Raw genomic sequence first — 106,120 nt, forward strand, 5'->3', positions numbered from 1 at the left:
GGGGTTCGTGAGGTTAGACGCGAAGTTTGTGAGGTGCCATGGCAAATTCGTGAGCTTCCGCGGGAATTTGTGAGTTTAGTGTAATTTGACCTATGCAGAAGAGGCGTTTTTACGAGCCAGTATGTTCAGTCAGGAAGCGTGTGTGTGGAACCGGTTCGTCAGTTTGTTGGGGGAATTCGTGAGTTCCGGCCAAGGGTTCGTGAGGTTAGACGCGAAGTTTGTGAGGTTACAAGTCAAATTCGTGAGCTTCCGCGGGAATTTGTGAGTTTAGTGTAATTTGACCTATGCAGAAGAGGCGTTTTTACGAGCCAGTATGTTCAGTCAGGAAGCGTATTTGTGTGGAACCGGTTCGTCAGTTTGTTGGGGGAATTCGTGAGTTCCGGCCGAGGGTTCGTGAGGTTAGACGCGAAGTTTGTGAGGTGCCATGGCAAATTCGTGAGCTTCCGCGAGAATTTGTGAGTTTAGTGACATTTGTCCTGCACTTTGCCACACATCCTGAACGAACTCTTAACTCGACACACATATTAGATATAAAAAACCGGAACCCATCAGAGTCCCGGCTTATCTTTAAATCTTAACATCCACTTCCACACCGAAATGATCCGACACAACAGGGTAATGATCCCCGTTAAAAATCACACGTGAGGAGCGAACTTTAATCGTTTCCGAAGCAAAAATATAATCAATCCGCAGGGGCTGGTCATTGCCTTCCCAGCCGGCAATCGTACCAAATACGGTGATACCGCTGTCTTTTTCTTCAGCAAGCACATACGTATCAACTAGTCCGTTTTCATGAAGTAAATCATAACCTTCGCCTGACAAGCCGGCGTGATTATTAAAATCCCCCATAAAAAACGATAAACGGTCAGGATGTTTATGAGCCATCAGCTCACGAACCTGGTGATCATAGGGCTCTTCTTCATCGCCCCACCAGCCAAGGTGACAGGAAAAGACATCAATCAATTTCTCTCCGTATTGCACGGTCACCTTCGGAACGGCGCGTGTTTTCCAGTGATCCGGATCCTGTGACTGGGAAATGAAAAAGCTGTCTGTTTCCACAATCGGAAGGCGGGTCAGAATGGCCACACCTTCCTCGTAAATATCATAGCCGTAATGGCAAAATGCCCAGTGCATCTGATCATCATGTCTGCCGGCAGCCTTCAATCTTTTCAGCAGCTCCAGCCCGAAATGACCTTTTTTAAAGGGGCCTTCCGGCTCTGCGTCCGTCAGCTGGCTGACCTCCTGCAGGGCGATGATATCGTAATCTCGCGCTGCAATCTTTTGAGCCAGTATATCAAGCTTTTCAAGCTGTTGATCTTCCTGCCAGGAGTGACAGTTGAGCGTGAGTAACTTCATGTGATCAGGCTCCCAGTTGATCCTGAATATCGGATTTTAACACGTCGGCTTTTGGTCCGTAGATCGCCTGAACTCCGCGGTCGCGGACAACAAGGCCCAGTGCCCCGTTTTGCTTCCATGTCTTTTCATCAGCTACAAGATCAATTTGCTTAACGGTTACACGAAGTCTTGTCATACATGCATCAACATCTTCAATATTTTCTTCTCCGCCAAGCAGTCCGATAATCGCAACGGCCTGTGAATCTTCGTCCTTTTTAGCGCCTGATTTAGCTGTCGCTTTTTCTTCAGTTCCCTCTTCAATATAATTTCCTGCACGTCCTGGAGTAGGGAAGTTGAAGCGCTTAATCAGGAAGTAAGCGGCACCGAAGTTCACACCGAACATCACTACACCTACGATAACAAGGTTAATCAGGTCCCCAACAAGTCCTGCATTAATAATCAGTGGTGTTCTTGTTAGAAATTCGATGAAACCAAATGCGTGAATACGAAGATCCAGCACGTCAGCAAGGGCGAATGAAACCCCTGTTAAAATTGCATACACAACATATAGCAGTGGTGCAGCAAACATAAACATAAATTCAATTGGCTCGGTCACTCCTGTAAGGAATACAGCAAGACCGGCTGATAAGAACATAGACTTGTATTTTTTACGTTTATCTTTATCAACATTCAGATACATCGCAAGCGCCATCCCGATCAGAGCAGCAGATGAAGCGATGAATTGACCTACTTTAAAGCGGGCAGGGACAACTTCTTCTGTCAGCTGGTTATAGCCTGCAGTATTCCCCTGCTGTAGCATGTTATAAAGGTCCGTTACCCATGCAAGCCATAATGGATCTTGTCCGGAAACCATGCTTCCTGCACTTGCACCGGTCTGGATTACATACGTGCCACCAAGCTCTGTATAGTTAATCGGCACAGTCAGCATATGGTGAAGACCAAACGGTAAAAGCAGACGCTCCAGTGTACCGAAAATAAAAGGTGCAATAATCGGAGCGGAGTTACGTGAGTTCGCAATCCACTGTCCGAAGTCATTTAACAGTCCCTGAATAAATGGCCATACAAGAGACATGACAATTGCTACGATGACAGATCCGCCAATCACCACAAACGGAACAAATCGTTTTCCATTAAAGAAAGACAGTGCCTGTGGCAGCTTACTGTAGTTATAATACTTGTTATATAAAGCAGCTCCAAGGAAACCGGAGATGATCCCGACGAAGACACCCATATTAAGAGCAGGTGCTCCAAGAACAGAAATAAAGTAATCTGCAACGACTAATTCAGCACCTAAAAGGGAAGTAACTGTTGCTTCAGGATCAGCCAGCATATCAGCGTTAACGCCGAAGATGGCGCCGGTAATTCTGTTAATCAATAGAAAAGCGATCAATGCAGCAAACGCACCGCCAGCGCGGTCCTTTGCCCACGAACCACCAATTGCAACGGCGAACAGAATATGTAAATTCGTAATAATCGCCCAACCGATGTCTTCCATGACACGCGCAACCGTTTGCATGAACATGATGTCGCCAGTCAGCATCGCCAATAATTTACCTAATGAGATCATAATTCCGGCAGCCGGCATAACTGCAACAACAACAAGCAGTGCTTTACCGAACTTCTGCCAGAAATCAAATGAACCAAAGATCTTCTTCATGATGTTCCTCCTATGTGTAACGTCTATAAGCAAGTGCAAGCGTTTGCACTAATCTTTACTTTTCATATTGTATATACAAGGTAACAATCTTGCAAGCGTTTTATTAGAAATTAGATCAAATATCTTATAATTTCTGACATCAAAATCAAAGGAACGGGGAAAAGATGAAGGGGGGAAGCTGGTTTAACGTCAGGAGATTGACATGATTATAAGAATTCATTTAAAAAGGAAGATGCGTAATGGAAAAATGGTATGTGGAATTGAGAAAAAAGGTATGGTTGATTCCTTCCATTTACAGTATTTTAGGATTAATCATTGCGGCAGCAGCCGGAGCAATTGACTCTCAGTTCAACATAGAAAGCCTGCCTGAAATTTTCTATACCGAAAACGCTCTGGCACAGTCGATTTTAACAGCATTGATGACAGCATTACTGACAATGACCACTTTTACTTTTTCAACCATTATGGTCGTGCTTTCAACTTATGCCTCTCAGTATTCACCGAAAACGATAAAAAACTTTATTACCGACTCTTTTACACTTAGAGTTTTGGGGATATTTATGGGAGGGTTTATCTACTCCACATTATCACTGCTCTTTTTAAGAGGGTCTGATAAGCCGGTCATTTCAGGGACGGTTGGCGTCATCATTGCGATCATCTGTCTTGTATTCTTTGCAATGTTTATACATCATGTAGCGAGTCATATCCAGGCAAGCCGTCTGATCGAACGTCTGGCAAAGGATGCAGATGATGTAACAGACTATTACTTTGATCTTCTTCAGCATAAAAATATTTCTCTTGAGCATGAAGGAGAGAACTGGATACCTGATGCTTCGAGTTTTGATATTCAGGCAATGAATTATGGATATTTGCAATTTATAGATTTTGATAAGCTGTGTAAAAAAGCGATTGAACACGGATTGAAAATTGAAGTAAATGTCCCGATTGGAGAGTTTGTCCATAAGGCTACCCCTATGCTGACAGTGTATGTAACACCTGACCGGCTGCCGGAAGTCAGAGAGATCCATCTTGGAGACTGCTTTTTAATTGGCAATGAACGTGATGTCAGACAGGATCCGATCTTTGCTATTCAAAAGATGGTGGAAGTTGCATTAAGAGCTATATCCCCGGGTATCAATGATCCAAACACTGCGAATGACAGCATTCGTCATATTGGGAGGCTGTTAGGCAATTTATCACAGCTGCCAATCCGGCCAATTCTTATTGTAAACAAAGAAAATCAGGGTGTTGCCAAATTTACATTGCCTTCCTATGAAGATATTTTGTATCGTACATTTTACCAGCTCCGTCACTATGGGAAGGAGGATGTCTCCGTCTTGTCTGCTCTATTAGAAGCGATCGCGTTTGCAGCAGAAAGCGCTCCTAAGCATCACTTAGAAGCGCTCAATAAAATCGCACAATATGTGGTTGAGCAGGCAGAGCTCGGAGCGATGCCTGACCTTGACCATGTATGGCTGAATCAGAAAATCCAGGCGGTCGAGCGGATGACCAGACTATGATAGACTGAATAACACGCTGAAGTACAGAGAAGCTGTCACTCCGAGTCCGAAGATGAAGGAAGTGACAGAAGGCAGTTCCCTGTAAAACGACAGGAGCAGCAATAAGCTGAAGATCAGAAACGATCCCGAGAAGATCAGCATCTCTGTCTGGGCTGAAAACACAACAAAACCATTAATACCTGTAAGATTCTGCACCAGATCATCCACTGCAGGCTGTGAAGGATCAGGCGGAGCGGTCTTCGATAATACAGAAGTAACGGCAAACACGGCTGTTAAAAATATCGCCTCAACCCGGATCATCGTAAATGGAGAATAGCGATGGTCCTTTAATTTTCTTTTAATTAAGAAAGCATTAGCAAAAGCAAAATAAAAGACAGGGATAAAGAAAACGAGCTTGATAAGCAGCAAATGACCATATTCAGTTGTCGCTGCATTAGCGGCTGAAAAATCGCCCGTCATCATATCAGCCATCAAATATCCAGTACCAGCGGCAATCGCTACACAAAGCATCGCCACCGGAGTGAACCATGATAAAAAGCGGCCCCAGTTTTCTCTGGACCTGCTGAAAAAGGCAACAACCAGCAAAATGCCTGTCCAGCTGTGTAATGCGGCCAGGTGAAATAAATGATAAATTGCACCGGTTAAAGGGGACACTGCTTCAGGGTGGCTGCCCCAGCTGAAAGAAAAAAACAGAGCTGCAAGCAGAAAGAAATTGGGCCAGACTCTCTCAGCTTTGTGACGTGAAACGGCTGTTATGATCATGATCATTAATGAACTGATCCAAACGGCAATCCATGACTGTCCGGCAGTAAAATCAAGTAATACAGTAGTCAGCGCAGCTGAAAATCCCTGTGACTCACTTAATCTGCTGATCAGGGGAATTAAGGGCATAAACGATAAGATCATGACAAGCGCCGCTGATCCAATCATCCATTCCCGCTTAAGCAAAATAACCGGCTTTTTTGAAGGAGGAACGGCTTCAATCATAATCAGGCCGGTTAAAAAAGACAGAGACACATATAAAAGCGTCTCTGCCATATACATCATCATTTCTTACGTCGCATGAAGAAAATCGCGCCGCCTGCAGCTGCAAGCGTCAGCAGTCCAATTGAAGCCGGGACAACAATCGGATTTCTCTGATTTTCTTCCTGGGTTTCAGAGTCAGTGGTCTCAGTGGCAACTTCTTCAGGTTCCTCTTCCATCACTGCTTCTTCAGAAGATGCTTCAGTGTTTTCCTCTACAGCTTCTTCAGCGATCGCGATTGTAAATGAGAAGCTGCCTTCCATTTCATGACCGTCTTCTCCGATAATATTCCATTCTGCATCAAAATCACCATTTTCAAGTGGTGAAGCTAACGTGGCGATCAATTCACCGTCACCTGTTGTAATCTCTTCAACAGGAACATCCTGCCCGTTTGCATCCGTTATTGTGATCACACCTGATTCTTCGATCGGTGTATCAAACTGAACGGATATCTCAGTTGTTTCCGTCTCAATAACAGCTCCGTCTTCCGGCGAAGACCCTGTCATATGAGTGTGGGCAAAAGCAGATTGCGCCGATAATAAAAAACCAATTCCAACAGCCATTACATATTTTTTCATCATAATCTCCTCCAAACAGGTTCGTTATCTGAAAAACGCAGCCTGTCCGGAAAAGGATCACTTTTAAAGTGAAATTAATCTGTAACAGAAGGGATCAGTGACTGTCCATCTGCAAACTGACGGTAAAGATCATGTGTGGTGTAAAGCTGATGGTGGGTTCCCGAGCCGGTTGCTTTTCCGTTTTCAATAAAAATGATCTGATAAGCGTGAAGAACCGTCGAAAGACGATGGGCAATGACCAATGTTGTACGGCCCTCCATCAGACGCTGCAACGCTTCCTGCACAAGAATTTCAGAAGAACTGTCTAAATTGGAAGTAGCCTCATCTAATAACAGGATTTCAGGGTCAAGAATTAAAGCGCGGGCAATGGCGATCCGCTGTCTTTGACCACCTGATAGTCTGATACCGCGCTCTCCAACCTCTGTATCGTACTGGTCCGGGAGTGCTTCAATGAAGTCTGATGCATTAGCAGCCGCTGCAGCAGCTTTAATAACGTCATCCGGTACTTCATTTTTAAGTCCATACGTAATATTCTCTTTAATCGTACCTGACATCAGCGGGCTTTCCTGAGAAACATAGCCGATCCTCCGTCGCCACTCCTCCAGCGGAAATCGATCGATACTCTGTTCTCCATAGGTAATGGTTCCGTTAACAGGCGTATAAAAACGTTCAACTAAAGAAAAAATAGTCGTCTTTCCCCCACCACTGGGTCCTACAAAGGCCGTCATTTTACCTGCAGGAACAGTAAAGGAAAGAGAAGAGAGAATCGATTTCTTTTCGTTGTAACGGAAGGACACATCGCTGAATGTTAAGTGATCATAAGCCCCGGCAGTCTGTTTACTTTTTATCGAAGGTTCAGGAGTGATTTCGAGAATCGCCTGAATTCTCTCCGTTGCACCGACCGCTTTTTGAAAGGCAGTAAAAAAATTAGCCATCTGTGTAAATGGAACAACAATCTGGAATAAATAAAAAATTATCGCGACGAGGTCACCTGCTGATAATGCCCCGGAGGATACCTGAAGTCCGCCGTATCCAAGAATCACAACGAGAAGAGCCATCATGACAAAGGTCATCACAGGTGAAATGACTGCCTGAATTTTCGCTTCCTTCAAACCGAAACGAAATAATGTCTGAATCCCCTCTGATCCTTTAGCTGCTTCTTTTTCCTCCGCAGAATACGCTTTTACAAGCCGGACTTCTGACAGGACACGCCCGAGTAATCCGGAAAATGACGCCATTTCATCCTGCACGGACTTGGAGATCCTGTACATCATTCGACCGAGAGGCATAATGATGAGTAATGTGACAGGGACGGAAATTAACAAAATCAGCGTCATGCGCCAGTCAATATATAACAGAAGAAGGACCGAACCGATAACGGAAATGATGCCCGATACAAACGTAACGAGGTGCCCGGTAATCAGCTGTTTCACCGTTGATGTATCCTGCGTGATCCGGCTCATCGTTTCTCCGGACTCGTGCTGATCAAAATAAGGGATTGGGAGGCGGATAATGTGACGCCACAGTTTTTCCCGCAGGTCAGCTACAATTGTTTCTCCAATATAGGCAAGCATATAGTAGGAAACTCCGCCTGTAATTCCCTGCACAAGAAAGACCCCGATTAATAATCCAAGTGTCGACCAGCTGATCGCAGCACCTGTGACCGTGTTGACCAGATCTCTTGTTACAAGTGGAATAATTAAGCTCACAACTGTTTCAATCAAGGCAAACAGCAGAGCGAAAATGGTGATCCACTTTGGCCACTTTAACTGTTTTAACAGCCCAAGAAAAGCCTGCCACTGGACAGGCTTTTTCGTCTCTTTTGCTTTCATAAAAATGTCTCCTCTGACTGATTTTAAGGCATGGAATCAAGAAGCTGTCGGTAGACCTTCGCTTCTTCAGCCTGACCCATAATAAGGTACATGTTGGATATCTTTTCGACAGGACCACGTGATTCAGGATTCAGCTCCATTTCATAACTATAGCATTCAAGAGCGTCCTGATAGTAACCGATCCGCTCATACAATTCTCCCGCAAGTGACTGCTGCTCCGGATCTTCAGCAATCATAGACAGTAACTCAATGTCCTTATACACCTGTAGAGACAAGCCTAAGCGTTTAACCGGTTCCATGTACTGTAAAACCTTCTGAAAATCTTTTTCATACTGATGCGAAAGACACGAGATTAACAGAAGGTTCAATTCATCCGGATGGTGTTGCAGAAGAGGGGCAAGCCGCTCGCAGATTTTTTCAATGGGCATGTCTTTCATGACATCCGGCTGCTCCAACATCATTAGTAATGCCCGTCTGTCAGCTCCAGATGGTGTAAATCGATAAGAAATCAATGTATGGAAAGCTTCATGATATTTTTCGGATTTAACGAACTGCCTGTACAATTCTTTGGCAGGTTCCTCGAAGCCGGCATAAAGTAAAGAGTCGAATACTTGTTGCTGCTGCAGAGAGGTCAGTGACAGCTTACAATACGTCAGGAGCGTGTTGAAGGTTTCAGGTGAAGGTTGTTTTCGATATTGCTCCTCTTTCATAGCTAAAAGATAAGGCATGCTGAACGAAGCTGCTTCGCGCCTTCTCCATTGGTGAATCCGGCTGGCAGAAGAGTCTTGTTGTTTCATTCTCAAAGCCATCACCCATTCATGATCAGGAAACATATCCTTCATTAACTGAAGAATAGCATCAGCCTTTTTAAATTTTCCTTCCCGTTTACATTCATAAAAACAGTCCCGAATCACTTTAAACAGTTTCTCTCCCTTAATCAGCCCGTCAAAGCAGCTGAACAACTCCGCCGTTTTCACAGGATCCTTCTGATGCTGGAGGACCTGCAGCAGTGAGGTGAAAGAACGGTTTAAAATGGTTGATTCCGGCTGTACGAGCAGGTCAGAAAGGGGATGAGGATATAAAAAAACAATTCCCTGCGTGAACGCTTTTTCAGTGTAGCTGCCCAATCTGGAGCGGCTCACCTTCTTAGCGGCAAGGAATTGTCGGTCGTCAAAATATAAATGATAAAGCTGTCCATCATCGTTAGTCGCCTCGATGATCGAACATGGAACGTGAATGGCAAGTCGAACAGGCGTCATCGTATGAACTGTCTGATCCTTTTCCTTCAAATAAAATCGCTGTGGATTCATTCTCGCTCCTCCTCTCGGGTCTTCTTTATCATACCATACTCTCGTGCTGAAGTTATGAAAGATTACCAGTTAGGAAAACAAACCGCTGATCTCCGTTCCAGGCGGACGCTTTCCACGGCCAGGCGGTGAACCATCTATGCCGCAGGAGTCGCCGCCTTCCACTCCGAACAGCTGAAGTGGCATTGATAAAAGTGAAAAGTATTCAGTATGGTCGATTACACTCATTGAGAAAATGATTCATATAGACTAGGACTTTTGTTCCTTTGGTACTCGAAATAGTATAACAGAGGGAAAAAGTCCTTCAATTAGTAAAAATTACACGTGTGATAATTCACTTTTTTCTGAAAATTTAGCATGGTAGACTGTAAAAGCATGACAACTATTTAGTACGAAAGGAGAAATAAAATGAAAAAGTCTTCGGTAGTAAAAGTCCTATCGTCGAGTGCGCTTGTACTGTCACTATTCGCTCCGGCAGCTCTTGTACCTCAGAAAGCAGAGGCAGCTCCTGCAAATACAGATATCAGCAACTGGAACACAGAACGTTATGGGGACCGTTTGGATGTTGATACATATCTGCAGAACTTGTCTGAGGATCAGTCCTATTTAAAGCAGGCTGAAAGAAAAATGAAAGAGCAGGCTGCTCAGCTTGATGCAGAGGAAGTAACAGAATCTGAAGAGGGTGATGAAAACTTCACATTTGATGGAGGAACGAAGCTCTTCCTTGATTATAATCTTCAGTTTAAAGAATACACGCTTAGAAGTGTAGGGGAAAACGTCGAGGTTTGGGTAGCAAATGACTTGAGTTATCCTGAAGGAGATCCGCGTGGAGCTGACGTGGTCACGCAGGAGCAGGTAGACAAGCTGACTGCAGAATTCGACTCGAATATGTATCCTGTCGCGACGGACTTCTTTGGAACGCCGGATGAACTCGATGGATCAAACTCACCATTACCTGAAATGGTCGGTCTTCCTGAAGGGTATTATGAAGGCAGCGATAAAGTCCTGATGATGATTGATAACGTGAAAGATGATGCGTACTACAACCCGGACTATCCTTTCTTCGTAGCAGGATTCTTCTGGCAGACGCTTGAGAATTACACAGACCGCAATATGATCACGATCGATACAAACAACTGGGAAGAGCGTCTTGAATCAACATTTTATGCAACAACGATTCACGAACTTCAGCATTTAATTCATGCTGATAATGACCCTGCTGAAGAAACATGGCTGAACGAAGGGATGTCCACATTCTCTGAATTCCTTGGTGGATACGGACATGGTGAAGGATCAATCAACTTCTATTTAGATCATCCTGAAAACTCTCTTGTAAACTGGGATGAGCACCGAAATGCACCAACCGGGCCTGAGACAATCGCTGACTATGGCCAAGTTTATCTGTTCACTCTATACCTATATGACAAATACGGACAGGAATTTATCCGTGAGTTAGCAACAGCAACATCACAGGGAATTACATCTGTAAATGAGGTATTCGAATCAAACGGAATTGACCAGACATTTGAAGGAGTCTATCAGAACTTCATCACTGCTCTTGCATTAGACAGTGACAGAGGAAATGACGGCGTTTATAAATTTGACAGCATTAATCTGCGTGATCTTCCAGTAGATGCTGAGGGCACAAAACGCGGAAAAACGATCAACTATGAAAATGCACTTGAAGTTGAAAAAGAAGGCGTTCCTGCTTGGGGTGGAGACTTCAAATCCATTGATTTTACAAAAGAAGTAAAAGGATTCACTTTTAACGGAGCAGATTTCCTCCCTCAGAAGTGGCAGTCTGTTGCAGATCCGTTGAATACAGACAACCAGGTTCTTTGGGGTAATGCTGGAGCGGAAAGTGATAACCGCCTCATCTTTGGTGCAGATCTGACTGGCGTTACTGAAGCATCACTGGCTTTTGATCATTTCTATGAAATTGAAGAGCAGTGGGATTTCGGAACGGTTCAGGTTTCAACAGATAATGGAGAAACATGGACATCTCTTGGAAATGAAAATACACGCACAGATATCGTAGCTGAAGGCTATCCAACAATTAAAGAAAACCTTCCAGGATTCACAGGTACAAATGGAGAATGGACATCTGAATCATTTGACCTCAGCTCATACGCAGGTCAGGAAATCCTTGTTGCATTCCGCTACATGGAAGACTGGGGAACAAGTGAACGCGGCTGGTTCATCGACAACGTATCACTTGAAGCAGCAGGGTTTGAAGCTGACGGTTCATCTGTAGATGCATTCAAATCACTGGACGAAATCCAGGGTAACTTTGTTAACTACACGGTGACATTTATTCAGGAGCGCGGCAAAGGAAACGCACCACCAAAAGTTATCCAGGTGGATCCTTTCAACGTAACTGAAACAAAAGCACTTGAGCTGAAACAGCTGTTTAAAGACGGCAATGTTAAAATGATCACATCTTACGCAGCACCGGAAGGCGTTAAGAGCCCAGTAGAATTCACTTACGAATTACTTTTTAAAGAAGACAAAGGTAAGGGTAAAGGCAAAAAGAATAAAAGATAATAGTATATAAAAACCGGAGCAGGGGACGTTGACCTGCTCCGGTTTTTTAGTTTTGGGAATGTGGATAGAGAGAAGACGTTATCGACATATTGTGGATGGCTACCGACAGGAAATGCAAAGCTATCGACATTTTCAAACCAGCTATCAACAACTTTCCTGGCTTTATCCACAAAAGAAGTGCCTCCAGGAAGTCTATCAACAGAAACCAATGACCTATCGACATATACTGTTTAGTTATCAACATTTACTATCTGTATATCAACAACACTGCTGAAAATGTATCCTAATGATTTATTTTTAAAAATATTTTAATTGCTGATTCAAAGGGAGGTGGCACATCCAGAGACTCCCTCGGGAAAGGTTATTATTCCGTTGCTCAGAGGATTCCCAGTGGAGGAAAGGGTAGCATCCTCCGTATTAATTTTAAAACTCCATGATAAAAACGTTTCAAAGGGCGGTGGCGCATCCGAAGACTCCTGCGGCAGAGAAGCGACAGGTGAGACAACGTAGCGCGAAGCGCAAGTTGGCTCACCGCGCGGCCGCGGAACGCGTAGGATTTGCACCAACTGAGTTTTGATCGAATTGATTTATATTCCTAAAGGTCCTGGCCCCTCCGGAGACTCCTGTGGCGGAAAGGGACAGGTGAAACCGACTGTGCGAAGCGCAGGCGGGTTCACCGCCCGGCCACGGAAAGCGCAGGAGGGGCTAGGACCGGCTATATAAACACCCAATCCATTTGTCCACAACCAACAAACATGATAAAATAAAATCGTACAAAAACTCGATTAAAACAATTCATTTCAGTCAATAGTGTTTGTGTGGAAAAGACAAATGTAAATCAGGAGGAAATGAACATGGCAAAGGTATTAGACCAGTTTTTACAGGAAAACCTTAACGACTTAAAAGAACGCGGCCTCTATAACGAAATCGATCCGGTAGAAGGCCCGAATGGTGCCATCATCACAATTGGCGGTAAAGAGCTGATCAACCTTTCATCTAATAACTATCTCGGTCTTGCAACAAATGACCATTTAAAAGAAGCGGCTAAAAAAGCCATTGACCACTACGGAGTAGGAGCCGGAGCCGTTCGTACGATCAACGGAACGCTTGATGTTCACGTAAAACTTGAGGAAAAGCTTGCTGAGTTTAAAGGAACAGAAGCAGCAATTGCTTATCAATCCGGTTTTAACTGTAATATGGCTGCGATCTCAGCTGTCATGGATAAAAACGATGCAATTCTATCCGATGAACTGAACCACGCATCGATTATTGATGGCTGCCGCCTGTCCAAAGCAAAAATCATCCGGGTAAATCATTCAGATATGGATGATCTCCGCGCCAAAGCAAAAGAGGCGACTGAATCTGGTCTTTATAATAAAGTGATGGTTATTACGGATGGTGTATTTTCAATGGATGGGGATGTTGCGAAGCTTCCTGAGATTGTTGAAATCGCAAAGGAATTTGACCTTATTACTTATGTGGATGATGCACACGGATCAGGTGTAATGGGCAAGGGTAAAGGAACAGTCAAACATTTTGGTCTTGAAAAAGAAATCGACTTCCAGATCGGTACGTTATCTAAAGCAATCGGAGTAGTGGGCGGTTATGTTGCAGGCTCTCAGGATCTGATTGATCTGTTAAAAGTCCGCTCACGTCCGTTCCTGTTCTCGACTGCACTGACACCAGGGGATACTGTAGCGATCACAGAAGCGCTTCAAATGCTGATGGACAGCACTGAGCTTCATGACAAGCTGTGGGAGAACAGTGACTATTTAAAAGAGGGCCTGAAAAAGCTTGGTTTTGATATTGGTGACAGTGAAACACCAATTACTCCTTGTATCATTGGAGACGAAAAACTCACGCAGCAATTTAGTAAACGTCTGTTTGAAGAAGGCGTCTATGCAAAATCAATCGTATTTCCAACCGTTCCACGCGGCACAGGCCGTGTAAGAAACATGCCAACAGCAGCTCACACAAAAGAAATGTTGGATGAGGCAATTGCCGTATACGAAAAAGTTGGTAGAGAGCTTGAGATCATTAAATAATAATGTAAACAAAAAGGCTGGTTCAGTTATTCTGAGCCAGCCTTTTATTGTTTAAATTCTAAGATCGTTACTTAATGTTTCTTCTTCTATAAAGAATGCTCATACATAGAAATATAAGCAGTGCCGGATCATGCCGAATACTCCTGAGAATCTGAAGTTGAAGATGAGACAACTGTGCATCACAGCACGTTCTCCTTGTGTCCTCAGGAGGCGAAGAGGTGATCCTGAACGATTAATTTAATCTATAAAAAACCTCTCATCCGATAAACGAATGAGAGGTTTCTATTTAAATGATTACTCAGAGATTGTTACATCTTTAAGCTGGTAAAGTCCATTTGGAAGTACTGAGAATCCTTGTACTTTATCGCTTACACCAGTCAGGTACTCACTGTGGTTGATGTAAACCATTGGAGCAAGCTCAACTAGACGCTCTTGAACCTGCAGGTAGATGTCTGCACGAGCATCCTGGTCAGTTTCCTGACGGCCTGCTTCAAGAAGTGAGTCAAGTTCATCATCACGAAGGAATGAACGGTTACCCGGATCTCCTACTTGTGAAGAGTGGAATAGAGCGTAAGTAGCATAGTCAGCATCTCCAGTTGGAGTTGACCAGCCAAGGATGAACATATCGTGCTGACCAGCAGCAGTCTGCTCAAGGAATGCACCAAACTCAAGAATTTGGATATCAACTGTGATGTTAAGCTCAGCTAGAGCTTCCTGAACAAGAATTGCGATCGCCTCACGCTGTGGGTTATCGTTTGTCCAGATTGAAGTTTCAAATCCATCAGCAAGTCCAGCTTCTTCAAGAAGAGCTCTTGCCTGATCCATATCATAAGAAAGTGGTTCTACGCTTTCGTCAAATCCGAATACACCTGGAGGAATTGGACCGATTGCTTCGATTCCGTATCCTTCATAAATACCTTCAATGATAGACTGCTTGTCAATTGCCATTGAGATCGCTTGACGAACGCGAACATCGTTGAATGGCTCTTTGTCCATGTTAAATCCAAGGTAAGCTAAGCTCGTTGAACTTTGGATGTTCATGTTAGCTCCATCAAGGTTTTCAATACGTGAAACTTCGTTTGGCTGAACTGGGTCAATAATGTGAGCATTTCCAGTTTCAAGCTCAGCAAGACGAGTTGCTGATTCAGGAACTACGCGGAATGTTGCAGAATCGATTCCTGCAGGCTCTCCCCAATACTCTTCGAACTTAGTAAGAACAACTTCTTCACCTGGAGTCCAAGAGTCAAACTGCATGAATCCAGTTCCAACTGGTTCTTGAGAAATAACAGAACCTGGCTCAGAACCCTCTTCCATTGCAGCATAATCAGCTTCAATAGCATCTAGAGAAATCATTGCGCCACCACTGTGTGTAAGGTGAGCAAGAAGTGGAGCGAATGGATATTCAGTCGTAATTTGAACAGTGTAATCATCTACAACTGTTACTTCAGTAATCATTTCATAAAGGAAACCACGTGGTGATGCAATTTCTGGATCTAGAACGCGGTCAAGGTTTGCTTTTACAACCTCAGCAGTGAAGTCAGAACCATCGTGGAACTTAACGCCCTCACGAAGTTTGAATTCCCAAGTAAGGTCATCAACTGGCTCCCAAGACTCAGCAAGCATTGGCTGTAGCTCATTGTTCTCGTCTTGGAAAATTAGTGTTTCATAAATGTTTGCCTGCACGTTAGATGAAGGAACATCATTTGAACCGTGTGGATCAAGAGATGATACATCAGATAGTACGTTCAGCATTAAGTCGCCGCCAGCAGCAACTTCTTCGCCGGAGCCTCCACCATCGTCAGTGCCGCCGTCATCAGTACCGCCGCTTTCTTCTTCGCTTCCACCGGCACATGCTGCAAGGAACATTGCCAGAACAAGCGTCAGTAAAAATGCCCAAAGCGTTTTTTTACTTGTCAAAAAAATTACCCCCCATATCTAATATGTTAAATCGAAACTCACGCTATATTAAGCGCAATATTCAAAAAATAATATATCGTAAATTTTTGAATATTACAAGTGTGTAAAAAAAGTTACGTACAAAAAAGATAAAATTTAAGTATGGAAATGCAAAAAATGGATTTTGCAATAGATATATCAGCATAATTTATGCTTGAACCTATTATCCTAATCCTTAGGCTTTCTATGCTTTCAATTCAATCTCTCTCTATTGGGGTGAAGTAATGAAGTGTACTATATTAGTATCTGATTCGTTCCAATATTATCCTTAGAAAAGCAAATTGTGATATTTTTATACAAAAAAGTTCATAATAAAAGATATTAGAATAGTTTCATTTTTGTCTAAAATACGTTAATATTGTTTAGGTGTGTAACATTCTTTAAATAAGATATGTTACAAGATTTAAAGCAAAGAGAGGGTGTAATGTATGAGTGAGAACACGGTAAACGAGCCGGTTACAGCAAAACGGGTCAATCCAAGACTTGAAAACTATAAAATTATTTGGAAAAGACTGCGGAAAAATAAAGCGGCTCTGGTTGGTGGCTATTTAATTCTTTTATTCATTATTGTCGCAATAATCGGACCAATGCTGACAACGATGTCTCCAAATGCGACAGATATCACGAACAAACTTGCTCCGCCATCTGCGGATAACTGGTTTGGTACAGATGATTTCGGCCGGGATATCTTTACAAGGATCATTCACGGAATGTGGATTACCCTTTACGTAGGTTTCCTGTCAGTTATTATCGGAATTGCATTAGGGGTACCATTAGGTGTTATTGCAGGTTATTACGGAGGTATCATTGATAGCATCATTATGCGAATCATGGATATTCTTCTTGCGTTCCCTGGTATACTTCTGGCACTTGCGATCGTAAGTGTTCTGGGAGGAAGTCTTCAAAACGTAATTCTTGCAGTAGGTATCTTCTCGGTGCCGGCATTTGCCCGTATCGTACGTGGATCTACACTGTCAGTTAAAAAACTGGAGTATGTTGATGCTGTTCGTGCACTTGGCGCATCCGATTTCAGAATAATCTTTCGACATATTATGCCGAACGTTATGTCTCCAATTATTGTTCAATCAACGCTTCGTATCGCAACAGCGGTCTTAACAGCCGCGGGTCTGTCATTCCTTGGACTTGGTGCACAGCCGCCGACTCCTGAATGGGGGGCAATGCTTTCGGATGGTCGTGCTTATATGTATGATGCATGGCACGTAGCTTTCTTCCCGGGCATCATGATCGTAATTGTGGTATTGGCATTTAATATTTTCGGAGATGGACTTCGTGACGCACTCGATCCGAAAATGAAACAATAAATAGGAGGTGTAACGCATGACGAAATTTATTATTCGACGTCTTTTACAGACGATTCCTGTTTTATTCGGGGTATCGATCCTCGTTTTCTCATTAATTCACCTGATTCCGGGAGATCCGGCTCAGATTATTGCCGGAGAGTCTGCACCGGAAACACAGGTTGAACAGATTCGTGAAAGATTAGGTTTGAACGAACCACTACATGTTCAATATGGAACGTTTGTTGGAAATGTATTAACAGGAGATTTTGGTACTTCGATCCGAAGCAGCCGCCCTGTAGTTGATGAAATTGGCACGCGTTTTTGGGTTACCGTTGAATTGGCGGTATACAGTACCATTTTAAGTGTATTCATGGGACTAATTGCAGGAATCGTTTCTGCGGTTCGTCATTACACAGTAACAGACGTTGTGATCATGATTGTTGCCCTGTTCGGACTTTCGATGCCGAACTTCTGGCTCGGACTCATGTTAATCCAGTGGTTTGCCATTGGGAACTGGATACCAGAATCGCTTCAGCCATTTCTTCAGATGCGTGCATCCGGTTGGGGTGACGACTGGAGACAAGTTGTTCTTCCGGTATTTACGCTTGGTACAGCCGGTGCAGCGATTATTGCCCGTATGACCAGATCCAGTATGCTTGAGGTAATCAGTCAGGATTATATCCGTACGGCTCGTGCAAAAGGTGTGAAGGAACGTGTTGTAATTTATCAGCACGCTTTGAAAAATGCCTTGATTCCGGTCGTTACAGTAGTAGGTCTTGAATTTGGTGCACTACTTGGAGGTACTGTTTTAACTGAAACGATCTTTGCCATTAATGGTATGGGCCGTTTAACAATCCAGGCTATTAATACACGTGACTTCCCGGTTGTACAGGGGACAGTATTAATTCTTGCCTTCCTGTTCGTATTTGTTAACTTACTAGTAGATATTTCTTATCGATTCCTGAATAAGCGAATTGATCTTAACTGATAAATTCTTTGAAATGAGGGGTGAACATAATGAGCTCATCAGAAAACATTTTAGAAATCCGCGAACTTCAAACTTCATTTTATACGGATGAAGGTGAAGTAAAAGCGGTTGACGGCGTTAGCTTTGAACTGCCCCGTGGAAAGACACTAGGTGTAGTAGGAGAATCGGGATCCGGTAAGAGTATCACAGCTTTATCAATCCTGAACCTGCTATCTAAGCCAGGAAAAATTAAAGGCGGAGAGATCCGCTTTAAAGGACAAAATCTTGTAGAGCTTTCTGAAAAGAATATGCGTTCAATTCGCGGTAACGACATCTCTATGATCTTCCAGGAGCCAATGACGTCACTGAACCCTACTTATACTGTAGGGAAGCAGATCATGGAATCGATCCAGATTCACCAGGGTCTTGGGAAACGTGAAGCGAAACTAAAAGCAATTGAAATGCTGAAGCTTGTAGGGATTCCATCACCGGAAAAGCGTGTGGATCAGTACCCGTTTGAACTATCTGGTGGTATGCGTCAGCGTGTCATGATCGCGATTGCATTATCATGTAATCCTGATATGCTGATTGCCGATGAACCGACAACAGCCCTTGACGTAACGATTCAGGCGCAGATCCTTGACCTGATCCGTGAGTTGCAGAACAAGCTTCATATGTCTGTGATCATGATTACGCACGATCTTGGTGTAGTTGCTGAAACATGTGATTATGTAGCGGTTATGTATGCCGGTCAGGTTGTTGAATATGCAGATGTTCGTACGCTGTTCAGAAAGCCTAGACATCCGTATACAGTTGGATTGTTAAACTCTCTTCCACGTCACGATATTGATCAGGATAAATTAACACCTATTAAAGGAACAGTACCAAGTCCATTTAATATGCCGACAGGCTGCCGTTTTGCACCACGTTGCCCGGCTGCAACCGAGCTGTGCAGAACAAAGCTTCCTGAACTTGAAACAGATGAAAACAAAAATCAGATTCGCTGTTGGATTTACTCAGATGAGTGGGACGGCGATCCGGAGGTGAATATCTATGGCGAAGAAAGAACTGCTAAAGGTTGAGGGCTTAAAACAGTATTTCCCGATTAAAGGCGGATTCTTAGGCAGAACTGTTAATCACGTTAAAGCCGTAGATGATATCAGCTTTACCGTTTATGAAGGAGAAACTGTCAGTATTGTAGGGGAGTCCGGTTGTGGTAAATCTACAACGGGCCGTGCAATTCTTCGTCTGGATGAGCCGACTGAAGGTGTTGTTTCATTCGAAGGAAAAGACCTGACTACTTTATCTAGAAAAGAAATGCGCGCAATGCGTAAAGATATGCAAATTATCTTCCAAGATCCGTACGCATCGATTAATCCACGTCAGATTGTATCTGCAGTGATTGAAGAGGCGATGGATATTCAAAATACGGTGCCTAAAAAAGACCGTCGTAAGAAGATTGAGGATCTGCTTCAGACAGTAGGATTACAGCCGTTCCAGGCTGACAAGTATCCTCACGAATTCTCTGGCGGGCAGCGTCAGCGTATCGGGATTGCCCGCGCGCTTTCTGTTGATCCTAAGCTGATCATTTGTGATGAGGCAGTATCAGCGCTTGACGTATCGATTCAGGCTCAGGTATTAAACCTTCTTGAAGAGCTTCAGGAAGAGTTTGGTCTGACGTATCTGTTTATCTCCCACGATCTTGGGGTTGTACGTCATATCTCTGACCGTATTATTGTTATGTATCTCGGTAAGATTGTTGAAATTGGAGATAAGCACTCTCTATTTGACAATCCACAGCATCCATATACAAAAGCTTTGTTATCAGCGATTCCTGTTCCGGATCCTGATCGCAAAAAAGAGCGTATTGCACTTAAAGGAGATGTTCCTTCTCCAATTAACCCGCCAACAGGCTGCCGTTTCCATACGCGTTGCCCGTTCGCGACTGATAAATGTAAAACTGATACCCCTGAACTTCGCACAACTGACTTCATGAAAGAAGGTCACCAGGCAGCGTGTCACTATATTGAAGAAATTCAATCCGGTGAGCGTAAGCCAAAGGACTACTCTGCTGAAGCGATTGTGGAAAGAGGACAGGAAGTATAATAAAAAATCCGGCCTGCTAGAGGGCCGGATTTTTTATGTTTTATGAAAAAAATTCGGGACCTTTTAATCGTAGGAATCTTAATCTTTTTAAGTATATATTATTTACATAACGATAACTTCATAGACAATAATGAAGATGGATATTGCTGTTAATTCAGCCTGCTGGTAAAGAATAATATCCATGGAAATGAGTAGGTAATGTAAAAGTTTTTTGTCCTTCCGGTATAAACATTTTGATTAAAGTGTGATAAATTATAAGTGTTAATAACATTTATATTGAGTATTTGTCCTTCTTGTATGGACATTTGTTTTTTTATCATAGGAATCAACGGAGGGAAATGCGATGAAACGAATACTGGTAACAGGTGCGCTTGGTCAGATCGGATCAGAGTTAATTACGAAGCTGCGGAAGGAATACGGTGCAGATAATGTGATTGCCACGGATATCCGAACTGCTGATTCAGAGGTTGTTCATGGAGGTCCTTTTGAAATTCTGGATGTAACGGATGCCGCTCAGATGAACGAGCTTGTGTCAAAGTATAAGGTTGATACAATGATGCATATGGCGGCACTGCTTTCAGCAAGAGCGGAGGAAAATCCACAGCTTGCCTGGCATTTAAATATGGGCGGTCTGGTGAACGGTCTGGAAGCTGCACGTGAACACCATCTGCAATTCTTCACGCCAAGTTCGATCGGTGCATTTGGTCCGGATACGCCAAAGCATGGAACACCTCAGGATACGATTCAGCGTCCAACGACGATGTATGGGGTGAACAAAGTTTCTGGTGAGCTGCTTTGTGATTACTATTTCACACGTTTTGGTGTGGATACACGAGGCGTGAGGTTCCCAGGTCTGATTTCTTACGTAACGCCTCCAGGTGGGGGTACGACAGATTATGCAGTCGAAATCTATTATGAGGCATTGAAAACAGGAAAATACACTTCTTATATTGATAAAGGAACGTATATGGATATGATGTATATGCCGGATGCGCTGCAGGCGATTGTTGACCTGATGGAAGCGGATCCTGCAAAGCTTAAGCACCGCAATGCGTTTAACGTAACGGCAATGAGCATTGAGCCGGAAATGGTAGCGGCTGAAATTAAAAAGCATATCCCTTCATTTGAAATCTCCTACCAGCCGGATCCTGTCCGTCAGGCTATTGCTGACAGCTGGCCTGATGCCATTGATGCTTCGGCATCAAAAGCAGAGTGGGGATTTAAGGCTGAATACGATCTTGCTACGATGACAGCTGATATGCTGCAGAAACTAAAGACGGGTATCCCGCAATAACTGAAAATGTTAAAAGGCTGAGACTAAAAAGTTCTCAGCCTTTTTCACTGATAAAAAGTAACCTTATACTAGGCTTGAAAAGAGCATTGGACATATGTCATTCTTTCGACCTTTTGTTACAATCTTCGACATGGTATGATAGAAGCATATGTTAATTCTTTTTAAGGATGGCAGGTGATGAAATTGCTTCAATCCTATACGTTTTCGCAAATAAAGGGACTGCTGGCGGCAATGGCCGGTCTTTTCCTCGTACAAATTGTTTTAATTTTGTCAGGTATTTACGGATGGCTTCCTTCTGAAGCGTATATTGTTATTGAAGGAGTCGTGGCAATCGTAACCCTATTTATCGGGTATTTGATTTATACGCGTTCCAATTCGCTCAGAAGCCTGTTTAAGGAAATGGAAGAAGAAGAATTTAAGATGGTGGCGCTGATTCAGTCTATGCCTGATTTTGTCTGCTTCAAAGACGGTCAGGGCAGATGGATCCGCACGAATGATTTCGGACTCGAGCTTTACGGCCTGAAAGGTCAGCCTTACATTGGCAAGACAGATCATGAGCTTGGTAAGATTAATCCGTTTTTTCAGGAAGCGTTTGATTACTGTATGGAAACGGATGAAGAAACCTGGCAAAAGGGTGAAACAGTCCGTACTGAAGAATCTTTCTTTATTGAGACTGGTGAATATAAGTCATTTGATGTGATAAAGGTTCCTATTTTTTATGAGGACGGTACACGAAAAGCACTGATTACGCTTGGAAGAGACATTTCACAGCAAAAAAGTGCCGAAGAGCAGCTTTTGAGAAGAGAAAAATTAGCCGTGGCCGGTGAACTGGCATCAGGCATCGCCCATGAAATTAAGAACCCTCTGACAAGCTTAAAAGGATTTGTACAGTTAATGAAGGAACAACCCTCACTGCCTAAAGAAAACATTGATATCATGTCATCCGAAATTGACCGTATTTATGCAATTGTTGATGAATTGCTTGTTCTGTCGAAGCCCGAGCTGAGAAAAAAAGAGTTCTTTTCATTGTGCGATTGTGTGGGTTACGTGATTAACTTTATGAAACATCAAGCTGCTCAAAAAGACATCCGTATTCTGGTGGAAAAAGTGGATGACTCAGAAAAATTCGTGCATGGAGATCGTAATCAGGTCATTCAGGTCTTTATTAATCTGATTAAAAACAGCATTGAAGCAATGGATCATGGCGGGGAAATCAAAATACGTCCCCGTGTAAATGAAAAAGAAGTTTATCTAGAAATCGAAGATACCGGACAAGGCATCTCGCAGGAAATTATCGATAAAGTCAGCGAACCTTTTTATACTACAAAAGAAAAAGGAATGGGGCTTGGATTAACGATCTGCCATAAAATTATTCAGGCCCATGATGGCACGCTTTCGTTTAGAAGCAAACCTGGAAAAGGAACGACTGCTACAATTATCCTGCCTGTCACAATCCGCAAAAAAGCACTTCCCGTCTCGTGATGGGAAGTGCTTTTTTTCAATGGAACCGTGCCGGAACACCACTCGCTTTCCGTTGTCTAGCTCCGGTGACTAGCCCCTCGAGGTCATAAGTCAAAGCTGAACGAGGGCGAAGGTCAGCCCTCTTTTCATCTTCGCCTTATGCTTGTCGGGGCTGGAAGAGTCACCTCCGCTTTTCTAAGGCCGCGCGGTGAGCCAGCTAGTGCTCCGCACTACGCTGTCTCACCTGTCGCTTCTCTACCGCAGGAGTCTCGCGGAGTTCCGGCACTCAATCAGTTAACATGACAGATTGAAAGTGCCTAATGGATTCTCATTTATAAATCAAAAAATCAGAACAACAAATGCGCCACGCCTGCGATGATTGGCAGTGTGATGATTGTACGAAGCAGAAAGATCAGTACAAGATCAAGGAAGTTAACTGGCACCTTTGATCCTAAAAGTACGCCACCAACCTCAGACATGTAAATTAACTGTGTAACAGAGACTGCTGCAATCACAAATCTTGTTAATTCTGAATTGATGCTTTCTCCGATGATGGCTGGCAGGAACATATCAGCGAATCCTACGACCATTGTCTGTGCTGCATCTGCAGCTTCAGGAATTTGGAGAAGCTCAAGAATTGGAACAAATGGTGTCCCTAAGATCACAAAGAAGTTTGTGTTTTCAGCCAGGATCAGTGCGATGGTACCGAATGCCATAACAACCGGTGCAACACCAATCCACATATCAAGCACGTTTTTAAATCCGCTCTTAAAGAATCCGCCTACGCTGTTATTCTTTTTAGCAGCAGCAAGTGCCATTTCAGTACCGTGCTGAATACGTGTTTTACCTTCAGGGATGTCTTCAAGCTCGTCATCCTCTTCAACTTCTGTTACATAGGTTTTTTTCTTTAGAGAAAGCGGTGGAATGCGCGGCATAATAATGGCTGCCACAAACCCGGCAAGAGCAACAGTTGCATAAAACGGAACAAAATACTGCGCAAGTCCGATCGTTTCAATCACGACAATACTGAATGTAATAGACACAACAGAGAAAGTCGTTCCAATAACGGCAGCTTCACGTTTTGAATAATAGCCTTCTTCATACTGCTTGTTCGTCAGCATAACGCCGATCGTTCCATCGCCAAGCCATGAAGCAAGTGCATCAATGGAAGAACGTCCAGGCAGACGGAATAATGGGCGCATGATTTTTGCCATGAGCGCTCCGAACCATTCAAGAAGTCCAAAGTTTAAAAGTAACGGTAAAAATAAACCTGCAAAGAAAAAGATCGTAAATAAAAGCGTGATCAAGCCTTCTTCACCAAGCAGAAGACCACCTGTATATTCCGACCAGATTAATTCTGTTGAACTGCCGCCTAACTGATAAAAAGTAATAATGGCAAATACAGCGGCGATGACCCTTACAATAACCCAGAACCAGCCGACAGCAAACAAATTAGTCAGGAATTCGCTGTTAGTGATAAACGAAGGTTTTATAAGACGTGCGGCTAGTGATAAAAGTGCAGCCACCACAATCAGGATCGTCATAATACCAGGAATGGAAGGGCCGATTAAGCCTTGCAGCCAGTTTGACAAAATGGCGATTGGAATCGTTACGGCCTCACCAGAAGGAAGAGGTGTCATAAATAAGAAAATCCCGATTAACGAAGGGATAATAAAGCGTAAGTAATCTGCAGCAGTTGGGTTTTTCATTCGGTTTCTCCTTTTTCTAAACTGTCATTTTTATTATGTATTAAGTGAATAAAAATGAGACGGATTTAATTTTAATGCACACCACCTTTCAAATCAATCATTTTCATAAAAAGTTAATGAGATAGCGCTTTCATTACGTCTGATTTAATTTAACCATTGTTATCTACCCTTTTCAATTAAGAAAAAACATTTAAATTTCTCATTTGATGATTAAAAAGGGTAAAATAGGGAATACTCACAACATGCAATCTTATTTAAAGAGGTGGAACAGGGTGAATTCATTGAATCAGCTGACTGATACAAAGTTAATTGAGGCTTTCAAAGCAGCTAAAGAGAGAAATCTTTCGTCAGATTTCATTCTTCTTTTGGAAAACGAGATGATTGAACGGAATATCCGTTACCATATTGAAGTTTAACAGCAGCCGGTCTGCTGTTTTTATTTTGTCTTTGAGTTGATAATTCTTTTAATATGAACGCATTTTTAAATATTTGTAAATGCTAAGCATTGAAAAGGTTTACAATTTTGATGCCGTGTTACACTATAACAATCAATAGAAAAGGGTGAATACCATGATAAAAATGATTGCATCAGATATGGATGGCACTCTTCTCAATGGACAACATGCTGTTGGAGAAGAAACAGCCACTGCGATTAAGGAAGCACAAAAATCCGGCGCGAAGGTGATCATTGCGACCGGCCGTTCTTATAAAGAAGCATCTGAACCATTAAAGGATGCTGGTTTATCACTGCCACTGATTGTCGTAAACGGAGCTGAAATCCGCGATGAAAACGGAAAACAGGTCTATGTAAAGGGTATTGATTCAGAAATGGCCAAGAAATCAGCTGCTGAGCTTGAAAGACTTGGTATTTATTTCGAGTTATATACAGACCAGGGAACCTATACGAATCATAAAGAGCAGGGAATTGAACTGTTAATTGACATCTTCCTTACCTCTAACCCGGATACGCCACTTCCTCATGTAAGAGAGGAAGCAAGTAACCGTTATGAAGAAGGAAACATTCACATTGTTGAAAGCTACGATGATATTTTCAACTCTTCACAGATCATTTATAAGTTCCTTGCGTTCTCATCAGACCCTGACAAGCTGCAGGAAGCACGTACTGTTTTATCCGAGATGAATGGACTTGCCGTCAGTTCATCCGGTAAAGAAAACCTTGAAATTACAAGCATTGACGCACAAAAAGGACTCGCGCTCGAATGGTATGCAGCTCAGCAGGGAATCAACCTGGCTGATGTCATGGTGCTTGGAGATAATTACAACGACGTTTCCATGATGAAAAAAGCAGGCTGGTCAGTAGCGATGGGCAATGCACCTCAGGACATTAAAGACATCTGCCGATTTACAACAGTCACAAACCGTGAAGAAGGCGTAGCCAAAGCCATTCAGGAACACGTAATTGGACAAACCGTATAATAAAAACCTGCAAAACCGTTTTCTTCTATATGAGGGAAGCGGTTTCTTTAATTAAAAATCGTTCTTAGAACAGGTCAGCTGTCATCATTTAACGAACGACCTTACTGTAATGAGGTTTTATTAGTAGTATGAATTGTAAACATGCAATAGGGCTGGAACTATCCGGAGACTCCTGTGGCGGAAAGGGACAGGTGAAACCATTGTGCGAAGCACAAGGGGTTCACCGCCCGGCCACGGAAAGCGCAGGATAGCTCCAGCCCGGCTCTTTCTACGTTTCATGTGAACTTTTTCTCAATCATGTGATACACTCTAATCATCAAAATGCAGTGCAGGAGGAATATAAAATGAAAAATGGCGTCATTTCCTTAGGAGAAGCTTTAATTGACTTTATTCCATTAGATGAAACAAACGCAAGCTATCATAAAAGTCCTGGCGGTGCTCCGGCGAATGTTGCAGTTGGCGTGGCACGTCTTGGCATCCCATCATATTTTGCAGGAAAGGTAGGGGATGATGTACTCGGCCGTTTCCTTGAAAAAACATTAAAAGACTATGGTGTACATACAGAAGGCATGTTGTTTGATCAGCAAAACCGCACGGGTGTCGTTTTTGTAACACTCGGTGAGGGTGGCGAACGCAGCTTTGACTTCTATATTGATCCGAGCGCTGATCGTTTTCTTAAGGCAGAAGAGCTTCAGGAAAACTTGTTCAGTCTGGCAAAAGTATTTCACTTCGGTTCTATTTCAATGATCAGCGAACCTTCAAAAAGCGCAACAATCCGCGCGGTTGAGATGGCAAGAGAAAACGGCATGATCGTTTCCTATGACCCGAATCTGCGCTTGTCTTTATGGAGTAGTGAAGAGGAGGCACGTCAAAAGATTGTCAGTATGCTCGATAAAGCGGATGTTGTGAAAATTTCCGAAGAGGAGCTTGAATTTTTAACGGGTACCGCTGACATTCAAAAAGGTGCCGAAGCCATGCTGCAGTTTAACATTCCACTACTGTTAATTACGATGGGCAGTGAGGGAAGTTGGGTATTTACGAAAGACGGCTCTCTCCACGTTCCTGCAAGAAAAGTGCAGGCTGTTGATACAACCGGTGCTGGAGATGCATTTGTTTCAGGTATTCTTTACTCATTGCATGAATATAAAGGGGATATCGAAAGCCTGACACTTGAAGAGGCGAAAAGCATGGTTGAGCTTGCAAGCAAATCAGGTGCACTTGCTGCATCTGTAAAAGGTGCCATGACCGCACTTCCGACAATTGAAGAAGTAAAAAATGCTTAGAAACTTCATTAAAAAAATCCCGTGTCAGCCGACACGGGATTTTTTTAATGATAGCCCTGATCAAAACGATAGTTAAAGAATCGTTCCTGTGATACCCACTGGATAGCGTCAGGATCTTTCTCGGCAAGCCGCTTTTCAAGATCCTCAAGCATCCAGGCAGTTTGGGAAATATGTGCTCTCATCGTGTTTAGTTTGAGCTCCTGAACCTCTGACACGTCATTGAGAATGTCAGGCTCGCCCAGCTCATCAGCTGTATGGTTCGCAAAAGCGACACAGTGAAGCTTCGGACGGTCAGCCTCATCCATTCTGCTGACAGCTCTTACAACAGCCCGGGCCGTAGCCTCATGATCCGGATGTACACAGTAATCAGGATAAAAGGTAATAACAAGGGATGGATTCACGTCTTCAATCAACGCGTTTATCATATCCACCATCTTTTCATCATCTTCAAATTCAACCGTTTTATCACGCAGTCCCATCATTCTCAGGTCCTTCAACCCCATTGCATCAGCAGCTGCCTGCAATTCTTTTTTACGGATCTGAGGGAGAGACTCACGCGTTGCAAATGGTGGGTTACCAAGATTACGCCCCATTTCGCCAAGTGTCAGGCAGGCATAGGTGACCCCGGTTCCCATTTTTAAATGACTGGCAATCGTTCCTGAAACGCCAAATGCCTCGTCATCAGGATGCGGAAATACAACTAATACATGTCTTTCTTTCTCAATCATCTGTCCTGCTCCTTCCTGCTATTCAAACGGTGTTTCACTAATTTGCAGGGATACCGCAAGCTTTCCCTGGTGATCGTGACCGGCCATCAGCAGCCGACCTTTATCATCCAGCTCATAATGCGTAATGCCCTGTGCGTAAATCCAGCCAAGATCGCCAAGCTTAAGGCCCACACGTGATGGAACATCTCCAATGATTTTACCCAACTCATATTCAACCTTCGCATTCCGGATAAAAGCTCCGGCGTTAAAAAAATTCTGATCCACATGAGAAGCATACGAACCATTTGTGGTCTCTAAATGTATATAAACTTCTTTACGTGCAAAACGATCAATCAGACTCTGTACATCCTCTAAATTGACAGGCTTCATCATGCCCCTCCTTCTCACAACAAAATCTCTTTTCTTATTTTACTGCAAAATCAACAAGAATGCGAAAAGCCTGCCCGTTAGAAAAAAAGCGGAGGTGCTATGAATTGGAGCTTGGTCACTTTCAGGAGGTATTTGGTCACTTTTATACCACACTTGGACACAAGCGATGCCAGCTTGGACACATTCAACTTCAGCCTGGTCACATTCGTGCTGAACCTGGACACTTTCGTGAAAAATCCCGTCACAGAGTGGTGTATCATGAATTTTGCAAAATAAAAAACCGTGCTGCAGCACGGTTTTACTTTGTAGGGTCTTGAACCTTACGTTGGTTGTCAGGACTTGGATTATAAGTATTGCGGTTTTCCTTTTCAGGTGTCCGATCTTTATCAAGCGGTGCTTCATTGCCGTACTTGATTTCTTCTTTACGTTGTCCCGCATATGCGCCAACTGCAAAAAAGGAAATAACAGCTCCGACGATAGCAGCTCCGATCGAGATGCCGATTGAACCTGTAATCAAGTAAAATCCGACAAATACACCGATCAAAACAGCAATTGTAATGATAAAATTAAACATTTTTTCACCTCATTTGGAATCCATTTACTTCCTGTATTCCTTAATCTGAGGGGATTAAACGTTTCAGAGCCGATTCAGTTTGTTCAGAGTGTTTCCGCCTTGACTGCAACTGAACCAAAGCGGCTGTGTGCGCCGTGCATAACTGGTCCAACATATTCATTTAATTTCCAGCCGTGGTGGATGGCACTTGTAACAAATTCCTTTGCACTTGAAACGGCTTCTTTCAGCTCAAGTCCATTTGCTAGATTTGCTGTAACGGCTGCTGCAAAGGTACAGCCTGCTCCATGGTTGTAAGTTGTATCTGCTTTTTCAGCTTCAAGTAAAATAAATTCCTGTCCATCATAAAAAAGATCAACAGCCTTATCGTGATTCAGTTGTTTTCCGCCTTTGATAACAACGGATTTTGCGCCAAGTTCTACAATTTTATGGGCAGCTTCTTTCATATCCTCAATAGATCGAAGAGGACCATTACCGGCTAATTGACCTGCTTCAAATAGATTTGGGGTTACAACCGTCGCACGTGGCAGAAGATGTTCCTGCATTGCACCAACCGTTTCAGGGTGAAGAACTTCATCTTCACCTTTGCAGACCATAACTGGATCAATAACGACGTTTAATGTGCCTGAGCGGTCAATCGCCGCAGCTGCTGTTTCAATGATTTCAACTGAACCGAGCATCCCAGTCTTCACAGCATCTACACCGGTTGAAAGAGCTGTATCGATTTGCGCCTTTAGTGTCTCAATAGGAAGTGGGTGAACGTTATGGTGCCAGTGATTAGCCGGGTCCATCGTTACGACAGTCGTTAATGCAGTCATGCCATATGTTCCGTGCTCCTGAAATGTCTTAAGGTCGGCCTGGATTCCTGCACCGCCGCTTGTATCTGAACCTGCGATTGTTAATGTTTTCTTTAAACTCATTACTTGTACCTCCAAAAATGATTTCCCCTATCATATCATGGGAAATGGAAGTTTGAAACAATGGTACATTTCCCGGGAAATATCGTCTTCTTTTGACAGAAATGTGGCAGTGTCTGAAGCCGTTTATGATGAAAGAGCGGTGCGTGTTTCCATGATTCGAGGTTTTCCGTATAATAGAAGAATGGTTTTCAAAAAAACGGCAGCAGGTGATGGGATGAAAGGATTTTTATTTGCAGTATGGCGTTTAAGAAATATTTTATTTCTGCTCGCGGTAATTGTCATTGTTTCAGTGGTTTCGATCGCTTCATATATGTGGATTACAGGAGATAATGAAGAGGAGAACTCAGAGGTTTTTGTTGAACAGGTGCGGGATATGAATGCCCTGGCTACTTCTCAGGCTTTTATAAAAGCAGTAGTGGAACAGACAGACAATCAGCTGTTTGGTCAGGATATTAATATTAATTTTCCGGGAACGCAGCGCCGTTTGCTTCTTGTTGTGCCGGGTACGGTATTAGCAGGTGTTAATCTGGATCAGGTGACAGAAGACGACATTGTTATAAACGAGGAAAACAAAAAGGTTGAGCTGACACTTCCGAAAGCTCAGCTGCTTCAGGAGCCCGCACTTCAAATGGATCAAGTTGAAGCATTTTCGGTAGAAGGCATTTTCCGGAGTAACGTGAACTGGGAAGAAGGCTTTGAAATTGCTGCAGAGGCACAGGCGATGATGGAAGAGGAAGCGATTGAACAAGGGCTGTTAACACAGGCGGAAGAGAATGCCGAGCGGTCAATCACTGAGTTTTTCGCTTACACCGGCTATGAAGCAACGATTATTTTTGAAGAATAGGAGTTGAAAAGAATGGCGGTTAAGATCAATAACGACTGGCAGGAACTGCTCCAGAACGAATTTGAACAGCCGTATTATAAAGAGCTCCGGGCGTTTTTGAAAAAAGAATATGGATCTGAAACGATTTTCCCTCCAATGAATCACATATTTGAAGCGTTTCAGAGAACCCCTTTTCATAAAGTAAAGGTGGTCATTCTTGGACAGGATCCCTATCATGGACAGGGTCAGGCGCACGGGCTGAGCTTCTCTGTGAAAAAAGGCGTCAGAATTCCGCCGTCACTCCAGAACATTTATAAAGAGCTGGAAGAGGATCTTGGGATTCAACCTCCGCCTCATGGTGATCTCACGAAATGGGCGGAGGAAGGTGTGTTATTATTAAATACGGTTTTAACAGTGCGCGAGGGACAAGCGCACTCTCACCGGAATCAAGGGTGGGAGCGGATTACGGATAAAGCCATTGAATTGCTTGGTGAGAGAGATGAGCCTATGGTTTTTATTTTGTGGGGCAAACCCGCCCAGCAAAAAGAGGGTCTCATTAATGAAATGAAGCATTGTGTCATTAAGGCTCCACATCCAAGTCCACTGTCGGCGCATCGAGGATTTTTTGGCAGCAGACCGTTTTCAAAGGCCAATGAATTCCTGAAAGAGAATGATATTGAAACAGTCGACTGGTCGTTATCCTAAAAAGGAGGCACCCGCATGGAATCAAAACGTATTAACTGCAGTGCCTGCAAGCATTACTATGTAACATGGGACCCTCGTTTTCCAAAGGGATGCAAAGCGCATGGCTTTAAAACAAAGCATCTGCCATCGCTTGAAGTATTCCGGGCATCCGGACAGCCATGTTATGCATTTGAAAAGAAAATTATAAAAGAAAGAGGGAGAGGATAAGATGTCGATTTCCTATGACCGGCTTCTCCAGAAGATTGAACAGGAGGCAAAGAAGGCAAGGGGGGCAAGCGGAGCAAGGCAGCGGGAATACCTGCACTCCATCCGTACGCTATGTGATCTGGCGTTAGAGGAAGGTGTGAGTCCTGTAAGTGAACCTGCTGTGCAGACCACTTCCTATCAGGATCCATCAAAACCCGCTCAGCTCAGTCTTCAGGACAAACCGCTTGAAACAGAAGACGGTTCAAACGGTGATTCGCTATTTGATTTTTAACAGAAGGGACGTAACTTAAAATGAAATTATTCATTATAATCGGAGCCATTAACGCTTTCTTATCAGTTGCACTTGGCGCATTTGGCGCACACGCACTCGAAGGCAGAGTAGAGCCAAAGTATCTCGACACATGGAATACAGCCGTACAATATCAGATGTTTCATGCAACAGGTATTCTGATCATCGGTATTCTTGCAGGCAATCTGCAGGCATCCGGCCTGTTAAATGCAGCAGGATGGCTGTTCCTCGTGGGCATTATTTTCTTCTCCGGAAGCTTGTATATCTTAAGTCTGACGGGCATCAGCGTTCTTGGTGCCATCACTCCAATCGGCGGCGTAGCCTTCCTCGCAGGCTGGGTATGTCTGGTCTTTGCAGCAGTAAAACTTATGTAAAAAAGATGTCCGCTGTAGCGGGCATCTTTTTTGCATTTATTCAAGGTTGAAAACCGTGATTTTTCCTGAGAGTTGTTTAATAAAGGTCAAGAGTGGTCAAATAACGGAAGAAAGTGGTCTAATCAAGCGAAAGAGTGGTCAAATAACCTTAAAGAGTGGTCAAATAACCCGGAAAAGTAGTTAAATCAATGCCGTCTGAACGCCCACCTCCGCATTTCTATGTCCGCGAAGGATGAGTCTTGCCCGATTTTTAAACCAAAATATTGATCAGTTTAATACATTAGCTAACCATTTAACGGTTCGTCACACCGTTATAAGGATAAGCATAATTAATCTCCCCATCAAACGTTGCGTAATCCATATACAGAAGCGGCAGTAAATAACGCTGATTTGTTTTTGGATCACTCAAAATGAGATGATCACGTCCCGCAGCTTCAATCACACCTTTAAAAATCTTCGCATTCCACTCACGGTTATTTTCAAATGTCATATAAACCGTCGTCATTTTCCCGCGATTTAGCCTGAAGATGTTTTCGATGTATGATTCTTCTCTTGGAAAAACAGCTGGCATCTGCTGCTGTTGCTGCTGAGGATACGTCTGCTGATAGTAAGGATAATACGTAGGGGGAGGCGTCTGCCCCTGCATACTTGATGGATTCAATAAAATTCCTCCCTGAACCATTTTGTCATTTAATCATATGAGCAGGGAGTATTCTTAGAACCAATTAAATTTCCCTGAGACGTCCGATGAGCTCCGCGCCAGGCGGGCGCTTTCCGCGGCCGGGCGGTGAACCTCTTTGCCGCTCCGCGCCAGCAGAGTTTCACCTGCCCTTCTCTGCCGCAGGAGTCGCCGCCTTCTGCTCCGCTCACCTTTGCAAATATAAAAGTAATAAACATTTTCACATGAGTGCTCTTTAAAAAGAAAAGGACAACCGGTTAAGGTTGTCCTTGATACATTCGTTATACATGCAAAAACTTCGGCAAATCTTCGTCTTCGAGCAGGTTTCCTACATAGAAGGCACCAAATTCACCGTAGCGTGCACTTGTTTCGTCAAAGCGCATTTCGTAAACGATTTTTTTGAACTGCAGGACGTCATCTGCGTATAGTGTTACGCCCCACTCCCAGTCGTCAAAGCCGACAGAGCCTGAGATGATCTGCTTGATTTTACCGGCGTACTGACGACCAATCATGCCGTGATCGTACATCAGCTTTTTGCGCTGTTCCATAGAAAGCATGTACCAGTTGTCGTCACCTTCACGCTTTTTATCCATTGGATAGAAGCAGATGTGCTTAGATTTAGGAAGCTTAGGATAAAGACGTGAACGCACGTATGGGTTTTGATACGGGTCTTCATCCGATTCCTTTGAGCCGTAGCTTCCAAGCTCTACTACAGACACATAAGAATACGTTGGAATGGTATAATCAGCGATTGTCAGCTTGTTAAATTCATTTTCAAGCTCGTTCAGCTCTTCCATTGTTGGACGCAGAATAAACAGAACGAAATCAGCCTTCTGGCCAACAATTGTATAGAAAGAATGGCTTCCCTGATCCTCATCCTGAACCTCATGCAGCTTCTTTAAAAACTGCTGGAATTCATGGATCGCAGCAGTGCGTTCCTCACTTGAAAGACGCTTCCAGGACGTCCAGTCGATTTTACGGAAATCATGAAGGCCATACCAGCCGTCAAGGGTTGTTGCAGCTTCACTCATGCTATGTCACTCCCAGTAAATTGTACTTTTTCAACACTTCTTTTATCTTATCATAAATAGAGCGTCTTCATCTAATCGGGCGTGTTTATAGAGAAAATGCATCAAGAATTGTTTGAAAAGAAAAACTTTTTATGTGTAACCGCTCCCATAAAGGGTATCGGTTGAATTCCCGTATAGATGGGGTATGCTTACGGTAAAGACGTTTTTAGGAGGCCGAATCATGAGTGATTTATTTACTGGTTTAACGGAAAAAGTCAAAGGGCAGAATCGTCGTATTGTATTCCCGGAAGGCACGGATGAGCGCATTCTTCGTGCAGCAAGCCGTCTGGCAGCAGAAGGTATTATGACACCAATTTTAGTGGGCTCAACGTCAGCTGTTGAAGAAAAAGCACAGCAGATGAATGTTGTATTGGATGGCTGCGAGATCCTGGACCCTTCAGATTACAGTGAATTCGAAGAGCTTGTCGCTTCATTCGTTGAGCGCCGTAAAGGCAAGGCCACTGAAGAGGATGCCCGCAAGATTCTTCAGGACGAAAACTATTTCGGTACGATGCTTGTGTACACAAACCGTGCTGACGGGCTCGTAAGTGGTGCGGCTCACTCAACAGCAGATACGGTTCGCCCGGCCCTTCAGATTATTAAAACGAAGGAAGGCATCAAGAAAACTTCCGGCGTGTTTATCATGGTACGCGGTGATGAGAAGTATGTATTTGCAGACTGTGCAATCAACATTTCACCTGACAGCAGCGACCTTGCAGAGATTGCAGTGGAAAGCGCGAAAACAGCTGAAATGTTTGATATTGATCCACGCGTTGCAATGCTGAGCTTCTCGACAAAAGGTTCTGCAAAATCACCGGAAACTGAAAAGGTGGCAGAAGCGGTTAAGCTGGCAAAGGAAGCGGCGCCTAACCTGACTTTGGACGGAGAATTCCAGTTTGATGCAGCATTCGTTCCCTCTGTAGCGAAAAGCAAAGCACCTGACTCAGAGATCCAGGGTGATGCAAACGTATTTGTATTTCCAAGCCTTGAAGCCGGCAACATCGGCTACAAAATTGCTCAGAGACTTGGGAATTTTGAAGCAGTTGGCCCGATCCTTCAAGGGTTAAATGCACCTGTAAACGATCTTTCCCGTGGATGTAACGAGGAAGACGTTTATAAGCTCGCGTTAATTACAGCAGGTCAATCACTATAATGAATAGATGCAGTCCTTGCGGGGGCTGCATTTTTATGTGATGTGGGGAGGGTTTGGTCACATTTGGACTGGACTTGGACACACCCCACGAGTGTTTAGTCACATTTCGTTGCAGCTTGGACACATTTAACACGAACTTGGTCACTTTCGGGTAGGGCTTGGACACTTCTGTGACTACCAGACCACAGCGTCAGCTTCAAATATGCTATAATCTCTACAGTTTATTAAAGGAGAATGAAGAATCATGAATGAGGATAAAGGATGGGCGCTCCTTCAGCAGCCGGTTTGGCGGATCATTGACCAGTCCAGCCTTGGGCCAATGTTTGAAGCACTCCAATCGTTTGCGATGGATGATACACTCTGTACGTCAGTGGGGAGTGGTGAAGCCCCTGCGACAGCCCGGTCCTGGGTTCATCACGATACGATTGTGCTCGGCACCCAGGATTCAAGAACCCCCTTTTTAAATGAAGGACTGAAGGTGCTCGAGCAAGCAGGCTACCGCTATATTGTCCGCAATTCAGGCGGACTTGCTGTCGTACTGGATGAGGGTGTGCTAAACATCTCACTCATCTTTTCAGAAAGCGAAAAGGGTATTGATATAAACCGTGGTTACGATGCGATGGTGACACTCGTAAAAGAAATGTTCAGCGATTTTGACAAGGAAATCGAAGCCTATGAAATCGTAAATTCTTACTGCCCGGGAAGCTATGATCTCAGCATAGATGGAAAGAAATTCGCAGGTATTTCTCAGCGTAGGATAAGAGGCGGCATTGCGGTGCAGATTTATCTCTGTATGAACGGAAGCGGAGCCGAACGTGCAGAACTGATCCGCCGTTTTTACGAAAAGGCGATTCAGGGTGAGGAAACAAAGTTCTCCTTCCCGCTGATTAAGCCTGAAGTGATGGCCTCCTTATCAGAACTTTATGGCGTTGAATTGACGGTGCAGGATGGGATGCTGCGTTTCTTAACTGCGTTAAAGAAGATCAGCGGAACGATTCAGTCTGGTGAGTTAAACGGATATGAACGATCGCTTTATGACGGCTACTATGATCGCGTCGTGAAGCGGAATGAGAGTGTGTTGACGAAATAAAAGAAGCACCGGATCAAGTGATATCCGGTGCTTCTTTTTAATGCTCTGCGACTTTTTCAAGGTTACCGTTGCGGTCCATTTTAAATGTATTAGAGGATTCCTGGTCACTGAATGCAACGAGCTTTCTTGCACGGTTCATAATCTGCATCAGTGTTTCGTAATCATCCTTCATCGTGGATTCATTGGCCTCCAGCTGACGGACTTTCTGCTCGAGCTCGCGGCATTTATCCTGCCACACTTTCAGCTCCTTTGACAATCTCTCGGACTGCCATTTCCCGATGGACGATGCTGTGTTGGAGCGGGCAAGCTGCTGCAGATATGCAATGACCGTTTCAAGGGAAAGGGAAGAAACCGGTTTATCTTCGGTTATGAACATTTCTGTAGCTGTCTCCATCTCATGTGTCTCTTCCGGTTTTTCAAATATAGACTCATCTGTAAATGGAAGTGCTGGCGTTTCTGAGATTTCAACCTGTGGCTGATAAAGAATTTTCTTTTTTCCTGAATGATCCTGTCCAAGAAGACGGCTGCGCTGCTTGCGCTGACGCTTAGCCAGACTTAATGCCTGCTCATACTGCTGCCTGACCACTGCATTCCACCTGAATCCACAGGCTGCAGAGGTGCGATCAAGCTTATCTCCAACCTCCTCGAACGCATTCAGCTGCGTACTGCCTTCTCTCACATGACGTAAAACCGTATCTGCCAATAACAGATCATCCTCTTCCATCCACGCATCCTGACGATTTTTCATCCTCAACACTCCAATCTTTTAATCTTTCTATGAGTCATTCTTTCCGGCATTCTCCTTTTATATACATCGTGGTGATGGAACGTGAGGTTGAGCGGGAGTTTCGTGAGTTTCGGGGTGAAGTTCGTGAGGTTATACAGATAGTTCGTGAGTTCCGTCGAGGGTTTCGTGAGCTTACAAAAAAGATCGTGAGTTCAGTGATAAATGGACTACGCTGGCATCACACATCTCAGTCTGTTTTCCGGATAGCACGCTCACGACCAGAAATTACTTTATGCATGCGCGAACTTAGCTGGATACTTGTCATCATCAATGCTCGCGTATGGAAGGCACTTAGGTGACGTGAGCTTAAAGCTGAAGTTTGTGAGGATAGATGATACTTTCGTGAGGTTACGGCGGCAGTTTGTGAGCTTGTCAATGGAATTCGTCAGTTTGGAAGAAAAGTTCGTGAGTTCAGTGATAAATGGACTACGCCGGCATCACACGTCTCAGTCTGTTTTCCTGATAAAACGCTCACGATCAGAAAATGTCCTCTGCATACGCGAACACAGCCGATTTAATTTAGATTAGGGTTCGCGTATGGAGTACACCCGGGTAATCAAAGTTTCCTTGAACAATCACTGAACTCCTTCTCACTTATCTTGAAATCAGCTATCTGAATCGGTACAATGACAGGTAGTGAAAAAAGTTTCAACAGGAAAGGGTTGTCGGCAAATGGCAAACGAATTTCGGGTTTGCGATGATTGTCAAGCCGTTGATGTAAAAACATTGATTCCGAAGCTGAAAGAGTTGGATCCCGAAGCTTCCTTTGATATAGGGTGCCAGTCATACTGCGGTCCAGGCCGTAAAAAGACCTTTGCCTTTGTCAATAATCGCCCAGTCGCGGCATTGACTGAAGATGAACTGATGGACAAGGTTCAAGCAAAATTGAAGAAATAATTACATCCCGGCCGCTGCGTCACTGTCAATCAACTGACTTTTGAGGCAGACGGCTGTTTTCTTTTTACGATAAAACGATGTTGATGGTGGAGAGCAAAGACTCCATTTTGAAGCAAAAAATTTATTTTCTGTCTCAAAAATTGAGACGCCGGCGTTCGAAAGACGTCTGAATTTGTCAAGACGTGAAGAGAAAAAATTACCCGATATAATAAAAAGAAGATAGAGAAGAGGGACAGCGATGACGTATGCGATGCAAAAGCTTGCCGAAGAGAAAGTGTTTAAGGATCCGGTTCACCGCTACATTCATGTGCGCGATCAGGTGGTGTGGGATTTAATCGGAACACGTGAGTTTCAGCGTCTGAGAAGAATCCGTCAGCTCGGCACGACGTATCTGACATTTCATGGGGCAGAGCACAGCCGGTTTAATCATTCACTTGGGGTTTATGAAATTATCCGCCGTATCGTGGATGATGTTTTTGCGCCACGCCCGGAATGGGATAACAGCGAGCGGTTGTTATGTCTTTGTGCTGCGCTTTTGCATGATCTCGGTCACGGTCCGTTCTCGCATTCTTTTGAAAAGGTGTTTGAATTAGACCATGAGGAGTTTACCCAGGCGATTATTTTAGGGGATACAGAAGTGAATGCTGTACTAAAAAAAGTATCATCAGCATTTCCTCAGCAGGTCGCAGATGTCATTGCGAAAACCTATGATAACAAGCGTGTAATCAGCCTGATTTCGAGTCAGATTGATGCAGACCGGATGGATTACCTGCAGCGTGATGCTTATTTTACCGGGGTCAGCTACGGTCATTTTGATATGGAGCGGATTTTGCGCGTGCTTCGTCCAAAAGAGGATCAGGTTGTCATCAAATCAAGCGGGATGCATGCCGTTGAAGATTACATTATGAGCCGTTATCAAATGTACTGGCAGGTATACTTCCATCCTGTAACGAGAAGTTCTGAAGTCATTCTGACCAAGATTCTTCACCGGGCAAAAGAGCTGAGTGAGCATGGCTATGAATTCGCCTATGAACCAAGGCATTTTATGTCGATGTTCTCAGGAAACGTTACGCTTAAAGATTATTTGAATCTCGATGAGTCCATCGTGATGTACTATTTTCAAATGTGGGAAGAGGAGAAGGATCCGATTTTAAGCGACCTCTGTCACCGTTTTATGCAGCGGCGCCTGTTTAAATACGTTGAATTTGATCCGTCGAAGGAATATAAAAAGCTGAATAAGCTTGAGCAGCTGTTCAGGGAAGCAGACCTTGATCCGGAGTATTACCTTGTGGTGGATTCCTCATCTGATCTTCCATATGATTTTTACCGGCCGGGTGAAGAAGAGGAACGGGTACCGATTCACCTGCTCATGCCAAATGGTGAGCTTCGGGAATTATCGCGTCAATCTGAGATTGTAGATGCGATTTCAGGGAAAAGAAGAACAGATCATAAACTTTATTATCCAAAGGATTATCTGATGGATGATTCCAGTCATAAAGAAACGAAAGAAAAAATCCGTGCCATTTTAGGGGTTAGTGAGCATTAATAAAGGAGAGAGCCAGCCATGATGAAGGATCACGCCAGACTGATGAAGGCGTTTTCTGCCCTGGGGGAGATTGTCGGCAGAAAGAAGCTTCAGAAGATCATCTTTATTGCCAAAAAGCACAATTATGCTTTTCATGAAAAATATCAGTTTCATTTTTTCGGACCGTATTCAGAGGAGCTTACATTGCGTGTGGAGGAGCTCTGCAATATGGGGTTCATTAAAGAATTTAATGAGAAGAAGAGCGGCTATTATCAGTACCGTTATGAAGTGACAGAAGAAGGACAGGCGTTTTTAGAGGCGCAGAATGAACTAGCCGCTGAGAATCTTACACCGTTCCTGAAAAACCTGAACGAACAGTCGTCCCGTTTTCTGGAGCTTGTCTCTACGCTGCTTTATTTCGATACGCTTGAGATGGATGCGCGTATTGAGAAGGTGCAGAAGGTAAAAGCCAAACAGAATTACATGGATGAAGAAATAGCGGAAGCTTTGGCATACATAGAGCAATTGAATCAGCTTGTTTGATGCATGACCAAATAAAAAGGCATGACGCGGATGCGCCATGCCTTTTTAAATTTATTTAGACTCAACCAGATGAAGCTCAGGCTTTTCTTTTCGTGTTGTCGTACAGATGGATTCCCAGTTGTGGGCTGCGCCGTCACGCATGGTGACGATCCGGTCGGCGATGGCTTTGGAATCTTCAAGGTCATGCGAAACGAAAATAGAGGTGATACCTGTTTTTTTGATGATTTCTCTCAGCTCGCTCCGGATTTTGATCTGAAGCCCGGCATCCAGGTTACTGAATGGCTCGTCCAGCAGCAGAAGTGAAGGCTTTGGAGCAAGTGCGCGTGCAAGAGCAATACGCTGCTGTTGTCCGCCGCTTAGTTCGTGCGGATAACGTTTTGCGTATGATGTCATATTAACGAGCTCAAGCACTTCGTCAGCACGCTGTTTTTTCGCTTTGCGGCTGTATTTTTTCAGGCCGAATTGAATGTTTTCAAGCACGGTCATGTGAGGGAACAGTGCGTAATCCTGGAATACCATTCCGATTCCGCGCTTTTCCGGTAATACGAAGCGGCGGTCGTCTGTCATCACTTCGCCATCAATCGTAATCATACCTTTAGAAGGAACCTCAAGTCCGCATAGAAGTCTTAGAACTGTACTTTTACCGCTACCGCTGTCTCCCTGTATTGAAATAATCTCACCCTGCTGAATTTCGAGGTGAAACTGATTAATTGTGTTTTGTTTTGTGTTTCCGTAACAGAAGCATAAGTCTTTGATTTGTACGAACATATTATTTCGGCTCCTTTTCTAAAACTTGATGAAATACATAGATCGCAATGGCGCTGATGACGACGATGATGATCGAAGCTAATGAAGCTTCCTGTATTTGTTCATCATTTGCATACTGATATGCTTTTGTGGCTAAGGTGTCAAAGTTAAATGGACGTAAAATCAAGGTGAGCGGCAGTTCTTTTAAAATATCTATAAATGCGAGAATAAACCCGCTGATAATCGGTACTTTAATCATTTTCAGATCGACTCTAAAAAACGTCTTTGTTAAGTTCATCCCAAGCATTCTCGAAGCTTCCGTATATTTGTTCCCGATTTTATCAAATCCGGCCTCAACCGAGTTGTAGCCGATCGCGAGGAATCGGATAATATAGGCGGAAATTAAGATAAACAGGCTTGTACTTAAGAAAAGGGAAGCTTCCATCCCCATTGAATCATAAAAGTTAAACAGGAAGTTATCGATATCGATAAACACTGTGCTGATTCCAACCGCAATGACGGCGCCGGGAATCGAATAACCGAGAATCGTCACACGGGCTGCTGATTTTGAAAATACGCTCTGGTGCATACGCGAGAAGTTCGCGATAATAACCGCAAACACCATCACGAGTGCAGCTCCAACAAAAGAGACCAGCAGTGAGTTCATCATCAGCTGTGTAAATACAGGAGATGCGATTTTTTCAAACGTCAGAATCGTCCAGTCAATCATTTGGATAAACGGGATTAAAAATCCGAGCATAAAAATAAATAAACAATAGCTGAATGCCGTCCAGGCTTTTGCACCCTGAAGCTTAATCGGTGTGAGCGGCCGGACTTTCGCTGTTGTCGTACTGTACTTTTTACGACCGCGCAGTACTTTTTCCAAAATTAAAATGGCAAAAACGATAAACATTAATGTTGCTGAAAGCTTTATAGCGGAATTCAGGTCATTCATACCAAACCACGTCTGGAAAATCGCAGTACTGAAGGTTGGAACCCCGAAATAAGAAACGAGCCCATAATCATTTAACACCTCTAGCAGTACGAGACTGACACCGCCAACAATGGCTCCGCGGGAAATCGGAAGCACGACGCGGAAATAAATCTCCCATGCATTTCGTCCAAGCAGCCGCGCATTTTCAACGAGTGCAGCGGACTGGTGAGATAAAAATGCACGCGTAATCGTGTAAACGTAAGGGAACAAAAATAATGTGAAAATAAAGATTGCACCCGGCATATTCAGGATATTGAAGTAAGACTGATTCACGGTAATATCCCAGTTGTTTCGCAAGGTGGTCTGGATCACGCCGGTATAGTCCAGGATTCCGTTATATGTGTAACCTGCAATATAAGGCGGAATCGCAAGTGGCAGAATTAATGCCCATTTGAAAAATCGTTTCATCGGAAAATCATAGGCTGACACAAGCCAGGCAAGACTCGTTCCGATTAAAATGGCAAATAATCCGGTGAATATCATGATTAAACTAGTATTTTTAAGTAGATTAGGCAGGATAAATTCCTGGATGTGCTCCCAGTTTTCTGCTCGTTCTGTAAAGAAGTTAACGAGAATCGTCAAGTTCGGTAGCAGAATCAGGATCACAATGATCATACTGAGAACGGTCCAGATATTTAAATAGCCAGGTAATTTACGAAACAGCTTCAAAAGGGACACGTCCTTAAAACAATTCAAATCTCCGGTTTAACATAAACCGTCCCTGATAATGATAACAGTTCTCATTTGTTTTGTATAGATGAAAAGGCTTTATTCGTGGTGGTTTACGAGGTGGAATATGTAAAATCGGGCAGGTTTTTAGCTAAATTGGGGGTTTATTTGAACATCGTGTGACAAAAGTGGCGTTGGTGGGTGTGGGTTGTCGATTCCTATTCCTTCACTTAAGGAACTTATTCGTGTTTTTAAGATTTTAATTCCTTCTTTCCAGGACATCATTCCCTCTTATGAAAAAATAATTCAATCATTCAACCTTCATTCGCTATTTTTCCCATCCTTACACTTAGTGGATTCCTTCAATTGAGAACAGATTTCCTTCACTATTCAAATGGATTCCATCATTCCCTAAATCCCTTGAGAAAGCTAGCGGTTATTTAAAAACATTGCTTAGGAAATTCTTGCTTTTTCTCTGTGGTGACACGGCTGTCATAGGCATTACTCAAGAAAAATGTTACTGTAAATATTCCATCATAGCTGATACAAAAAAAGGTACTTACACCATTAAAGAGTGTAAGTACCTTTTTGACATTCTATTTCGTTAAAATAATCTTACTTCCAGCCAACTTCGTTCATGATCTGGATGGCACGGTTGTTGTTTTCTCCAAGTTCAGTCAGGTTCAGGTCCTGCTCTTTGAACTCGCCCCAGCTTTGAAGAAGCTCAGATGCTTCTACGTTAGGGTTGGCAGGGTATTCGTAGTTAGTTTCTGCGAATTGCTCCTGTGCAGATTCAGATGAAAGGAACTCAATGAATTTCTGAGCATTTTCAACGTTTTTGCTGCTAGCAGTGATACCGGCACCACTGATGTTGATGTGTGTACCAGTTGTATCCTGGTTCGGGAAAACAATTTCAAGCTGTTCAGCTACTTTTACTTCTTCTTCATCTTCTGAATTTAACATTTGGCCAAGGTAGTATGTGTTCATTACAGCTACATCACCTTCACCAGAAGCAATACCTTTTGCCTGGTCGCGGTCTCCACCTTCAGGATCGCGGGCCATGTTGTTGACAATTCCCTGAGCCCATTCTTTTGCTGCCTCTTCACCATCAATTGAGATCATAGAAGCCATTAGTGATTGGTTATAAATGTTTTCAGATGAACGGATCAACACGCGTCCAGCCATATTTTCGCTTGTAAGGTCAGAATAGTTCTGGATTTCTTCAGGATTTACACGGTCTGGGTGGTAAGCGATGATACGTGCACGTTTGGTTAAACCGTACCATTGATTATCAGTATCACGCAGGTTTTCCGGAATGTTTTCGTTTAAAACATCGCTTTCAAGTGGCTGCAGAAGCTCCTGTTCTTTTGCACGGTGTAAACGTCCAGCATCAGCTGTCATAAATACATCAGCTTCAGAAGCTTGTCCTTCACGTTGCAGGCGGGCAATTAGCTCATCGTCTTCACCTTGAATGACATTAACTTCAATGCCTGTTTCTTCTGTAAATTGATCATATAGCGCCTGGTCAGTGTCATAGTGACGGCCAGTGTAAAGATTTACTTCGCCAGCTGATTCTTCAGTTTCGTTTGAAGAACCGCTTTCATTTGAAGTCGACTCTTCTTCACCTGAATTGCCACATGCAGTCAGGATCGCAAGGATCAACGTTAAACCGAATAAGTACCAAACTTTTTTCATTATGTGCACTCCTTATGTCGAAATTTAATTGAAAATAATTATCAGCACTATTCAAATTATAATGATAATCATTCTCAGGTCAATAGGTAATTACATATTTCTTTTTATTTTTGTTTTTTCAGGGATTTAGAGAGGGGAAGCTTTGTGTGAAAGTGCAACTTGATATAGCCAGGCATTTTGTTGGTGCGCTTGACGTTATGAAAACGGTGCAAATCTGAAAAGTGTAAGGGAGAGAGCCGGAATCGTACATTTAATTTCCAGAACGATACAAATGTACGTTTCATCAGTACAATTATTTCTTGAATCGTGACAAAAAACCTCGTTGCAAGTGTGAACGTTACAATTAATTTTTGAATCAATACAAATAAATCCTGGTTCGATGTAATAACTTATCATAACAGGACAATTCCCAACCTTTTAGGGAGTGTCCGCATTTCCCAAACAGCAATCTTCATGGAGGGAGCCAGTGCTTAATTTACATACTGGCTCCTTTACCGAAAGAAAGCCCGTGTCTGATTGTGAAAGTTATCAGTTGAAATCTGCTGATATCATCCGATTTTCCTCTCAGGAGAAGAGGTCTCACTAAAGCGACTGAAATAAGGGTGTGTAAAACCAATCAGAGCAGGAGTCATGATCAGCAGACCGATCAAAAGGTAGAGCGGGCGCATATCGGTGGTCCCCACGAGAAGTGTGCCGACTGCAATTCCTGCTGGCATGGACAACCTGACAATTAAAAGTCTTATTGAAAATAAAACCCCTGCCTGCTCATTTGTCACAGACCGCTGAAAGAAGGCGGCGTTATGTATGTTGAAGAATGGGAAGAAAATGCCTCCTAAAAGCTCGCATATTAGGGCGAAGGCAAAGTTCGGGCTGACAGCTAAACCTGCAAATGAGAGTCCTCCTGCAAAAAGTCCAAGAAACATAACCCTCTGCTTCGAGAAAGGCAGTGTAAGTTTTCCTGTCAGATAAGCGCCAATCACATATCCCAACGGAAACATCCCCGCAAACCAACCGTAAGCCACTGTTGACTGATTGAGTTCATCCATAATAAAAGGAATATTGATCACGAGTGTTACACCGACACCGAATTGAACAAGGCCTGAAAAAACAGTAAGCCACACTAACGTTTTATGGTGCCAGAAAAGCTGATACCCTTTCTGAATCTGACTGCTCCATGAGCTCCGAACATTGAGGGTCCGTTGCGGCTCATTTAACGTTCTTAACCCGAGGGCGCTAAGCAGGAAAAGTAATGCTACGATTCCATACAGCCATGCAGTGTCTGTCAATGTAATCAGAACGGCTCCTGCAGGAGGTGCAAGAAAACTCATGAGCCTCATTGTTCCGTCCATCCAGGCGTTTCCTTTAACAAGATCCTCGTTATGTAAAATAGCAGGCAGCAATGCAAGTCCTGCAGGTGTATAAAGAGGCTGGACGATCCCAAGTACTATCTGAATGAAAAATAAAACCCAGAGCTCCAGATGACCGGATAAGTACAGCAGGGCAGGAAGGAGGAAGGTCCAGAAACGAATCATCTGAACGACAATCATCAGCCTTTGACGACTGAACCGGTCAATGAACGGACCGGCTCCCAACTGGATGACCAGTGACGGGATGAAATATAAAAGCCAAAGGGTCCCCATCGCTGCTTTTGATCCGGTAATCTCATAAAGTAGCAGAGCGTTCATCAGGGCTCCAACTGCCCCTCCGAATTCTGATAGCGTTTGTCCGATATACAAAGAGCGGAATGACCGGTTTTTTAACAACAAAAATTTATTCATAAGAGTCCAGACCCAGCCGATTCATTGAGCGCATATGCAGCTCTTTAAGAACGTCTGATTTTAATGAATATCGTTGATCCTTTAAAACAACAATGCCGGCAGATCTCAGAATGGCAAGATGGTGATGAATGGTAGACTTTCCGACTGATAGCTCCTGACTCAATTCATTTAATGAGTGTGCTTTGTTACTTAACCGGTTGATTAGCAGAATTCTGTTTTCGTCAGCAAGCGCTTTATGGAATAATACGAGCGCTGCCTGATCTGATTCATCTAACAGACTGGAATCATCAGCAGGGTAGTGCACGATGAGTCTGTCATCATGCATGGTTTGAATGGTCCAGGGTCTGTAAATCAGGTGTGGAACCAATTCGATCTTTGTGACGCCAATCGGAGGCTGAAATGAATCACCTAACACTTTTTGATAAAGGTGCTTCGCCGGCGATTTCATCTTATTGATGCGTTGTCTCTCCTTTATCATGGCGGTCTCATACCTTGTTTGTTCATTAATCGCCCAGGCTCTGTACCAGTCAGACATGAGAGTAAGAAGGTGTTTTTTGAGTATGGGAGTATTCACTTCTTTTAAAAATTGAAGATACGGATTGAAAAATGAATCATTTTTATATTCTTTGATAAGTGATTCAAATGCATCTCTGTCCCCGATTGAAAAAAGCTTTCTTTGGCCGGACGTTCCGACTGGAGGCAGGGCCTTAAAGATCAAATCCGAGTTATGTAACGCATTGATGTATGTAACAAACCCTGCAAGATCATCCTCCCCGTAATGACCGATTAACTGAAGAAGCATTCTCCAAGTGTTGTGTTTTGTGCAATACTCGATTTCCTTAATGGAGTCAGGTGCAAGTGCTGAAACTAAATCTGTCCATTTTTTCTCCTTCACTTCTAACGTATGTCTAATCTCTGAATATGTATAAGCGGCAAGTCCAAGCGCAGCTTCATAAAGACTTAAATGTTTGAACGCTGTCTCGATTCGTTTATCAGGTACACCTTGCGTTAAAAGATTCATACAATCATCCTTTCTAGTTTCTGTTAACTATTAATTCTATAAATATAGAATAAAACCTTTATTTAATTTCATATTTATAAAATAAAAATTTTCATGAACGTTTTTGAATGTTTTTGATTATTTTTGATTGATTTTTGTAAGCGTTCTCTTTATAATGAATTCAAAGATAGCAGGAAAAGGAGGATGGATATGCTGACTGAAGAACGGTATTCCATCATTTTAAATAAAGTGAAGTCACGGGAAACGGTAAAGATCCAGGACCTGATCGAGGCGACTGGAGCCTCTGAATCAACGATCAGGCGTGATCTGACAGAGCTTGAGAAAAAGAAGTTTATTAAGCGGATCCACGGTGGGGCAAGGCTGATGGAACGTATGACGGACGAACCGAGCATGGATGAAAAATCAGCCAAAAACCTTCATCAGAAGAAAGAAATTGCGCGTTTAGCGGCATCTTTCATTGAAAAAGGTGACTGTATTTTCCTTGACGCAGGAACGACGACAAGGCAGCTGGTTGAGTTTTTATCTGAAGACGATCTCATTGTTGTGACCAATGGGCTGATGCATGTTGAAGCGCTTATGCAAAAAGGGATTCGAACTTATTTAACGGGTGGTGTGATTAAACCGAAAACGAATGCGCTGATCGGAAGAGGGGCGATTGATTCTTTAAGAGCTTACCGATTCGACAAAGCATTTATGGGGACGAATGGTGTCCATTATGAGTCAGGCTATACGACACCGGATCCGGAAGAAGCGCAGGTGAAAGCAGAAGCAATGAGCCTTTCAAGGGAAGTGTACGTGTTGGCCGATGCTGAAAAAATTGGAGAGATTGCTTTTGCCAGATTCGGAGAGCTGCAGGATGCGACACTCATCACAGAAGAATTTGAGGAAAATGCTTCATTTTACCTTAAGCAAACGACTGTAAAAGAGGTGAGATCATGATTTTAACCGTCACACTAAATCCTTCAGTAGATTACGTTGTGAGGTTGGACAGCCTTCACCAGGGTGGGTTAAACCGAACGGAAGATACTGCTTTTTTTGCAGGGGGAAAAGGCATTAATGTATCTCAGGTATTGAAGGAGCTCGGGGTGCACAGTACAGCAACCGGATTCACTGGCGGTTTCAGCGGACAATTTATTGAGCAGTCGCTTAGTGAAAAAAAGATTACGGCAGATTTTATTCAAGTACAAGAGCCTTCCCGCATCAACATTAAGCTGAAAACAAATGAGGAGACTGAAATTAATGCTTCAGGTCCCGCCATTAGCGAGAGCAGTATTGAGGCATTATTTGAACTCGTTGGCCGCTACGGAGAAGGAGATATTCTCGTACTCGCCGGCAGTATTCCGGCAAGTGTTCCGAAAAATCTTTACGGTCTGCTTGCTGAAAAGGCACACGGTCTTGGGATGAAGGTTGTCATTGATGCGGAGAAAGCTCTGCTGGAGCCGGCGCTGAAGATACCGCTGCATTTCATAAAACCCAACCATAAGGAACTCGCTGGCTACGTTGGTGAGGAAATCAACACCATTGAGCAAGCGGTCAAACACGGGCGTCAATTTTACAATCATCATAATATTGAGTACTTGATGATTTCGATGGCTGAAAAAGGGGCCGTATTGATTTATAAAGATGATGTTTATATAGCTGAACCACCTGCCGGTAAACTCGTAAACAGTGTCGGAGCAGGTGACTCATCCGTCGCAGGGTTTTTAGCCGGTCTGAAAAGAGGGTTATCAATCAAAGAGGCGTTCTCACTCAGCATGGCATGCGGAGCGGCTACTGCATTTTCAGAAGGACTTGCCACAATAAATGATATCGAACACTATCAGCCACTGGTAAACATAAGGGGGTCAGAATCATGAAAATAACCGATCTATTAACCAAACAAACGATTCAGCTGTCACTTGCATCAACTGAGAAGCAGGGCACCATTGATGAAATGGTCGACCTGCTGGACCGCGCTGGAAAGCTGAACGATGCGAAGGCTTATCGTGAAGCCATTCAGGCGAGGGAGGATCAGACAACAACCGGTATTGGTGAAGGAGTGGCGATTCCTCACGCTAAAACAAAAGCAGTAAAAGAACCGGCGATCGCCTTTGGCCGCTCAGTGTCAGGACTTGATTATGAGTCACTTGACGGACAGCCTGCACACCTCGTCTTCATGATTGCAGCAACAGAAGGGGCTAATGATACTCACCTTCAGGCACTCAGCCGCTTGTCGGTTCTGCTTTTAAAAGAAGAGGTGAAGCAGGGGCTGTTAGATGCTAAAACACCAGATGACGTGATCAGCTTAATTTCACGCTTTGAAGAGGAAGAGGCTGAAGAGGAGCAGGTGTCCTCTTCATCGCAGGGACAAATTCTTGCTGTAACAGGGTGTCCAACTGGAATCGCCCATACTTATATGGCAGCAGATGCACTGAAAAATAAAGCCAAAGAGATGAATGTTTCCATTAAAGTTGAAACAAACGGCTCTGACGGTGCGAAAAATGTGCTGACGGCAGAAGAAATTGAAAACGCTGTTGCGATCATTGTAGCAGCTGATACGAAGGTTGAAATGGAGCGCTTTAAAGGAAAACGTGTCATTGAAGTACCGGTCACAGACGGCATCCGCAAAACTGAGCAGCTGATCACACGCGCTGTGAACCAGGATGCACCTGTTTATCAGGGAAGCGGCAGTACGGAAAAGAAAGAAGAGGGTCAGGCAAAAGGCCGGACAGGTGTGTACAAGCATCTGATGAACGGGGTTTCCAACATGCTACCGTTTATCGTAGGTGGAGGGATTTTAATCGCGCTGTCCTTCCTGTTTGAAGATCAGATCACGGGTGAGCGTTCGGCGATTGGAGATATTTTAAGCTACATTGGTGGTGAAAATGCCTTTTTCCTTATCGTTCCTGTTTTAGCCGGGTTTATTGCAATGAGTATTGCAGATCGTCCGGGGTTTGCACCAGGTATGGTCGGCGGTTTGATGGCAGCTTCAAGTGGAGCTGGCTTCCTTGGCGGGATTATCGCCGGGTTCCTGGCAGGTTATCTCGTAGTCGGCTTGAAACGTGTTTTCTCAGGGTTACCACAGGTGTTTAATGGCTTAAAACCTGTATTGATTTATCCACTTTTTGGTATTTTGTTTACAGGTCTGATTATGTACTGGGCGGTACAGCCTTTAAGTGCAATTAACCAGGGTGTGATCAACTGGCTTGGCGGCCTTGGTACAGGAAACCTTGCTCTTTTAGGACTGTTGTTAGGTGGGATGATGGCGGTTGATATGGGTGGTCCGATTAATAAAGCAGCGTATGCTTTTGCACTTGCCGTAGCGGCTGACAGTCAATTTGGACCGCAGGCAGCAGTAATGGCCGGAGGGATGGTACCTCCGCTCGGAATGGCTCTTGCCACAACACTTTTCCGTAAAAAGTTTAATGAGCAGGAGCGAAAAACAGGTGTCTCTGCCTATTTCCTTGGTGCTTTCTTTATCACAGAAGGAGCATTACCTTTTGCGGCATCCGACCCGCTCCGTGTGATTCCGTCAGCCGTCCTTGGCTCAGCGGTAGCAGGTGGACTGACACTCTGGTTTGATCTGGCACTGCGCGCACCACACGGCGGAATTTTCGTCTTCGGAACCCTCGAAGGTGCCTTCACAAACATCGGCCTGTATGCACTCGCAATCCTGATCGGAACAGTCGTAACAGCCGTCACGGTTGGGTTGTTGAAAAAGCCGGTTCAGCCTTGATGGTGAAAGATAGATAGGCTTCCGACGGAAATGGTGTTGGCGATCAACAGAAAGTTCGCCACGATCAACAGAATGCGAGCTGCTATCGACGTTTTTTCGTTGTCTATTAACAGAACTTGGTCGGCTATCAACAAATTGAGTGTTATTTAATAATTGATCAACATTAATGGCTTGTCTATCAACAGAAAAGAAGGCTGCGACTCCCCTCGGCGGAAAAGGACAGGTGAACCTCCGACGGCGCGAAGCGACTAGGATGTTCACCGTCCGGATTCGGAAAGCGTCCGCCTTGCGCGAAGCTCACCGGCTATTTAAACAGCCATGATGGAATGTTCCGTCACATATTTTAAAAGCCTTTATGCTTTCATCGCATAAAGGCTTTTTCAATCCAATTATTCGCTGTCACTCAAACGTTTACCCGCTACACCATAATGGTTTTTGCTCATTTCTTCAATAAACACAACAACCTTATCCTTTGACGCGCCAGTCGTTTCAACCACAGCGTCAGTGACTTTTTCCACAAGCGCTTTTTTCTGCTCTTCGTTACGGCCTTCAAGCATTTTAACAGTTACATACGGCATATCTTGGTCATCTCCTTTAAAAGTGTCAGCATCGTATCGGCATTTGAAAATGTGATACAATCGAAACGGATACGATCTTTTATTATTGTAAACGCATTAGCATTAAAAACAAATTATTTAACTGAACAATCAGTTAGTTTTATAAAAGGAGTGGACGGGATGTCTGAGAAAAAGAAGAATATTGGATTTAACATCATTAAAAATGATCCGACAGACGGCCACGGAGGCTTTGGTGTCGGAGCGCTCAGCCTTGATAATGTTTCACCGGTCATTATTGATGTAGCCGAGCGGGAGGCAGAGGTTGATATTGGTGCGATGCACGCGCGATCAAAAGTGGAGAAAGGTATTAAATTCACCGTGAATCGTGAAGACTCAGAAGGCGGAAAGGATTACTGGCTCGTCTGGGTAACCATCGACCGTAAGCCTGAAGGACCATACTACGCGGGCGTGACAGCGTGTGAAATGGTGGTCAATCGTGAGAAGCGCAGAGGCTATAAAATTCTGGCTGACCATGTGAACCGGATGGACAAATCGATGAAACGTAAGATCATCGTCGACCATATGGATGAGCCGTCTAAAAAAGTACTGGCTGACTTTTTAAAGAACCATAATGAAGCGTTCTGGCATGCATCAGAACCTGAACTTCATCAGGCGCTCTTGTCAATCGAAACCTGACATTATTGAACAAATTGTGACGGATTCCGTAAAACTGCCATCGCGTATTGCCTGACATCGTGAAAGGGAGTAAACTTTACTTACAGTTGCATAACTATGTAGCTAGGACACGAAAAAACCCGAGGCCGCACACCTCGGGATTTTTTGTGTCCTTTTTTATTACTCACCAAACAATCGGCCGAGCCAGTTTTCATTTTCCTCCTGCTCAATCACCGGTTCTCCGGGTGGCGCGACTGTATTTCCTTCACAATCCTCCACGGGTTCAGTTGATTCCAGGAAATAAGCCGTGCGCGGTTCATTGCCGCATGATGCAGCATTTAAAAGACCTGTGTGGGGATCCATCTGAACGGCACGGACACCGGCTGGAGGAACAAAAAATTTCTCCGGCTGCTTCGCATGCGCTTTTTCCATAAAGTCAATCCAGATCGACTTTGCTGCAGCCTTATCCTCAGACAATGTCAGCTCACGTGCATCATCATATCCGGTCCATACGCCGGCAGTTAACGTAGGTGAATAACCGATCATCCATTGATCAGAATTGGTTGTCCCAGATTTTGCTGCGTACTCACGGGTTTTCTGATCCAATAAGGTAATACCGGTCACGGTCGAATAATCATTTAGCACAGGGTCAAACGTGCCCGTCAGCATATGTGTCATCACAAACGCGGTCTTCTGATCGAGTGCCTGCTTGTCCTTCTGCTTCTGCTCGTAAATGACTTTTCCATCCGCATCCTCGATCTTGCGGATTAACACCGGCTCCGTTCTTTTGCCGTCATTGGCGAATACCGAATAGGCATGAATCATTTCAAGCGGCACAACTTCAGACGTACCGAGTGCTGCAGAAGGCAGTTCAGATACAGGGGTGGACAGTCCGAATCTCTTAGCTTCTTTTTGCAAAACTTCTCCGCCTAAAAACTGGTGCGCTTTCACCGCATAAATATTATCCGAGATCGCAATCGCCTGAGCGAGCGTAATGGCATCATTAGCAAATTTATGATTAAAATTCAGCGGCGCATATTCACTCCTGCCTTCATCATAATAAAAGGTCGTCGGCTCGCTTTTCATTGTCGTAGCAGGCGTGAATCCGCGTTCGAGTGCACCTGTATACAAAATAGGTTTGATGGTTGAACCCGGCTGTCTTTTTGCCTGAGTGAAACGGTTAAATGGACTGTTTTCATAATTACGTCCACCTACCATTGCTTTTACATAACCGTTTGAAGGATCAATCGCTGCAAAAGCAACCTCAAGCTCAGTCTCAGCGGGCATTCTTTCAGCTACTGTTTCTTCAGCGGTTTTTTGCAGTGTTGAATCCAGTGTCGTATAAATTTTAAGACCGCCAAACTTTAAATAGTAAGGCTCCAGTCCCTCGATTTGTTCAAGCTCCTGCCAGACGGCCTCCTGAAAATAAGGTGCAGTCCCGAGCATTTCAGCAGCAGCGGTCACGGCTACGACAAGCTCCTCTTTCTTCGCCTTTTTTGCCTCGTCAGCTGACAGATCACCATTTTTCTGCATCACAGACAGAACAAGTTCCTGTCGTTCCTTCGCCTCGTCGAAATTTTCAAGAGGGGAATAGCCATAAGGGGATTTCGGAACCCCGGCAAGCATCGCAGCCTGGGCGAGCGTCAAATCCTCAGAAGACACCCCGAAATAATAGCGGCTCGCTGCCTCAATTCCATACATCCCGTGACCGTAATAAATCGTATTCAAATAACCCTCCAGAATATCTTCCTTCTCATAATTCCATTCCAGACGAATCGTGTACAAGGCCTCATTCAGCTTTCTGGTCCACGTTTTATCATGAGTCAAATAAAGATTCCGTGCATACTGCTGCGTAATCGTACTCGCACCCTGCACCTTTGCCATGGCTTTAATATCAGCAATCGCTGCGCCGGCAATCCGGGTGAAATCAAACCCTTTATGGTCATAAAACTTCCGGTCCTCAACAGCAAGCGTCGCCTTGACAACATGAGGCGAAATATCCTCAAGCGGCATCCAGTAACGCTTCTCGCCCGAAGTCCGCTCACCAATTATCTCATCATTCGCATCTAGAATCAGCGTAGATTGTGAAACCGCAATCGAAGGCGGACCGGTCGTTTTGGCATAAAAGTAGAGCGCAAGAATCGTGCCACCCCATAAAAAACTGAACACAAACAGCGTCAGAACAGCTAACTGCAAAATCCTGAAACGCTTCCTCCGCCTTCTTCTCGATATACGACCCATTAGCCCCACCTCCTGGCGATTTTAAAGTGCTTTTATAGAGTGATTTTTTTGAGAGTAGTTAAATAAGAGCAAAGAGTGGTCAAATAACCTTAAAGAGTGGTCAAATAACTTCAAAGAGTAGTTAAATAACTATAAAAAGTGGTCAAATAATCAAGAAAAGTGGTCTAATGCAAAATGATTTGCTTGTGCATCACTAATTTTTCGTTCCCTGTTCCGATTTGCAGTTGAATTTCACGAAAGTGACCAAGCTGAGGCATAAAGTGTCCAAGTTTAGTTGGAAAGTGACCAAACATACTCTGAAAGTGACCAAGTATCGACCAAAAGTGTCCAAACTTCCCTTGGAAGTTAACAAACGCACGCCTCCGCTTTTCGTGATGTCTAGCTGCGGCGACTAGCCCCTCGAGGTCATAAGTCAAAGCTGAACGAGGGCGAAGATCAGCCCTCTTTTCATCTTCGCCTTATGTTTGTCGGGGCTGGACGAGTCGCCTCCACTTTTCCTGATGTCCAGCTCCGGTTCGCAGCGGCTAGTGCGCTTCCCTCAGCTCATTTCGATAAGTCAACATCAGCTCCCTGCGTTCGCTGTGTTTCCTTTATCTTAATCGCTTCAGTCCACCGCATACGCCGCTAAACGCGAACCTCCGCTTTTCGGAATAGTATGAGCCTGTTTTCACCTTTTTAAACATCCTCAAAAAATAGCTTGAATTCTGTGTATTTTTCTCTATACTTTTTCTCATGTGTGTTTTAATTTTTTGTGTTGTGGAAAACACGAAACGATGTTGCTGATAGACTCGGAAAACGATTGAAATAAAGGTGCTGCTTACTGGCAGGGCAAACGATATGGATCATAAAGGAGATATGCAAAATGGCTGGATTCTGGTTTACAGAAAAGCAAACAGAGAATTTCGGAATTACGATGAAGGTGAAGCAGACGCTTCATACGGAACAGACTGACTTCCAACTGCTTGAAATGGCTGAAACGGAAGAGTGGGGCAATATGCTGTTTCTTGACGGCATGGTCATGACTTCACAAAAAGATGAGTTCGTTTACCACGAAATGGTGGCGCACGTTCCATTATTTACGCACCCGAACCCTGAGAATGTACTCGTTGTTGGCGGTGGAGACGGCGGCGTGATCCGTGAAGTGCTGAAGCACCCATCTGTAAAGAAAGCGACGCTGGTTGAAATTGATGGAAAGGTAATCGAGTATTCGAAGAAATACCTTCCTGAGATTGCAGGCGATCTTGAAAATGAGCGTGTTGAAGTGATCGTAGGCGACGGATTTATGCACATTGCTGAAAGTGAAAACGTGTATGACGTAATCATGGTTGATTCTACTGAGCCTGTTGGACCGGCAGTAAACCTGTTTACAAAAGGATTCTACTCAGGTATTTCAAAAGCGCTGAAGGAAGACGGCATCTTTGTTGCGCAGTCTGACAATCCTTGGTTTAAAGCGGATTTGATCAAACAGGTCATGAGTGATGTGAAGGAAATTTTCCCGATCACACGCCTTTACACAGCGAATATCCCAACGTACCCAAGCGGTCTATGGGCGTTTACACTTGGCTCTAAAAAGCATGACCCGTTAAAAGTGGCGGAAGAGCGTTTCCACGAAATCGACACGAAATACTACACGAAAGAGCTTCACAATGCTTCATTCGTGCTGCCGAAATTCGTGAAGGATTTAACGGAATAAGGAGGCACCTGCTGTGAAATTTGATGAGCAGTATTCAGGTAACGTATTTATTAAAAGTCACCCGAGTTATGAAGAGAGCCAGGCAGTCATCTACGGTATGCCGATGGACTGGACCGTCAGCTACCGTCCAGGCTCCCGTTTTGGCCCGGCCCGCATCCGTGAAGTTTCAATTGGTCTCGAAGAATACAGCCCGTATCTCGACCGCGAGCTGGATGACGTTAAATATTTCGATGCAGGGGATATTCCGCTGCCATTCGGAAACCCGTATAAGAGTATTGACTTAATCGAAAAGTATCTCGACACCCTTTTTAAGGATGGGAAATTCCCATTAGGTATGGGTGGGGAGCACCTTGTATCGTGGCCGGTGATGAAGGCTGCGGCGAAAAAATATAAGGACCTCGCGATTATTCACATGGATGCCCACACCGACCTTCGCACGGATTATGAAGGAGAGGAGCTGTCACACTCCACACCAATCCGCAAAATCGCCGAGCATATCGGACCGAACAACGTCTATTCATTCGGTATCCGTTCAGGCATGAAAGAAGAATTCGAGTGGGCAAAAGAAAATGGCATGCACATTTCAAAATTTGACGTACTTGAGCCATTAAAAGAAATCTTGCCAACCCTTGCAGAACGTCCAGTTTATGTCACAATCGACATCGACGTACTTGATCCGGCTCACGCACCTGGAACAGGCACAGTGGACGCTGGCGGAATCACATCACGTGAACTCCTCGCATCCATTCACGCCATTGCAGGATCAGACGTCAACGTCATCGGAGCCGACCTCGTAGAAGTCGCACCCGTCTACGACAACTCAGAACAAACAGCCAACACAGCCAGCAAACTCCTACGCGAAATGTTGCTTGGATTTGTAAAATAAAACGCTAAACTGTCCTGATCATCAGGGCAGTTTTTCTAATGAAAAGCAGAGGCAACTCGTCCAGCAGGTTTATTTGCCAACTCTTTGAGGTTATTTGCCAACTTATTCCGATTATTCAACAACTCTTTTGCTTTATTTGACAACTTTCCTAAGTTATTTAACAACTTAACCTCATTATTAAACAACTCTCACGAAAAATCCTGGCCCTCCCCATCGGAGCTAGACAGCGGGAAGGACGGTTCCGGCACGGTTCTATACGAACACAACAATTTCCCTGAAAAATCCATCCCTACCTTTCCTCCACTTCACATTGCATTTTCAAGCATTCCTTTCTATAATAGTAAGGTTAATAATTCGGACGAAACGGAGTGAGACCAGTGGAAAACTCGACACCCGTATCCATTCACCTCACCACGGTGATTACCCAGCCGGACGGCTCAAAAGAAGCACTATCCTTCCGCTCAGAAGGCGAATGGATTCAAAAAAACGATATTCACTATTTAAAATACGATGAAACTCAGGAAGCCGGAACAGTCCGTACCATTGTAAAAATGGAAGAAGACAGTGCCGTTATCCTGAGAAGCGGTGCTTTGAAAATGCGGCTTGCCTTCAGACGGGGCGATAAAATGATGAGCTCCTATGAGAGCGAGTACGGCACGCTATCCATGATCACAGATACAAAAATTTATACCCATACAACACCAGGCTCAGAAAAGGGCCGTTTTCATATTCGATACGGACTCGAAATGCAGGGCAGCAGCGTCGGTTCTTATGATATGACGATTGATTACAAGGAGGCAGCACAGGGATGACCATTGCAATTGAAATTCAGGAAAAGTTAAAGCAGGAAATTAAGGATGCCGTTTTAAAAGCGGGATTGGCAACAGAAGATCAGCTTCCCGAGGTGATTTTAGAAACGCCTAAGGATAAAGCAAACGGAGATTTCTCTACGAATATGGCGATGCAGCTTGCGCGTGTTGCGAAAAAAGCACCTCGCCAGATTGCTACAGAACTCGTTGAAAACTTTGATCAGTCTAAGGCGTCGATTCAAAAGGTCGATATTGCCGGACCTGGTTTTATCAACTTTTACATGGATAATTCTTACCTGACTGACTTGATTCCAGCAATCCTGACAGCAGGAGACGCTTACGGTGAAACAAATACAGGAAAAGGTGAAAAGGTTCAGGTTGAGTTTGTATCAGCGAACCCGACAGGCGATCTTCACCTTGGACATGCACGCGGGGCATCTGTAGGTGATTCACTATGTAACGTACTCTCAAAAGCAGGCTACGATGTTACGCGTGAATATTATATTAATGACGCCGGCAATCAGATTCACAACCTGGCAAAATCAGTGGAAGCCCGCTATTTCCAGGCGCTCGGCAAGGATATGGAAATGCCTGAGGACGGCTATCACGGTGCTGATATTATCGGTATCGCCAATACGCTGGCAGAAGAGTTCGGTGATAAGTACGTTCAGGCATCTGAAGAAGAGCGCTACGAATTTTTCCGTGAATACGGTTTAAAATACGAGCTCAAAAAACTGCAGGATGATCTTGAAGCATTCCGCGTTCCTTTTGATGTATGGTACTCAGAAACGTCTCTTTATACGAGCGGTAAAATCGATGACGCGCTTAAAGTGTTAAAGGCGAATGGGCACGTTTATGAAGAGGACGGTGCGACGTGGTTCCGTTCAACTGAGCTTGGCGATGATAAGGATCGCGTGCTGATTAAGAATGACGGATCTTACACATATCTGACACCTGACCTTGCTTATCACCGTGATAAGTTTGAGCGTGGTTTTAAGAAAGTCATCAATATCTGGGGAGCCGATCACCACGGGTACATTCCTCGTATGAAGGCGGCTGTTGAGGCACTTGGCTACAACCGTGATGATCTTGAGGTGGAAGTCATCCAGATGGTTCAGCTGTATAAAGACGGCGAAAAGATGAAGATGAGTAAGCGTACGGGTAAAGCCGTGACGATGCGTGAGCTTGTTGACGAGGTTGGTCTTGATGCCGTGCGCTACTTCTTTGCGATGAGAAGCGGTGATTCACACATGGACTTTGACCTTGATCTTGCTGTTTCACAGTCAAACGAAAATCCGGTTTACTATGCTCAATATGCGCATGCCCGTATTTGCAGCATTCTTCGCCAGGCTGAGGAAAATGGTTTCAGCTTTGCAGATCAGGCGGACGTGTCACTGATTGGCACGGAAAAAGAAATCGATCTTCTGAAAAAGCTTGGGGAATTCCCGCAGGTTGTCGGTTCAGCTGCTGAGATGCGTACGCCTCACCGTGTGGCCACGTATATTAACGAGCTTGCTTCTGCGTTCCACAGTTTCTACAATGCGAATAAAGTACTTGACCCTGAAGCACCTGAGCTGACAAAAGCACGTCTGAACCTGATTCAGGCTGTGCGCCAGACGATCAGCAATGCATTAAAGCTGATTGGTGTTGCGGCTCCTGAGAAAATGTAAGGAATCAAAAAGACTGGATAGACGCTTTGCGTTTTATCCAGTCTTTTTTTGTGTATTGATGTTAAAATCCTGACCCTTTCTGTCACAAGGCATCTACGGTCGGGCCTATCCCTTTCATGTGATCAGTTCTTTATTTTGCAAAGGTTGTACTTGACCAGGTTAACGACTCAGCGCCATCTTCTTTAAGCAATTTTAAACTCTGCAACAATTTCACTCAGTTCCTCTGCCATGTGAGAGAGGGCAGCTGAGCTGGCTGCTACTTCTTCCATTGAAGCGCTTTGTTCTTCTGATGCTGCAGCGATCGACTGTGATTCGGCGGAAGAATGTTCGATCATTTCGGTTGTTTTGGCAGTTGTCTCAACCATCAAAGCGGTGCGCTGATCAAGCTCTGTCACAGAATTCAGTACGTTTCTTGCTGCTTCTGAAATCACCGCAGATGCGCTTTCAATCTCATTAAAGCTTTCACCTGTTAAATACATGGCTTCCATTCCTGCTGAAACAGAAGATTCGCCTTCGCTCATATACTTAACAGATTCCTGAATGCCGGTCTGGATTTCAAAAATCAGTTCCTGTATCTGAGAAGTGGATCGACTGGATTGCTCGGCAAGCTTTCTGATTTCGTCTGCGACTACTGCGAAGCCTTTCCCATGTTCTCCGGCACGTGCTGCTTCAATGGCTGCATTCAGCGCAAGAAGGTTCGTCTGCTCAGCAACTGCTGTAATGAGTGAAACAATATTTCCGATTTGCTCAGACTTCCCACCGAGCTGCTGAATCGCACCTGATGCTCTCTTTGAGGTTTCCTGAATATCGTTCATTTTTACTTCTGTATTTAAAACCCGCTCTTTACCTTCAGCAACTTTTAATGCCGTTGTTTCGGTCGATTCCCCTGCTGAAACAAGGTGGTTTTTAATCGTACTGATTCCTTCTGAAATGCCATATACCGTTTCCTGAGAGGATGCAGCCTGTTCTGTTTGTGTTTCGGCGTTTTCGGAAATCAGCTGAATTGATCCAGCGATCTGTTCAGTTGCCCGGTTTGTTTCCTCGGCACTTGCTGATAATTCTTCAGATGAAGCAGCCAGTGTATGTGAAACCTGCTGAATCCGCTGGATCATTGCGTTCAGGTTATCTTTCATTTTAACAAGACTTGCACCAAGTTCTCCGATTTCATCCTTGCGGTTAAATGCTGCAAAGGATCCGGTCAGATCATTTTCACTTAAACGGTTCAGTTGATTTTTAACAGCAACAATCGGTTTAGAAAGATGATTAGATAACAAGATAATTAACACTGCACCAATGATCAGTGATGCCCCAATGGTCCAGCCGATCATCCACAGGATGCTGTTGGATTCTGCGTTGAAATCCTCCATATAAGATCCTGCAGTAACAACCCAACCCCAGTTCGGATCAAGTTCGTTATACATGATTTTTTCTCCGATACGGTCTGAATCTGGGAATGCCCATGAATAAGTAACAAAGCCGCCACCGTTTTGAGCTGTTTCAATTTGCTCTTGAACGAAGTAGCTGCCATCAACATCCTGAACATCTAATACGTTTTCACCTTCAAGAGATGGATGGGCAATCTCATTTCCCTGTTCATCGAGAACGACAAAATATCCGTTTTCACCAAGGTCAACCGGGTTCATATTTGGTCTAGTTCCGTCTGCCTGTATTTCTCCAAGTAAATATGTTTTGACCTGTTCCTGAGCTTCTTCAAGCGTAATTTCTCCTGCATCAACCTGCTGCTGATAGCCGTCAATCATTTGAATCGCCATCGTTACAGCATTTTTAATCATCGTCTGTCCTGAAGCATCCAGACTGTTTTTGGCTGATAAATAGCTGATGGAACCGATCACGAGTCCCGGAATCACCAACAGAATAAATGAAATACTTAATAACTTACCCCTGACACTCCGCATACGAAAACGCTCCTTTTATATAATCTAAATCTAATATCGGATTTTAATGAGACTTTTTAACTACTAAATTGTAAAATTATTTAGTTCTTCTAAGAAATTATTTTTTGGATAGAAAGGTTTTTTGATTACAGAGAAAGAAGAATAAAAGCACAGGAGGCGAGCTCATGAATATTTTAACGAAGCATTTATCAAAGGATCAGAAAATCGCGATAAACTTATACATACAGCGTGACGCAAGACATGTGGAGCGTGCGTTTCATCAGTTCAGACAGGGGGAAGGATCACACGAAGCCGTTATTCATGAACTTGAGTCCTATCAGAATGAAGATGGAGGGTTTGGCCATGCGCTTGAAGCGGACAGCCGTCTGATTGACTCGACTGTTCTGGATACAACGGTCGCGCTGCAGTATTTAATGCAGTTGCCGATTGAAGCCGATCACCCTATGGTTGTAAAAGCCTTGCATTATTTAATTGTTCAATATGACCGGGACAGAAAGCTGTTTCCGATTGTCCCGGCAACAGTGAATCATGTTCCAAGGGCACCATGGTGGAATGTCAATGAGGAGACAGGTGAGACAGGATTTGAGCGGATTCCGGGTAATCCGGGAGCTGAAATTCTGGGCTATCTGCATCGTTGCAGAAGTCACATATCAGATGTCATCACAGCAGATCTTGAAGAAGCCATGACTGTGCGCCTTCACGCAATTGACAAGTGGGACATGCATGAAATCCAGTGTTATTACCGTCTGGCGGAGCTTACACACAAGGTGGAGCTGCGGGATCAGATTATACAAAAAATAGCGGCTCAGGCTCATACAGCTTTTACAAAAACGTCTGAAGAGTGGCAGGGATACGGGCTTCAGCCTTTAAAAATCGTTCAGAGAACGCAGTCACCTCTATATTCCGTCATGGAAGATCTCGTGGAGGAAAATGCCCGCTGGTATGCAGGTCAGCTGACAAAAGAGGGTTACTGGAATCCATCCTGGGAATGGGGGCAGTACCCGGTTGAGTGGGAACAGGCAAAGAGGGACTGGAGGAGCTATCTGACGGTGAATGCGTGTCACCCACCACATTATTTGTTAGGAGAATAATATGACACATTTACTCAGTATCAGACTTAAAGAACATAATCAACATGAATTTCCGTTTTCGCTTCCCGTTATCAGGCATTTTAATGAATTGACCTTTTCAAAACCTGTAACGATTCTCGTGGGTGAGAATGGGACAGGAAAGTCAACACTGCTTGAAGGGATTGCCGCTAACATTGGAAGCCGTCTCCTTGGAGAGCTGTCAATTGATGATGACCCATCTCTCGCTGATGCCAGAAGACTCGGCGAACAGCTGAAGCTGATCTGGAAAGTCAGAACACGGGAAGGTTTTTTCCTCAGAGCGGATGACTTCATCAATTTCACGAAAAAGCAGGCACAAATCAGGGATGAATACACTGCATCATTAAAAGAAATTAAGCAGCGGAATCCAAACAGCCTGGAGGCTTTACCTTATGCGAGAACGCTTTATGAGTTAAAGCAGTTGTACGGGGATGGTCTTGATGTAAGATCACACGGAGAGGGATTTCTGGATCTGTTCCAGTCAAGACTCCGTCCCGGAGGACTTTATCTGATGGATGAGCCTGAAGCACCGCTGTCTCCACTTAAACAGCTGACACTCATTTCAATGATTAAAGAGATGGTTAAAAAGGATGCGCAGTTTATCATTGCCACCCATTCCCCGATCCTGATGGCCTGTCCGGAAGCAGAGCTGCTAGAAATCCAGAATGGAAAGCTGGTCAGTATGGATTATAATGATTTGGAACATGTGAATCTGACCAGATCATTTCTTCAAAATCCTGAGCAGTACTTGAGGCATTTATAAAACAATATAAAAACAGGACACCCGAGCCCGAGTGTCCTGTTTTGGTTATTGATGATTTTTCAGAATGTCAATCACTTTTTCAGGTGCAGTTCGTTTTGTATAGTCTGAATCAACGTCCGCGAAAATGATTTCGCCTGATTGAGCAACTATAAATGTTGCGGGCTTAGGCAATTCCCAATCTTCATTTCCGTTATGTCCAGGTACATCAAGCCCGGAATCCTTATAAACGTCAATCAGATAATCAGGCATTTTGAACACAAGATCAAATTGCTCTGCAACACGGTTTTTCTCATCGCTTAATACTTTGTATTGCAGGTTGTTTTTCTCCTTGGTTGATAGAGAAGAGTCCGGCGTTTCAGGGCTGATGGCAATCAGCTGTGCCCCTGCCTCCTGAATGTCCGGCAGCTTTGCCTGATAAGCTTTTAACTCAAGATTACAGTATGGGCACCATCCGCCACGGTAAAAGGTAATAATGACAGGACCTTTAGACAGTTCTTCATTTAAAGATACGGACTGACCAGTTGCATCAGGCAGAGTGAAGTCAGGTGCGTGATCTCCCGTTTTCAACCCTTTAGCGATCCCTGATTCCTCAAGCTCTTTTGTGGCCTGTGCCATGATTCTCTGCTTTTCTTCAGGTGCTTTTTGTTTAAACGTTTCTTTATACGATTTAATTTCCTCGAATAAAGTTGCCATATTGAAGCCCTCCCTGTAAAAAAATCTGAACAATTTAAACCTTATCAGCCTTATCGGAATAAATCATGGATTTTGCTCATGCAAAGATTTTCAACTACGTGACATTCAGATGATTTTTTGGTAAGATAATCACCGACCTGTTTAATTCCGAGTATATTGATATGAATAATAATATTTGAATGGAGCGTGCTGAAATGGGACGTGAATTTGTTGAAATTTTTGATGAGTGGGTCGAGACTTATGATGATTCGGTTAGCGGTAAAGATGAGGAGTATCAGGCTGTCTTTGCCGGCTACGATGCAATATTAGATGAGGTGGCCTCTCTTGCAAAAGGCCGGACGATTGAATTTGGAACGGGTACCGGAAATCTGACGGAGAAGCTGTTAATCAAAGGACTTGATGTGCTGGGGATTGAGCCGAATGGTGCGATGCGTGCAAGAACCCAGGAACGCTTTCCGAAGCTTGATCTGGCAGACGGAGACTTTATGGAATTTCCGCTGGACGGTAAACCGGTTGATACCTTTGTAAGCACCTATGCTTTTCATCATTTAACAGATGACGAAAAAGCGAAAGCGGCTGCACTTTACGGCTCTCTTTTACAGCAGGGCGGGCAGGTTGTGTTTGCAGACACAATTTTTAAAAACGAAGAAGCAAAGCTTGCCCGGTGGAAAAAGGTTGAAGAGCAGGGCTATCATAATCTGCTAGAAGATTTAAAGCGGGAGTATTATACAACCGTCCCTGTGATGGAAAAGCTCTTCATAGATGCAGGGTTTACCGTTACATTCAAACAGCTGAATGAATACGCATGGCTGATCCACGCGATTAAAGCGTGAGCCGGTATTCCTGTACAGGACCGGTTGAAACCATGTAAGATAGAGGAAATAACGCATCCAAAGGAGAGATTCTAAATGTCTAAGAAAATGAACGTAGAAAGCTTTAATCTGGACCATACAAAGGTAAAGGCTCCTTATGTGAGACTTGTCGGTGTGACAACTGGACACAATGGCGATGAAATCCATAAGTATGATGTCCGTTTTAAGCAGCCGAATAAAGAGCATATGGTGATGGACGGCCTGCATTCTCTTGAGCACCTGATGGCTGAAAATATCCGAAATCATATGTCAAACGTGATCGATATCGGGCCGATGGGCTGCCAGACAGGATTCTATCTGTCTGTCATTAACCATGATAACTACGATGAGATTTTAACGGTGCTTGAAGCAACACTGAACGATGTGCTGAAAGCAGAAGAAGTACCAGCCTGCAATGAAGTTCAGTGTGGATGGGCGGCAAACCACAGCCTTGAAGGAGCAAAGGAAATCGCAACTGACATGCTGGCAAAACGCGATGAGTGGAAAGATGTATTTGGCGAGGATCAGTAAATGAAGGTTGCGAAAAATGTTCAGGAACTGATTGGCAATACGCCAATCGTTGAAATCTCCGGCATACCGATTCCAAACCAATGCCGGATCTTTGCCAAGCTGGAATATTTTAATCCGGGCGGCAGTGTGAAAGACCGACTCGGCATGGAACTGCTCGCCGACGCCATTGCGCGCGGCGAGCTCAAGCCGGGCGGAACGATTATTGAGCCGACAGCCGGCAACACAGGGATCGGTCTTGCACTTGCTGCAGTTGGCCGGGGGTATCGGGTGATGTTTGTTGTGCCTGAAAAGTTCAGTGTGGAAAAGCAGACGCTGATGCGCGCACTTGGTGCAGAAGTCGTCAATACCCCTACAGCGGAAGGCATGAAAGGTGCCATTGCCAAAGCGGAGGAGCTCGTTCGTGAAATCGATGGTGCATTTTCACCCGCACAATTTGGCAACCCTGCAAACCCTGACACGTATTACAAAACGATGGGACCTGAAATCTGGCGCGATCTGGATGGTCAGGTTGATATTTTTGTCGCCGGAGCAGGCACAGGCGGAACGTTCATGGGGAACGCCCGTTATTTAAAAGATCAAAACCCTGATATTAAAACGGTGATTGTTGAACCGGAGGGCTCTACGATCAATGGTGGAGAAGCCGGACCTCACCGGACTGAAGGAATTGGAATGGAATTTTTGCCGGATTATATGGACCGTGCCTATTTTGATGCGGTACATACGGTTTACGATACAGATGCATTTTACTGGGTGAAGGAGCTTGCTGCCAAAGAAGGTCTTTTAGTCGGAAGCTCAGCAGGCGCCGCGTTTTATGCTGCCCTGAAAGAAGCTGAAACCGCTAAAGAGGGAAGTCATATCGTCACGATTTTTGCAGACAGCAGTGAGCGCTATCTCAGCCAGAATATTTATAAGGGTGATTAAAACATGAAACCAAAAACGAAATTAATTCACGGCGGAATCGTCGGAGACCAGGCAACTGGCGCAGTATCAACACCGATTTATCAAGTAAGTACGTATAAGCAGGACGGGATTGGCGGACTTCGTCAGGGATATGAGTATTCCCGTACAGGTAACCCGACGCGTCACGCACTTGAGGAACTGATCAAGGATCTTGAAAACGGCTATGCAGGATTTGCTTTCGGATCAGGAATGGCTGCGATCAGCTCTGTCATGATGCTGTTTAATTCAGGTTCGCACGTTGTGTTAACAGACGACGTTTACGGCGGAACATACCGCGTTATGACCAAAGTGCTGAACCGAATGGGTATCGACTCTACATTTGTTGATACGAGCAACCCTGAAAACGTGAAAAATGCAATTCAGGAAAACACAAAAGCAGTCTTTATCGAAACACCTACAAACCCGCTGTTAAAGGTAACGGATATCGCAGCTGTTTCAGCAGTGGCAAAGGAGCACGGTCTGCTGACGATTGTCGATAACACATTTACAACTCCATACTGGCAGACACCGCTTGACCACGGCGCGGATATCGTGCTTCACAGTGCAACGAAATATCTTGGCGGACACAGTGATGTGGTAGCAGGATTGGTTGTAGTGAATTCTCTTGAGCTTGCTGAGCGTGTGCACTTTGTACAAAACTCAGTTGGTGCAATTCTTGGACCACAGGATTCATGGCTGCTGATCCGCGGCATCAAAACACTTGGTCTGCGCATGGAAGAGCATGAAGTTAATGCGAAAGAGATTGTGGCATTCCTTGAGCGTCATGAGGGCGTGTCAACGATCCATTATCCTGGGATCAAATCACATCCGGGTCATGAGACAGCAGCAAAACAGTCACGCGGCTTCGGCGGGATGATCTCATTTGACGTAGGCAGCGGTGAAAAAGCAGCGCGTGTGCTGGAGAAAGTAAAATACTTTACACTTGCTGAAAGTCTTGGTGCAGTAGAGAGTCTAATCTCTGTCCCTGCACGTATGACTCATGCGTCCATTCCGGCAGAACGTCGCGCAGAGCTTGGTATCACAGACGGCCTCGTGCGAATTTCAGTAGGAATTGAAGATATCGAAGACCTTCTGGCTGACCTGGAGCAGGCGCTGGAGGATTAATTAAACGAGTCGGGGCCTGGTGCCCCGGCTTTTTTGTGTTTGAGGAGGACGGTGCGCGTGTGCAGGTAAAGCTGGGGAGAACGGGAGGGGGAAGGTGGTGGTGGAATTAATTCCTTCATTCCCGACAATCATTCATTCGTTTGAGAAATTAATTCAATGGTTTCAGATCAGAATCCCTTCTTTTGGGAAATTAATTCCCTCATTTAGCTATCAATCCTTTATAATTCCTTCTTTAGAACCCATTGATTCCATCACTTCCCGATTTTATTCCATCGCTCCAGCATCGCATTCCATCATTTCCCGTATCCATCACTAAAACGATTGTTTGCCGCGAATCCAGTCCTGTCTCAATGAAGTCGTCTGGGTCCGCGTCATCCCGATTCAGCATTGAAAACCATCACAGAACCTTATCATATCAACGTTTACAGAAAAATATCTCGAATTCGAGATATTTTTATTGCTAATCTGAACCAGATGATTTACAATAAAAACAAGAAATATCTCAGTTTCGAGATAAAAGGAGTGAACGACATGAATGTAACAGGAATTCATCACGTTTCAGCGATCACAGGATCCGCTGAAAAAAACCATCATTTTTTTACAAAGGTTTTAGGTATGAGACTTGTCAAGCGTACCGTTAACCAGGACGATACATCTTCTTATCACTTATTTTATGCAGACGCAGTAGGAAGTCCGGGAACGGATATGACGTATTTTGATATCCCGATGGCGGGTCGCACGTATCCTGGTGTATCAAGCATTTCAAATACAGCCTTCCGGGTACCGACAACGGATTCTCTTCACTACTGGAAAAATCGTTTTGAAGAGCTAGGTGTTAAACACGATGAGATTGAAAAGCGTGCAGACCGCGATACGCTTTATTTTGAGGATGAAGAGGGCTCCCGTCTGATGCTGGTGGCGGATAATGGAGAAGAAGGGGTGGCGCCAGGTGTACCGTGGACAGGTGCAGGTATCCCTGAGGAACATGCAATTGTTGGGCTGGGGCCGGTTACATTGACCGTTCGGAGAGCTCAGAAAACGATTGATGTGTTAGAAAAAATACTCGGCTTTAAAAAGATTGGAGAATATCCAAATCGCGCAGGTGCAGAGTTTCCAGCGATCCAGGTGATGTCTGTCGCTGAAGGCGGTACAGGTGCAGAGGTTCATATAGAAGAACGCCCTGACCTTCCACCGGAGCGCCCGGGTCGAGGCAGTGTCCACCATGTGGCTTTCCGCATTCCAACTTACGAAGAATACGAAAAGTGGGATGAGCGCATCCGCAGCTTCGGCTTCATCACATCCGGCGAAGTGGACCGCTTCTACTTCCGCAGCATTTACTTCCGTGAATCAAACGGCATTTTGTTTGAACTCGCAACCGATGCACCGGGCTTTGCAACGGACGAGGATATGGAGCATCTTGGTGAAGGACTTGCACTGCCGCCATTCCTGGAGCCACGTCGCGAACAAATCGAAGCACGTCTTCGCCCGCTTGAAATTAAACAATAGTTTAAAACGCTAAATGGAGGATGCCTCCGTTTAGCGTTTTTTCTTTCCGCAAAAGTGACAGCCTTTTAGAGAGAGTGGTTAAATAAGTGAAGAAAGTGGTTGAATCATTGAAAAGAGTGGTTAAATCACCCAAAAGAGTGGTCAAATAAACTTCAAAAGTAGTCAAATCACCCAAAAAAGTGGTCAAATCCCAAGACACGACTCAGCCACCACAAAAAAAGCTCTCCCATTTAAGGAAGAGCTCTCAATTCATTCATCCTTTATCAATAATTTCAACCGGGCCGTGATCATCACAATGACCATCATGTACATGGTGCAGACGTCCATTTACAAGATAATCGAAATGGTCTCCGTGCGGAACAAGCTCGTGTCCGCAGTCCTCAGTGTGGTTACATCCGCAGTCAGTCGGCTGGCAATCTGCCGGGTTTGTCTCTGAAACCTCGATTTTACAATCATCCCAGTGTCCTTCATGCTCATGATGCAAATGCCCATCATGTACATAATCAACATGATCACCGTGCTGAATCTTCGTATGACCGCATGCCATGCTGTGCTCGTGCGGATGTGGACCTTCATGTTTTGTGTGCATGTTTTCAAACACCTCCAAGGAATTATAACTACTTTTTTCCCGAATATTCAGATTATATTCAGTCTCATCCTGATTTTTTTATAAAAATGAGATCCCAAAAACTTCTTGCAATCTCTCAATCCTTAAATGCTATAATAGACCTTGGAAAAACATTTCGATATGGACGGATAAAGGTGCTGATCATCAATGATCAGTTAAAAGGGAAGCTGGTGCAATTCCAGCGCGGTCCCGCCACTGTAAATGACTGCGATTTGCCAATACCACTGTAGCTCACGTGCTATGGGAAGGGGTAAAACGCGATAGTCATGAGCCAGGAGACCTGCCTTGATTCCATCACACCATGTATACCTACGAGGATAGGTTGGTGTTGCGGCTCCCGTTTGTCTCCTTGCAGCAAACGGCATTTCCTGCAACCCTGCATCTCCTGGTGAGATGTTTTTTTATTTTCTTTGAAATCCGCTCCCGTTTGATTTGCGCTTAGGCTAGAATCAGCTTCTGCGGTCAACAAAGAAATAAAGCTGGACAATATGGTAGAAGCTCATATAATTAGTGCCGGAAATCTGCGAGACTCCTGCGGGAGTGGGCAGGCTGGTGAGACTCTGAAAAGCCGTAGGCTTGAAGAGGCTCACCGCCTCCCCCGCGGAAAGCGAGTGGATTTCCGGCACGGTTCATTGATAAGCTGCTGTGTTATCCATACATAAAAAGATTCGGGGGAAAAAGCAATGAAGAAATGGTTCAGTATTTTACTCGCAGCAGGACTTTTAGCGGCCTGCTCAGAGGACATCCAAAATGAAGCGCAGCCTGAGACAAATGAAGAACCTCAGGAAGAAACGGCAGGCGAAGAATCAGCCTTCCCTGTAACCGTTACGGACGCGACAGGTGAAGACATCACGATTGAAGAACAGCCGGAGGCGATCGTATCCATGATTCCAAGTAACACAGAAATCGCCTATGCACTTGGGCTTGATGAAGAAATTGTCGGTGTCTCCGATTTTGATAATTATCCGGAAGCAGCACTTGAAGTAGAAAAAATCGGCGGCCTTGAATTTAATGTGGAGAAGATTATTTCGCTTCAGCCGGACGTTGTGTTAGCGCATGATTCAAATGCAGGAGCAGCGGAGGGACTTCAGCAGATTAAGGATGCGGGAATTCCGGTTGTGGTCATTGAAAATGCAACAGATTTTGAGCAGGTATACGACACGATTGAAATGATCGGTCAGGTGACGGGAACGACAGGTGAAGCAGAGCAGATCGTTGCTGATATGCAGGCTGGTTTTGATGAAATCGCAGAAAAGGCTTCAGCCATTTCTGAAGAGGACCGTAAGCAGGTTCTTGTTGATGTATCAGGCCTGCCGGAGGTTTATGTAGCAGGTAACAACACGTTCATGCAGGAAATGCTGGATCTGATAAATGCGGATAATGTAGCAGCTGACCAGGAAGGATTCGTGATGCTTTCTGAAGAGGAGATTGTCAGCAGAAATCCGGAAACAGTGGTTCTGACATACGGAGAATTTGTAGAAGATCCTGTAGGTCAGTGGATGAGTCACGGCGGATTCAGCGAAGTGGCAGCGGTCCAGAATGAGGACCTTCATGTAGTACCATCTGATCCGGTCAACCGTTCAGGCCCTAGATTAGTTGAAGGAACACAGGCGCTTGCAGAAGCGATCTACCCTGATGTTTTCGCAGAGTAAGGTAGCGCTCGGCTACATCCTGTCGGTCATTTTCCTGCTGGTTGCTTTTACACTTGCGATAACAGTCGGATCCGTTCAGGTTCCATTTGGTGAAATGCTCAGGATTTTTGCAGGCGCAGGCAATCGGGACAGTCTGGATCCGATGTTCAGCTCGATTGTGCTGGATATCCGTTTTCCACGCGTTGTGCTGGCTGGACTCGTTGGAGCATCACTCGCCATTGCGGGAGCATCCTTTCAGGGGCTGTTGAAAAATCCGCTCGCTGATCCGTATACGCTTGGTGTTTCATCCGGCGCATCTGTTGGCGCAGTAGCGGTCATTTTTCTCGGGATCACGATTCCGGGTCTTGGCGGCTTTACCCTGCCGGTCGTCAGTGTGGTTGCGGCGCTTTTAACGCTTATTGTTGTGCTTGGATTTGCGCGGTTTGTGGAGAAGTCGATGAAAATGGAGACGATTATTCTGACCGGCATTATTTTTAGTTCGTTTCTCGGCTCGATTTTATCACTGATGATCGCGCTGACGGGAGATGAACTACGGCAGATCATTACATGGTTGCTTGGCAGCGTATCGATGAGAGGATGGGATTATATCCGTTTGATCGCGCCATTTTTCGTCACCGGCTCTCTTTTACTTATATGGAATGCCCGTGAGTTGAATGCAATGGCGTTTGGCGAGGACCGTGCCCATCATTTAGGCGTCAATGTTCAGGTGAGAAAATATGTCGTGCTGGCATCCGGCTCAATTCTGACAGGTGCAGCCGTTGCGGTTTCCGGTACTATCGGTTTTGTCGGACTCGTGGTGCCGCATATGGTCCGGATGGCAACGGGTTCTGATCACCGCCATGTACTGCCGTTATCGATTTTAAATGGGGCAAGCCTTTTGATCGTGTGTGATCTGATTGCAAGGACGGTTGTAGCGCCAACTGAGCTGCCGATTGGCGTGATTACAGCGCTTCTAGGAGCTCCGGTATTTGGGCTGATTTTAATACAAAAACGTAAGGAAAGAAGAGGATAGCCATGCTGAAGGCAACAGGAGTAAGCGGAGGATACGGAGAGCAGGACGTGGTAAAAAACGTCTCCTTTGAGCTGCAAAAACAGGAGATTCTCGGCATTCTCGGTCCAAATGGAAGCGGGAAAACGACCCTGATGAAAATGATCAGCGGTCTTCTCCCTTGCAGAGAAGGGGCCGTCCACTATAAGGAAAAACCGCTGAGCGCTTATTCTGCCAAGCAGCTTGCCAGGGAAGTGGCGGTTCTTCCGCAGCTGCATCAGCATGCCTTTGATTACACCGTAAGAGAAACGGTCGCAATGGGACGCTATCCGCATCAAAAAGGGATGTTTGCTCCCTGGACCGAGCATGATGAAAAAGCAGTCATGGATGCGATGAAGCAGACCGGGGTAGAACGTTTCGAGCATCAGTCTATTCAGGACCTCTCAGGCGGTGAACGTCAGCGCGTTTTTTTGGCGCAGGCACTCGCTCAGGAGCCGAAGCTGCTATTGCTTGATGAACCGACGAATCATCTTGATCTGTCGTATCAGAAGCAGCTGCTTGATCTTTTAAAGGAATGGACGGAAACACACGAATTAACGGTCATTTCTATTTTTCATGACCTGAATATTGCCTCCCTTTACTGCGACCGACTGCTGCTGTTGCACCACGGTGAGACGGTTCAGTTAGCAGAACCGGGAAATGTGATGAACAAGGAAACGGTGGAGCGTGTGTACAATGCGCGTGTTCATACGCAGTCTCACCCTGAGCTCCCGAAGCCTCAGGTGACGCTGCTGCCGAATCATGGCTTTGAAAAGACAGGGCTGATAACAAAGGACTTATTTGAAATCACCGGAGATCACGTCTATGTAAAGACGCCACAATCCTTAAAAACGCTGTCTTCAGCTGTGATTGGAGCAGGGCTTGGCTGGTATCACCATTTTGTGAACCGGCATGTACCGATGGATTATGAATGTGATGACAGCTATGAGGATATGGTTCGTTATGCAGCACACAACGGCTGGAATCCGGCTGATACAGTAGGCATGATGACGGCGGTCAAGGTGGAGGATGTCATCATTCGTGAATATGAAGACAACGGGTTGTCTGTGGTGATTGCTGTCACGGCTGGAGTCGGCAATGCGGTCGATGTGTCACTGTCGTATGAGCGGGAGCGTCAGGCAACGATCGGAACGATTAACAGCTGGATTTTCATTAATGGCAAGCTCTCAGATGAAGCGTTTATCCAGGCGATGATGACGGCAACGGAAGCCAAGGTCAAAGCGCTGCAAAATGCCGATGTGAAGGATCCACTGACCGGCACGCTTGCTACCGGCACCTCAACAGACAGTGCGCTTGTAGCTGCGACGCAGACCGGACCCTTTGTTCAGTATGCAGGTTCGATTACACCGCTTGGAAAAATGATCGGTAAAGGCATTGTGGAATGTACGTCAGAAGCGATCCGCATTTACCGGGAACGAAAGAGTCGATAACATGATCATACATGCAGCAGCCTTAACCGTTGCGCTGCTTCTCGATCGTCTTGTGGGAGATCCGCCCGCCTGGCCGCATCCGGTCAGGTGGATCGGATCTTTCGTTATATGGCTGGAGAAACGGCTGAATAAACATAAAAAATCAGATGGAATTCTTGCGCTTTTGATTGTCCTTGCAGTCACTTTGCTCATCACGATCAGTCTCGTATTGATTGCCTGGGAGATTCACTGGAGTATAGGGTTTCTCGTCGAAGTCATTCTAATGACCTCGGCGCTTGCATCTAAAAGCTTAGGTGACGCTGCAAAAGAGGTGGAACGGCCTCTTTTAAATGGTGATCTGACTAAAGCCCGAACAAAGCTTTCCTGGATTGTCGGGCGCGACACTGCACATCTAGATGAAGGTGGAATCGCCAGAGGCACGATCGAAACGGTGGCTGAAAATACAAGTGATGGTGTAACGGCGCCGATGTTTTGGGGTCTATTGTTCGGCGCACCCGGGATCTGGATGTATAAAGCGATTAATACAGGTGATTCAATCGTGGGGTACAAAAACGAGCGCTACCGGGAATACGGCTGGGCGAGTGCGCGGCTGGATGATCTGGCGAACTGGATTCCGGCGAGGGTCACAGGAGTAATGATGCTGTTAGTGAAAAGACCTGTAGCGGGAACAACCATTGATTTATTGAAGCAGCTGCCTGTAGAAGCGAAAAAGCACCCGAGTCCTAACAGCGGCTGGGGGGAAGCAGCTACGGCATTGCTATTACATATTAAGCTTGGCGGAACAAATACGTATCAGGGAGTCGTGTCAAACAGACCGGTCATTGGTCAGGGTTCAACTCCGCTTGGCGTCACACATATTGGACCATCCATCACAATCATGAAGCGGACGGCCTGGCTGTTTTTAGCAGTCTGCTGGATAGGAGGCGTTCTTTTTGATGTTACCTTCACATGGCGCTAATCCACAGATTTTATATGAGCAGCTCGGGATCAGCATGCCGGAACAGGTGATTGATTTTAGTGAAAACAGCTATGCAGGAGGACCACCGGATCGTGTTAAAGAAAACTGGCTGTCGTGGCTGCAAGCTGCTTCTCATTATCCGGATCCAAATGGATCCCGACTTAAGAAGCTGATTGCTGAAAAGCATCACGTCCGGGAAAAGCAGGTTCTGCTCGGAAATGGTGCGGCAGAGCTGATGATGACAGTGCTTCGTCTGTTTAGGGACCGGGAAGTTGGTGTGATTCATCCTGCTTTCAGTGAATATGAACGGGTGATTCAGGCGAATGGGGCAGAAGCTATCCCTATCTACACGAATCATGTAAATGGCTGGCTTCCAGATTCGGCTGCCATCCATACGTTTTTATCAAAGCCGGACCGCGCGCTGTTTATTTGTAATCCGAATAATCCGACCGGGGTCAGAATACCAAAACACCAGCTGCTGGATTGGCTTGGAACGGCTGAAAAGTATAAGAATACGATCTTATTAGATGAGGCGTTTATTGATATGGCCGGCGATGAATATTCGCTAGATGATCAGACAGGAAGTCCTGCGCTGATCATCTTTCGCTCTATGACGAAAATGTACAGTTTGGCAGGGCTCAGACTTGGTTATCTTTTAGCGGATGAATCTATTATTCGGAGGGTCAAAGACTGGTTGCCTCACTGGAATGTGAATGCGATCGCGCTTTTAGCAGGGGAAGAAGTGCTGAAGGACGAAGAGTATACAAGGATGGTAAGAAAAGAGACAAGTGCTGAGCGCACAAGGATACAGCAGGCATTGATTGGCATGGGTTTTCGGATCACGCAATCTGAAGCCAATTATGTGCTGTTTCAGCCGCCGGACCCGGTTCAGACCGAAGAGCTGTGGAGATCACTGCTTGAAAAGGGGCTCGTCCTCAGACATACCTGGAATTATCAGCAGCTTGAAGGCCGGTGGCTGAGATCAGGGATCAAAGCAGCTGAACAAAATACTAAGCTTCTGGAGGCGTTGGCAACATGGGTTCAGTAACCATCATCATCGGTGGAGTGAGAAGCGGTAAAACGGCATGGGCAGAGCGCGAGGCAATCCGGCGGTCTGAATCTGCTGGACGGACACCCGTTTACCTCGCTTCAGGTGTTGCTTTTGACAATGAAATGAAAGAAAGAATCAACCGGCATCAGCTGGATCGCCGGCAACAGGATTGGCTGACGATTGAGCAGCCTGTCCGCATTCATGAATCACTCAAGAAGCTGCCTTCAGAGAGCATCGTGGTCTGGGACTGCGTGACGACCTGGCTGACCAATGAGTTGATAGCAGGAACAGAAGAGCATCAGATTCTTGAATACTGTTGTTCATTTATCGATGGTGCTGCCCTTTCTCATGATCTGCTGATCGTTTCAAATGAAGTGCTGGCTGAGGCTTGCGGGCCAGATCAAATGACGGCTGATTTCAGAAAAATCATCGGTGAGCTTCATCAGATGATGGTGAAGCTGAGTCATACAGCGATTGAAATGGAATCCGGGCTTGCGCTGGTCAGAAAGGGGGCGGTCTCATGAAAGGAATCATGCTTCAGGGGACGTCATCTGACGTTGGGAAAAGCCTGATCGCCACACTGTTTTGCCGCATTCTCTCAGATGAAGGCATCAGGGTAGCTCCATTTAAATCACAGAATATGTCTAACAATTCCTATGTCACAAAAGACGGACTTGAAATCGGACGCGCGCAGGGCATTCAGGCGGAAGCGGCCCGGATTGAACCTGACGTCAGAATGAATCCAATTCTCTTAAAGCCCCAGAATGAACGTGCTGCAGAGGTTGTGCTGCTTGGAAAACGGCACGCTTCCTTTAACGGTATGGACTATCGTGATCAATTTTATGAAACGGGTAAAAGAGCGATTCAGGATGCGCTGGAGTCACTGGATCGTGAGTTTGAAATGGTTGTCATTGAAGGAGCAGGCAGTCCTGTAGAAATGAATCTGCAGTCGCGGGAGCTTGTGAATATGTCTGTTGCAGACATGGCAGATGTACCGGTTTTAATGATTGCCGATATTGACCGCGGTGGTGTGTTTGCGAGCATTGCCGGTACGCTTGCGCTTCTCCCGGAAAAGCACCGCAAACGGGTAAAAGGGATTCTGATTAATAAATTCAGAGGGGATCGAACGCTTTTTGATGACGGAGTGAAATGGATTGAGGACTATACAGGACTTCCGGTTGTCGGAGTGCTGCCCTATGTTTATCATCATGGCATTGAGCAGGAGGATTCGTTAGGCATCCGTGCCGTTCAATCGTCCGGTAAAGGAACGCTGTCTGCAGCCATTATTGACTTACCGTTTATCTCGAATTTCACTGACATCGAAAAGCTCGCCGCTGATCCGGAAGTAACGATTGAATGGGTGAAGCGGCCTGAGGATTTGAAGCATACGCCGGACCTGATCTTGATTCCGGGAACGAAAAGTACGATTCAGGCGCTTCGTACATTAAAAGAGCTTGGCTGGCAGGAAGCGCTGATGAGGTTTCATCAAAAGGGCGTCTGGCTGATGGGCATTTGCGGCGGCTTTCAGATGATGGGGGAGATGCTGCATGATCCTGAAGGGACAGATTCAGGTGAGGCAGCGGCTGAAAAGGGCTTTGGCTTGTTTGATATCGAGACCGTATTCGGACAGGAAAAGCGGGTGCTGCAGCGGCATGGAACGTTTATCGCTGGTGGTGACAAGGTAGCAGGGTATGAAATTCATCTAGGACAGACGCTGCCAGAGGAAAAGAGCCGATTCCAACCGCTCATTGAATTTGATACAGGGGAGATTGACGGCCTCTGGTCAGAGGAAGATCGATTGATTGGCACGTATCTGCATGATATTTTTAGAGAAACAACAGCGCGCACCTATTTGCTCGATCTCATCAGAGGGGAAGCATCTGATAAGGCGCTGACAGAAGAAGTGGATCCGTATGATGAGCTTGCCGCAAAGCTGAAGCCACATCTTGACTGGCCGCTGATCCGAAAGCTGATGGAGGCATCCGATGGGTAGAGGGCTGCTGCTGATGGTTCAGTTTTTCACCGTTATCCCTTTGCGGCAGGAAATCAGAATGGATCATAAAAGTGTACCGTGGATGATTAGTTTCCTGCCGGTTGCTGGTTTGCTGATCAGTTCGGTCCTGTATAGTGTCGTGTGGCTTGCAGAGGGACTATTTTCAGCAAGTCCGCTGATGATCGCGTTTCTGGTCTGGATCAGTCTGATTATGCTGACTGGCGGCCTTCATTTAGACGGATGGACGGATATGAGTGATGCGTATTTTTCATACCGAAGCCTTGAGAAACGGCATGAGATTTTAAAGGATCCGAGAGTTGGCGCTTTTGGTGTCTTGTCACTTATTGTGCTTTTAACGGCTAAACTTATTTTGCTGATTGACCTGGCAAACCGTGACCTTATTGATGCTGTCTGGCTGTTCTGGATGCTGGTGCTGTCAAGAACAGTGGCTGGACTGCTGTTAATCAACTCGCCACTTGCGAGAACAGAAGGTCTGGCGTTTTTCTTCAGAGGATTTCTTGATCAAAAAGACAGCTGGAAGGTTGGGGCAGTTTGTATCATGTTGGTATTAACCGGATTGCTCGTATCAGTTGGGCTTTGGCCGTTATTGCTATTACTTTCAGCGGGTGCGCTGCTATTCAGCTTATGTAGCCTTCACTTTTTTAAAAAAGAGTTTGGCGGATTCACCGGTGATTCGCTTGGTGCGTGTATAGAAGGAGGAGAATTATGGAGTCTGATACTCGTGTGGTGTTATCTCTCTATCGTCATGGGGTGACGAAGGAGAATCAGGATAAAATTTATATTGGCTGGACGGATGTGTCAGTGGCGGAAGCCGGAATTGAGCGGCTGCGTGAAACAAAGGAACATCGCCCTGAGGCGGAGCGTGTCATCATCAGTGATTTAAAACGCTGTGTGGAATCGGCGGAGATCCTGTTTCCGGATCAGCCTAAAATTCACAACCGTGGTCTGTGTGAGATCAACTTTGGTGAATGGGAAGGGCGCAAAGCTGATGAGCTTCAAAAGCGGGATGATTTTGCCCAGTGGCTCAGCAATCCTGCCGTTATGCAGCCGGAAAATGGAGAATCATTTGAGGATTTCTCAAGAAGAGTGCTCGATGCCTGGAATATGATCCGTGAATGGTGCTGGCAGGATGAAGTCCGCGATATCGCGATCGTCTCACACGGTGGACCAATAAGAAGGCTGCTGGTCGAACTGGCACCGGAGAAGAAGGATTTCTGGGACTGGAAGCCGCTTCACGGACAGGGCGTTACGCTCGTCTGGAAAGATGCCGAAGCCTTCAGGAGGGGTGAACGATGCACTTTATTATCGGAGGTGCCCACAACGGCAAACGGAAATGGGTGAGTGAACAGCTGTTAAAAGGGGAGTCTTTTACGGACATTCACAGGCCCGGTGAGAAATGGACCGGAGATTCGATTGTGTTTACCCATTTAGAGAATTGGGTGTCTGATCAATTTGGTCAGAGAGACAGCGATCAGGTTGTGGCTGACTGGAAGCTGGAGATTGAGCGTTTACTGGAATGGGAGAACGGGAAGCCTGAGAGACGGGTGATCGTCATAGGCGAGGATCAGTCAAAGGGAATTGTGCCCATCGATGAATCACAGCGGTTCACACGGGACGTACTCGGCTGGTGTCATCAGTTCACCGCATTAAAAGCGGAGCGCGTCACGCGCATCTGGTATGGTATCTCAGAGGACCTGAAAACAAGGGAGGATATAGAAACATGAAAATCTACACGAAAACTGGAGATAAAGGCCAAACGAGCTTAATAGGCGGCCGTGTGTATAAAGATGATGTGCGCGTTGAAGCGTACGGAACGATTGATGAGGCGAACAGTTTTGTCGGAAAAGCCGTAACGGAGCTGGATGCCGGGAAATTCGCTGATATCCTTGAGGATCTCGAAGCCATTCAGCACGAATTGTTTGATGCTGGCGGCGACCTTGCGAACGTGTCAAATCGCCGTGAGTGGAAGCTTGACCCAAAAGCAGTGGAGCAGCTTGAAAAACGGATCGATGAATTAATGGAGGAAGCACCGGATCTTGAGCGCTTTATTTTACCCGGCGGATCACCGGCAGCAGCCACGCTTCATATTGCCAGAACCGTGACGCGTCGCGCTGAGCGCCAAACCGTATCTTTAGCGAAATTGGATGCAGACCTTCCGGGCACACCACAGCAATACTTAAACCGTTTATCAGATTATCTGTTTGCCTGCGCACGTGTCGTGAACTTTCGATTAGGCATTTCAGATGTAGAGTATATCCGCAGTGCCAAAGTGTTTCGTACCGGTAAAAAGTCAAAGGATGAATAGGTCGTCATTTGGCCGGAATGCACTTGAATGGCGAGCCGGCGCCCTGACGCTGGTGATGACCACCGATAACAGCGGAGGAATTGGGGAAAAGCCTGCTGATGAGGTGCAGGTACCTTACGATGTCGTTTCCTATTATGCCTTCCGCTGTGCGGTGCTTGATGGCTTGTCAGCAGGAGCGGTTCCGAAGTCTGTTGTGCTTCATAACTTTTGCGGTGATGAGGTATGGGAAAAGCTTGAAGGCGGTGTGAGATGCGGGCTTTCAGAGCTTGGATTTTCGGACGACGTAACCTTGAGTGGAAGCTCTGAAACGAATATGACGCTGCTGCAGTCAGCGGTTGCTGTAACGTTGCTTGGTGAGCGGCGGCGTGCGTTTCAGTTTGAAGAAGGGCTCGAATGGTCTCTGGTCGGGAAGCCGCTTGTTGGACATGAGGTAGTGGAGCTTGCTGATCAGGTTGCGGGTTTAGCTGAGGTGGTCAGACTGTTTGAGGATCCGGCTGTGCGTGTGCTGTGGCCGGTTGGATCAGGTGGCGTGGCGGCTGAGTGGAAGAGGATGTGTGAGCAGGCAGGTGTTTCGGTTAAAATGCCTGATTTTGGAGTTGATGTTTGTAAATCAGGTGGGCCGGCGACTTGTTTGATGGTGGGGATGAGGAGAGAGTAGGAGTGCAGGGTGCTTTTGGCAGAGCGGGGGTGTTGCGGGGAGATGGCTTGTTTGAGTAAGTTTTGACGGAGCAGGGTTTCTGCAGAAAAATGTATTGTTTCGCCCGATTTTTGTATCGTTTCAGCAGTGAATTGTACTGTTTCAAATGGTATTCAATCGAATGAACATTTATTTGTATCGTTAGACTTTGCAGCATCGATTTTTGTATTGTTCACAAACAGAATTTTCACGTTCCGCCGATTTATTGTATCGTTCTAGAATGGAATTGTACCGTTCCGCATAGACACCACTGGCAAAAACACTCACATAAAAATGGAACTTTCACCCTCCTCATCCGTATAGTAGGTAACAAAACGACTAAGGAGTGATCTTATGCCAACCTGCCCGAATTGTCAGCACAGCTTTACCTGGAGCGAAACGGTAAGACGTTCTTTTAAACTTAACAGTGGAGTCAAATGCCCTTCGTGTGAACAAATGAATTATCCTACTAAAAAATCTCGGACCCGCTCAGCCTTGGTGAGCTTTATTCCGTTACCGATCATCTTACTGTCCAACCTGTTTTATCCACTGAACTGGACTGGCTATGCTGTCTTTTTGATTGCGACATTTATCATTGTCCTTTCACTTTTGCCGTTTACCATCCGCCTCACTGACAAGGAAGAATTTTTGTGGTAAAGAAAGGGGAGTAAAGCAATGCCGCGCTGCCAGAACTGTCATCAAAAATGGTCCCATCTTGCTACACTGAAACGCTCACTGAATTTTAGCAGTGGCGTCACGTGTCCGCATTGTGGTGAAAAACAATTCGTCACAAAGCAATCAAGAAAACGTTCGGCATCTTTATCCGGACTCATAAGTTTTATCATCATTGCAGCAGCACTTTTCTTTAATTTTTCATTATCTGAACTGCTGATTTTTTCAGGCGTCATTCTCGTTCTGTCAATGCTGATCCTGCCATACGGAATCGAACTTACCAATAAGGACGAACCCTATTGGTAAACGTTTTTACAGTAATTTATGATGAACCTGCTCATTCACAAAATGCACACCCTCATGATCTGTCATCTTAAAAGCAGGTTCAATTTTAATCTGTTGTGACCACTGATCAAAAGCAAGTTGCCTTTTCCCTTCCTGATAGTGCGGGCAGAACGTTCCCTTTAGAAATCCAAGACCTGCATACTGCTCCCACGTTTCGTCCGCACCTTCGCTGAAGCACTCTTCAAACCAGCACATGGCCCCGGCGCTAATGCCGGCAATCACAATGCCCCGATCATACGCTTCTTTTAATTGCACATCAAATCCTGTTTCCCTCCATTTAGATAGCATGAATTGAGTACTGCCGCCTCCAACATAAATGAGGTCCTGCTTGTTGAGATTGGCTTCAGATAAATCCCTCATAAGAATATGGGACGTAAGATGTCCTTTAAAAGCCTGGTGGAAATTTTCTATGTAGCCAGGGGCATCACCGCTTGCTGTCGGAATAAAACAAACGTTTAATGGGCCGGTTTTATTGATCTGCTTCACAATGTAATCGTCATCCTCATGTCTGCCGGTAGAAAAGCCGCCTCCGGATAGTGCAATGATTTGTCTCATGTGGGTTGTGCTCCTTGCATTTTTTTAATAGGTTACCATATTTGGGGAGAAGGGTGAGTGAGGGAATTGTGTCTGGCAGTGAAGGAATCCGGTCGTTGAAAAGAAGGGATTCCGTTGGTTAGTGAAGGAATTAGTCCCGGGCAAAGCCTTAATGAAGGAATTAAATTCCAGAAAGAAGGATATAATTTTTGAAACGAGGGAATCAATTCTTCAAAAGACCGAATAAGTCTCATGAATGAAGGAATCTCGTCCCCGCGCCAAGTCGCCTAATCATCCAACCACAAAAAAGCACCTGCCTCACAGCAAATGCCCAATACACCATGCCGCACTTTCTTTAAACGGCTTCACCTTCAAATCATTTTCTGTCAGCTGCAACGACTGCATCAGATCCTCCGCAACGCTTTCCTTCATCGGATCAATCACACCGCGATCCCGGGTGATCACGTTTAACTCCTCGTTTATGAGCAGACTCCGGCGGTCAAAATTCATGGTCCCGATATCGCACACCTCATCGTCAATCAACAGGACCTTTGCGTGATAAAAGCCGTGCTGCAGCTGATAAATGTCTGCCCCCATTTTCAAAAGTGCGCGCAAATAGCGATAGGAGGCTGGCTGCACGAGAGGGTGATCCGGTGTGCCCGGTACGAGAATCGTCAGCCGGACGCCGCGCTGCACGCGGTCCACGAGACAATCAAAAACAGTTGTCGTCGGAATAAAATATGGTGAGCCGATAAAGATAGAATCTTTTGCTCCCGATAACAGTCCGCAAATAAAGGTCTCCTGATCAACTGCACTTGATGAGACAATCTGATAACCGTCCTCCGATTCACCTTCTGCCTGAACTTCCCTCTGAGACCAGTCCCTTTCAAACTCCTGTCCGCAATCCGACACAATATCCCCCATCAGCCGCAAATGGTAGTCACGCCACGGTGAAAGAACCGGGTGCAGGTGCAGATACTCCCGTCCAATATTAAACCCGCCAACATGTGCAATGTTGCCATCGATCACCGTCAGCTTTTTATGATTTCGTTTCTGAACATCAAACCAGGAGCCTTTAAACAGAGCAGAGCGGCTGAATTTAATCACAATGCCTTCTGTATTTAATTGCTTTATTGCTTTTTTAAACGGACGGCTGCCGACAGAATCGAGCAGTAACCGAACCTTAATGCCTTCACGAGCCTTTGAGACAAGGAGCTCAAGCATTCTTTTACCGGCATCATCCGGCTGAAAAATATAAAACATCATACTGATCGAGGCAGTGGCTGCACGGCAATCCTCTTCCAGCTGTTTCATCCAGACAATCCCGTCATCAAAAAAGGCTGCTTCACCCTGCCTGCACGGGTAATGTGTTCCGCATTTAGTTTGACGGTCGCGTTTCAACCCGATCAGCCAGTCAAGTCTGAGCCAAAGACAGATCGCGGCAATCCAAATTAGAACTTTCATCCATCTGCCTCCTTTCCGGTAATTAGTATATCCAAACACTCACAAAACCTGTAAAATAGTTATAGAAAAGTTCTGAAAAGTCATTGACTGAATGCTCATTCATTATATAATGGTACTAAGCAAGCAAGTTTCGACAACATTGGGGAGGAGTGCAGCGAACATGAGTGCAGGGGATATTTTATTAATTGTTAACTGGATTGCGTTCATTCTTGTAACCGCTTACGCTGTTTATCTGTTCGGTTACTTACTGAAAACGCGTTACGAATTCATCAGACTCGGCAAAAAAGTCGAATTTGAAGAGAACGTAAAAGAACGTATGAAGAAAATTATGGTTCAGGTTTTTGGACAGAAAAAATTATTGAAGGATAAGAAAAGTGGTTTGATCCACGTGATGTTCTTTTATGGATTCCTGATGGTTCAGTTTGGCGCCATCGATTTCATTTATAAGGGATTAGTCCCTGGGGAACATCTGCCTCTAGGCATTTTCTATCCTGGATTTACTTTCTTCCAGGAGCTTGTCACATTAATGATTTTAGTTGCGGTAGTCTGGGCATTTTACCGCCGTTACATGGAAAAGCTTGTCCGTCTGAAAAGGGGTTTTAAATCAGGACTTGTGCTGATTTTTATCGGTGGACTGATGGTTTCTGTACTGCTTGGAAATGGAGCAAATATTGTCTGGCAGAATCATGATCCTGTCTGGACAGAGCCGGTTGCATCCGGGGTTGCGCTGGCAACAGGCTGGCTTGGCACAGGCTTTGCCGCATTTCTGTTCTACGTATCCTGGTGGGTACACTTATTATTCCTTTTAGGATTCCTGATTTACGTACCACAATCAAAGCATGCCCATTTAATTGCAGGGCCTGCAAACGTATATTTCAACCGTCTTGATAATCCTGGTAAGCTCAGCAAAATCAATTTTGAGGATGAGTCACAGGAATCGTTTGGTGTAGGGAAGGTTCAGGACTTTACCCAGGCGCAGATGATTGACCTGTATGCCTGCGTGGAGTGCGGACGCTGTACGAATATGTGTCCGGCAACCGGTACAGGAAAAATGCTGTCACCGATGGATCTGATCACGAAAATCCGTGATCACCTGACGTTAACGGGAGCCGCGATTACATCCCAGTCACCATGGGTTCCGGCACCTGCGTTTGCCCATACAAAAGGAAACCAGATCGCCGCTGCGTCAGCTGCCGGCGGACCGGAAGCTGCTTTTGATATGTACAGCCCGAGCCTGATTGGCGATGTCATCACAGAAGAGGAAATCTGGGCATGTACGACTTGCCGTAACTGTGAGGACCAGTGCCCGGTGATGAACGAGCACGTTGATAAAATTATCGACCTTCGCCGTTACCTCGTACTGACTGAAGGTAAAATGGAGCCGGATGCTCAGCGCGCGATGCAAAATATCGAGCGTCAGGGTAACCCTTGGGGACTGAATCGTAAGGAAAAAGAAAACTGGCGTGAAGCACGCGAGGACGTTCACATTCCTACGGTAAAAGAACTCAGCAAACAGGGAGAAGAATTTGAGTACCTGTTCTGGGTAGGCTCAATGGGATCATTCGATAACCGAAGCCAGAAAATCGCCCTGTCATTTGCCAAGCTACTCAACGAAGCTGGCGTGAAATTCGCGATTCTCGGCAACAAAGAAAAGAACTCAGGAGATACACCGCGCCGCCTTGGAAACGAATTCTTATTCCAGGAGCTTGCAACAGCCAATATCGCCGAGTTCGAAAAAAATGACGTGAAGAAAATCGTCACGATTGACCCTCACGCCTACAACTGTTTTAAAAATGAATATCCTGACTTCGGCTTAAAAGCAGAAGTCTACCACCATACAGAAGTACTGGCTGACCTGGTGGAACGTGGCAAGCTGAAACCGGTGCACGCCGTGGACGAAAAAATCACCTTCCACGATTCCTGCTACCTCGGCCGCTACAACGAAGTATACGATCCGCCACGTGAAATCCTGAAATCCATTCCGGGTGTCACACTCGTCGAAATGGAACGCAGCCGCGAAACCGGCATGTGCTGTGGCGCCGGTGGAGGACTCATGTGGATGGAAGAAGACAAAGGCCACCGCGTCAACGTTGCCCGCACCGAGCAGGCACTCGTCGTCCAGCCTTCCGTCATCAGCTCCGGCTGCCCATACTGCCTGACCATGCTATCCGACGGCACAAAAGCCAAAGAAGTCGAAGAAGAAGTCGGCACCTACGACGTAGCAGAACTGCTTGAACTAAGCGTATTCGGTAACGTCGTGCCAGTTGAAGAGACTGCTTGATTCATAGGGTAAACAAAAAAGATCCGCTTTGGCGGGTCTTTTTTATCTCCTTTTATCGAAAGCCATTTCAAGATTCCTCATCAAAAAATCCGGTAAACCAGTCTGCTCCATCAGCTCTTCCTGCGTGAGCCAGTAAACATCATCCACCTCATCCACACTCTTCGCAAAAGCCTCACCACTCACATACCTACACAAGAAAACAATATCCACGACGTGCTCTCCCTTATCAGTCACAAAAGAAGAACTGTTCACATATTGCTCCACCTCAACCTCTATCCCAACCTCCTCAAAAACCTCACGTTTAAGACTGCGCTCCAGGATATCATAAGAAAACCCCTCCTGATCCACTTGCCCTCCAACAAAAGCAAGCCCACCACCCGCATGCTCTTCCTTTTCACTTCTTCGAATCATCAGCCATTTATCATCCTTGTAAATCGCCGCCTCCACATTCAACACAAACATTATGTCACCCTCCAGTATTCAACATTACATTTCATATTCTAAAAGGACATGCAGTTATCCTTTAAATCCCATCATTTTTTCACCGCCAGAGTTGATTGGAGTGGAAGGCGCCGACTCCAGCGGGATAAAGCGGGACAGGTGAGACCGTCTGTCCGAAGCGCAGAGAGGCTCACCGGAGCAAAAGCGGCTCTTCCCGCGGTAAGCGTCCGCCTGGAACGGAAATCAACGTTTCTCCAAAACTACTCCTCCAAAAAACCCATCAAGTTGACAATTCCCATCACCTGTTATATTTTAAATATAACTTAATGAGCGAGAGACGTTTGTTTTCTACCGCCTGATAGACCCCGGATTTAGCATTCACTTCAAACAATCTGTAGGGAGCGTATGAAAAATCCTGCGAGTCAGCGTAATGAAAAGTAGACGTAAATCGGTGTATTTCCTCATCCTTTTAATGGATGAGGAGGTATGCCGATTTTTTTAGCTGCAAATTGAATGGGAGTACTTCAAAAAACGTGATATGTTCGTTGAAGTAAAACCGGCAATTGTCCAACCTTAACGATCTTTAGATCTTAGGGTGGGATCGTTGCCGGTTTTTTTCATTCGCAGGATGATATGGTTCATCCGTAAATCTCATAAATGGTGATCAGAAAGGAGTTTTGAACATGTCAGTTTCACCGGGAATGTTATTAATACTGTTTATGATTGCACTCATCGCTGGTGGTGTCAGCAGTCTGTTATTCCTGAATCCAAAAATGCCGCTAGCTTATATCCGGGTTCACTTATCGATTCTGATGATTGCACCACTCATCGCTTTATTTGGCTTGTTTAATCCTTCGATAAGTGGAATGACTGGACCGTTTTATCTGGATTCTCTGGCCTGGCTGATGGTGGTGTTTATTTTATCTATTGGCATCATTATTCAGCGTTTTTCGGTTAGATATTTATTAGGGGATCGGGCTTATCGAAAATATTTTGTTCTTTTTACGATGATGACCACATTTGCCTCTTTAGCCTGGCTGAGTGGTGATGTGAGGCTGATGGTGGCAGGCTGGGGGGCTTCGCTGGTTTGCTTGACTTTACTCATCAGATCGAATCGGGAATGGAAGATGTCGATTCAGGCATCTAAGCTGACGGCCGGTCTATTCATCGTAAGCTGGATTTCTTTATCGGCAGCTGCGATCTGGCTCAATCAGGTGACGGGGCAATGGCAGTTGTCACTTGCTTTGAACGATGCAGTATTGGGGCAGTTGGATGCCTGGGAGAAAACAGGAATCAATTTGCTGATTGTGTTAGCCGTCATCATTCCGGCTGCCCAGTTTCCATTTCACAGATGGCTCATTGAATCAGTGGTCGCGCCAACACCTGTTTCTGCAATCATGCACGCGGGGCTTGTGAATGCAGGGGGCATCATTCTGACAAGATTTTCTCCTCTTTTCACCGGAGATGCAGCCTCCATCCTGTTGCTGATCATCGCCAGCGTTTCCGTGTTGCTTGGAACAGGCATCAGTCTTGTTCAGGTTGATTATAAGCGACAGCTCGTTGGTTCTACGATCGCGCAGATGGGCTTTATGCTGATTCAGTGTGCGATTGGTGCTTATATCGCAGCCATTATCCACCTCATTTTACATGGGATATTCAAAGGGACGTTGTTTTTACAGGCAGGTTCAGCAGTGCGTCGTTATGAGGCTTCATCAAGGGTTACAGAGAGAGCTTCAAGAGTATGGGTCATCGCAGGATGGGGAATCGGTGCGGTTGCCGGAGCGGCTTTTTGGCTGATGGCGCCAGGTGAAGGTTACCGGTTAATCAGCGCGCTTATTCTCGGGTGGTCGTTATCCGTTTCGTGGACGCAATTAATTGCATTCGGACCGGGGAAAATTGGTCGTGTTGCAGGACTTGTCTTTATCGGGGTTACGGGAACGGTCTATTTTGCGGTGCATGAACTGTTCTACAACGTACTTGAAATCAGCATTTCCCAAAGTGCACAACCGCCTTTTGCAGCTGTCTTCACAGTGATTGCATTCCTTTTAGTTGGCAGTGGAATTGCTGCATGGTCAGCACGAAACCGGACTTCGATTTTCCACGCTAGGCTGTATTTATGGCTGGTCCGTTTAGGAGAAGCGAAATCAGTCGAAAATCATCCGTCTTATCTTAAAAAATATGTTTCCTGAGGAGGAGATGCCTGATGGTTACTTCATCAGTTGTGAAAAAAGATAAAGCGATAACCACCCCTCGTAAACGGAGCGTAGAGGAGATCATACAATCGGCCGGTCGTGTGATCGCACCGCTTTGGCCGATTGCAACCTTTGCTGCACGTAATCCATGGATGGGGCTTGAAAAGCATTCCTTTGATCAGGTGGCAGCGTGGCTGAAGGCAAGCAGAGATGTTGATATGTATCCGGGTGCGTCAATGATTCTTTCTGCCAAAGAGCAGGGTGAAATTGACGGGCGTTTTCTGAACAGCCGCCTTGAGGAGTGGTTACGCCAAAACACTTATCAGATTCCAAAAGAGACAGCTTATCGTTTCTGTCAGGCTGCACTGTCATTCGAGCCGGTTCCAAAGGATATTGCGGATTCGCCTGAACTTGAAAAAGCAGCATCTCTTTTTGCAGGGATGAATGAAGAAGATGACAGTCCGGAATATGGTCAGCCATTAAGTACGCGTGTCAAGAATGGCAGGGGAGAGCAACTGGTTCAAACGCTTGATCAGCATGTCATCAAATGGAGCAAGCTGTATTTGGATGATTCCCAGGCAGCATGGGAAATGCCAAATCGTGATAAAGGACTGTATAAAGCCTGGCTTCAACTGGCTAAATATGATCCTGCATTCAGTAAACAGCAGCGTAAGAGTCTGTACGGATGGCCTGAAGAAGCCGATGCTGCACTGACTGAAGCGCTGACAGAACTGAATATACCAGAATCAGCATGGCAGGATTATGTCGAAGGTCATCTGCTGTCCTTACCGGGCTGGGCAGGGATGATGCAATGGCGATCCAGCCAATCTGCTCAGGAAAAATCACTGTTAAAAGAGTATGCCGCCGTCCGGTTGTCTATCGAGTGGCTGCTGCTGAAGCCTTTCCTACCTTTAGAGGGAGCACAGAATCATAAAGAAGTCCCGGTTAAGAAGTTCATTGCGTCATGGATGCACTGGGGGGAGCTGACGTTTGAACAATGGTCATCACTCTCATTTAGTGAACAAAATGACTATATCCGTTTCGCTTCCCAATTTACTGATCAGGTACGCCGGAAGCTCTGGCTGGAGGCCTGGGAGCTTACGCATGAAAATCGTCTGCGTCAAAAGCTCTCCGATGAAAAATCTTCAGCGGCTGATGAAAAAGCAACTTTAGCGCAGTTAGCCTTCTGTATTGATGTGCGTTCGGAGCCCTTCCGCCGTCAGCTTGAACAGGCGGGGCCATTTGAAACGATTGGTATAGCAGGGTTTTTCGGTCTGCCGATTGCCACAAGCGAGCTTGGCAGCCGCCACAGTCACGCTTCCCTGCCCGTTATATTAAATCCGCAGCATCATATCAAAGAGCAGGCGGACAAGCAGGAGCTGACCATGTATCAGGATCGAAAGCAGACTGTCGAATCGTTTGGCAGCACGTTTAAGACGATGAAGCAGAGTGTTGTATCAAGTCTGCTGCTGCCGGAATTAAGCGGACCATGGCTGAGCCTTCAAATGGCAGCAAGAAGCTTTATTCCAACCCGTGCAGACCGCTTTATCAGAAACCTTTATCAAAGCTGGCTGCGCAAGCCTGAAACCAGCCTGTCCCTTGAATTAAATCAGCAGAGAAATTCACAAATTGCCTTTGGTTTTTCTGACGGGGAGAAAGTGACTTATGCTGAGCAGGCACTAAGAATGATGGGACTTACAAAAGACTTCGCCCCACTGGTTGTCATTTGCGGGCACGGCAGTCACAGCACCAACAATCCTTATGCTTCAGCCCTTGACTGCGGGGCCTGTGGCGGTGCTGCCGGCGGATTCAATGCAAGAGTGTTAGCCACGCTGTGTAATCTTCCGGAAGTAAGAGAGCAGCTTTCTATGGCAGGGATTCAAATTCCTGAGAAAACGGTCTTTGCTGCTGCTGAACATAAAACAACGGTTGATGAACTGCACTGGATTCACGTGCCATCACTCACAAAAGAAGCGAAGGAAGCATTTGACCGTATTGAAGAAGTCATGCCAAATGTTAGTCAGAAAGCCAATACAGAACGCATCGCACAACTGCCGAATATTGATTCAAAATCAAAACATCCGGTCGCAGAGGCGCACCGTTTTGCAGAAGACTGGAGTGAAATCCGTCCAGAATGGGGACTTGCGCGAAATGCTGCTTTCATTATTGGACAACGGGAGCTGACGCAGGAAAGTGATCTTGAAGGGAGAGCTTTTCTTCATAACTACGACTGGACGCAGGATCAGGAAGGCAGTCTTCTAGCAAATATCATCGCAGGACCTGGGACCGTGACACAATGGATTAACCTGCAATATTATGCCTCAACCGTTGCACCGCATTTTTACGGAAGTGGAAATAAAACGACCCAAACTGTCACGTCGGGCATTGGCGTGATGCAGGGAAATGCCAGTGATCTGCTGGCAGGGCTTCCATGGCAATCCGTCATGAAATCAGACGATGAAGCCTACCACTCACCGCTCCGCCTGCTCATCGTCATTCAGTCACCTGATGACTATATCGAACGTTTGCTGAACGTGGACAAGTCCTTCCGTGAAAAAGTGGAAAACGGCTGGATCCGCCTCGCCAGCGTCAATCCTCAAGGAGGCTGGAGAAGCTGGTCATAAACCATTGCGCTCATTTAAATACTGAAAAGGAGAGACTGACATGAATACTGATAAAAAAGTATTAATCCTGACTGATGTAGAACAAGGAATCGAATCAATCATCAAGGAAATGACTGACGCGGATTCAGAAAATATGGTCGTCATTCGCAGCTTCGATACAACCATCGTACATCCCTACGATGAAATCATGAGTTCGATCATCCAATTTGTATACAACGATAACATCGAAGCCATCTATGTTGTCGGTTCATCAGACAAAACCGCCACTGACATAAAGAAAAAAATTCAGTCCGAATCCATCCCGGCACTCAATTACCTCTTCAAGCACCATATGCCTGAATTACAGGCTGACACCGTTGAAGAGTGGCTAAAAACAGATAGCAGCCATGAAAGCGTGAAAAAGAGCGTCAACCTCATCAGCCGCCATCCACTCATCCCATCACACATCAAAGTCCAAGGGATCGTTGTAGATGACCACGCGCTGATTTCTGTCAGTGCATGAACTGCATATGAAGCCAGTTATAGCGATATAAGATAACCTTGAATTTTTTGAAGTTTGGTTTTTTCTTTTCTCCGGATTTTTGATTTGAAAAATAAAAACAGCTAAGAATTAACACCATTAGTGCCGGGGACATCCGGAGACTCCTTTCAGAAAAGGGATCAAAGTTTTGAACAATGAATGAGTTTAAGGTCTGTTTTAATTGATTTCACAATTAATGTTAGGGTGTATGATTGTTGAAAAATAATTGATGACTACCATCAAGAGTGCCAGGGCATTCCGTAGACTCCTGCGGCAGAAAAGCGACAGGTGAGACAGCGTAGCGCGGAGCGCTAGCTGGCTCACCGCGCGGCCGCGGAAAGCGAAGGAATGCCCTGGCACGGTTTTTAAATCTACCAATCCCTTCTTCTTAAAAACTCCTTGTATCAAAACTTGTAATCGCTTACAATAGAATCAAGAATATTCTATTAATATGCCGTTTTCTGACGGCTTTTTTAAAGGGGAATTACTGAGCGAGCGTTCAGTCAACAAACCGCTAACTCAATTTTGAAAACGCATACAAAGGGGAGAACCATCATGCCAAAAACAGTCATTATCGACGGAGCAAGAACACCATTCGGAAAACTTGGAGGCGCACTTGCTTCCTTTTCAGCATCAGACCTTGGCGCATTCGCGATCAAAGAAGCACTGAAAAGATCCGATGTCGCACCGGAATCCATTGACGAAGTCATTTTAGGAACTGTGCTTCAGGGTGGACAGGGGCAGATCCCGTCTCGCCAGGCAGCGCAAAAAGCCGGCATTCCATGGGAAGTAAAAACAGAAACGATCAATAAAGTATGTGCATCAGGTATGCGAAGCGTCACGCTTGCTGACCAGCTGATCCGGCTTGGGGATGAGTCGCTGATTGTGGCGGGCGGTATGGAGTCGATGACAAATGCACCTTATTTTATGGATAAAGCCCGCTCCGGTTTCCGTATGGGTGATACGACAGTGAAGGATATGATGGTGCATGATGGACTGACGTGTACATTCAATCATGTACATATGGGAACATACGGCAACTCAACGGCTGAAGAATTCAACCTGTCGCGTGAGGAGCAGGATCAGTGGGCATTCAGAAGCCATCAGCGCGCAGGAGAGGCGATTGAAAAAGGGATTTTTGCTGAAGAAATTGTGCCTGTAGAGGTTCCACAGCGTAAAAAAGAACCAATTACCGTATCCCATGATGAATCGGTTCGAAAAGATACATCTGTTGAAAAGCTTGCAACACTTCGTCCTGCATTTGACAAAGACGGCACGATCACAGCGGGGAATGCACCGGGTATCAACGATGGGGCTTGTGCAATGGTGCTGATGAGTGATGAACGCGCTGAAAAAGAAGGTAAGAAGCCGCTTGCAACGATTCTTGGCCACGCAGAAGTCGCGGTCGAAGCAAAGGATTTCCCACAGACACCGGGCCTTGTCATTAACAAACTGCTTGAGAAAACAGGCTATAAGCTTGAGGATATTGATCTTTTTGAAATCAATGAAGCCTTTTCAGCCGTCGCACTTGCAAGCTCGAAAATTGCTAACCTTGACCCTGAAAAGGTGAATGTCAACGGCGGTGCAGTCGCGCTCGGGCACCCAATCGGCGCTAGTGGAGCCCGTATTATTTTGACACTTGCTTATGAGCTGAAGCGCCGTGGCGGCGGACTTGGTATTGCATCCATCTGTTCCGGCGGCGGTCAGGGAGATGCTGTATTAATTCAGGTTTAATCCACTTTACGAACAAAGGAGATTGAATATGGACATTAAAAAGGTAATGGTCATTGGAGCGGGACAGATGGGTGGAGGCATTGCGCAGGTATGTGCACAGGCCGGCTACGAGGTCACGCTGAATGATTTAAAGGATGAGTTTTTAACTAGAGGTCTTGGGGTTATTGAAAAAAATCTGTCACGCTCGGTGGAAAAAGGACGCATGACAGAAGAGGATAAAACGGCCACAATGAACCGCATTACGCGTTCAACGGATCTGAATGATGCGAAAAACGTAGACATCGTCATTGAAGCAGCGGTTGAAAATATGGAGATCAAAACGAAGATTTTCAAAACGCTGGATGAGGTCGCACCGGAACATGCGATTTTAGCGTCAAACACCTCCTCACTTCCAATCACGGAAATTGCAGCAGCCACAAACCGTCCGGAAAAAGTGATCGGGATGCACTTTATGAACCCGGTTCCGGTTATGAAGCTCGTTGAAATTATCCGCGGACTCGCTACAACAGATGAAGTGTATCAGGCTGTCGAAGATATGACCAAATCATTGAACAAAGCGCCGGTTGAGGTGGAAGACTTCCCGGGGTTTGTATCTAACCGTATTTTGATGCCGATGATCAATGAAGCGATCTACACGCTTTATGAGGGAGTGGCGTCGAAGGAAGCAATTGATGACGTGATGAAAATGGGCATGAATCATCCGATGGGACCGCTTCAGCTCGCTGATTTTATCGGGCTCGATACGTGTCTGTACATTATGGAAATTCTTCATGACGGATTTGGCGACAGTAAATACCGCCCATGTCCGCTTCTGCGGAAATATGTAAAAGCCGGTTGGCTCGGAAAGAAAACAGGCCGCGGATTCTACAGCTACGAATAATCAGCAAAGGGGAGCAGAACGATGGAACTCCGTTTTACAGAAGAGCAGGAAATGATGCGCAAAATGGTGCGCGACTTTGCCAAGGAAGAAGTCGCGCCGTTTATTGAACGGATGGAAGCGGGCGAATTTCCGCGTGACATTTTAAATAAAATGTCTGAGCTCGGGCTCATGGGCATCACCGTTCCGGAAGAATACGGCGGGGCAGGGATGGATTTTATCTCCTATATTATTGCGATTAACGAGCTGTCGAAGGTCAGTCCGGTCGTCGGCGTAATTTTATCGGTGCATACATCTGTTGGGACCAATCCGATTCTCTACTATGGAAATGAAGCGCAGAAACAGAAGTACGTCACGAAGCTTGCGACCGGTGAATATCTCGGTGCATTCTGCCTGACAGAACCGGGTGCAGGATCAGATGCAGCCAGCCTGAAAACAAAGGCAGTGAAAAAAGACGATCATTACGTCTTAAATGGCTCAAAGATTTTCATCACCAATGGAGGGGAAGCGAATACGTATATTGTATTTGCTGTCACGGATCCTGAAAAAGGAACGCGCGGGATCAGTGCCTTCATCGTGGAAAAGGATACACCAGGCTTCATCGTCGGAAAAGATGAAGAAAAAATGGGACTGCACGGCTCACGTACGGTTCAGCTGACGTTTGAGGATATGAAGGTACCGGCTGAAAATCTGTTAGGTGAAGAGGGAGAAGGCTTCAAGATTGCCCTCGGGAATCTTGATGTCGGACGGATCGGTATCGCTGCAAAATCACTCGGTATTGCGGAAGCAGCCGTTGAACATGCAGTGGCATACGCCAAAGAGCGTGAGCAGTTTGGCAAGCCAATCGCCAAGCAACAGGGAATCGGATTTAAATTAGCTGACATGGCAACAGCTGCTGAAGCGGCACGCCTGCTCGTCTACCAGGCAGCGGATCTCCGTCAGCAAGGTAAGCCATGCGGGAAAGAAGCCTCTATGGCAAAGCTGTTCGCTTCATCGACAGCCATGACAAACGCGATTGAATGTGTACAGGTATTTGGCGGAAATGGTTATACAGAGGATTATCCGGCAGAGCGGTTATTCCGCGATGCGAAAATCAGTGAGATCTATGAAGGTACAAGTGAAATTCAACGAATCGTGATCAGTAAGCACGTGACAAAATAGGATGGGGGATTTTTGAACATGAACTTTACATTAACTGAAGAGCACGAAATGATCCGTAAAATGGTACGCGACTTTGCAGAAAAGGATGTTGCACCAACCGCTGCAGAGCGCGATGAGGAAGAACGTTTTGACCGATGTATTTTTAATAAAATGGCGGAGCTTGGCCTGACAGGTATTCCATGGCCAGAAGAATACGGCGGTATTGGCAGTGACTACCTTGCTTATGTCATCGCGGTAGAAGAGCTGTCACGTGTATGTGCATCAACAGGTGTAACGCTGTCAGCCCACCTTTCACTTGCAAGCTGGCCAATCTACAAATTCGGTAACGAGCAGCAGAAAAAGCATTACCTCACAAAGCTTGCCCAGGGTGAAATGCTTGGCGCGTACGGCTTATCAGAGCCTGGCGCAGGATCTGACGTATCATCTATGAAAACGCGTGCTGTGAAAAATGGTGATCATTACGTATTAAACGGCTCTAAAGTCTGGATCACAAACGGCGGCGAAGCAGAGCTGTACATCATTTTCGCGGTAACAGATCAGGATGCAGGAACGCGCGGCATGAGCGCATTTATCGTAGAAAAAGGCTGGGAAGGCTTCTCGATCGGAAAGAAAGAGAAAAAGCTCGGTATCCGTTCATCACCAACAACGGAACTTATTTTCGATAACGTCAAAGTACCGGCTGAAAATCTCCTCGGAGAAGAAGGCCAGGGCTTTAAAATCGCCATGATGACCCTTGACGGCGGCCGTAACGGAATCGCTGCCCAGGCAGTCGGCATCGCACAGGGAGCACTTGATGCAGCCGTTGAATACGCAAAAGGCCGAGAGCAATTCGGCAAAACCATTCTTGCCAATCAGGGCGTATCCTTCAAAATCGCCGACATGGCAACGGGTATCGAAGCGTCCAGACTTCTGACTTATCAGGCAGCATGGCTCGAATCAGAAGGCCTGCCATACGGCAAAGAATCTGCCATGTCCAAACTGTTCGCCGGCGACACAGCCATGAAAGTAACCGTCGAAGCCGTCCAAATCTTCGGAGGCTACGGCTATACAAAAGACTATCCGGTCGAACGCTACATGCGCGACGCCAAAATCACCCAAATCTACGAAGGCACCCAGGAAATCCAACGCCTCGTGATTGGAAGAATGGTAACGAAGTAATTTTTCTTAAAGACTTCGAGAATTTTTAACGATCATTAATCACTATAAAAGTTGATCGAAACGGAAGGTGACAACTCCTGCGGGAAAAGCGTAGGCGATTCGTCCAGCCCCGACAAGCATAAATTGAAGATGAAAAGAGGGCTGACCTTTGCCCTCGTTCAGCTTTGACTTATGGCCTCGAGGGGCTAGTCGCCGCAGCTGGACAAAGGAAAGCGAGTACCTTCCACGGTGATCAACGGTTTTATACATTTACAAAGTTGATTGGAGCGAAAGAATCACCATTCCTCCACACACATACATCAAGAATTTTAAACAACCATACTAAAGATTTTTCACATAGTTGATCGAAACGGAAGGTGGCGACTCCTGCGGGAAAAGCGGGACAGGTGAGACCGTCAGTGCGAAGCACGGAGGGGCTCACCGCCCGCCCGCGGAAAGCGCCACCTGCAGTGTAGATCAACGCTCCCATTATAAATCTAAGGTGGCGGATGCGGTTGGATAAAAGACGCGAAGTACAATCGTCCGTAAAAGACGAACGACTCGTCGAGATGCGCAGAGATCAGATGATAAAAGGAGCCGTTTCACTCTTCAAACAAAAAGGCTTTCACCGGACCACGACACGCGAAATCGCCAAAGCGTCCGGCTTCAGTATTGGCACCCTCTATGAATATATCCGGACAAAAGAAGACGTCCTGTACCTCGTCTGCGACCGGATCTATGACCAGGTTAGGGCCCGACTGCATGGCATGGACCTGGACGGAGGTACACTTGAGTCCCTCTCAACAGGGATCGCCCACTACTTCAGAGTGGTCGACGATATGCAGGACGAAGTGCTCGTCATGTACCAGGAAGCCAAATCACTCTCGAAGGATGCCTTGCCTTATGTGTTGAAAAAAGAGCTTGAGATGGTGGAAATGTTTGAAATACTCATTCAGAAATGCGTCGACGAAGGGGAACTTGAGATGGAGAAGGAAATGATTCATCTCATGGCGCAGAATATTTTTGTTCAGGGGCAGATGTGGGCGTTCAGACGATGGGCGCTGCGCTCCTACACGATCGACCAATACATCGAACGCCAGACCGGTCTGCTGTTAAACGGCATTAAAGGCTTTCAGACCGTGGCGGAATAGGGGGAACATAGCATGGCAGTCAATGAACCAGTGATTTACAAGCCCGCCAATCCGGTGCGCTTTGTAACGGCATCGAGTCTGTTTGACGGACATGATGCTTCCATTAATATTATGCGACGCATTCTTCAGGCAAGTGGTGCAGAGGTGATTCACCTCGGTCACAACCGTTCTGTTGAAGAAGTTGTCAATGCAGCGATCCAGGAGGATGTGCAGGGCATTGCGATTTCCTCCTACCAGGGTGGCCACGTTGAGTATTTTAAATATATGTATGACCTGTTAAAAGAGCGCGGTGCTCCGCATATCCGCATTTACGGTGGAGGCGGCGGGGTTATTATCCCGCGTGAAATTAAAGAGCTTCATGAGTACGGCATCGCCCGAATCTTTTCTCCTGAGGATGGCCGTCAGCACGGACTTCAGGGCATGATTAACCAGATGCTGAAAGAATGTGATTTTGCCACGGTTGAACAGGAAATGAAGCATGAAATTGACGAGCTGCAAAGCGGTGCAACACCGATCGTGTCAAAATTCATTTCACTTGCTGAGTACCGCATGCAAAATGACAGTGAACAGTGGCAGGAGATTATGGATCGTGTGAAGGCGGCTGAAAAGCACGCACCGGTTGTCGGTATTACCGGAACAGGTGGAGCGGGGAAAAGCTCCCTTACCGATGAATTAATCCGCCGCTTTATCAATGAAGTGCCGGAGAAAAAGGTTGCAATTCTCTCCATCGACCCGACCAAGCAAAAAACGGGTGGTGCCCTCTTAGGGGATAGAATCCGGATGAATGCTATTTTCTCTGATCGCGTATTTATGAGAAGTCTTGCGACGCGTGGATCGAAAAGTGAGTTGTCACTCGCGATTCGTGATGCGATTTCTGTTGTCAAAGCAGCCGGCTACGATTTAGTCATTGTGGAGACGAGCGGAATCGGGCAGGGGGATGCGGAGATTGCAGAAATCTCGGATATTTCTATGTATGTGATGACGAGTGAATTCGGTGCGCCTTCACAGCTGGAGAAAATCGATATGATTGACTACGCAGACCTTGTTGTTATCAATAAATTTGAGCGTAAAGGCTCTGAGGATGCGAAACGTCAGGTGCAGAAGCAATATCAGCGAAGCCGTATGCTGTTTGACCAGGACCTTGATGAAATGCCGGTATTCGGTACGATTGCCTCCCAGTTTAACGATGCGGGAACGAACGCGCTGTTTGCTGCACTGATCGAAACGATTAACACAAAAGCGCAGACGGACTGGTCAACAGCCTTTTCGAAAAAAGCCCAGGTTGAAAAGCAGAACGTCATTATTCCAAATGACCGCCGCTATTACCTGCGTGAAATCTCGGAAACCGTGCGCCGCTATCACCAGTCAGTTGAACAGCAGACAAAGCTTGCACGCCGCTTCTTCCAGCTTGAAGGAAGCATTGAAGCGCTGAAAGAGCAGGGGAATGATGAGGCTGTCGCACCGCTTGAAACACTGAAGCAAAACACCTGGGATGAGCTGACGGCTGAGTCGAAGAAAATTCTTGAAAACTGGCCGAAGCTGAAGGATATGTACGCAAAGGATCAGTTTACAACGAAAATCCGTGACAAGGAAATCGTCACTGAGCTGACCACAAAAAGTCTGTCCGGACTTTCAATTCCAAAGGTCGCGCTTCCGAAATACGAGGATTACGGCGAGATTCTAAAATGGGTGTATAAAGAAAATGTACCGGGTTCTTTCCCTTATACGGCAGGCGTCTTTCCATTTAAACGGAAGGGCGAGGATCCGAAGCGTCAGTTTGCCGGAGAGGGAACGCCGGAGCGGACGAACCGTCGATTCCATTACCTGTCAAAAGATGACGATGCCAAGCGCTTAAGTACGGCATTTGACTCCGTAACGCTTTACGGTGAAGATCCGGATTACCGTCCGGACATTTACGGAAAAGTGGGAGAGAGCGGCGTCAGCATTTGTACGCTTGAGGATATGAAGAAGCTGTATGCTGGCTTTGATCTGTGTGCTCCTTCAACATCCGTTTCGATGACAATCAACGGACCTGCGCCGATTATTCTGGCGATGTTCATGAACACAGCAATCGATCAGCAGGTGAAAAAGCGTGAGGAAGAGCTTGGACGCACGCTGTCACTCGAGGAATTTACGGAAGTGCGTGAACAGACCCTTCAGGTCGTGCGCGGAACGGTTCAGGCCGACATTTTAAAAGAGGATCAGGGTCAGAATACGTGTATTTTCTCAACCGAATTTGCACTGCGCATGATGGGTGATATCCAGCAGTATTTTATCGACCAGAAAGTGCGTAATTACTATTCTGTTTCGATTTCGGGGTATCATATTGCTGAAGCTGGTGCTAACCCGATTTCGCAGCTTGCCTTTACACTCGCAAACGGTTTTACGTATGTCGAGTACTATTTAAGCCGCGGCATGAATATTAATGACTTTGCACCGAACCTTTCGTTCTTCTTCTCGAACGGGCTTGATCCTGAATATACAGTGATTGGCCGCGTAGCCCGCCGCATTTGGGCGACGGTGATGAGAGATAAATACGGTGCAAATGAACGGAGTCAGAAACTGAAATATCATATTCAGACGTCAGGGCGCTCCCTGCACGCGCAGGAAATCGACTTCAACGATATCCGGACAACGCTGCAGGCGCTGATGGCCCTTCAGGACAACTGTAATTCCCTTCATACCAATGCATATGATGAGGCCATTACAACGCCGACTGAAGAATCCGTGCGCCGTGCGATGGCGATCCAGATGATTATCACAAAAGAACACGGCTTAAGTAAAAATGAAAATCCACTGCAGGGTTCCTTTATCGTCGAAGAACTGACGGACCTTGTAGAGGAAATGGTGCTGCAGGAATTTGAACGGATCAACGACCGCGGCGGTGTGCTTGGCGCAATGGAAACGCAGTATCAGCGCGGAAAAATCCAGGAAGAATCCATGCACTATGAAATGAAAAAACACACGGGTGAGCTGCCGATTATCGGTGTCAACACCTACCTGAACCCGAATCCTCCATCAGAAGAGGAAATGGACAGCATGGAACTGGCCCGTGCAACAAAAGAAGAGAAGGAAACCCAGATTGCCAACCTGCGCGCGTTCCAGGAACAGCATGCGAATGAAGCAGATGCTGCACTCGCAAGGCTGAAAGAAACCGCTGTTACAGGAGGCAACCTGTTTGCTGAACTGATGGAAACAGTGAAGGTCGCTTCACTCGGACAAATCACGCATGCACTTTACGAAGTAGGCGGACAATATCGCCGCAATATGTAAAGTTTAAGTAAAACCTGACCGGGAATCCCGCAAATAACTCCCGGCAGGTTTTCTTTTGTACTATAATAGAACTAATAACAACTTGCGGGACGTGATTACGTGAAAAAACTGCTGATTTTGGGCGGCTCGATTTTAATATTGTCATCAGCCACACTGTACCTTTACAGCAAAATGTTCGGTGCAGTTGCTTTTTTTGTGCTCTCTGCCCTCTTTTACTGGCTGGCCTGGCGCGAAACAAAGAAAGCGGCAGGAATTTATAAAAAACAAGGGTAACTATGGCATTCCGGGTCCATCTTTGGTTATAATGGATAATATGCTTTCAGCTAAAAACCATGTTTTAAGATAGAGCGTATCACGCATACCAGATAAAAAGGAGTGCACGGAATGGAACTTAAAAACCGCTCAGTAGAAGACTTGAGAGAGTATTCTTTTATTGAAATTGCCCACCAGCTATTAGTGGACCGCCACGATTCAATCACCTTCAACGAAATGGTGAGCGAATGGCAGCGTCTGCTTGGCTTAACTGATAAACAGGCACGTGAAAAAATCGTTCAATTCTACACAGATTTGAACATGGACGGCCGCTTCATTTACCTCGGCGCAGAAAAAGGCTGGGGACTCCGCTCATGGTACCCGCTTGACCAAGTAGAGGACGAGCAGGTAACAAGCGAAATCCAGACGAAAAAGAAAACAAAGTCTAAGAAAAAGAAAGTCGCAGACGAAGATCTCGACTTCGATGACCTGGATGACGAAGAAGACGATCTTGCCTACGACGAGCTTGACGACGATGTAGATGATGTTGATGATCTGGATGAAGACGACGATGAAGATTTCGACGACGAACTCGACAGCGAAGACTTCGACGATATCGGTGAATCTGACGATGACGAAGATCTTGATGCAGAAGACGAGGACGACGAATTGTAAGAGAGAGGGAGGCTGCCCAGGCAGTCTCTTTTTTATGTTTAGTGGATGGAAATGCTGGTGGTAATCACGAGTTAAAAGTCCAGATCTTACGAAAGAGTGAGAAAATCTTTTGAAAGAGCGACGGAATTGTGTGAACCTGTTGCTGAATATTAGGAACCTGCCTCCAAATTCTGCGAACCATGAGTGAAATCCTGCGAACCTTTTTTGCTGGTGGTGTGAAGTTGCTGACTGGTTCATCGCCTGGCCGCGAAAAGCGCAGGAAATGCCTATTTCATGTTCCCTTCAAAAAGAAAATGTCCGTCCTCCGTGGAATCAGAAAAAATAACGCTGCCATCCTGAAAATATTCATTTTAGAGAAATCCTGTCACATCAACTGTTAAACCGCTGTCAAAAATAGACCTGAAAAAACTTCCTTGATTTTTTATAAAATGATGGTAGTATTTTATTTGGGCTCCCTGAAAAGGGATCAAACGCACATATACGCGCTCCCTTGCGTCTCTGACGCAGGAGGGGCGCTTTTTATTTTTTATAAGAGATTTTCCACCCACTCAATAAAACTTGGATTAGATGAAGGGAGAACAAACGATGTCAACAAAATATATTTTCGTTACTGGCGGAGTTGTATCATCATTAGGAAAAGGAATCACGGCTGCTTCACTTGGCCGCCTTCTGAAAAACAGAGGATTGAGCGTGACCATCCAGAAATTCGATCCATATATCAACGTAGACCCTGGAACAATGAGTCCATACCAGCACGGGGAAGTGTTCGTCACAGATGACGGTGCGGAAACGGATCTCGATCTTGGTCACTACGAGCGTTTTATCGATATTAACCTGAACAAATACAGCAACGTGACAACAGGTAAGATCTACTCAACGGTGCTGAAAAAAGAGCGTCGCGGTGATTATCTCGGCGGAACAGTACAGGTCATTCCGCATATTACAAACGAGCTGAAAGAGCGCGTTTTCCGTGCCGGACGTGAGACGAATGCAGATGTCGTGATCACAGAAATCGGTGGAACGGTAGGGGATATCGAATCTCTTCCATTCCTTGAAGCGATCCGTCAGATTAAGAGTGATGTAGGCCGTGAAAACGTGATGTACGTTCACTGTACACTCGTTCCTTACATTAAAGCTGCCGGTGAAATGAAAACAAAGCCGACTCAGCACAGCGTAAAAGAATTGCGCAGCCTTGGGATCCAGCCAAACATCATCGTGCTTCGTACGGAAATGCCGATTTCTCAGGATATGAAGGACAAAATTGCCCTGTTCTGTGACATTGATGAAAAATCAGTGATTGAAGCAACAGATGCTGACACACTTTATGCAGTGCCACTTGCGCTTCAGGCACAAAACATGGATCAGATCGTCTGCGACCATTTCGGCTTCAACGCACCTCAGCCTGAAATGACCGAGTGGAATGCACTTGTTGACCGCGTCCGCAATCTGTCCGGCAAAACAAAAATTGCTCTTGTTGGTAAATACGTTGAGCTTCAGGATGCCTACATTTCAGTCGTGGAATCCCTAAAGCATGCTGGCTACAGCTTCGATACGGACGTTGAAGTGAAATGGCTGAATTCTGAACTGATCACACGTGAAAATGTGGAGCAGGAGCTTGGCGATGTTGATGGAATTCTTGTTCCCGGTGGATTCGGAGACCGTGCCATTGAAGGTAAAATCGAAGCGATCCGCTACGCGCGTGAAACAAAAACACCATTCCTCGGTATCTGCTTAGGCATGCAGCTGGCAAGTGTTGAATTTGCCCGCAACGTCCTTGGTATGGATGGTGCCCATTCAGCTGAAATCAATCCGGAAACACCATTCCCGGTCATTGATCTTCTGCCGGAGCAAAAAGATATCGAAGACCTTGGCGGAACACTTCGCCTCGGACTGTACCCATGTAAGCTGACAGAAGGCACAAAAGCCTTTGAAGCATATGACAATGAAGTCGTGTACGAGCGCCACCGTCACCGCTTCGAATTCAACAACCAGTACCGTGAGCAAATGGAAGAAGCAGGCTTCATCTTCTCAGGCACAAGCCCGGACGGCCGCCTGATCGAAATCATCGAGCTTGCCGATCACCCATGGTTCGTCGCGTCACAGTTCCACCCGGAATTCACATCGCGCCCAACCCGCCCGCAGCCACTGTTTAGAGACTTTATTGAAGCATCTATTAAGAAGTAATTTGATGATTGGACCCCCGCTGCGGCGGGGGTTTGTTTGTTGTAGGAGGCTGGGGACGTTGTGGCGTCGCGTCGCGGCGGAAATTGTGGAATTCCTTCATTAATTTGTCTTATTCAGGCTTATCAAATTTTAATTCCTTCTTATGAAAAAACAATTCCCTCTTTCTGGAGAAAGATTCCCTCAAACGGTCATCAGGCACAAGGTATTCCTTCATTCGCTGAACTAATCCCTTCACAACTGAATGCCAATTCCCTCTTTTGAAAAAATGTTTCCTTCACTTCCCGCGACCTCCTAAATGCACTTATCAAAAAGTTCTTCACCACTCAATTCACAAATCGGAACCCAATTATAAAGTAAGCTTAAAATATTTTACCCCTTTAGTTGTTCCTTCTTTCCTGACAGCCATCTTTTCCACGAGTCTTCTTGCTGACTGCTCATCTGTAATTCTAAAAAACAAACGAACATCCTGATTCACTATTCCTGTGTCGCCTTTCAAACGGAACAATTGATCCAGTGCATCGTGATGAACTGTATTAGAAAAGTGATGACAGTCACTACAAGTCCACCCTCGTCTATTTTTGACCATCCCAATCTTTCTGCAAGCCGGACATTGTAAACCCATCTGCAGGTCGCTAAAATCAATCGAATATTTTCTCAACCAGTCTACCTCAAGCTCCTCATGCAAATTGATTAACACATCAGCCACTTTTTTTAACTGTGCCTGACCAAGCTTTTTTGTCTGGATCGTTTGCAAAGCCTTATGAATTTCACTTTCGATGGCTTCCGGCGGGATGACATTTCGCAGAACGTGCGGTGTTTCGGAGTGGATAATGGTGCGCGAGTTTGCCATAACGATGAATGGAATGACTGGGAGCGTGCCGAGCTTATTGCGTTTCATCAGCTCTGTCAGTTGTTCCGATTGTCTTTTGATCTGCAGGTGAAAGTCCTTGAAAGCTTCTGTTTGACCATTTAACGTGCGGAGAACCTGCTGAAAATCGGTTTTGAATTGTAGCGAGCCCGAGATGTTTTTGGTTTCTAAAATAATGATTGCGTTTTGGAAAAGGATGATCGTATCCATTTGGAAGTGGTGGTTTTGCCCTTTAAGTCGAAGGTTGTGAAGGATGATGTGAGGAGCTCTTATGAAGCTTAGATTATAATCGAGTCCGGCCTCTCCTTTATAGCCGGCGATTAAGTTGCGAAGGTGTTTTTGAATGTCCTCGAATTTCGGGTGATAGTGCGGCAGTCTGTCTGCGATGGTTTGAAGTGTTTGAATATGGCAGGGCAATGCCTGCGGTTTTATGATCATATTATTTCCTCCTTTTGATTAATCGTGCGACGGTACCCACGGGAATTAGTGCAAAGCTTCCGTAAATGCATGACCATTTAATAGCGGTGAAAAGTGGTGCAACCACGGCGAAAAAGGTCAGCTCCTCCGGATAAAATGACATGACAAGTGAAGTGCTGAGGTTTTCTAGAAAATCGAAGATCATTCCGAAAAGCGGCAGAAGAATGAACCATCTCCATTTTGATTGGCGGAAAGGTTTGAACAGGACACCGATTGTGGTCGTTAAAAAGAGAAAATAAGCGATCGGCCAGACGACATCAAAGGTGTAGCGGGCGCGAACATAATAAGCCCTGCCTTCTTCGCCATATGTATCTGCGATGGCAAAAAGTGTTTCGGGGGTGTAGAAGAAGGATCCGTCCGGTGATTCTGATGTCCCTGTGACACGCGAGGATTCGGCTGCTTCATTTGGCAGAATAAACCCGATAAAGCCGGCAAAGATCAGGACAGCGATGAGCCACGTTTTCCAGTTCGAAAGCTGATAAAGCTTCTGCATAGCGTTCACCTCCTTTTGGCTATTCTAGCTGTTTGGATGGTGGTGCGCTATTTATTTTAGCGTGGAGTCGGTTGCAGTGTTGAAGGGCTTGTTGGTTAAGGGCATTTGGGGAAGGTGCGGAGTTGTTGGAGTGATGGAATTAAATTTTGAAAAGAAGGAATGAGTATGTTTGTTTGAAGGAAATCGAAGGGAGTATGAAGGAATTAACTGTATCTGAAGGCCGTTTTGGTCTTCTGTCAATAAAGTGGACACTAAATAAACCTTCTTATCTTTTGAAGCCTAGCGCGCTTTGCTTGCTCAACCAGCCATCACCA

95 protein-coding genes and 1 riboswitch are annotated in these 106,120 nt (G+C 45.4%); of the genes, 64 read left to right on the forward strand and 31 right to left on the reverse strand.

Annotated elements, in window-relative coordinates; translation table 11 throughout:
• Positions 1–567 precede the first annotated feature (567 nt).
• Both E2491_RS14975 and E2491_RS14980 read right to left on the reverse strand, forming a co-directional pair.
• A complete protein-coding gene (locus tag E2491_RS14975) occupies positions 568–1,356 on the reverse strand; it encodes an endonuclease/exonuclease/phosphatase family protein (RefSeq protein WP_134376437.1) in 789 nt (262 codons plus the stop codon).
• A gap of 4 nt (positions 1,357–1,360) precedes the next feature.
• Positions 1,361–3,013 (reverse strand): PTS transporter subunit IIBC, encoded by a 1,653-nt coding sequence (locus E2491_RS14980; protein ID WP_134376438.1) that lies wholly within the window; start codon positions 3,011–3,013, stop codon positions 1,361–1,363.
• Positions 3,014–3,252: 239 nt separating this feature from the next.
• On the opposite strand from E2491_RS14980, the gene E2491_RS14985 reads away from it, so the two are divergent.
• The gene (locus tag E2491_RS14985; RefSeq protein WP_134376439.1) at positions 3,253–4,533 is read left to right on the forward strand and encodes a DUF2254 domain-containing protein; all 1,281 of its coding nucleotides are present in this window, start codon (positions 3,253–3,255) and stop codon (positions 4,531–4,533) included.
• Here the strand turns inward: E2491_RS14985 and E2491_RS14990 are convergent.
• The 5 genes from E2491_RS14990 to E2491_RS17575 all read right to left on the reverse strand — a co-directional run bounded on the left by E2491_RS14990 (position 4,528) and on the right by E2491_RS17575 (position 9,501).
• The gene (locus E2491_RS14990) at positions 4,528–5,583 is read right to left on the reverse strand and encodes a copper resistance D family protein (protein ID WP_134376440.1); all 1,056 of its coding nucleotides are present in this window, start codon (positions 5,581–5,583) and stop codon (positions 4,528–4,530) included. The two genes, E2491_RS14985 and E2491_RS14990, sit on opposite strands and share 6 nt — an antisense overlap.
• Positions 5,580–6,137 (reverse strand): copper resistance CopC family protein, encoded by a 558-nt coding sequence (locus tag E2491_RS14995; protein WP_134376441.1) that lies wholly within the window; start codon positions 6,135–6,137, stop codon positions 5,580–5,582. Before E2491_RS14995 ends, E2491_RS14990 begins: the two co-directional genes overlap by 4 nt.
• 71 nt (positions 6,138–6,208) lie before the next feature.
• Entirely contained in the window at positions 6,209–7,966 is a 1,758-nt protein-coding gene (locus E2491_RS15000; protein ID WP_134376442.1) for an ABC transporter ATP-binding protein, read from the reverse strand.
• Between the two features lie 23 nt (positions 7,967–7,989).
• Positions 7,990–9,276 (reverse strand): hypothetical protein, encoded by a 1,287-nt coding sequence (locus E2491_RS15005; protein ID WP_134376443.1) that lies wholly within the window; start codon positions 9,274–9,276, stop codon positions 7,990–7,992.
• Positions 9,277–9,345: 69 nt separating this feature from the next.
• The gene (locus E2491_RS17575; protein WP_166805902.1) at positions 9,346–9,501 is read right to left on the reverse strand and encodes a hypothetical protein; all 156 of its coding nucleotides are present in this window, start codon (positions 9,499–9,501) and stop codon (positions 9,346–9,348) included.
• Between the two features lie 180 nt (positions 9,502–9,681).
• Between E2491_RS17575 and E2491_RS15010 the strand changes: the two genes are divergently transcribed.
• Positions 9,682–11,817 (forward strand): choice-of-anchor J domain-containing protein, encoded by a 2,136-nt coding sequence (locus E2491_RS15010; RefSeq protein WP_134376444.1) that lies wholly within the window; start codon positions 9,682–9,684, stop codon positions 11,815–11,817.
• A gap of 854 nt (positions 11,818–12,671) precedes the next feature.
• On the forward strand, positions 12,672–13,862 hold the full coding sequence (locus tag E2491_RS15015; protein ID WP_134376445.1) for a glycine C-acetyltransferase: 1,191 nt from the start codon (positions 12,672–12,674) through the stop codon (positions 13,860–13,862).
• Between the two features lie 294 nt (positions 13,863–14,156).
• On the opposite strand, the gene E2491_RS15020 is transcribed toward E2491_RS15015, so the two are convergent.
• Positions 14,157–15,779 carry a glutathione ABC transporter substrate-binding protein gene (locus E2491_RS15020; protein ID WP_371414490.1) on the reverse strand — a complete coding sequence of 541 codons (1,623 nt, stop codon included), beginning with the start codon at positions 15,777–15,779 and terminating at the stop codon, positions 14,157–14,159.
• Positions 15,780–16,246: 467 nt separating this feature from the next.
• Between E2491_RS15020 and E2491_RS15025 the strand changes: the two genes are divergently transcribed.
• From E2491_RS15025 to E2491_RS15050, 6 genes are all read left to right on the forward strand, one after another.
• Positions 16,247–17,140: an ABC transporter permease gene (locus E2491_RS15025; protein ID WP_134376446.1), complete on the forward strand. Its 894-nt coding sequence runs from the start codon at positions 16,247–16,249 to the stop codon at positions 17,138–17,140.
• A gap of 16 nt (positions 17,141–17,156) precedes the next feature.
• Positions 17,157–18,107 (forward strand): ABC transporter permease, encoded by a 951-nt coding sequence (locus tag E2491_RS15030; RefSeq protein ID WP_134376447.1) that lies wholly within the window; start codon positions 17,157–17,159, stop codon positions 18,105–18,107.
• Positions 18,108–18,136: 29 nt separating this feature from the next.
• Positions 18,137–19,168, forward strand: a complete 1,032-nt coding sequence (locus tag E2491_RS15035) for an ABC transporter ATP-binding protein (RefSeq protein ID WP_134376448.1) — start codon at positions 18,137–18,139, stop codon at positions 19,166–19,168.
• Positions 19,140–20,192 carry an ABC transporter ATP-binding protein gene (locus E2491_RS15040; RefSeq protein WP_134376449.1) on the forward strand — a complete coding sequence of 351 codons (1,053 nt, stop codon included), beginning with the start codon at positions 19,140–19,142 and terminating at the stop codon, positions 20,190–20,192. Before E2491_RS15035 ends, E2491_RS15040 begins: the two co-directional genes overlap by 29 nt.
• Before the next feature lie 343 nt (positions 20,193–20,535).
• On the forward strand, positions 20,536–21,486 hold the full coding sequence (locus E2491_RS15045) for an L-threonine 3-dehydrogenase (RefSeq protein WP_134376450.1): 951 nt from the start codon (positions 20,536–20,538) through the stop codon (positions 21,484–21,486).
• A gap of 177 nt (positions 21,487–21,663) precedes the next feature.
• On the forward strand, positions 21,664–22,968 hold the full coding sequence (locus E2491_RS15050; RefSeq protein ID WP_134376451.1) for an ATP-binding protein: 1,305 nt from the start codon (positions 21,664–21,666) through the stop codon (positions 22,966–22,968).
• Between the two features lie 326 nt (positions 22,969–23,294).
• On the opposite strand, the gene E2491_RS15055 is transcribed toward E2491_RS15050, so the two are convergent.
• Positions 23,295–24,656, reverse strand: coding sequence for a YjiH family protein (locus E2491_RS15055; RefSeq protein ID WP_134376452.1), 1,362 nt, complete (start codon positions 24,654–24,656; stop codon positions 23,295–23,297).
• A gap of 272 nt (positions 24,657–24,928) precedes the next feature.
• Here E2491_RS15055 and sda point away from each other — a divergent pair, with 272 nt between their 5' ends.
• The 3 genes from sda to E2491_RS15070 all read left to right on the forward strand — a co-directional run bounded on the left by sda (position 24,929) and on the right by E2491_RS15070 (position 27,376).
• Positions 24,929–25,072 carry a sporulation histidine kinase inhibitor Sda gene (sda, locus tag E2491_RS15060; RefSeq protein WP_166805903.1) on the forward strand — a complete coding sequence of 48 codons (144 nt, stop codon included), beginning with the start codon at positions 24,929–24,931 and terminating at the stop codon, positions 25,070–25,072.
• 154 nt (positions 25,073–25,226) lie between these two features.
• The gene (locus tag E2491_RS15065; protein ID WP_134376454.1) at positions 25,227–26,093 is read left to right on the forward strand and encodes a Cof-type HAD-IIB family hydrolase; all 867 of its coding nucleotides are present in this window, start codon (positions 25,227–25,229) and stop codon (positions 26,091–26,093) included.
• Positions 26,094–26,437: 344 nt separating this feature from the next.
• Positions 26,438–27,376, forward strand: a complete 939-nt coding sequence (locus E2491_RS15070; protein ID WP_134376455.1) for an aminoimidazole riboside kinase — start codon at positions 26,438–26,440, stop codon at positions 27,374–27,376.
• Positions 27,377–27,420: 44 nt separating this feature from the next.
• Here the strand turns inward: E2491_RS15070 and bshB2 are convergent, their stop codons facing one another.
• From bshB2 to pdxK, 4 genes are all read right to left on the reverse strand, one after another.
• The gene (gene bshB2, locus E2491_RS15075) at positions 27,421–28,104 is read right to left on the reverse strand and encodes a bacillithiol biosynthesis deacetylase BshB2 (protein ID WP_134376456.1); all 684 of its coding nucleotides are present in this window, start codon (positions 28,102–28,104) and stop codon (positions 27,421–27,423) included.
• Positions 28,105–28,122: 18 nt separating this feature from the next.
• Complete coding sequence (locus E2491_RS15080; RefSeq protein WP_134376457.1) at positions 28,123–28,473, reverse strand: YojF family protein; 351 nt, start codon at positions 28,471–28,473, stop codon at positions 28,123–28,125.
• 298 nt (positions 28,474–28,771) lie between these two features.
• On the reverse strand, positions 28,772–29,047 hold the full coding sequence (locus E2491_RS15085) for a SoxR reducing system RseC family protein (protein ID WP_134376458.1): 276 nt from the start codon (positions 29,045–29,047) through the stop codon (positions 28,772–28,774).
• An 83-nt stretch (positions 29,048–29,130) separates the two neighbouring features.
• Positions 29,131–29,964: a pyridoxine/pyridoxal/pyridoxamine kinase gene (gene pdxK / locus E2491_RS15090; RefSeq protein ID WP_134376459.1), complete on the reverse strand. Its 834-nt coding sequence runs from the start codon at positions 29,962–29,964 to the stop codon at positions 29,131–29,133.
• A gap of 52 nt (positions 29,965–30,016) precedes the next feature.
• Here pdxK and E2491_RS15095 point away from each other — a divergent pair, with 52 nt between their 5' ends.
• Genes E2491_RS15095 through E2491_RS15115 form a run of 5 tightly spaced genes read left to right on the forward strand, consistent with a single transcriptional unit; the run spans position 30,017 to position 32,362 of the window.
• Complete coding sequence (locus tag E2491_RS15095) at positions 30,017–30,808, forward strand: DUF4230 domain-containing protein (protein ID WP_166805904.1); 792 nt, start codon at positions 30,017–30,019, stop codon at positions 30,806–30,808.
• 12 nt (positions 30,809–30,820) lie between these two features.
• Positions 30,821–31,492 carry a uracil-DNA glycosylase gene (locus E2491_RS15100; RefSeq protein WP_134376461.1) on the forward strand — a complete coding sequence of 224 codons (672 nt, stop codon included), beginning with the start codon at positions 30,821–30,823 and terminating at the stop codon, positions 31,490–31,492.
• A gap of 15 nt (positions 31,493–31,507) precedes the next feature.
• Positions 31,508–31,699, forward strand: a complete 192-nt coding sequence (locus tag E2491_RS15105) for a uracil-DNA glycosylase (protein WP_134376462.1) — start codon at positions 31,508–31,510, stop codon at positions 31,697–31,699.
• A gap of 1 nt (position 31,700) precedes the next feature.
• Positions 31,701–31,970, forward strand: a complete 270-nt coding sequence (locus E2491_RS15110) for a YwdI family protein (RefSeq protein ID WP_134376463.1) — start codon at positions 31,701–31,703, stop codon at positions 31,968–31,970.
• Positions 31,971–31,990: 20 nt separating this feature from the next.
• A complete protein-coding gene (locus E2491_RS15115) occupies positions 31,991–32,362 on the forward strand; it encodes a DUF423 domain-containing protein (RefSeq protein WP_134376464.1) in 372 nt (123 codons plus the stop codon).
• A gap of 292 nt (positions 32,363–32,654) precedes the next feature.
• On the opposite strand, the gene gerQ is transcribed toward E2491_RS15115, so the two are convergent.
• Positions 32,655–33,008, reverse strand: a complete 354-nt coding sequence (gerQ, locus tag E2491_RS15120; protein WP_371414492.1) for a spore coat protein GerQ — start codon at positions 33,006–33,008, stop codon at positions 32,655–32,657.
• Between the two features lie 314 nt (positions 33,009–33,322).
• Positions 33,323–34,072 (reverse strand): hydrogen peroxide-dependent heme synthase, encoded by a 750-nt coding sequence (gene hemQ / locus E2491_RS15125; RefSeq protein WP_134376466.1) that lies wholly within the window; start codon positions 34,070–34,072, stop codon positions 33,323–33,325.
• A 220-nt stretch (positions 34,073–34,292) separates the two neighbouring features.
• Here hemQ and pta point away from each other — a divergent pair, with 220 nt between their 5' ends.
• Positions 34,293–35,264, forward strand: a complete 972-nt coding sequence (gene pta, locus E2491_RS15130) for a phosphate acetyltransferase (protein ID WP_134376467.1) — start codon at positions 34,293–34,295, stop codon at positions 35,262–35,264.
• A gap of 244 nt (positions 35,265–35,508) precedes the next feature.
• Entirely contained in the window at positions 35,509–36,354 is an 846-nt protein-coding gene (gene lipL / locus E2491_RS15135; RefSeq protein ID WP_134376468.1) for an octanoyl-[GcvH]:protein N-octanoyltransferase, read from the forward strand.
• Between the two features lie 37 nt (positions 36,355–36,391).
• On the opposite strand, the gene E2491_RS15140 is transcribed toward lipL, so the two are convergent.
• The gene (locus tag E2491_RS15140) at positions 36,392–37,102 is read right to left on the reverse strand and encodes an RsfA family transcriptional regulator (protein ID WP_134376469.1); all 711 of its coding nucleotides are present in this window, start codon (positions 37,100–37,102) and stop codon (positions 36,392–36,394) included.
• 711 nt (positions 37,103–37,813) lie between these two features.
• Between E2491_RS15140 and E2491_RS15145 the strand changes: the two genes are divergently transcribed.
• The 3 genes from E2491_RS15145 (at position 37,814) to E2491_RS15155 (ending at position 40,106) form a co-directional block, all read left to right on the forward strand.
• On the forward strand, positions 37,814–38,038 hold the full coding sequence (locus E2491_RS15145; RefSeq protein ID WP_134376470.1) for a YuzB family protein: 225 nt from the start codon (positions 37,814–37,816) through the stop codon (positions 38,036–38,038).
• Between the two features lie 238 nt (positions 38,039–38,276).
• Positions 38,277–39,584, forward strand: coding sequence for an HD domain-containing protein (locus E2491_RS15150; RefSeq protein WP_134376471.1), 1,308 nt, complete (start codon positions 38,277–38,279; stop codon positions 39,582–39,584).
• An 18-nt stretch (positions 39,585–39,602) separates the two neighbouring features.
• On the forward strand, positions 39,603–40,106 hold the full coding sequence (locus E2491_RS15155) for a YwgA family protein (RefSeq protein ID WP_134376472.1): 504 nt from the start codon (positions 39,603–39,605) through the stop codon (positions 40,104–40,106).
• A 51-nt stretch (positions 40,107–40,157) separates the two neighbouring features.
• On the opposite strand, the gene E2491_RS15160 is transcribed toward E2491_RS15155, so the two are convergent.
• The 5 genes from E2491_RS15160 to E2491_RS15180 all read right to left on the reverse strand — a co-directional run bounded on the left by E2491_RS15160 (position 40,158) and on the right by E2491_RS15180 (position 47,010).
• On the reverse strand, positions 40,158–40,874 hold the full coding sequence (locus E2491_RS15160; protein WP_134376473.1) for an ABC transporter ATP-binding protein: 717 nt from the start codon (positions 40,872–40,874) through the stop codon (positions 40,158–40,160).
• Position 40,875: 1 nt separating this feature from the next.
• On the reverse strand, positions 40,876–42,462 hold the full coding sequence (locus E2491_RS15165; protein WP_134376529.1) for an ABC transporter permease: 1,587 nt from the start codon (positions 42,460–42,462) through the stop codon (positions 40,876–40,878).
• 669 nt (positions 42,463–43,131) lie between these two features.
• Positions 43,132–44,211: a Fe(3+) ABC transporter substrate-binding protein gene (locus tag E2491_RS15170; RefSeq protein WP_134376474.1), complete on the reverse strand. Its 1,080-nt coding sequence runs from the start codon at positions 44,209–44,211 to the stop codon at positions 43,132–43,134.
• A 548-nt stretch (positions 44,212–44,759) separates the two neighbouring features.
• Positions 44,760–45,989, reverse strand: coding sequence for an MFS transporter (locus E2491_RS15175; RefSeq protein ID WP_134376475.1), 1,230 nt, complete (start codon positions 45,987–45,989; stop codon positions 44,760–44,762).
• Positions 45,982–47,010 (reverse strand): ArsR/SmtB family transcription factor, encoded by a 1,029-nt coding sequence (locus tag E2491_RS15180; protein WP_134376476.1) that lies wholly within the window; start codon positions 47,008–47,010, stop codon positions 45,982–45,984. The genes E2491_RS15175 and E2491_RS15180 overlap by 8 nt, the downstream gene beginning before the upstream one ends.
• Positions 47,011–47,199: 189 nt before the next feature.
• Between E2491_RS15180 and E2491_RS15185 the strand changes: the two genes are divergently transcribed.
• Genes E2491_RS15185 through E2491_RS15195 form a run of 3 tightly spaced genes read left to right on the forward strand, consistent with a single transcriptional unit; the run spans position 47,200 to position 50,725 of the window.
• Positions 47,200–47,949, forward strand: a complete 750-nt coding sequence (locus tag E2491_RS15185; RefSeq protein ID WP_134376477.1) for a DeoR/GlpR family DNA-binding transcription regulator — start codon at positions 47,200–47,202, stop codon at positions 47,947–47,949.
• The gene (gene pfkB / locus E2491_RS15190) at positions 47,946–48,866 is read left to right on the forward strand and encodes a 1-phosphofructokinase (protein ID WP_134376478.1); all 921 of its coding nucleotides are present in this window, start codon (positions 47,946–47,948) and stop codon (positions 48,864–48,866) included. The genes E2491_RS15185 and pfkB overlap by 4 nt, the downstream gene beginning before the upstream one ends.
• Entirely contained in the window at positions 48,863–50,725 is a 1,863-nt protein-coding gene (locus E2491_RS15195; RefSeq protein WP_134376479.1) for a PTS fructose transporter subunit IIABC, read from the forward strand. Before pfkB ends, E2491_RS15195 begins: the two co-directional genes overlap by 4 nt.
• A 389-nt stretch (positions 50,726–51,114) precedes the next feature.
• Here the strand turns inward: E2491_RS15195 and E2491_RS15200 are convergent, their stop codons facing one another.
• Positions 51,115–51,303 carry a 2-hydroxymuconate tautomerase gene (locus tag E2491_RS15200; RefSeq protein ID WP_134376480.1) on the reverse strand — a complete coding sequence of 63 codons (189 nt, stop codon included), beginning with the start codon at positions 51,301–51,303 and terminating at the stop codon, positions 51,115–51,117.
• Positions 51,304–51,462: 159 nt separating this feature from the next.
• Between E2491_RS15200 and E2491_RS15205 the strand changes: the two genes are divergently transcribed.
• Positions 51,463–51,978, forward strand: coding sequence for a YwhD family protein (locus tag E2491_RS15205; protein ID WP_134376481.1), 516 nt, complete (start codon positions 51,463–51,465; stop codon positions 51,976–51,978).
• A gap of 159 nt (positions 51,979–52,137) precedes the next feature.
• Here the strand turns inward: E2491_RS15205 and E2491_RS15210 are convergent, their stop codons facing one another.
• Positions 52,138–54,198, reverse strand: a complete 2,061-nt coding sequence (locus E2491_RS15210) for a transglycosylase domain-containing protein (protein ID WP_134376482.1) — start codon at positions 54,196–54,198, stop codon at positions 52,138–52,140.
• A gap of 862 nt (positions 54,199–55,060) precedes the next feature.
• Here E2491_RS15210 and speE point away from each other — a divergent pair.
• The 4 genes from speE (at position 55,061) to argS (ending at position 59,256) form a co-directional block, all read left to right on the forward strand.
• On the forward strand, positions 55,061–55,891 hold the full coding sequence (speE, locus tag E2491_RS15215) for a spermidine synthase (RefSeq protein ID WP_134376483.1): 831 nt from the start codon (positions 55,061–55,063) through the stop codon (positions 55,889–55,891).
• Positions 55,892–55,904: 13 nt separating this feature from the next.
• Positions 55,905–56,777: an agmatinase gene (speB, locus tag E2491_RS15220; protein WP_134376484.1), complete on the forward strand. Its 873-nt coding sequence runs from the start codon at positions 55,905–55,907 to the stop codon at positions 56,775–56,777.
• A gap of 377 nt (positions 56,778–57,154) precedes the next feature.
• Positions 57,155–57,589 carry a YwiB family protein gene (locus E2491_RS15225; protein ID WP_166805905.1) on the forward strand — a complete coding sequence of 145 codons (435 nt, stop codon included), beginning with the start codon at positions 57,155–57,157 and terminating at the stop codon, positions 57,587–57,589.
• Positions 57,586–59,256 (forward strand): arginine--tRNA ligase, encoded by a 1,671-nt coding sequence (gene argS, locus E2491_RS15230; protein WP_134376486.1) that lies wholly within the window; start codon positions 57,586–57,588, stop codon positions 59,254–59,256. The genes E2491_RS15225 and argS overlap by 4 nt, the downstream gene beginning before the upstream one ends.
• 182 nt (positions 59,257–59,438) lie before the next feature.
• On the opposite strand, the gene E2491_RS15235 is transcribed toward argS, so the two are convergent.
• Complete coding sequence (locus E2491_RS15235) at positions 59,439–61,172, reverse strand: methyl-accepting chemotaxis protein (protein WP_134376487.1); 1,734 nt, start codon at positions 61,170–61,172, stop codon at positions 59,439–59,441.
• Positions 61,173–61,336: 164 nt separating this feature from the next.
• On the opposite strand from E2491_RS15235, the gene E2491_RS15240 reads away from it, so the two are divergent.
• Entirely contained in the window at positions 61,337–62,263 is a 927-nt protein-coding gene (locus E2491_RS15240) for a hypothetical protein (RefSeq protein ID WP_134376488.1), read from the forward strand.
• A 1-nt stretch (position 62,264) separates the two neighbouring features.
• Positions 62,265–63,044: an AAA family ATPase gene (locus tag E2491_RS15245; RefSeq protein WP_134376489.1), complete on the forward strand. Its 780-nt coding sequence runs from the start codon at positions 62,265–62,267 to the stop codon at positions 63,042–63,044.
• 45 nt (positions 63,045–63,089) lie between these two features.
• Here the strand turns inward: E2491_RS15245 and E2491_RS15250 are convergent, their stop codons facing one another.
• A complete protein-coding gene (locus tag E2491_RS15250) occupies positions 63,090–63,737 on the reverse strand; it encodes a peroxiredoxin-like family protein (protein ID WP_134376490.1) in 648 nt (215 codons plus the stop codon).
• 194 nt (positions 63,738–63,931) lie between these two features.
• Here E2491_RS15250 and E2491_RS15255 point away from each other — a divergent pair, with 194 nt between their 5' ends.
• The 5 genes from E2491_RS15255 (at position 63,932) to E2491_RS15275 (ending at position 68,689) form a co-directional block, all read left to right on the forward strand.
• The gene (locus E2491_RS15255) at positions 63,932–64,570 is read left to right on the forward strand and encodes a class I SAM-dependent methyltransferase (RefSeq protein WP_134376491.1); all 639 of its coding nucleotides are present in this window, start codon (positions 63,932–63,934) and stop codon (positions 64,568–64,570) included.
• Positions 64,571–64,645: 75 nt separating this feature from the next.
• Positions 64,646–65,119 carry an S-ribosylhomocysteine lyase gene (locus E2491_RS15260; RefSeq protein WP_134376492.1) on the forward strand — a complete coding sequence of 158 codons (474 nt, stop codon included), beginning with the start codon at positions 64,646–64,648 and terminating at the stop codon, positions 65,117–65,119.
• Positions 65,120–66,040, forward strand: coding sequence for a PLP-dependent cysteine synthase family protein (locus E2491_RS15265; protein WP_134376493.1), 921 nt, complete (start codon positions 65,120–65,122; stop codon positions 66,038–66,040).
• A 3-nt stretch (positions 66,041–66,043) separates the two neighbouring features.
• Complete coding sequence (locus tag E2491_RS15270; protein WP_134376494.1) at positions 66,044–67,183, forward strand: bifunctional cystathionine gamma-lyase/homocysteine desulfhydrase; 1,140 nt, start codon at positions 66,044–66,046, stop codon at positions 67,181–67,183.
• A gap of 531 nt (positions 67,184–67,714) precedes the next feature.
• Entirely contained in the window at positions 67,715–68,689 is a 975-nt protein-coding gene (locus tag E2491_RS15275; RefSeq protein WP_134376495.1) for a ring-cleaving dioxygenase, read from the forward strand.
• Between the two features lie 253 nt (positions 68,690–68,942).
• Here E2491_RS15275 and E2491_RS15280 read toward each other — a convergent pair whose 3' ends face one another.
• Complete coding sequence (locus E2491_RS15280) at positions 68,943–69,278, reverse strand: hypothetical protein (protein ID WP_134376496.1); 336 nt, start codon at positions 69,276–69,278, stop codon at positions 68,943–68,945.
• A gap of 154 nt (positions 69,279–69,432) precedes the next feature.
• Positions 69,433–69,619, forward strand: a riboswitch (cobalamin riboswitch).
• Positions 69,620–70,000: 381 nt separating this feature from the next.
• Between E2491_RS15280 and E2491_RS15285 the strand changes: the two genes are divergently transcribed.
• The 14 genes from E2491_RS15285 (at position 70,001) to E2491_RS15350 (ending at position 81,429) form a co-directional block, all read left to right on the forward strand.
• Positions 70,001–70,969 (forward strand): ABC transporter substrate-binding protein, encoded by a 969-nt coding sequence (locus tag E2491_RS15285; protein ID WP_134376497.1) that lies wholly within the window; start codon positions 70,001–70,003, stop codon positions 70,967–70,969.
• Positions 70,932–71,981 carry a FecCD family ABC transporter permease gene (locus tag E2491_RS15290; protein WP_371414491.1) on the forward strand — a complete coding sequence of 350 codons (1,050 nt, stop codon included), beginning with the start codon at positions 70,932–70,934 and terminating at the stop codon, positions 71,979–71,981. The genes E2491_RS15285 and E2491_RS15290 overlap by 38 nt, the downstream gene beginning before the upstream one ends.
• Before the next feature lie 2 nt (positions 71,982–71,983).
• Positions 71,984–73,447 carry an adenosylcobinamide amidohydrolase gene (locus E2491_RS15295; protein ID WP_134376498.1) on the forward strand — a complete coding sequence of 488 codons (1,464 nt, stop codon included), beginning with the start codon at positions 71,984–71,986 and terminating at the stop codon, positions 73,445–73,447.
• 1 nt (position 73,448) lies between these two features.
• Positions 73,449–74,405 carry an adenosylcobinamide-phosphate synthase CbiB gene (gene cbiB, locus E2491_RS15300; RefSeq protein ID WP_134376499.1) on the forward strand — a complete coding sequence of 319 codons (957 nt, stop codon included), beginning with the start codon at positions 73,449–73,451 and terminating at the stop codon, positions 74,403–74,405.
• On the forward strand, positions 74,383–75,453 hold the full coding sequence (gene cobD, locus E2491_RS15305; RefSeq protein ID WP_244093978.1) for a threonine-phosphate decarboxylase CobD: 1,071 nt from the start codon (positions 74,383–74,385) through the stop codon (positions 75,451–75,453). The genes cbiB and cobD overlap by 23 nt, the downstream gene beginning before the upstream one ends.
• Positions 75,441–75,980, forward strand: coding sequence for a bifunctional adenosylcobinamide kinase/adenosylcobinamide-phosphate guanylyltransferase (locus E2491_RS15310; protein WP_134376501.1), 540 nt, complete (start codon positions 75,441–75,443; stop codon positions 75,978–75,980). The genes cobD and E2491_RS15310 overlap by 13 nt, the downstream gene beginning before the upstream one ends.
• Positions 75,977–77,449 (forward strand): cobyric acid synthase, encoded by a 1,473-nt coding sequence (locus E2491_RS15315; protein ID WP_134376502.1) that lies wholly within the window; start codon positions 75,977–75,979, stop codon positions 77,447–77,449. Before E2491_RS15310 ends, E2491_RS15315 begins: the two co-directional genes overlap by 4 nt.
• Complete coding sequence (gene cobS, locus E2491_RS15320) at positions 77,442–78,224, forward strand: adenosylcobinamide-GDP ribazoletransferase (RefSeq protein WP_134376503.1); 783 nt, start codon at positions 77,442–77,444, stop codon at positions 78,222–78,224. The genes E2491_RS15315 and cobS overlap by 8 nt, the downstream gene beginning before the upstream one ends.
• The gene (locus tag E2491_RS15325; protein ID WP_134376504.1) at positions 78,176–78,811 is read left to right on the forward strand and encodes a histidine phosphatase family protein; all 636 of its coding nucleotides are present in this window, start codon (positions 78,176–78,178) and stop codon (positions 78,809–78,811) included. The genes cobS and E2491_RS15325 overlap by 49 nt, the downstream gene beginning before the upstream one ends.
• Positions 78,763–79,194 (forward strand): bifunctional adenosylcobinamide kinase/adenosylcobinamide-phosphate guanylyltransferase, encoded by a 432-nt coding sequence (locus E2491_RS15330; protein ID WP_134376505.1) that lies wholly within the window; start codon positions 78,763–78,765, stop codon positions 79,192–79,194. The genes E2491_RS15325 and E2491_RS15330 overlap by 49 nt, the downstream gene beginning before the upstream one ends.
• Positions 79,191–79,775, forward strand: a complete 585-nt coding sequence (locus E2491_RS15335) for a cob(I)yrinic acid a,c-diamide adenosyltransferase (RefSeq protein WP_134376506.1) — start codon at positions 79,191–79,193, stop codon at positions 79,773–79,775. The genes E2491_RS15330 and E2491_RS15335 overlap by 4 nt, the downstream gene beginning before the upstream one ends.
• The gene (locus E2491_RS15340) at positions 79,768–80,433 is read left to right on the forward strand and encodes an ATP-binding protein (RefSeq protein ID WP_134376507.1); all 666 of its coding nucleotides are present in this window, start codon (positions 79,768–79,770) and stop codon (positions 80,431–80,433) included. Before E2491_RS15335 ends, E2491_RS15340 begins: the two co-directional genes overlap by 8 nt.
• 372 nt (positions 80,434–80,805) lie before the next feature.
• Positions 80,806–81,108, forward strand: coding sequence for a TIGR04104 family putative zinc finger protein (locus tag E2491_RS17855; RefSeq protein ID WP_134376508.1), 303 nt, complete (start codon positions 80,806–80,808; stop codon positions 81,106–81,108).
• Positions 81,109–81,126: 18 nt separating this feature from the next.
• Entirely contained in the window at positions 81,127–81,429 is a 303-nt protein-coding gene (locus E2491_RS15350; RefSeq protein WP_134376509.1) for a TIGR04104 family putative zinc finger protein, read from the forward strand.
• Between the two features lie 6 nt (positions 81,430–81,435).
• Here E2491_RS15350 and E2491_RS15355 read toward each other — a convergent pair whose 3' ends face one another.
• Both E2491_RS15355 and E2491_RS15360 read right to left on the reverse strand, forming a co-directional pair.
• Positions 81,436–82,023, reverse strand: coding sequence for a Type 1 glutamine amidotransferase-like domain-containing protein (locus tag E2491_RS15355; protein ID WP_134376510.1), 588 nt, complete (start codon positions 82,021–82,023; stop codon positions 81,436–81,438).
• Between the two features lie 297 nt (positions 82,024–82,320).
• The gene (locus E2491_RS15360) at positions 82,321–83,466 is read right to left on the reverse strand and encodes a phospholipase D-like domain-containing protein (protein ID WP_134376511.1); all 1,146 of its coding nucleotides are present in this window, start codon (positions 83,464–83,466) and stop codon (positions 82,321–82,323) included.
• A 160-nt stretch (positions 83,467–83,626) separates the two neighbouring features.
• Here E2491_RS15360 and E2491_RS15365 point away from each other — a divergent pair, with 160 nt between their 5' ends.
• Positions 83,627–85,747: a heterodisulfide reductase-related iron-sulfur binding cluster gene (locus E2491_RS15365; protein WP_134376512.1), complete on the forward strand. Its 2,121-nt coding sequence runs from the start codon at positions 83,627–83,629 to the stop codon at positions 85,745–85,747.
• 42 nt (positions 85,748–85,789) lie between these two features.
• Here the strand turns inward: E2491_RS15365 and E2491_RS15370 are convergent, their stop codons facing one another.
• The gene (locus E2491_RS15370; RefSeq protein ID WP_134376513.1) at positions 85,790–86,209 is read right to left on the reverse strand and encodes an NUDIX domain-containing protein; all 420 of its coding nucleotides are present in this window, start codon (positions 86,207–86,209) and stop codon (positions 85,790–85,792) included.
• 656 nt (positions 86,210–86,865) lie between these two features.
• Between E2491_RS15370 and E2491_RS15375 the strand changes: the two genes are divergently transcribed.
• From E2491_RS15375 to E2491_RS15425, 12 genes are all read left to right on the forward strand, one after another.
• On the forward strand, positions 86,866–88,377 hold the full coding sequence (locus E2491_RS15375) for an NADH dehydrogenase subunit 5 (protein WP_134376514.1): 1,512 nt from the start codon (positions 86,866–86,868) through the stop codon (positions 88,375–88,377).
• A 14-nt stretch (positions 88,378–88,391) separates the two neighbouring features.
• Positions 88,392–91,004 carry a DUF2309 domain-containing protein gene (locus E2491_RS15380; protein ID WP_134376515.1) on the forward strand — a complete coding sequence of 871 codons (2,613 nt, stop codon included), beginning with the start codon at positions 88,392–88,394 and terminating at the stop codon, positions 91,002–91,004.
• A 40-nt stretch (positions 91,005–91,044) separates the two neighbouring features.
• A complete protein-coding gene (locus tag E2491_RS15385) occupies positions 91,045–91,506 on the forward strand; it encodes a carbonic anhydrase (RefSeq protein ID WP_134376516.1) in 462 nt (153 codons plus the stop codon).
• Between the two features lie 573 nt (positions 91,507–92,079).
• The gene (locus E2491_RS15390; RefSeq protein ID WP_134376517.1) at positions 92,080–93,258 is read left to right on the forward strand and encodes an acetyl-CoA C-acetyltransferase; all 1,179 of its coding nucleotides are present in this window, start codon (positions 92,080–92,082) and stop codon (positions 93,256–93,258) included.
• A gap of 28 nt (positions 93,259–93,286) precedes the next feature.
• Complete coding sequence (locus E2491_RS15395) at positions 93,287–94,138, forward strand: 3-hydroxybutyryl-CoA dehydrogenase (protein WP_134376518.1); 852 nt, start codon at positions 93,287–93,289, stop codon at positions 94,136–94,138.
• A gap of 21 nt (positions 94,139–94,159) precedes the next feature.
• Positions 94,160–95,296, forward strand: a complete 1,137-nt coding sequence (locus E2491_RS15400) for an acyl-CoA dehydrogenase (RefSeq protein ID WP_134376519.1) — start codon at positions 94,160–94,162, stop codon at positions 95,294–95,296.
• Positions 95,297–95,314: 18 nt separating this feature from the next.
• Positions 95,315–96,454: an acyl-CoA dehydrogenase gene (locus E2491_RS15405; RefSeq protein WP_134376520.1), complete on the forward strand. Its 1,140-nt coding sequence runs from the start codon at positions 95,315–95,317 to the stop codon at positions 96,452–96,454.
• Positions 96,455–97,002: 548 nt separating this feature from the next.
• Positions 97,003–97,584 carry a TetR/AcrR family transcriptional regulator gene (locus E2491_RS15410; protein WP_371414493.1) on the forward strand — a complete coding sequence of 194 codons (582 nt, stop codon included), beginning with the start codon at positions 97,003–97,005 and terminating at the stop codon, positions 97,582–97,584.
• A 12-nt stretch (positions 97,585–97,596) separates the two neighbouring features.
• Positions 97,597–100,857 (forward strand): fused isobutyryl-CoA mutase/GTPase IcmF, encoded by a 3,261-nt coding sequence (icmF, locus tag E2491_RS15415; RefSeq protein ID WP_134376522.1) that lies wholly within the window; start codon positions 97,597–97,599, stop codon positions 100,855–100,857.
• Between the two features lie 99 nt (positions 100,858–100,956).
• A complete protein-coding gene (locus E2491_RS17580; protein WP_166805906.1) occupies positions 100,957–101,130 on the forward strand; it encodes a hypothetical protein in 174 nt (57 codons plus the stop codon).
• Positions 101,131–101,241: 111 nt separating this feature from the next.
• On the forward strand, positions 101,242–101,784 hold the full coding sequence (rpoE, locus tag E2491_RS15420; RefSeq protein ID WP_134376523.1) for a DNA-directed RNA polymerase subunit delta: 543 nt from the start codon (positions 101,242–101,244) through the stop codon (positions 101,782–101,784).
• Between the two features lie 585 nt (positions 101,785–102,369).
• A complete protein-coding gene (locus tag E2491_RS15425; RefSeq protein ID WP_134376524.1) occupies positions 102,370–103,968 on the forward strand; it encodes a CTP synthase in 1,599 nt (532 codons plus the stop codon).
• 346 nt (positions 103,969–104,314) lie between these two features.
• Here the strand turns inward: E2491_RS15425 and E2491_RS15430 are convergent, their stop codons facing one another.
• The gene (locus tag E2491_RS15430; protein WP_134376525.1) at positions 104,315–105,274 is read right to left on the reverse strand and encodes a nuclease-related domain-containing protein; all 960 of its coding nucleotides are present in this window, start codon (positions 105,272–105,274) and stop codon (positions 104,315–104,317) included.
• A gap of 1 nt (position 105,275) precedes the next feature.
• The gene (locus E2491_RS15435) at positions 105,276–105,806 is read right to left on the reverse strand and encodes a hypothetical protein (RefSeq protein WP_134376526.1); all 531 of its coding nucleotides are present in this window, start codon (positions 105,804–105,806) and stop codon (positions 105,276–105,278) included.
• Positions 105,807–106,120: the final 314 nt, after the last annotated feature.

This window comes from Jeotgalibacillus sp. R-1-5s-1 (assembly GCF_004405105.1).
GTDB lineage: Bacteria > Bacillota > Bacilli > Bacillales > Jeotgalibacillaceae > Jeotgalibacillus.

Bases quoted from the DNA above. Each gene is read 5' to 3' on its own strand.
- E2491_RS14975 (WP_134376437.1), bottom strand. From the start codon at position 1,356: ATGAAGTTACTCACGCTCAACTGTCACTCCTGGCAGGAAGATCAACAG.
- E2491_RS14980 (WP_134376438.1), bottom strand. From the start codon at position 3,013: ATGAAGAAGATCTTTGGTTCATTTGATTTCTGGCAGAAGTTCGGTAAA.
- E2491_RS14985 (WP_134376439.1), top strand. From the start codon at position 3,253: ATGGAAAAATGGTATGTGGAATTGAGAAAAAAGGTATGGTTGATTCCT.
- E2491_RS14990 (WP_134376440.1), bottom strand. From the start codon at position 5,583: ATGATGATGTATATGGCAGAGACGCTTTTATATGTGTCTCTGTCTTTT.
- E2491_RS14995 (WP_134376441.1), bottom strand. From the start codon at position 6,137: ATGATGAAAAAATATGTAATGGCTGTTGGAATTGGTTTTTTATTATCG.
- E2491_RS15000 (WP_134376442.1), bottom strand. From the start codon at position 7,966: ATGAAAGCAAAAGAGACGAAAAAGCCTGTCCAGTGGCAGGCTTTTCTT.
- E2491_RS15005 (WP_134376443.1), bottom strand. From the start codon at position 9,276: ATGAATCCACAGCGATTTTATTTGAAGGAAAAGGATCAGACAGTTCAT.
- E2491_RS17575 (WP_166805902.1), bottom strand. From the start codon at position 9,501: ATGAGTGTAATCGACCATACTGAATACTTTTCACTTTTATCAATGCCA.
- E2491_RS15010 (WP_134376444.1), top strand. From the start codon at position 9,682: ATGAAAAAGTCTTCGGTAGTAAAAGTCCTATCGTCGAGTGCGCTTGTA.
- E2491_RS15015 (WP_134376445.1), top strand. From the start codon at position 12,672: ATGGCAAAGGTATTAGACCAGTTTTTACAGGAAAACCTTAACGACTTA.
- E2491_RS15025 (WP_134376446.1), top strand. From the start codon at position 16,247: ATGAGTGAGAACACGGTAAACGAGCCGGTTACAGCAAAACGGGTCAAT.
- E2491_RS15030 (WP_134376447.1), top strand. From the start codon at position 17,157: ATGACGAAATTTATTATTCGACGTCTTTTACAGACGATTCCTGTTTTA.
- E2491_RS15035 (WP_134376448.1), top strand. From the start codon at position 18,137: ATGAGCTCATCAGAAAACATTTTAGAAATCCGCGAACTTCAAACTTCA.
- E2491_RS15040 (WP_134376449.1), top strand. From the start codon at position 19,140: ATGGCGAAGAAAGAACTGCTAAAGGTTGAGGGCTTAAAACAGTATTTC.
- E2491_RS15045 (WP_134376450.1), top strand. From the start codon at position 20,536: ATGAAACGAATACTGGTAACAGGTGCGCTTGGTCAGATCGGATCAGAG.
- E2491_RS15050 (WP_134376451.1), top strand. From the start codon at position 21,664: ATGAAATTGCTTCAATCCTATACGTTTTCGCAAATAAAGGGACTGCTG.
- E2491_RS15055 (WP_134376452.1), bottom strand. From the start codon at position 24,656: ATGAAAAACCCAACTGCTGCAGATTACTTACGCTTTATTATCCCTTCG.
- E2491_RS15065 (WP_134376454.1), top strand. From the start codon at position 25,227: ATGATAAAAATGATTGCATCAGATATGGATGGCACTCTTCTCAATGGA.
- E2491_RS15070 (WP_134376455.1), top strand. From the start codon at position 26,438: ATGAAAAATGGCGTCATTTCCTTAGGAGAAGCTTTAATTGACTTTATT.
- bshB2 (WP_134376456.1), bottom strand. From the start codon at position 28,104: ATGATTGAGAAAGAAAGACATGTATTAGTTGTATTTCCGCATCCTGAT.
- E2491_RS15080 (WP_134376457.1), bottom strand. From the start codon at position 28,473: ATGAAGCCTGTCAATTTAGAGGATGTACAGAGTCTGATTGATCGTTTT.
- E2491_RS15085 (WP_134376458.1), bottom strand. From the start codon at position 29,047: ATGTTTAATTTTATCATTACAATTGCTGTTTTGATCGGTGTATTTGTC.
- pdxK (WP_134376459.1), bottom strand. From the start codon at position 29,964: ATGAGTTTAAAGAAAACATTAACAATCGCAGGTTCAGATACAAGCGGC.
- E2491_RS15100 (WP_134376461.1), top strand. From the start codon at position 30,821: ATGGCGGTTAAGATCAATAACGACTGGCAGGAACTGCTCCAGAACGAA.
- E2491_RS15105 (WP_134376462.1), top strand. From the start codon at position 31,508: ATGGAATCAAAACGTATTAACTGCAGTGCCTGCAAGCATTACTATGTA.
- E2491_RS15110 (WP_134376463.1), top strand. From the start codon at position 31,701: ATGTCGATTTCCTATGACCGGCTTCTCCAGAAGATTGAACAGGAGGCA.
- E2491_RS15115 (WP_134376464.1), top strand. From the start codon at position 31,991: ATGAAATTATTCATTATAATCGGAGCCATTAACGCTTTCTTATCAGTT.
- gerQ (WP_371414492.1), bottom strand. From the start codon at position 33,008: ATGCAGGGGCAGACGCCTCCCCCTACGTATTATCCTTACTATCAGCAG.
- hemQ (WP_134376466.1), bottom strand. From the start codon at position 34,072: ATGAGTGAAGCTGCAACAACCCTTGACGGCTGGTATGGCCTTCATGAT.
- pta (WP_134376467.1), top strand. From the start codon at position 34,293: ATGAGTGATTTATTTACTGGTTTAACGGAAAAAGTCAAAGGGCAGAAT.
- lipL (WP_134376468.1), top strand. From the start codon at position 35,509: ATGAATGAGGATAAAGGATGGGCGCTCCTTCAGCAGCCGGTTTGGCGG.
- E2491_RS15140 (WP_134376469.1), bottom strand. From the start codon at position 37,102: ATGAAAAATCGTCAGGATGCGTGGATGGAAGAGGATGATCTGTTATTG.
- E2491_RS15145 (WP_134376470.1), top strand. From the start codon at position 37,814: ATGGCAAACGAATTTCGGGTTTGCGATGATTGTCAAGCCGTTGATGTA.
- E2491_RS15150 (WP_134376471.1), top strand. From the start codon at position 38,277: ATGACGTATGCGATGCAAAAGCTTGCCGAAGAGAAAGTGTTTAAGGAT.
- E2491_RS15155 (WP_134376472.1), top strand. From the start codon at position 39,603: ATGATGAAGGATCACGCCAGACTGATGAAGGCGTTTTCTGCCCTGGGG.
- E2491_RS15160 (WP_134376473.1), bottom strand. From the start codon at position 40,874: ATGTTCGTACAAATCAAAGACTTATGCTTCTGTTACGGAAACACAAAA.
- E2491_RS15165 (WP_134376529.1), bottom strand. From the start codon at position 42,462: ATGATCATTGTGATCCTGATTCTGCTACCGAACTTGACGATTCTCGTT.
- E2491_RS15170 (WP_134376474.1), bottom strand. From the start codon at position 44,211: ATGAAAAAAGTTTGGTACTTATTCGGTTTAACGTTGATCCTTGCGATC.
- E2491_RS15175 (WP_134376475.1), bottom strand. From the start codon at position 45,989: ATGAATAAATTTTTGTTGTTAAAAAACCGGTCATTCCGCTCTTTGTAT.
- E2491_RS15180 (WP_134376476.1), bottom strand. From the start codon at position 47,010: ATGAATCTTTTAACGCAAGGTGTACCTGATAAACGAATCGAGACAGCG.
- E2491_RS15185 (WP_134376477.1), top strand. From the start codon at position 47,200: ATGCTGACTGAAGAACGGTATTCCATCATTTTAAATAAAGTGAAGTCA.
- pfkB (WP_134376478.1), top strand. From the start codon at position 47,946: ATGATTTTAACCGTCACACTAAATCCTTCAGTAGATTACGTTGTGAGG.
- E2491_RS15195 (WP_134376479.1), top strand. From the start codon at position 48,863: ATGAAAATAACCGATCTATTAACCAAACAAACGATTCAGCTGTCACTT.
- E2491_RS15200 (WP_134376480.1), bottom strand. From the start codon at position 51,303: ATGCCGTATGTAACTGTTAAAATGCTTGAAGGCCGTAACGAAGAGCAG.
- E2491_RS15205 (WP_134376481.1), top strand. From the start codon at position 51,463: ATGTCTGAGAAAAAGAAGAATATTGGATTTAACATCATTAAAAATGAT.
- E2491_RS15210 (WP_134376482.1), bottom strand. From the start codon at position 54,198: ATGGGTCGTATATCGAGAAGAAGGCGGAGGAAGCGTTTCAGGATTTTG.
- speE (WP_134376483.1), top strand. From the start codon at position 55,061: ATGGCTGGATTCTGGTTTACAGAAAAGCAAACAGAGAATTTCGGAATT.
- argS (WP_134376486.1), top strand. From the start codon at position 57,586: ATGACCATTGCAATTGAAATTCAGGAAAAGTTAAAGCAGGAAATTAAG.
- E2491_RS15235 (WP_134376487.1), bottom strand. From the start codon at position 61,172: ATGCGGAGTGTCAGGGGTAAGTTATTAAGTATTTCATTTATTCTGTTG.
- E2491_RS15240 (WP_134376488.1), top strand. From the start codon at position 61,337: ATGAATATTTTAACGAAGCATTTATCAAAGGATCAGAAAATCGCGATA.
- E2491_RS15245 (WP_134376489.1), top strand. From the start codon at position 62,265: ATGACACATTTACTCAGTATCAGACTTAAAGAACATAATCAACATGAA.
- E2491_RS15250 (WP_134376490.1), bottom strand. From the start codon at position 63,737: ATGGCAACTTTATTCGAGGAAATTAAATCGTATAAAGAAACGTTTAAA.
- E2491_RS15255 (WP_134376491.1), top strand. From the start codon at position 63,932: ATGGGACGTGAATTTGTTGAAATTTTTGATGAGTGGGTCGAGACTTAT.
- E2491_RS15260 (WP_134376492.1), top strand. From the start codon at position 64,646: ATGTCTAAGAAAATGAACGTAGAAAGCTTTAATCTGGACCATACAAAG.
- E2491_RS15265 (WP_134376493.1), top strand. From the start codon at position 65,120: ATGAAGGTTGCGAAAAATGTTCAGGAACTGATTGGCAATACGCCAATC.
- E2491_RS15270 (WP_134376494.1), top strand. From the start codon at position 66,044: ATGAAACCAAAAACGAAATTAATTCACGGCGGAATCGTCGGAGACCAG.
- E2491_RS15275 (WP_134376495.1), top strand. From the start codon at position 67,715: ATGAATGTAACAGGAATTCATCACGTTTCAGCGATCACAGGATCCGCT.
- E2491_RS15280 (WP_134376496.1), bottom strand. From the start codon at position 69,278: ATGCACACAAAACATGAAGGTCCACATCCGCACGAGCACAGCATGGCA.
- E2491_RS15285 (WP_134376497.1), top strand. From the start codon at position 70,001: ATGAAGAAATGGTTCAGTATTTTACTCGCAGCAGGACTTTTAGCGGCC.
- E2491_RS15295 (WP_134376498.1), top strand. From the start codon at position 71,984: ATGCTGAAGGCAACAGGAGTAAGCGGAGGATACGGAGAGCAGGACGTG.
- cbiB (WP_134376499.1), top strand. From the start codon at position 73,449: ATGATCATACATGCAGCAGCCTTAACCGTTGCGCTGCTTCTCGATCGT.
- cobD (WP_244093978.1), top strand. From the start codon at position 74,383: ATGTTACCTTCACATGGCGCTAATCCACAGATTTTATATGAGCAGCTC.
- E2491_RS15310 (WP_134376501.1), top strand. From the start codon at position 75,441: ATGGGTTCAGTAACCATCATCATCGGTGGAGTGAGAAGCGGTAAAACG.
- E2491_RS15315 (WP_134376502.1), top strand. From the start codon at position 75,977: ATGAAAGGAATCATGCTTCAGGGGACGTCATCTGACGTTGGGAAAAGC.
- cobS (WP_134376503.1), top strand. From the start codon at position 77,442: ATGGGTAGAGGGCTGCTGCTGATGGTTCAGTTTTTCACCGTTATCCCT.
- E2491_RS15325 (WP_134376504.1), top strand. From the start codon at position 78,176: ATGGAGTCTGATACTCGTGTGGTGTTATCTCTCTATCGTCATGGGGTG.
- E2491_RS15330 (WP_134376505.1), top strand. From the start codon at position 78,763: ATGCACTTTATTATCGGAGGTGCCCACAACGGCAAACGGAAATGGGTG.
- E2491_RS15335 (WP_134376506.1), top strand. From the start codon at position 79,191: ATGAAAATCTACACGAAAACTGGAGATAAAGGCCAAACGAGCTTAATA.
- E2491_RS15340 (WP_134376507.1), top strand. From the start codon at position 79,768: ATGAATAGGTCGTCATTTGGCCGGAATGCACTTGAATGGCGAGCCGGC.
- E2491_RS17855 (WP_134376508.1), top strand. From the start codon at position 80,806: ATGCCAACCTGCCCGAATTGTCAGCACAGCTTTACCTGGAGCGAAACG.
- E2491_RS15350 (WP_134376509.1), top strand. From the start codon at position 81,127: ATGCCGCGCTGCCAGAACTGTCATCAAAAATGGTCCCATCTTGCTACA.
- E2491_RS15355 (WP_134376510.1), bottom strand. From the start codon at position 82,023: ATGAGACAAATCATTGCACTATCCGGAGGCGGCTTTTCTACCGGCAGA.
- E2491_RS15360 (WP_134376511.1), bottom strand. From the start codon at position 83,466: ATGAAAGTTCTAATTTGGATTGCCGCGATCTGTCTTTGGCTCAGACTT.
- E2491_RS15365 (WP_134376512.1), top strand. From the start codon at position 83,627: ATGAGTGCAGGGGATATTTTATTAATTGTTAACTGGATTGCGTTCATT.
- E2491_RS15370 (WP_134376513.1), bottom strand. From the start codon at position 86,209: ATGTTTGTGTTGAATGTGGAGGCGGCGATTTACAAGGATGATAAATGG.
- E2491_RS15380 (WP_134376515.1), top strand. From the start codon at position 88,392: ATGGTTACTTCATCAGTTGTGAAAAAAGATAAAGCGATAACCACCCCT.
- E2491_RS15385 (WP_134376516.1), top strand. From the start codon at position 91,045: ATGAATACTGATAAAAAAGTATTAATCCTGACTGATGTAGAACAAGGA.
- E2491_RS15390 (WP_134376517.1), top strand. From the start codon at position 92,080: ATGCCAAAAACAGTCATTATCGACGGAGCAAGAACACCATTCGGAAAA.
- E2491_RS15395 (WP_134376518.1), top strand. From the start codon at position 93,287: ATGGACATTAAAAAGGTAATGGTCATTGGAGCGGGACAGATGGGTGGA.
- E2491_RS15400 (WP_134376519.1), top strand. From the start codon at position 94,160: ATGGAACTCCGTTTTACAGAAGAGCAGGAAATGATGCGCAAAATGGTG.
- E2491_RS15405 (WP_134376520.1), top strand. From the start codon at position 95,315: ATGAACTTTACATTAACTGAAGAGCACGAAATGATCCGTAAAATGGTA.
- E2491_RS15410 (WP_371414493.1), top strand. From the start codon at position 97,003: ATGCGCAGAGATCAGATGATAAAAGGAGCCGTTTCACTCTTCAAACAA.
- icmF (WP_134376522.1), top strand. From the start codon at position 97,597: ATGGCAGTCAATGAACCAGTGATTTACAAGCCCGCCAATCCGGTGCGC.
- rpoE (WP_134376523.1), top strand. From the start codon at position 101,242: ATGGAACTTAAAAACCGCTCAGTAGAAGACTTGAGAGAGTATTCTTTT.
- E2491_RS15425 (WP_134376524.1), top strand. From the start codon at position 102,370: ATGTCAACAAAATATATTTTCGTTACTGGCGGAGTTGTATCATCATTA.
- E2491_RS15430 (WP_134376525.1), bottom strand. From the start codon at position 105,274: ATGATCATAAAACCGCAGGCATTGCCCTGCCATATTCAAACACTTCAA.
- E2491_RS15435 (WP_134376526.1), bottom strand. From the start codon at position 105,806: ATGCAGAAGCTTTATCAGCTTTCGAACTGGAAAACGTGGCTCATCGCT.